Here is a 115,343-nt window from a genome sequence, read left to right on the forward strand (position 1 = left end):
CCAGTAATTCCGATTAACGCTTGCACCCTCCGTATTACCGCGGCTGCTGGCACGGAGTTAGCCGGTGCTTCTTCTGCGAGTAACGTCAATCACTGAGGTTATTAACCTCAATGCCTTCCTCCTCGCTGAAAGTACTTTACAACCCGAAGGCCTTCTTCATACACGCGGCATGGCTGCATCAGGCTTGCGCCCATTGTGCAATATTCCCCACTGCTGCCTCCCGTAGGAGTCTGGACCGTGTCTCAGTTCCAGTGTGGCTGGTCATCCTCTCAGACCAGCTAGGGATCGTCGCCTAGGTGAGCCGTTACCCCACCTACTAGCTAATCCCATCTGGGCACATCTGATGGCAAGAGGCCCGAAGGTCCCCCTCTTTGGTCTTGCGACGTTATGCGGTATTAGCTACCGTTTCCAGTAGTTATCCCCCTCCATCAGGCAGTTTCCCAGACATTACTCACCCGTCCGCCGCTCGTCACCCGAGAGCAAGCTCTCTGTGCTACCGCTCGACTTGCATGTGTTAGGCCTGCCGCCAGCGTTCAATCTGAGCCATGATCAAACTCTTCAATTTAAGTTTGATGCTCGTGAATTAAACTTCGTAATGAATTACGTATGTTCACTCAGAGACTTTGGTATTCATTTAGCGTCTTTCGACGTTTAGAATCCATGTCACTTTGAGTGCCCACACAGATTGTCTGATAAATTGTTAAAGAGCAGTGCAACGCGGCTTTCGCTCACCGTTGCGAGGTCCCGTATAATACGTTTTCCTCATTCAGAGTCAAGCGTTTAATTTCGCTTTTCGCTGTCGGCGTTCATCGCTGAACCCCTGCTGTCCCGGCGGCTTGCGTGCCGTTGTTCCGTGTCAGTGGAGGCGCATTATAGGGAGTTATTCTGAGGCTGCAAGTCTAAATCAGAAAATAATTACCAACTGCTCATTTTTCAGGCAAATTAAACCTCAAACGCTAAGTCTCGCCTGGTTTTTAAACAAAAACGAGCCCCGAAAGGCTCGTTTTTGATGTTTTGTGACTTACTGCACTGCCACAATTTTGTCTTCGTTGACTTCCAGACGAATCACTTTCCCTGGGACAAGCTCCCCAGAAAGGATTTGCTGCGCCAGCGGGTTTTCGATCTGCTGCTGGATAGCACGTTTCAGAGGACGCGCCCCGTAAACCGGATCGTAACCATTTGCACTCAGCAGCTTCAGCGCGTCGTCAGAGATGTGGATTTCATAGCCACGATCCTCAAGACGTTTATACAAACGCTGCAACTGAATCTGGGCAATAGACGCAATGTGTTTTTCCCCCAGAGGGTGGAACACAACAACTTCATCTATACGGTTAATGAATTCCGGACGGAAGCTCTGGCTAACCACGCCCAATACCAGATCCTTCATGTGACCGTAATCCAGTTCGCCGAAACGTTCCTGAATCAAATCGGAACCCAGGTTCGAGGTCATGATCACCACAGTGTTGCGGAAATCGACCGTTCTCCCCTGCCCGTCAGTCAGACGTCCATCATCCAGAACCTGCAACAAAATGTTGAAGACATCCGGATGCGCTTTTTCCACTTCATCTAATAAGATGACGGAATAGGGGCGACGGCGTACGGCTTCAGTTAAGTAACCGCCCTCTTCATAGCCGACATATCCTGGAGGCGCACCGACCAGACGCGAGACGGAGTGTTTCTCCATAAACTCGGACATATCAATACGCACCATCGCGTCGTCGCTATCGAACATAAAGTTCGCCAGTGTCTTACACAGCTCGGTTTTACCAACACCGGTCGGCCCAAGGAACAGGAACGAACCAATCGGGCGATTAGGATCCGATAAGCCCGCACGGCTACGACGAATCGCATTTGATACGGCTTCGACGGCTTCATCCTGACCGATCACACGGTGGTGCAGGTCATGCTCCATCCGCAGCAGTTTTTCGCGCTCCCCTTCCAGCATGCGAGCAACCGGAATACCCGTCCAGCGCGCCAGCACATCGGCAATTTCCACGTCCGTTACTTTATTACGCAGCAGACGCATGGTTTTACCTTCTGACTGGGTTGCCATCTCCAGCTGTTTTTCCAGTTCCGGAATTTTGCCGTACTGCAACTCAGACATGCGGGCCAGATCGCCCACGCGGCGCGCCTGCTCAATGGCGATTTTCGCCTGCTCAAGCTCAGCCTTGATCGTCTGCGTGCCAGAAAGCGACGCCTTCTCAGCTTTCCACTCTTCTTCTAATTCAGAATACTGACGCTCTTTGTCGTCCAGTTCCTCATTAAGCATATCCAGGCGCTTTTTACTCGCTTCATCAGACTCTTTCTTCAGCGCTTGCTGTTCAAGCTTGAGCTGAATGATTCTGCGGTCGAGTCTGTCTAACTCTTCCGGCTTGGAGTCAATCTGCATACGAATGCTGGACGCCGCCTCATCGATCAGGTCGATGGCCTTATCCGGCAGCTGTCGGTCGGCAATATATCGGTGAGACAGTGTCGCCGCCGCCACGATAGCCGGGTCAGTAATCTGCACATGGTGATGCAGCTCATACCGTTCTTTCAGACCACGTAAGATAGCAATGGTGTCTTCCACCGTCGGTTCCGCTACGAACACTTTCTGGAATCGACGTTCCAGCGCAGCATCTTTCTCGATGTACTGTCGATACTCATCGAGCGTTGTCGCACCGACACAGTGCAGTTCACCGCGCGCAAGAGCTGGTTTCAGCATGTTCCCGGCATCCATGGCCCCGTCGGCTTTACCGGCACCGACCATGGTGTGCAGTTCGTCGATAAACAGGATGACATTACCTTCCTGTTTCGCCAGATCGTTAAGCACGCCTTTTAAACGCTCTTCGAATTCACCGCGGTATTTCGCCCCGGCCACAAGCGACCCCATATCCAGGGCCAGCACGCGACGGCCTTTCAGCCCTTCCGGCACTTCGCCGTTAACAATTCGCTGCGCCAGACCTTCGACGATAGCGGTTTTACCGACACCGGGTTCACCGATCAGTACCGGGTTGTTTTTGGTACGACGTTGCAATACCTGAATAGTGCGGCGAATTTCTTCGTCGCGGCCAATCACCGGATCGAGCTTGCCTTGCTCCGCACGCTCAGTCAGATCGACCGTATATTTTTTCAAAGCCTGACGTTGGTCTTCGGCTCCCTGATCGTTCACGCTTTCACCTCCACGCATTTTTTCAATCGCCTGAGTCACATTGGCGGTTGTCGCACCGGATGATTTCAGCAGATCGGTCAGCGTACCGCGTGATTCAAGCGCCGCCAGAACAAACAGTTCTGACGAGATAAAGTTATCCCCACGTTTTTGCGCCAGCTTGTCGCAAAGATTCAGCACGCGCACCAGATCCTGAGACGGCTGAACATCCCCACCGGTGCCTTCCACCTGTGGCAGACGACTCAGCGCCTGATCGACGGCTGTGCGCAGCTCGCCAGCATTAATGCCAGCAGACGTGAGTAAAGGACGTACCGATCCCCCTTCCTGATTCAGCAAGGCGCTCATTAAATGAAGAGGTTCGATAAATTGGTTGTCGTGCCCCAGTGCGAGAGACTGAGCATCGGCGAGAGCAAGCTGGAATTTATTAGTAAGACGATCCAGACGCATAACTCCTCCCATAACAGGTCAAATTTGCTACTGGAGATTAAATGAGGTCATCCCTCAATTATTCAAGGTTAATGACCTGAATTATACGAAAAGAAAACAGCGCGTTCCGGATCGTCTTGATTCGTTAGGTTATATCAGCCAAATGAAACTTGCCATACGACCTGTCGTGTTGTCGCGACGATAGGAGAAAAAATCACCCTTTTCGGTGAAGGTACAGCGATCGCCACCGAAGATTTGCATCACACCGACATTACCAAGCCGCTGGCGGGCAAGCTGATAGATATCGGCCAGGTATTTATCCCCTTTCGGCTGAAACGCACTGACGGCCTGCGAGTCTTTGTCGATAAAGGCGTCACGCACCTCAGGCCCGACTTCAAAGGCCTGTGGCCCAATCGCCGGACCGAGCCAGGCAATAATATTGCCCGGACGATCGTCGAAACAGGCAACCGTCTCTTCAAGTACGCCCGCACACAGCCCGCGCCAGCCAGCATGGGCTGCTGCCACTTCGGTACCCGCGCGGTTACAAAACAGAACAGGCAAACAATCGGCGGTCATCACGGCACAGACTGTCCCGGGAGTCTTACTGTAAGAGGCGTCGGCACGTTTTGAAGCATAGGGTTCGCCCGTCAGCCTCAACACATCTTTGCCGTGCACCTGCTCAAGCCAGACCGGTTTTGATGGCAGATTTCCTGCCGCAAACATACGCTTGCGGTTCTCTTCGACATGTTCCAGGTTATCGCCACAGTGGGCGCCAAGATTTAATGACGCCCACGCGTCGTGACTGACGCCACCAACGCGGGTAGAGCTACAGGCTGCCACGCCTTCAGGAATTGGCCACTCCGGGACAATCAGTTTGGTCATAACCAGTCCACTTTATCCTTATGTTCTTCAAAGTCCGCACGCATCGCGTCAATCAAATCGACCATATCCTGAGGAATTGGCGCATGCCATTCCATCTCGATACCGGTAATCGGGTGATAGAGACGCAGCATGGTCGCGTGTAAGGCCTGGCGATCGAATTTACGCAGAGTGCTGATAAATTCTTCCGACGCGCCTTTCGGCGGACGTGGACGACCACCGTAAACCTGATCGCCCACCAGCGGATGAGTAATGTGCGACATGTGCACACGAATCTGGTGAGTACGGCCGGTTTCCAGACGCAGACGCAGACGCGTATGAATGCGGAAATGTTCCATAATGCGGTAGTGCGTCACCGCAGGTTTCCCCATCGGATGCACTGACATATGGGTACGCTTGGTCGGGTGACGGCTGATCGGCTCTTCGACCGTGCCGCCAGATGTCATATGACCAATCGCGACGGCTTCATATTCACGGGTGATTTCACGCAGCTGCAGCGATTCCACCAGACGCGTCTGGGCAGGAACCGTTTTCGCGACCACCATCAGACCTGTAGTGTCTTTATCCAGACGGTGAACGATGCCCGCACGCGGAACGTCAACAATCGGCGGATAATAATGAAGCAGCGCATTCAGTACGGTGCCGTCAGGATTACCGGCGCCAGGATGCACGACCAGGCCGCGCGGTTTGTTGATCACCAGAATGTCATCATCTTCATAGACGATTTCTAACGGGATCTCTTGTGCCTCAAAGCGGACTTCTTCTTCTATTTCAGCATTGATGGCGACGGCTTCCCCACCTAACACTTTCTCTTTTGGCTTGTCCCATACTTTGCCGTTAACCAACACGCGCTGGTCAAGAATCCATTCTTTTATGCGTGAACGCGAATAATCAGGGAACATTTCGGCCAAAGCTTGATCTAAGCGTTGACCGAGCTGATTTTCGGAGACTGTTGCGGTGAGTTCTACTCGTTGTGCCATAGACTGCTTCTTCGTTTAACGTTGGGTTTTACGGCTTTGCCGTATAATATAGTGTGCTATTGTAGCTGGTCTTAATCGGGAGCAGGAAAGAGATTCTCCCGGACAAACATTTGAGGAAAGTCAAAACGTCATGACGCGCATGAAATATCTGGTGGCAGCGGCCACGTTGAGCCTGGCTTTGGTGGGCTGCTCCGGTTCAAATGAACAGGTCCCTGACAATCCGCCGAATGAAATCTATGCGACTGCACAACAAAAACTGCAGGACGGTAACTGGAAACAGGCGATAACGCAACTGGAAGCGCTGGATAATCGTTATCCATTTGGTCCGTATTCCCAACAGGTACAATTAGATCTCATCTACGCCTACTACAAAAATGCCGATCTGCCGCTGGCTCAGGCTACCATCGATCGCTTCATCCGTCTGAACCCGACTCATCCGAACATTGATTATGTCATGTACATGCGCGGCCTGACCAACATGGCTCTGGATGACAGTGCTCTGCAAGGTTTCTTCGGTGTTGATCGTTCTGACCGCGACCCGCAGCACGCGCGTGACGCATTCAATGACTTCTCCAAGCTGGTGCGCGGCTACCCGAACAGTCAGTACATCACCGATGCCACCAAGCGTCTGGTGTTCCTGAAAGATCGTCTGTCCAAGTATGAGTACTCCGTTGCCGAGTACTATACGCGTCGTGGCGCATGGGTGGCAGTGGTTAACCGCGTCGAAGGCATGCTGCGTGATTACCCGGACACACAAGCCACCCGCGATGGTTTGAAGCTGATGGAAAACGCGTACCGCCAGATGCAGATGAACGCACAGGCTGAGAAAGTGGCGAAGATTATCGCCGCGAACAGCAGCAATACCTGATCGTTCCCAAACGTAAAACGGCAGCCCAAGGGCTGCCGTTTTTTTATCCATTTCGCCATCCGCTGAAGCGGTTTGGTGCCGACGAATCCTATCAACTATGGCTGCAATTCCTGAGTTCGACAAGGTAAAAATCACCTGTTCCTGTCTTTCCTCACAAAAAAGCTTCCTTGACAAAAAGTGACAAAATAACGTGATTTAGATCACACATTTTGACATTAGGACAGGTATGCTGGAATCACCAAGACGGAAAGACAAGAGGTAAAATTTATGACAATGAACATTACCAGTAAACAAATGGAAATTACTCCGGCAATTCGCCAGCACGTCGCAGACCGTCTCGCCAAACTGGATAAATGGCAAACTCATTTGATTAACCCGCATATCATTCTGTCTAAGGAACCACAGGGTTTTACCGCTGACGCAACTATCAATACTCCTAACGGCCATCTGGTCGCCAGCGCTAAACACGAAGATATGTACACCGCTATCAACGATTTGATCAACAAGCTGGAACGGCAGCTCAATAAAGTGCAACACAAAGGCGAAGCCCGTCGCGCCACCACCTCGGTGAAAGACGCAAGCTATGCCGAAGAAGTTGAAGAAGAGTAATCCTTTAAATTGAGTGTACCGCCAACGCGCCTCCGGGCGCGTTTTTTATTGACAGCATCAAAACAGTACGGGTACTTTAACGGTATCAACAACAGGATGAACTCATGAACCACACCCCGTTTTTCTTCGCATTCTTTTTTACCTTCCCCTGAATGGGAGGCGTTTCGTCGTGTGATAAAGAATGCGAAGACGAACAACAAGGCCTCCCACACCGGGGGGCCTTTTTTATTGATAACAATAAACGAAATAGGCAACGCTATGACATCGGAAAACCCGTTACTGGATCTGCGAGTAAAAATCAGCGCGCTGGATGAGAAATTACTGGCGCTGCTGGCTGAACGCCGCACGCTAGCCGTTGAAGTGGGTAAAGCCAAGCTGGACTCCCACCGCCCGGTACGTGATATCGACCGTGAGCGCGATCTGCTGGAGCGCCTGATCCAGCTGGGTAAAGCCCATCACCTCGATGCACACTACATCACTCGCCTGTTCCAGTTGATCATTGAAGATTCCGTTCTGACCCAGCAAGCGCTGCTGCAACAACATCTGAATAAAACCAATCCGCACTCAGCGCGCGTTGCATTTTTGGGACCTAAAGGCTCTTACTCGCATCTGGCTGCGCGCCAGTATGCCGCCCGCCATTTCGAGGAGTTTATCGAGAGTGGCTGCGCTAAATTCGCCGATATCTTTAACCAGGTTGAAACCGGTCAGGCAGACTACGCTGTGGTGCCGATTGAGAACACCAGTTCCGGGGCGATTAATGACGTCTACGATCTTCTTCAGCACACCAGCCTGTCGCTGGTCGGCGAAATGACCATTCCAATTGATCACTGCGTGTTAGTCGCAGGTTCTACCGATCTGAATCAAATTGATACCGTATACAGCCACCCGCAGCCATTCCAGCAGTGCAGCCAGTTCCTTAACCGCTATCCAAACTGGAAAATTGAGTACACCGAAAGCACCTCAGCGGCGATGGAAAAAGTGGCGCAGGCCAACTCTCCGCGCGTGGCGGCTCTCGGTAGTGAAGCCGGCGGTGCACTGTATGGCCTGCAGGTTCTGGAGCGCAACCTGGCTAACCAGACGCAGAACATCACCCGCTTCGTGGTGCTGGCACGTAAAGCGATTGATGTGTCCGAGCAAGTTCCGGCGAAAACCACTCTGCTGATGGCGACCGGCCAGCAGGCAGGTGCGCTGGTTGAAGCCCTGCTGGTGTTACGTAATCACAACCTGATTATGACCAAACTGGAATCCCGCCCGATCAACGGCAATCCGTGGGAAGAGATGTTTTATCTCGATATCCAGGCCAACCTCAAATCTGCGTCCATGCAGAAAGCCCTGCGCGAACTGGGCGAAATCACCCGTTCGATGAAAGTGCTGGGCTGTTATCCGGGCGAGAACGTGGTCCCGGTCGATCCGGTTTAACGCTCAATAAACGGGCCTTTCTTCATTCCTGCCACACTGACGGGCAGGGTGAAGATGGCGCCCGATAGCGGATATTTCGTCACTTCGTCACGATCCATATTTTCACGCGTGGTGGTGATAAACAGGGTTTTCATATCATCCCCGCCGAAACAGACCATCGTCGGACAGCGCACTGGCAAGCGATACTCTTCCAGCTGTTCCCCCTGCGGAGTAAACCGCGCAATACGCCAGCCATCAAACAATGCGCTCCAGTAGCAGCCTTCAGTATCCATCGCGGCGCCATCCGGTATTCCCTCGCCCTGTTCGAAGCGGCGGAACACTTCGCGGGCACCCGGCTCGCCCTTTTCGTCCAGCGGTGTACGGTAAATCACGCGGTTCGGCGTATCTGAAGTCATCATCCACTGCCTGTCCGGACTAAAGGCCAGGCCGTTGTGCCCGTGGATATCACACTGAATGACTTTCGGCGTCAGATCGTTATCAATGCGCATCAGCATCGCGCCATTGTAATCCCCCGGTCCCCAGAATGTTCCCGCGTAAAAACGCCCGATATGATCGGTGCCGCCGTCGTTAAAACGCGCCAGTTGAGGATTAGACGGGTTATCGCAGACTTTTCGCTGGAGCAGGCCGTGCTTATCCGTCAGCCAGATCGCGTTACGCATCGCGACGATAAACCCGCCCTTCTCGCGTAAGGCAAAACACCCGACCTCCTCATGAAATGAGAGAACAGAGTGTTGACCCGAAGAGAGGTGATAACGATGAATTTCACCTTCCAGAATATCGGCCCAATAGAGCGCGTTTTCGCTTTCGCTCCAGGTCGGGCATTCCGGTAAGTGCCCGGTGTAGTCGAATAAAACCTGCGGTTCAGCCATGACAAATCCCCAAAATGAAAAAAGCCAGCAGTGCTGGCTTTTAGTATATACATCATCAGATTACTGGCGACTATCGTTCGCCTGGCGCAATAAGGTGCGGCTCTCGCTCTGGAAACGCTTCGCGTAATCCCCGAACCAGTGCTCAACCTTACGGAAACTGTCGATAAAGGCCTGCTTATCGCCCTGCTCCAGCAGCGCTATCGCCTCACCAAACCGCTGGTAGTAGCGCTTGATCAGCGCCAGATTATTTTCTGACGACATAATGATATCAGCATACAGCTGCGGATCCTGCGCAAACAGACGCCCAACCATAGCCAGCTCCAGGCGGTAAATTGGCGAGGAGAGTGCCAGCAACTGCTCCAGCTGGACGTTCTCTTCCGCCAGATGCAGGCCATAGGCAAAGGTCGCAAAGTGGCGCAGTGCCTGAATGAACGCCATATTCTGATCGTGCTCCACCGCGCTAATACGATGCAGACGTGCGCCCCAGACCTGAATCTGTTCCAGGAACCACTGATACGCTTCCGGTTGACGACCATCGCAGTAGACCACGACCTGTTTCGCCAGGCTGCCGCTATCCGGGCCGAACATCGGGTGCAAACCCAGTACCGGTCCGTTATGGGCCGCCAGCATCGCCTGCAGCGGACCATTCTTCACGGACGCCAGATCTACCAGAATACAATCTTCCGGCAGAGACGGCAGTTTGCCGATAATCTCTTCGGTTACATGAATCGGCACGCTGACAATAACCATGCCTGCGTCGGCCATCATCTCTGGCGCACGTGCCCAGTCCTCTTTTTCAAGAATGCGTACCTGATAACCCGAAAGCGTCAGCATCTTCTCAAACAGACGCCCCATCTGGCCGCCGCCGCCAACGATCACCACCGGTCGCAGCGACGGACAGAGGGTTTTAAAGCCCTTATCGTTTTCGCTGGAGTAGGATTCACGCATCACGCGACGCAGCACATCTTCAATCAGGTCGGGGGAGACGCCCATGAGCTGCGCCTCATCACGCCGGGAGGCCAGCATCGACGCTTCACGCTCTGGCACGTAAATCGGCAGGCCGTATTTACTTTTCACTTCCCCGACTTCGGCAACCAGTGACATCCGGCGCGCCAGCAAATCCAGCAGCGCCTTATCTACCTCATCAATTTGATCGCGTAGTGCGGTCAATTCTGCAACCATAACTAACCTCTTAAGCCAGACGCGTCGCCAGCTGGCCGTTCAAATCTTTGTGGATCTCACGCAGCAGCGCATCCGTCGCTTCCCAGCTGATGCAGGCGTCGGTTACTGAGACACCGTGTTTCATTGCGCTACGCGGCTGTTCAGATGACTGATTACCCTCGTGGATATTACTCTCAATCATCAGGCCGATAATCGAACGGTTACCGTCTTTGATTTGTGCGACAACGGATTCCGCTACCGCAGGCTGGCGACGGTAATCTTTGTTGGAATTACCATGGCTGCAATCTACCATCAGAGCCGGGCGCAGTCCCGCCTGTTCCATCTCTTTTTCGCACTGGGCGACATCCGCCGGGCTGTAGTTAGGTGCTTTACCGCCGCGCAGGATAACGTGACCATCCGGGTTGCCCTGGGTCTGGAGCAGACAAACCTGTCCGGCCTGGTTGATGCCGACAAAACGGTGCGGCATCGCCGCAGCGCGCATGGCGTTAATCGCTGTCGCAAGGCTACCGTCGGTCCCATTTTTAAAACCAACCGGCATCGACAGGCCAGACGCCATCTCGCGGTGAGTCTGTGATTCTGTGGTGCGAGCACCAATCGCGGACCAGCTAAACAGATCGCCCAGGTATTGCGGGCTGTTCGGATCGAGTGCTTCTGTCGCCAGCGGCAGCCCCATGCTCACCAGTTCTACCAGCAGACGACGCGCAATCTTCAGACCGGCTTCCACATCAAACGAGCCATCCATGTGTGGATCGTTAATCAACCCCTTCCAGCCAACGGTGGTACGAGGTTTTTCAAAATAGACGCGCATGACCAGGTAGAGGCTATCGCTGACCTCCTCTGCTAATGCTTTAAATCGACGAGCATATTCAATCGCAGTTTCAGGATCGTGAATGGAGCATGGCCCGCACACCACCAGCAGACGCGGATCGCGACCGGCAATGATGTCAGAGATAGTCTGGCGGGAGTGCTCAATCTGCGCCTCCTGTTCAGAACTCAGCGGGAATTCCAGCTTCAACTGATCTGGCGTGATCAAAACCTGTTCGTCGGTAATATGTACGTTATTCAGCGCGTCTTTTTGCATGATGGCGATCCTGTAATGCTCGTTTGCGATAGTGGTTTCCTCGATGAGGTGAACACACAATATCACATCAAGTAAAGATTTCAATCCAAAATACGTAAACATTAATTTACAAGCGGCATTTTCAGGCAAAAAATGTCCGCTTATTTCGTAAAGATAAAATTACACTCTGATTGTTCATTGCCAGGCTATGCTGAAGAAAAAGAAGAAAAGGCGAATCACTATGCGTTCAATTGCTCTCGCGTTGCTGGCGATATTATTGACAGGCTGTCAAATAAACCCTTATACCTTCCAGCCCACCTGGACCGGCACCAGCTGGTTTACCGCCGGCAAAGAAGATGCCATGAATGGTGTATCAATAAAAAGTAACGAAACTCTCGCGGATAATTTTAACGATCCTGACGTTGATCGCAGTGAATACCTGCGCGGTTATGTTGATGGTCAGAAAAAAGTCTGTACCGAAGATTTTGTCTATGCGTGGGGTCTGTCCGGTAAAATATTCCCAGCCAGTTGTGATACGGCAGAAAATGCCGACCTGCTGCGTAAATCCTGGCAAAAAGGAATGGATGAAGGTATGCGCGGTTCGAGACTTAATTAATTTAATAACTTAATAATTTCATTCAATTACAACTCAGATTTAGCTTAAGTCACAACAAATTCCACATAATGACTACTCAGGTAAACAATGGTATTCTTCCTGCAATATTCAAGGATATATATTTCCAGAGTGGTATGGCGGATTCTGGTGAGACATTTTTTTACGTTCCCTTTGTGCCATCTGATTCTGGCACTCATGCTGTGCATTATCAGCGGGCAAAGTTTCGCGACAACGTTGACAGAAAAAGAGAAGTCAGTACGTTCGATCGTCTCTGGCATCGTCAGCTATTCCCGTTGGCCTGCGCTTTCTGGCCAGCCTAAACTCTGTATTTTTTCGTCTTCTCGTTTCGCCCAGGTACTGAGTGACAGCGGCTCTGCTGCTTTACCCTACACACCCTTGATTGTGCAAAATGAGTCTGAAGCATTACATGCCACCTGCGATGCCGTTTATTTTGGAAATGAGTCACCTGCTGCTCAGCTTGAATTATTCAGGAATTATCAGGGCCGCGCGTTACTATTAATCGCCGAGCAAAACCTGGAATGTGTTATTGGCAGTGCTTTTTGTCTGATAATTAATGAAGAAACAGTGAGATTTTCTGTCAATCTGGATGCCCTGTCTCGCAGTGGCGTAAGAGTGAATCCGGATGTGTTAATGCTTGCCCGGAATAAGAAGCATGAATAAGGAACTTTCTTCAACGCCACGGCCGACGTTTAAAAGAACGTTGAGGCGTATCAGTATGATTAGCGTGGTAATTACCATGACGCTAATATGGTTATTATTGTGTATTGCGTCAGTGGTTACATTAAAACAATACGCACAAAAAAACCTCGAATTAACCAGCGCGACCATGAGCCGAAGCCTGGAAGCCTCATTAGTATTTAATGATGCCACCGCCGCTAATGAAACGCTTGCCACACTGGGTAGACAGGGGCAATTTTCCGTTGCCGAGGTGCTCGACATCCATCAGAAGCGTTTTGCCTACTGGTCGTGGACCCCTGATGATGATACCGACACCCTGAGCACGCTGGTCAGTCGCATGCTGTTCCCCGTCCCTGCCGCACAGCCCGTGGTGCATAACGGCAAGGTGATTGGTGAAGTGCGCATTACCGCGCGCGACAGCCTGATTAGCCATTTCCTCTGGACGTCTTTTGCCGTGCTGACCGGCTGTATTCTTTTCGCCGCTTTTGTGGCGCTGACCATTACCCGTTCTTTGCACAACGGAGTCGTCACCGCCCTGCAAAATATCACCGACGTGGTGCATGACGTTAAAACTAACCGTAATTTCTCGCGCCGCGTCGAAGAGGAGCGTATCGAAGAGTTCCATCGTTTTGGGCAGGATTTCAACAGTCTGCTCGACGAAATGGAGGAGTGGCAGCTCAAGCTGCAGGCCCGGAACGCACAGCTTATGCGCACCGCGATGCACGATCCGCTCACCGGGCTGGCGAACCGCGCTGCATTCCGCAGCAGCATCGCGGCGCTGATGAATGACGCTTCTGCACAGATGAATTCTGCCCTGCTGTTCCTGGATGGCGATAACTTCAAGCAGATCAACGATACCTGGGGGCACGCGGCAGGTGACTGCGTGCTGATAGAAGTCGCCAGCAGAATGGTGGAATTTGGCGGGAAACGTTATCAGTCATACCGTCTGGGCGGCGATGAATTTGCCATGATCCTGTATGGCATTCACTCGGCGGCAGACGTTCAACAGATTTGCACTGCGCTTTCGCAGCAGTTTCTCCAGCCGTACGATCTGCACAACGGACATACGGCACATATGTCACTCAGCATTGGTTTCGCTCTGGCGTGGGAAAATACCTCGGTAGAGGCATTACTGGAGCAAGCCGACCGCAATATGTATCAAGTGAAAAACCAGCGTCCGACAATAATTTTGTAATAAAAGGAACACGTTATGTTAAGGCGATATCTCGCTCCAGTTTTACTGGCTACAACGATTCTGGCAGGCTGCCAGGCACCACCTCAGGGTAAATTCACCCCGGAACAGATTGCGGCAATGAAATCCTACGGTTTTAACGAAACGAACGGCGACTGGTCCCTCGGCCTGTCGGCGAAGATTTTATTCGGCAAGAATGAATATCAGCTGCGTCCGGAAAGCGAGCAGCAGATCCAGACCATGGCGACACGTCTGGCCGCCACCGGGCTGGTCCATGCACGCATGGACGGGCACACGGACAATTACGGGGAAGAAAGTTACAACCAATCCCTCTCGCTTAAACGCGCGAATGTCGTGGCTGATACCTGGGCAAAAGGGGCGAATATCCCGCGCAGCAACCTCACTACTCAGGGCTTAGGTAAAAAATTTCCGGTCGCCAGCAATGCAACACCTCAAGGGCGTGCTGAAAACCGCCGCGTTGCAGTGGTCATCAGCACGCCTTAATCACTATTTGGTGGATTCCGACAGCGTCAACAGGCACTGCGCGCGCCAGCGCAGCCAGTCAATCAGCACGAAAAATGCCAGACTGACGCCCATCACCGGCATCATGATCCCCAGCATCACGCCGATAAAGAGCGTGACTCCTCGCCCACTGGCGGGGAGAGCAAGCCAGCACTGACAAAGCGTGAGCACCGGATTGCCGGTGGCCTGAACCGGACGACGCATCCACCACATCCGATACCCCCACGCAATCAACACGCACAGCGCTACGCCGAAAACGATCAGGATCAGCTGATTCACCAGACCGAATAAAATCCCCATATGGAAATCCACGCCCCAACGGGTCAACTTCGCCATCAGCGGGAAGTCAGCGAAACGCGTCCGATCGAGGATCTGCATTGAGTGCGGATCAACGGCAACCGCGTCCACCTGCGTGGGCCAGCCACGATCGATTTCCGTGACCGTCCAGGCCTGGTCTGCCATTTTAGCGGGGCGAATTTCCAGCTTGTTCGCATCAATCCCCGCGCTTCTGGCCGCATGCAGGACGCTGTCAAAGAGCGTCAGATCCATGGCCATATCCGGCATCATCGCATCGTGATAGCCGCGATGTTCAGCATGAGGATCGACTTCTGCCGCGGGAGCGTGCAACTGTGTATTGACCTGCGGCGTCAGCCAGTTCATCTCTTTACGTAGCTTATCGACATTACCGCCCGCCCATTGTGACCAGGTAAGCCCGGTCGCAGAAAACAGTAACATCCCCCCCAGCAGACCCCAGCCGAGCGCGACATGCACGCGACGGCGGTTCTGGAACCGGTTATTGATACGTCGCTTCGGGCGGGTATAAAACCACAGCGCAATCCCGCCCAGGGCAGCAATCCACATCCAGGAAGCGGCCAGCTCACTGTATAAACGCCCGATATCCCCCAGCATCAGCGAGCTGTGCAGATAGTCGATGGTCTGGCGCAGCGGCAAAATTCCGCTGGTGCCGTAGACCGTCATATCGCCGCGTACTTCCAGGCTCACGGGATCGATAAAAATCGCCCGATTCTCCGACGGCCCGAGCATCGGGTCGGCAAACATCACGCGCGTAGTTTCACCCGGGATCAGCCCTGGTCGTACAGCCTGCAGACGAAGTTGGTCCCCAATGGCTTTCTCCGCGACTGCAATTTGCTCGGCCAGAGGTTGAGCTTCACCGGCGGTATCGCTAAACAGCGCATGTTTGTACAACATGTTTTCGAGCTGCGGTGTCGCCACGTAGAGCGTCCCCGTTAGCGCAGCGAAAAAAATGAACGGGCCGACAAACAACCCGATATAGAAATGAAGGCGTCGCAGCAGGTTTCCCCATGCTGCGCGTGGCGTGCTGACAGTCATACTTTTCCTTTTTGCAGGCAAAACGTTATCGATGCGCAAAAGCGCATTCTTTATGGTTTAAAGGGAAAAAGCTGACCGCTGCGGTGGCGCGCGGGTATCAGGATACAACCAGGGGAAAAAGTGCCAGTGACTCACCGCCTGTCGCGGCGGTTTAACGCGATGTCGCAATAGCACAGCACACAACAGCACGATCAGCGCCAGCATCAGGCCCGGCACATGGGCCATTAGCACACAATAGCCACAGGCTTCGGCGTGATCGACAGGCATTGAGTGCGGCGACTCACCATGATGTTCTGCCATCGACATCTGGCTCATATCATGATGCATCCCCGGCATTGCGCTCATGGGATCTTTTTGTAGCGAAATGGAGATCAGCGGCGCAACCACGATCAGCAGGATCGCAAACAGCGCGGTCCAGGCCGCTGTGCGTTTCAAGGCTGATTGATGCAGTGCGTTATTCACTTACCCTCCGCTAGAGAGCGGCTATTGTAAATGATTTATGAAACGAAGGTTAACAAGCGGCGCGGATTTACATAAAAAAGGGCCGGCCTTGCGGCCAGCCCTTTTAACAGGATGTTGCTTAAGCGAGTCTTAGTTCAGACGCTCTTTGATACGAGCAGACTTACCAGTACGCTCACGCAGGTAGTACAGTTTAGCTTTACGTACAGCACCACGACGTTTGACAGTAATGCTGTCAACTACTGGAGAGTGAGTCTGGAAGACACGCTCAACACCTTCGCCGTTGGAAATTTTACGAACAGTGAATGCAGAGTGCAGACCGCGGTTACGAATAGCGATAACCACGCCCTCGAATGCCTGCAGACGTTTTTTGGAACCTTCAACAACCCATACTTTCACTTCCACGGAATCACCCGGACGGAATGAAGGTACGTCCTGCTTCATCTGCTCTTGTTCAATTTGCTTAATAATGTTGCTCATAATTTAATCTCTTATCCTGGGTAAACTGATATATCGGGAGCGTTTTACGCTTGCCCATCATGTTTATGTTGCTGTTGTGCGTGCTCTTTTTGGAACTCCGCCAGCAACCTTACTTGCTCTTCAGTCAGAGCCAGGTTTTCCAGAAGTTCAGGTCTTCTAAGCCAGGTTCGGCCCAGCGACTGCTTCAAACGCCAGCGACGTATCTCGGCATGGTTCCCCGACAGCAATACCGCCGGTACTTCCATCCCTTCTAACACTTCAGGGCGGGTATAGTGTGGACAGTCCAGCAATCCATCTGCAAAAGAGTCTTCTGTTGCTGAAGCTTCATGGCCCAGTACACCCGGAATAAACCGGGCAACGGAGTCAATCAGCGTCATTGCCGGTAACTCACCACCGCTGAGAACGTAATCGCCGATTGACCATTCTTCATCAATTTCGGTCTGAATTACGCGCTCATCTATCCCTTCATAGCGACCACATACCAGAATCAGCTTTTGATTCGTGGCCAGTTCGCTTACGCCTGCTTGATCAAGCTTGCGTCCCTGAGGTGACAGATAAATCACCTTTGCGCCTTCACCTGCCGCGGCTTTTGCTGTATGGATGGCGTCCCGTAAGGGTTGCACCATCATTAACATCCCCGGTCCGCCGCCGTAAGGACGTTCGTCCACGGTACGGTGCCGGTCATGCGTGAAGTCACGAGGACTCCAGCTTTCGATGTTCAGCAGGCCTTTTTTTACTGCCCGGCCAGTTACCCCGTAATCAGTAATCGCGCGGAACATTTCAGGAAACAGGCTAATTATGCCAATCCACATAGCGCCGTCTTTTACCGTTTATCCGGAGAATTTAAAAACCAGGATCCCAATCTACTTCGATAGTTCGCGTAGTGAGATCGACTTTCTTGATAACCTGCCCATCGAGGAACGGAACCAGCCGCTCCTTGATGCCAAACGCATCTTTCAGGTTTGCCTTAATGACGAGAACGTCATTTGACCCGGTTTCCATCATATCGATGACTTTACCCAGGCCATAGCCTTCAGTGGTGACAACCTGGCAACCCATAAGGTCTTTCCAGTAATAATCACCCTCTTCCAGCGAAGGCAGCTGCGATGAATCGACGACAATTTCGCAATTAGTCAGCAGATTCGCCGCATCGCGATCGTCAACGCCTTTCAGCTTGATCACGATATCCTGATTGTGGTGGCGCCAGCTTTCCAGCTCGACCGCTTCCCACTTACCACCTTTCTGGATAAACCAGGGCTGGTAGTTAAAAATGCTTTCAGCGTCTTCAGTGGAGGAAAACACTCTGAGCCAACCACGGATACCGTAGCAAGAACCCATTTTTCCCAATACGATCGGTTCAACAGGTGCTTTATTGCTCATCATGACCACCGTGACAGATTAAGCTGCTTTGTTTGCTGCTTTGATAAGCGTAGCAACGCGATCGGAAACAGTAGCGCCCTGGCCAACCCAGTGAGCGATACGATCCAGATCCAGACGGGTTTCTTCTTCAGAACCGCTAGCGATCGGGTTGAAGAAACCAACGCGCTCGATGAAGCGACCGTTGCGTGCATTACGGCTGTCAGTCACAACAACCTGGTAGAACGGACGCTTTTTTGCGCCGTGACGTGCTAAACGAATAGTTACCATAACATCCTCTTGTGTGAATAAAACACAGGGCCCCATCGAGGAACGGAGCCCAGTGTCATATTAAAAGCCCGAAAATTTTACTGATTTCTGGAGAAATTGCAATCAGCATATGCTTCACATATGCCAAACAAGGGTTATAAGGCGTATATCGGTGCAGCCAGTTTAGTTCCGGCGTGCGCGCAGAAAGCGGAGCGTACACGTAGTACGTGAGCATTTCGAGCACACCCCGGAGCTAAAATGGCAAACAAGATAGCCTTATATCCCTTGTTTCAGCGGCCAGGGAATCCCGGCGGCATCATGCCCTTCATCCCACGCATCATTTTCGCCATACCGCCCTTCTTCATTTTCTTCATCATGCGCTGCATGTCGTCGAACTGCTTCAGAAGGCGGTTTACATCCTGCACCTGCATCCCGCAACCAGCGGCGATGCGGCGTTTGCGCGACCCTTTAATGATTTCAGGCTTCGCACGCTCTTTCAGCGTCATCGAGTTGATGATCGCCTCCATGCGTACCAGCACTTTGTCATCCATCTGCGCTTTTACGTTATCAGGGATCTGGCCCATGCCCGGCAGTTTGCCCATCAGGCTGGCCATGCCGCCCATGTTTTTCATCTGACGGAGCTGTTCCAGGAAGTCGGTCAGATCGAAACCGTCGCCTTTTTTCAGCTTGCTCGCCAGCTTCTCAGCCTGCGCGCGGTCAACTTTGCTCTCGATATCTTCGATCAGCGACAGCACGTCGCCCATGCCAAGAATACGGGAAGCAATACGATCCGGATGGAACGGCTCCAGCGCTTCGGTCTTCTCGCCGACGCCGAGGAATTTAATCGGTTTCCCGGTGATATGACGAATCGAGAGCGCCGCACCACCGCGGGCATCACCGTCAACTTTAGTCAGTACGACACCGGTTAATGGCAACGCTTCGTTAAACGCTTTTGCGGTATTCGCCGCATCCTGACCGGTCATTGCATCAACAACAAACAGGGTCTCTACCGGATTAATCGCGGCGTGAACCTGTTTGATTTCGTCCATCATCGCTTCGTCGACGTGCAGACGACCGGCGGTATCCACCAGCAGCACGTCGTAGAATTTCAGCTTCGCTTCTTTCAGCGCCGCATTAACGATATCAACGGGCTTCTGCGCGACGTCGGACGGGAAGAAATCCACACCAACCTGCTGAGCCAGTGTTTCAAGCTGTTTGATCGCCGCCGGGCGATAAACGTCGGCAGAGACGACCAGCACTTTTTTCTTGTGCTTTTCGCGCAGGAATTTACCCAGCTTACCTACGCTGGTGGTTTTACCCGCACCCTGCAGACCGGCCATCAACACCACCGCTGGCGGCTGTGCGGCCAGGTTCAGCACCTGGTTCTCTTCGCCCATTGCCGCAACCAGTTCGTTGCGCACAATTTTGACGAACTCCTGACCTGGGGTCAGGCTCTTATTCACTTCATGACCAACCGCTTTCTCTTTTACGCGGCTGATGAACTCGCGCACAACGGGCAACGCCACGTCGGCTTCGAGCAACGCCATGCGCACTTCGCGCAGCGTTTCTTTCACATTGTCTTCGGTAAGGCGCCCACGGCCGCTGATGTTGCGCAGCGAGCGCGACAAACGATCGGTTAAATTATCAAACATTGTCTCTCGCCTGAGGTAGAAACGTTAGGTCGCTAGCGCGACACGTACACAGAATTTTGCCGCAGTATAACATGAAGGCGCCTTTGTTGTTATGCAACGGTTGGAGCGCGCCTCACGTAACGTTATACTGCTTATCTTTCTTATTAAGACAACTGTCGACGCCTATATGCCTGTTTTCGCACTGATCGCCCTTGTTGCCTACTCTTTCAGCCTTGCGCTGATCATTCCCGGCCTGTTGCAAAAAAACAGCGCCTGGCGACGGATGGCTATTTTGTCGGCAGTTATCGCACTGGTAAGCCATGCGTTCGCACTGGAATCACGTATTATTCCGGGCGACGGCAGCGTACAAAATCTGAGCGTGCTGAACGTCGGCTCGCTGGTCAGCCTGATGATTTGTACGGTGATGACGATTGTCGCGTCGAAGAATCGCGGCTGGCTGCTGCTCCCTATTGTCTACGCCTTCGCGCTGATCAATCTGGCGTTCGCGACCTTCGTACCAAACGAGTTCATTACGCATCTGGAAACCACGCCGGGCATGATGGTCCACATCGGCCTGTCGCTGTTCTCCTACGCCACGCTAATCATTGCGGCGCTGTACGCCATGCAGCTGGCGTGGATCGACTACCAGTTGAAAAACAAAAAACTTGTTTTCAACCAGGAAATGCCACCGCTGATGGTCATTGAGCGTAAGATGTTCCACATCACTCAGATTGGTGTGGTGCTGCTGACGCTGACGCTCTGCACGGGTCTGTTTTATATGCAGAACCTGTTCAGCATTGAGAATATTGATAAAGCCGTTCTCTCTATCATCGCGTGGTTTGTCTATATTGTCCTGTTATGGGGCCACTATCACCAGGGCTGGCGCGGTCGTCGCGTCGTCTGGTTTAACGTAGCAGGCGCTGGCATCCTGACACTGGCCTACTTTGGTAGCCGCGTCATACAGCAGTTCGTCGGCTAAGCAACAAAGGAGTTCCCCCTGGAACACATCTCCACCACCACGCTGATCGTCACCCTGATCGTCATGGTGGTCATCTCCGCCTACTTCTCCGGCTCAGAAACCGGCATGATGACCCTGAACCGCTACCGGTTACGACATCGCGCCAAACAAGGCAACCGTGCCGCCCGACGCGTTGAAAAGCTGCTGCGCAAGCCCGATCGTCTGATTAGCCTGGTGCTGATCGGCAACAACCTGGTCAATATTCTCGCCTCCGCGCTGGGCACTATTGTTGGGATGCGCCTCTATGGCAACGCCGGTGTCGCGATTGCGACTGGTGTACTGACGTTTGTCGTCCTGGTGTTTGCTGAAGTCCTGCCGAAAACCATCGCCGCCCTCTATCCGGAGAAAGTCGCCTATCCGAGCAGCTTCCTGCTCGGCCCGCTGCTGATCCTGATGATGCCTCTGGTATGGCTGCTCAACATGGTTACCCGCCTGCTGATGCGCATGGTCGGTATTAAAGCCGACGTGGTGATCAGCAGCGCACTGAGCAAAGACGAGCTGCGCACCATCGTGCATGAATCCCGCTCGCAGATTTCGCGCCGGAATCAGGACATGCTGCTGTCGGTGCTGGATCTGGAAAAAGTGAGCGTTGACGACATCATGGTGCCGCGCAACGAAATCGTGGGTATCGACATCAACGACGACTGGAAAGCCATCGTCCGCCAGCTGACCCACTCTCCCCATGGCCGCATCGTGCTGTACCGTGATTCACTGGATGACGCCATCAGCATGCTGCGCGTGCGCGAAGCCTATCGCCTGATGACCGAGAAAAAAGAGTTCACTAAAGAAGTGATGCTCCGCGCCGCCGATGAACTCTATATTATTCCAGAAGGCACGCCGCTGAGTACGCAGCTGGTGAAATTCCAGCGTAATAAAAAGAAAGTGGGCCTGGTGGTCAACGAGTATGGCGATATCCAGGGGCTGGTGACGGTCGAAGATATTCTGGAAGAGATCGTCGGCGATTTTACGACGTCAATGTCGCCATCGCTCGCCGAAGAGGTCACGCCGCAAAACGACGGTTCAGTGCTGATCGACGGCAGCGCCAACGTGCGTGAACTCAACAAAGCCTTTAACTGGCATCTGCCGGAAGACGACGCTCGCACCATTAACGGTATGATTCTGGAAGCACTGGAAGAGATCCCGGCATCCGGCACCCGTGTGCGCATCAGCCAGTACGATATTGATATCCTGGACGTGCAGGACAATATGATCAAACAGGTGAAAGTTATCCCGGTCAAACCACTGCGGGATAGCGTCGCAGAACGCTAGTGTGTAGTCCGGGTGAGGCAATGCCGCCACCCGGCACTACAGAGGCAAATTACGCCTTCGCTTTCGCGACAGTAACCATCGCGGCACGAATAGTACGACCGTTCAGCGTATAGCCTTTTTGCATCACAGCCAGCACGTTGCCAGCAGCTACATCTTCAGATTCAACCATCGCAATCGCCTGGTGGACGTTAGGGTCCAGCGCTACGTTGGTATCCGCAACCACTTCAACACCGAACTTACGCACCACGTCGAGCATGGATTTCAGCGTCAGCTCAAGGCCTTCGACCATCGCCGCCATGTCCGGGTTAGCTTTATCAGCCACTTCCAGCGCACGATCCAGGCTATCAATCACCGGCAGCAGTTCGTTGACGAATTTCTCTAGCGCGAACTTATGCGCCTTTTCCACGTCCAGCTCGGTACGGCGACGCAGGTTTTCCATTTCCGCTTTGATACGCAGCACGCTTTCGCGCTCACGATTCTGGGCTTCAGTTAACTGAGCTTCCAGATTCGCAATTTTTTCATCGCGCGGATCCACCTGCTCAGCAGAAGCATCCGGCTCTACAGCCTCAACTTCTTCGTGCTGTTCCATGATAATTTCTTCCGGGGCTTGCCCCTCAGGCGTTTTCTGTTCTTTACTACTCATGAATTTCTCCGCGTTTTTCTGCATTCATCTCGCTAACTTCGCTTATTATGGGGATCAGTTTCCGAGATTCAAGGGAACAAAGCATATTGTCACCATCAATCGGCACAAGGACCTCCAGAAAATGAATAATCATTTCAAGTGTATTGGGATTGTCGGACATCCACGTCACCCTACTGCGCTGACGACACATGAAATGTTGTATCGCTGGCTGTGCGCAAAAGGCTACGAAGTGATGGTGGAGCAGCAAATTGCGCAGGAATTGCAGCTCAAAAATGTGAAGACCGGCACGCTGGCAGAGATTGGCCAACAGGCGGATCTCGCTGTAGTCGTCGGCGGTGACGGCAACATGCTCGGCGCGGCTCGCACTCTGGCACGCTACGATATCAAAGTCATAGGTATCAACCGTGGTAACCTGGGCTTCCTGACCGACCTCGATCCTGACAACGCCCATCAGCAGTTAGCCGACGTTCTGGACGGCCATTACATCAGCGAAAAACGCTTTTTGCTCGAAGCGCAGGTATGCCAGCAGGACTGCCAGAAACGGATCAGCACGGCCATCAACGAAGTGGTCCTGCATCCGGGAAAAGTCGCCCATATGATTGAATTCGAAGTCTATATCGATGAAGTCTTCGCTTTCTCCCAGCGCTCAGACGGGCTAATCATCTCGACGCCAACCGGCTCGACCGCCTATTCCCTCTCCGCTGGCGGGCCTATTCTGACCCCCTCGCTGGATGCCATCACTCTGGTGCCGATGTTCCCGCATACCCTTTCGGCCCGCCCACTGGTTATCAACAGCAGCAGCACCATCCGCCTGCGCTTCTCGCACCGCCGCAACGATCTCGAAATCAGCTGCGACAGCCAGATCGCGTTGCCGATACAGGAAGGCGAAGACGTGTTAATTCGCCGCTGTGACTACCACCTGAATCTGATACATCCGAAAGACTACAGCTATTTCAACACATTAAGTTCTAAGCTCGGCTGGTCAAAAAAATTGTTCTAAATTTGCATCTAGCACTTTACTGGATAAAAAACCAGTTTATACTGTATGAAAACACAGTTATGGTTTTTCATACAGGAAAACAATTATGCTGGCACAACTGACCATCAGCAACTTTGCCATTGTTCGTGAGCTTGAGATCGACTTCCAGAGCGGAATGACGGCCATTACCGGTGAAACCGGTGCAGGTAAATCTATTGCCATTGATGCGCTCGGCTTGTGTCTCGGCGGTCGCGCAGAAGGCGACATCGTGCGCACCGGCGCTAGCCGCGCCGATCTCTGCGCGCGCTTTTCCTTAAAAGATACCCCTGCCGCACTGCGCTGGCTTGAAGTCAATCAACTCGAAGATGGACGTGAGTGTTTACTTCGCCGCGTCATCAGCAGCGATGGCCGCTCTCGCGGCTTTATCAACGGGACTGCGGTTCCCCTTTCTCAGCTGCGTGAGCTGGGCCAGCTATTGATTCAAATTCATGGCCAGCACGCGCATCAGCAGCTCATTAAACCTGAACAGCAAAAAGCCCTGCTTGATGGCTATGCCGGTGAGTACTCGCTCACTCAGTTGATGGCTGAACACTATCGTCAGTGGCATCAAAGCTGCCGCGAACTGGCACAGCATCAGCAGCAAAGTCAGGAGCGCGCCGCGCGCGCCGAACTGCTGAACTATCAGTTGAAGGAACTCAACGAATTCAACCCGCAGCCGGGTGAGTTTGAGCAGATCGACGAAGAGTACAAACGGCTCGCCAACAGTGGGCATTTAATCTCGACCAGCCAGCAAGCGCTGAATCTGCTGGCTGATGGCGAAGATACCAACCTGCAGAGCCAGCTCTACACCGTGCGCCAACAGGTTACCGAACTGGTCGGTCTCGACAGCAAGCTGTCTGGCGTGCTCGACATGCTGGAAGAGGCGGCGATTCAAATTTCAGAAGCCGGTGAAGAGCTGCGTCACTATTGTGAGCGCCTGGATCTCGACCCTAACCGCTTATTCGAGCTGGAGCAGCGCATCTCCCGGCAGATCTCTCTGGCACGTAAACACTACGTCACACCGGAAGAGCTGCCGAACTATCACCAGTCGTTGCTGGATGAGCAGCAGCAGCTCGACGATCAGGCCGACTCGCTGGAAACGCTGTCCCTGGCGGTGAATGTCCATCATCAGCAGGCGCTGGCCACGGCGAAGCAGCTTCACGATGTTCGCCAGCATTATGCTCAGGAGTTGGGTCAGCACATCACGGACAGCATGCATGCGCTGTCTATGCCACACGGTGTCTTCACCATCGACGTGAAATTTGAAGTCAATCATCTTACCGCCGAAGGGGCAGACCGCGTTGAATTTCGTGTGACCACCAACCCAGGCCAGCCTTTACAGGCCATTTCCAAGGTGGCCTCTGGTGGGGAACTCTCGCGCATCGCTCTGGCAATTCAGGTGATCACGGCGCGTAAAATGGAAACCCCGGCGCTGATCTTCGATGAAGTGGACGTGGGGATCAGCGGCCCGACCGCCGCCGTCGTTGGCAAATTGTTACGTCAGTTAGGTGAATCCACTCAGGTCATGTGTGTCACCCACCTGCCGCAGGTAGCCGGTTGTGGGCATCACCATTTCTATGTCTGCAAAGAAACCGACGGTGAAATGACGGAAACGCATATGCACCCGCTGGATAAAAAGGCGCGCCTGCAGGAGCTGGCACGTCTGCTTGGCGGGAGTGAAGTGACGCGCAATACGCTGGCGAATGCGAAAGAACTGCTGGCCGCATAAACTTTTTCGGGATCTCAGGGTCATACAGAACAACAAAAACGCCGTCAGACCGGTTTCAAAGTGGGGCAAGGTCTATTATCATCGGCATATAACATATGAGCCGCGTATTGCTCGGGCCCGAAAAGGAATCAAATCACTATGCGCTGTAAAACGCTGACCGCTGTCGCAGCGGTTCTTCTGATGTTGACCGCAGGTTGTTCCACTCTGGAGCGAGTGGTTTACCGTCCTGACATCAACCAGGGGAACTACCTCACACCTAACGATGTGTCTAAAGTTCGTGTCGGGATGACACAACAGCAGGTCGCTTATGCACTGGGAACCCCGATGATGTCCGATCCGTTCGGCACTAACACCTGGTTCTATGTCTTCCGCCAGCAGCCTGGCCATGAAGGTGTTACGCAGCAGACGCTGACCCTGACCTTCAACAGCAGCGGTGTGTTAACCAACATTGACAACAAACCCGCGCTTACCAAACAGTAAGGTTTCCGAAATGCAAAAAGGTGCTCACTGAGCACCTTTTTTGTATCTTAACGTCGCTTCGCCCTACTTCCCGGCCTTCTCCGCCCGCTGACGGCGCAGCTCTTTTGGATCGGCAATCAGAGGTCGATAAATCTCAACGCGATCGCCATCACTCACAACATCTGCAAGTTTGACCGGTCGACTGTAGATACCGACTTTATTCTTCGACAGATCGATATCGCTGCGCAGTTCCAGCAGACCAGAGGCGCGAATCGCTTCTTCAACGGTTGCCCCCTCGTCCAGCTTCACCCGCTGCAGGTATTGTTTTTCCGGCAGTGCGTAAGCCACTTCCACCGTGATTTTAGGCAACACTGTAAACCTCTTTGGCGCGCACGGTGAATGCCTGAACCATATTGGAGGCCAGCTCTTTAAAGATGCGGCCAAACGCCAGTTCAATCAGCTTATTGGTGAACTCGAAATCCAGGTGAAACTCGATGCGGCAAGCATCAGCACTGAGTGGCGTAAACTTCCAGCCACCCATCAGGGTCTTGAACGGCCCATCCACCAGTTGCATCAAAATACTTTGATTGTTGGTCAGCGTATTACGGGTCGTGAACGTTTTGCTGATCCCCGCTTTCGACACATCCACGGCGGCAGTCATCTGCGTCGGGCCAGCATCCAGCACCCGGCTACCGGTACATCCCGGAATAAACTGCGGATAAGACTGGACGTCATTCACTAACTGGTACATTTGTTCCACGCTGTAAGGCACAAGCGCAGTACGGCTAATCTGAGGCATAGCATTTTCCATGGTCACACAACGGACAAATAATAACATTTATCCCCTGTTAAAAAAACGCTAAGCCTTATCTCGTGCTAAGATAGCGCGTTGGACCTCACAGGATGCAATCGCAATGAGGTTACTTTTTGAACTCAGATTACCTATGGCTTCACGACACTTATGACGAAGAAAAAAGCACATAAACCTGGCTCGGCAACCATTGCGCTGAACAAGCGTGCCCGCCATGAGTACTTCATTGAAGAAGAATTCGAAGCTGGCCTTGCGTTGCAGGGCTGGGAAGTCAAATCCCTGCGCGCAGGTAAAGCCAACATCAGCGACAGCTACGTAATTCTGATTGATGGCGAAGCCTTCCTGTTTGGCGCAAACTTTACGCCGCTGGCCGTCGCCTCTTCACACTATGTTTGCGACCCGACGCGCACGCGTAAACTGCTGCTCAATCAGCGCGAACTGGCTTCACTTTTTGGCCGCATTAACCGCGAAGGTTACACCGTCGTCGCCCTGTCTCTGTACTGGAAAAATGCCTGGTGCAAAGTGAAAATCGGCGTGGCGAAGGGTAAAAAACAGCACGACAAACGTGATGACGTGAAAGACCGTGAATGGCAGGTCGACAAAGCGCGTATCATGAAGCACGCAGGCCGTTAATTTCTGCCTGAATTTTGTACTTTTCACGCTGATTTAAGAACTTATCGTTCCACGCTGGCATCACCGATGCCAGTTCTGGTATACTGGGTTCAACACATTGGGGCTGATTCTGGATTCGACGGGATTTGCGAAACCCAAGGTGCATGCCGAGGGGCGGTTTGCCTCGTAAAAAGCCGCAAAAAAATAGTCGCAAACGACGAAAACTACGCTTTAGCAGCTTAATAACCTGCTAAGAGCCCTCTCTCCCTAGCCTCCGCTCTTAGGACGGGGATCAAGAGAGGTCAAACCCAAAAGAGATCGCATGGATGTCCTGCCTGGGGCTGAAGTGTTAAAACTAATCAGGCTAGTTTGGTAGTGGCGTGTCTGTCCGCAGGTGCCAGGCGAATGTAAAGACTGACTAAGCATGTAGTACCGAGGATGTAGGAATTTCGGACGGGGGTTCAAATCCCCCCAGCTCCACCACTTTTTAGTTGTTTGAAGTATACTGAAGTCTACCAAGCCCGCATGGAACTAGCCTTGCGGGCTTTTTTACGTCTACAGAAGTCTACTGAAATTTGCTAGAAGCTACTCCTTATGGCACCCTTTTTGGGACCCAACGCAAAGGGTCCCAAAATCGAGGGTCCTAAAAATGGCAAAGATCGCTAAGAAACTCACTGACACTGAAATCAAAAATACCAAGCCAGCAGAAAAGGAGATCAACCTTTTTGATGGTGACGGCCTGATGCTACGAATCGCTCCCCTATCAAAGGGTGGTAAGAAAAATTGGTATTTCAGGTATGCAGTGCCAGTAAGTAAGAAGCGAACAAAGATGAGCTTAGGAACCTACCCTCATCTCACACTTGCCAAAGCTCGGGCTTTACGTGATGAATACTTGTCGTTGCTTGCAAATGGTATCGATCCGCAGATTCACAACAACGATAAAGCCAATGCCCTTAAAGATGCCACTGAGCACACGCTACAGGCGGTTGCTAGGAAATGGTTAGATGAGAAGGTCAAGACTTCTGGTATCTCTCCAGACCACGCAGAAGATATCTGGCGGAGCCTTGAACGAAATATCTTCCCCGGTTTAGGCAACGTTCCGATCAAAGAGATCCGTCCCAAGCTCTTAAAACAACACCTTGACCCCATAGAACAACGAGGCGTATTGGAAACCCTACGCCGTATCATTTCACGTTTAAATGAAATTTTTCGTTGGGCTGCTACAGAAGAGCTTATTGAATTTAACCCTGCTGATAACCTCGGTCAGCGATTCAGTAAGCCTAAGAAGCAAAACATGCCCGCTTTACCACCAGATGATTTACCCCGATTCTTAATTGCTCTATCTAACGCTTCTATACGACTCGAAACTCGTCTTCTAATTGAGTGGCAACTCCTTACGTGGGTTCGTCCGGGAGAAGCTGTCCGTGCTCGGTGGAGTGATATAGACGAAGATAATCGATTCTGGAACATCCCCGCTGAGTTTATGAAGATGAAACGCCCTCACAAGATTCCGCTGAGTAAAGAGGCTATGCGTTTACTTGAGTTAATCAGACCAATCAGTAGTCATAGAGAGTGGGTTTTCCCAAGCATTAAGGCCCCGCTTAACCACATGCATGAGCAAACAGCTAATGCTGCAATCATCCGTATGGGATTCGGTGGTGAACTGGTAGCTCACGGAATGCGTTCTATAGCAAGAACGGCTGCTGAAGAAAGCGGTAAATTTAGAACAGAGGTGCTTGAATCCGCCTTAGCTCATACCAAGAAAGATGAAATCATAGCCGCTTACAACCGTGCTGAGTATCTTGCCGAAAGAACAGAGCTGATGCAGTGGTGGGGAGATTACGTTCAAGCTCAGAAGGTTAAAGCAATTGCTGCGTGAAGGATTGCACTTGCTAACAAAGCTATGCATAGAGCATCAAGCAGCACATCCCCGACAGCCAACACTATGGATTTCACAGATATAGTTGCATCGCAGGAAAAAGCAAAATCAGGCAAAAATAATTGAAAATTTCCATTCATCATGCTATAAAAAAAACACTCTTTAGCGTATGGGCTTTAGTTATATAGCCTTGTCGGGCGTTTCGCCAGACACGAACTTATTGTTTACATTTAGGGTTGCGTCAGATGCAAATCGGCCGATCCTGCTCGCTCACTCACACGATCGGCCGATTTGCATCCGCCGCATCCTTTAGTAAAGAGTTAAAAAGAGACTAACAGGTCTCTTTTTTTATTTGGAAATTTAGATGTACGAACAAATCATAAAAGATACATTTAAAAATCTTGATGTCGAAAATTTTACTGTGATTAATAACAGTTTAAATTTAATATTTGTTTGCGGGGGGCTTGTTGATGTAAAAGAAGCCATACCTACAAGTATGCGCGGGCAGCTTTACGCTTATACTGCCACTGAACATGAAGATTTTCATAATTGCCTTCGGATGGCTGAATCCTTCAAGGACTATATTGAGACTGGCCAGTATGATGATTTGCTTCATTTTGAACACGATATTGCTAAGATATCCTCGCAAGTTCTTTTATTTCTTGAAAGCCCCGGCTCACTGGTTGAATTAGGGATATTTTCTTCTTTCGAAAATCTCTATGATAAGATTTGTGTTATCGCACCAGAGGATCATGTTGAGAGTGAGGACTCGTTTATTTTTTTAGGCCCGTTAAAAAGAATATCTACTCATGTAAACGAAGCAGTACTCACTTATCCGTATGATGCCGAAAATGGAAAATTTGACAAAGCTGTATGGGGTCAAATATGCGAAGATATATTTACAAGAGTGGACAGTAAAGTTAAGGTTGAAAAATTTAGAAAAAATGATGATGGTCATCTATGCATGCTGATACTTGAGATAATAAATATCAGCTTCCCTGTTCAAATTTCTGAAATTGAATCAGTTCTTTCATCCTTTCAAATTAAAATACCGCAAAAACGTCTTTCTCAATTAATCTACTTACTATTAACACTAGAGCTAATACAAAAAAAGAAAAGAAGTTCCAATACATACTTTTTTCCACCAAAAAAACTCGCAAATGACAATTATATAAAATTTGGCTCTTACTCAGACAAAAAACAATTTGACAAAACAAGAAATAAAATAAATTTAAAACAAGAACTCGCTTTGAATTTAAGGGATAAAGAACAAAGACGCCTCAGTGTATTAGCCAAGTATGGTGAAGAAAATGACCAATAATCTAAAATCATTACGCAAGCTTTTACAAAGCACACTTTTCTTAAGTGATGACCTCATTAATATTTTTATTACCACTGCTCCTTATAGATATAAAATTTATGAGATTGATAAAAGAAGCTCTGATGAAAAGCGTAAAATCGCTCATCCTTCAAAGGAACTGAAGTTAATTCAACGAATCATAGTTAAAGAATTATCTAATATGTTGCCTGTACATGATTGCGCTTATGCTTATAGAACTGGAAGAGGAATCAAAGAAAATGCGCTCATTCACTCAAAAAATAGTTATTTATTGAAACTGGATCTATCCAATTTTTTCAATTCGTTGACACCTGAAATATTTTTTGCTGAGTGTAGAAGAAACAATATTGATTTTGATAAAGACAATGCTTCTATTATATCAAACTGTTTGTTCTATCGAGAGCATAGGAAATCCAGTTTAAAATTAAGTGTTGGAGCACCCAGTTCTCCATTCATTTCCAATGTAATAATGTACTCATTTGATCAAATTATTGAAACAGAATGTCGGAAAAGAGAGATAACATTCACAAGATATGCTGATGATATGACATTTTCGACAAGCATAAAGAATACTCTTATTGGCTTTGATGAGTTAATAAAAAAGGTTTTATTCGATCTTTTCAAAGGGGCTATTTCTTTGAACCAAGATAAAACCATTCTTTCTTCGAAAGCTCATAATCGACATATTACGGGTATAACAATCTCTAATAATGATAACATCTCACTTGGGCGAGAAAGAAAAAGATTAATATCGTCAGCGATACATCGTTTTTCTTATGGAAAATTAGATCAGGAAGCCGTCGATAAGTTGAAGGGCTTGTTAGCTTTCGCATATTACATAGAACCTTCATTTATAGCTAGAATGGAAAAAAAATACGGTAGGGAAACAATAAATAAATTGAAGAAGTAGAACAAAAAATTATACTAATAAACACCATATAAAAGAGGTTCAACGCCTCTTTTATTTTATCTCAAATCGGCGGTTCTCTATTTCATTTACCTCTTCGAAATGTAATGTCATCTTTTCTTTTTTAAGAGCTTCTTTTAAATTCGATTTAAATCTATATTCATCCATACTCAACCCCAAAGGCTTTTTCTTTATTTCTTCTTTAACTATTTTTTCTTTATTTTTAGGTTGAATAATAGATTTCTTTATATTTAACTTTTCTCTTATCTCTTCGATCTTTGTTGCTCTACTATTGATTTTGCCACGGCTTTTGAGTCTAAAGTTATTCGTGGCTGTTGTGGCTGTTTCTGCATGATCAAGTATCCTACTGATAGAACTGCCGCTAAATGTATTGCTCCCACGATTAAAGCTACTTTTATTATAAGTTTTGATTGGTTCTTTATGGTATTGTTTTTTAACTCTGTTGAGTACTTGTGCAGCTTTATGTGTTGCTCTTCCAATCTTTTTGTTTGTTGGTCTATTATATTTTTCGCTGAGTTTAAAGCGGTTGTTGTTGCTTCTAATGAGTTGTTCACTCTTGTTAGTGACTGTTGTGTCTGGTTTAATGCTGTACTGACCGACTCCGATAATATCATCATTGATTCCGTCAGAGGTTCTACTGTCATTGAAATCTGATTCAATAAGTGATCGTCCAATACTATTTTCGTCATCTGTTTTTCTTGCTGCGAATCTTCTAACGAGTTCATCATCTCTATTTTTGTCATATTTCACCTTACTTTTTATAGTGTTCCAACTAAATTTTTTGCCTAACTGAGATCCCTTGAATGCCACATCTCCCACACTGAAAGAACAACCCGCCACGTTGCCAGTGCTGGCAACATTGAACCTCGGTTCAATGCCTACGGCCTGCAGACGTTCTACGAACGTCTCAAGATCTGGTTTTCCTGTCATAGCCGCTTGTAAAGAGGCTTGAAGCACCAAACGGGCTGGCTTTTCTCCTGTTCTAAGTGCCATCTCAATTTCAGCTTTGGTTGGTGCTGATACATCTGATTTTTGACCTTTAAGCCCCTGTGTAATGGTTAAGCCGTGCTTTACTTCTAAACGTTCACAAGCTGCTATTGTATTAAATGCTGAGTGCTGACCGTGCCATACAGAACCATCAAGGCCGATCCGGTTAGCCACTATATGGATATGTTCTTTATCTGTATCGTTATGACGCACACAAATATATTGATGTTTTTCTATATCAATATTCATTTCTTTCAAATAGTCTTTTGCTATCTCTTCCCATTGCTGATCGGTTAAATGTTCATTTTTTGGAAGAGATAAAAACGCATGAAAGACTGGTTTTTTTATATCTTGTCTAAAGCTGCTTACAGCTTTGAACTCATCAGTTAAATCACTAACATTATTTTTATCTGCTGACATATTGCTACAAATAAAACTGTGATCATCTTTTAATATGTAATCAACTCTATTTTTAAATGATCTACCTGTTTTGGCTACATTCCCTTTCATATATAATCTAAATCCTTATTTATCTCTATTATCCTTCTGCTAACTTGCTTTATGTTAAAATTAAGCTTATCAACTTCATTTTTATCAAAATACTCATTGCCATTTAATTTTTTAACAGCTTGGTTTATGTTGTTGCCTATACCTGAAAGTTGTATATAGGTCTTCTGGTTTACTTCAGGCATTTTCCTTTTAATAACTGGTTCAGCGTTTAAAATCTCTTTTCGTATATAATGTCCTCTTTCTAAACCAGATGCTTCAACAAGTTCTTTTAAATATTCAAATTCTGCTTTGTTTACTCTGAACTGTATAGATATATCTCTGCGTTCTTCGTGATTTAATTCTATACGACCTCTTTTTCTGTCTGTATTCATATTTTATTATCCACCTGTAGTAAACATATAATCTCTTATAGCTTTTATATAATCTTCATCATTTTCATCAATCAAAGATTTTAGAAGATCATCAGCTTTATTTTCTTGTATATACCTATGGGACACAAAATAACATAATCTTTGTTCATCACTATTTATTTCACAAAAAGGTATATCTTTATCTTGTTCTATGTAATAAAAAAACCTTGCTAATAACTCAAACTTCATTTTTAAACTTATCTGTTCCTCTATGTCATCATCAATCATATTCTATTACTCCTCTTATATTTAATCAGTGCTTTTTTATCGATTATTTTTCTAACATCTGATATTGATTGCTTTGCTTCACTTGAAGAGTTTGTTTTTCCCATACAGCTTCTAATCATAAAACCGCCAAGCATAATACAAAGAAGCATCATTGCTATTGCTATAATCATATATATAACTCCTTATTTCTTATTTGAATAATAAAGTAAGTTTTCGATAACTTCGCTGTAGATGTCTTCATCAATAGCAAGCATTACGTCATTACCTACAATCTTATCAAAGATAATTTTGTAGCTTTCTTTGTCGTGTCTATTCATCTCAAATGACTCCTTTTTGCTAATATCCTTATAATCTAAATGAACAAAAAAACGATTACAGGGAAGTAAGCGATCTAAATCGTTTATGTATAAACATTTTGATACTGATAAAACTATTTTCATATTTATTCCTTTTTGTTTTGAAGTGAATTGTAAAACTATTTACCGCCTCCCCTTTGACAAGGGGAATAGGCGGAAGGGTAGATCTTTTTCAACCCTACGAGCAAAGCGAGATAGGGCAATCCGAAGGATTGGGTAAATAGCGGATACGCTATTACACCTTGCCTAAGTTTCCGATAAACAAAAACAAAGCTGAACTCAATCTATATTTAAATAAATAACCGTTCTAAAATACTTGTCAATAGCGGCTACATAAATAAATACACTGCACGACGAATAAAATGCAAATAAAAGATAGGGTAAATAATATATTGTCTTGATGGGTAGCTGTGCGTAATAGGTAGCTTGTGCGTAAAATTTGCAGCGGGATCAAATCGTCAAGTGCTAAATCGTGGGGTCCCACAAAGTGGGTTCCGATTTAGATCTTGATGACGCTAAGGAGGGAAAAATTTAGATTGGTGATGGTTCGCACTGCGAGCCATCACCTTGCAAGACAGATTTACATTCTTCTTCTGAAGATAATGTTATCTGAGAAAATCGCCTTACCTGCGACAAAACCGACAATAGCTATTATTGGTAAGCTAATAGTAGCTCCTGCCATACCTGTAGACATTCCGATCAGTATCGACAGGCCGAAGGTCAATAATATAATCACGAAAGCATACCAACCGGGATATGTTCCATACAGAACTGACGCTTGGCAGCCCGTGCATACCTGAACACCTCTTTGACTTTCTTTTAGGCAAAAAGGGCATTTGATTGTGTTGTTTTCCATTTTTCAGTTCCTTTTAAAAACAGCACCTTGGTAGACTACGCCATCTTTTACTTTTTCGATTTTAAAAGTCCAAGATCCAAGATCTTTGTTTTGTGTTTTGGCGATATAAATAGGTTTCTTGCTTTCATCCCAGCTTTTAACGGTAAATACACCATCACGAAACTTGATCACATCTTTCTGAATATCAAGCCTGACGCCATACTGTTGATTGATATAGTTGCCGTAAACCCCATCATCACCGCATCCCGTTAGCAGGGTGGCAAGACCTGCCGCTAACATAAATTTACGCATACCCTTTCCTCACCAATGGCACAGATCTACGATTGATCTGTAAACGCCTTAGAATTCAATTATTTTTATGTCTAGTCATATCGTTTGTACCGATCGAAAAAACGGACAATGATAGTCATGGCCTATCAGATATCTAATATCGATCGTTTTAAGCAATTGATAACGATCGATTTAGCGCTTTTTGATTGTTAAAACCTATCGATATTAAAATATTGATCTTTTATACCGATCTGTTTCTATTTACGATTTGGATCTTGAAGGGATAACAACGGGAAAAGTTCTATGGTGGGATATCTGGCGCGAGACTTTTTTTCATATTTTTAAATATGGTTTTCTTTTTATTTTATTAGGCTTCGCCCTATATATTTTTTAGATCTAGTTCTACCTTATATTTTATTGGTGCCATAAAACAAGTCACCTTTGCTCTAAACAAAAACAGCCTTACTGAGATTTATATATTGCCTTGTGTTCGCCCCCGAAAAGGGGACTTCATCCAAGGCTTCGCCTCCTGAAATTTTCAACTTATTTTGTTGAAAATCTATCAAGATTGACGAAAACCAAGATGAAAAATATGACTTCACCCAAGTTGATCTGGCTTAAAGCTCTACATCGTTTCCAATGTAGGACACCCTACGACACCCCCAGATTCGTTCATGCAGATTAATGTATTGTTATCCCCTATTTATGCTGTCAACAAAGGTAGGGCTTTCTCATAGCTATTCCATATACAACTTCACTTATCTGTTTAGAACTTCGCTTCGGGTTGGTATTACGTCGCTTCCCCTTCTATACCTACAACCAACAAAACATACGGACATCTCTTATTAGCGACTCGCGCTCAATTGCTCCACATATGCAGACCTGATACAAAGGTTTATAATTTGATTGCTTTCTAGGACATTAAAGCTTCTGGAAGTGGTATTTAAAAGACTTGTAAAAAGCTCAGGTTTAGATTTGACAAATATGAAAAGATTATTTAATACTTTATTATATTTGTAATCACGTTAATCCTCTAACTGATTACAAGACTTAAAAAGTTTTCGCTGACTTTTTTAGTCCTCAAAAAGTCAGATTTATCATCTGGCTTTTTTTGTATCTTTATTTTTTATAAGGATTATATTTTAATAGTCAAGAGAAACAAATAAAATATTTCACAAAATCATTATTGATTAATGATAGCAAACCTAATAAAGGTCAGAAATATATCTGACCTTTTGCTTAAGATATCAATATTATTCATATAAAATCTCTAAACGCTATACAATCCATTTTGAGCTATTTTATTTTCACATATAACAAATCATAATGGCCTCTGTATGCATGCACATTATATTTATTCTAACCTCTTCAAAATCTATGTATCTATGCTGACTTTGATCAATACTCCTCTTCGTTTTATCAATAATATCATCGTAAACGGTTTCCATATAATATTTATCAGTAAATAGATCGAATACTTCATTAGCAGGCTTCGCAAGCACTTTCTTGGTAAAGCGAGAGTATTCTAGCAATGCTGTAAGTTCTGCTGAGTTCTGACTATTACATTTATTTTCTTTTTTCATTTTTGGTTCCTTATTTAATCGTTAAGTAAATACCCCCCTACACTTTCATGTATTTTTATTAAAGGGATCGTTATTTTCAAACACAGGCCTATATATTTATTACATATAACCTCCTAATTCATTTATAAAAATATTATCATGCTGCTTTATTACGTGACGCGTAAATCATTTGGTCGATCCACTCATCAACTTCACTTTCTACGAACCTGATTGCTCGATCACCTAGTTTTATAGGTGCAGGGAATTGACCACGACTAATCAATCGATAAATCCAAGCTTTACAAAATCCGGTTCTTTCCAACACTTCAGGCATACGGATAAATCTTTTTCTTTCTGTCATACATTTCTCCATCGTTGTTTTGATGGATGCAGTATCTTCAGATCGCTTATGGCGATCAACTATCAAAAAGCACGAATTGATCAAGAGGTGGTGTTTTTTTAGTCAGATTTATGAAGAGTATTTTGAAAGCAAGCCAGCATAGGCTTAGGAGGACTTTTGCAAAAAGTGCTATTTTTCTGGTCTATGTAAGTTTTTTTAATAAATAGTTATTTATCAATGATTTAAATTTTTCATGATTTAATTCCGTACTACTCCTCTTTATAATCCTTGTTTAGCACTTTGAGAAGACTTAGTTGGAGGTAAGATTTTAGCTCTGGAATAAGTAAAATCAGTGATGACGCCTTTTTTAGGACCCTTTATTGAACCCTTAATGAATCACTATACAAAAATAACCATAAAAATCATATAATTGTAAAATAAAACACAGGGACGCCAGCACCAAAATTCTCCATCGGTGATTACCAGAGTCATCCGATGAAGTCCTAAGAGCCCGCACGGCGCAAGCCCTGCGGGCTTTTTTGTGTCTGCAATTTGTCCCGCGAAGTCCGAAGAGAACGAATTAAATCCGCACCTTTTAGGCACAATCAGCCTTGTCGTCCCCCTATCTCCAATCCTGTCTTCTCCCCATCGCGCAAAAAGACAAATCCAGCGATCCCCATAAACGCCCCCCGCGACACTCCATCCTTTTATCCAGAATGGTGCTAATCCAGATCCAAACTAAACAGTCGACTCAGAGCGGTCTTGCCGCTGCGGGTTACGGTCACTTCGCGATAGCCCTGCGTGTGGGTGATCCACTTTTTCTGCAGTAACAGCGTCATGAGTGCCTGCCCCGCATCCCCGCCCAGATGAAAACGTCGTTCGCTCCAGTCGAGGCACGGGCAGCAAGGCTTGCGGCGCGGACGCGGATCAAGCACTGCGCCAATGCGTTGAAAATGCGCTTTCCCGGCGGGCGTCAGCGCATTGCCGTCAGCCTCAATCCAGTGGTCATGAAGCATGAAATCATAGATGTTTACCGCCAGTTCGCCAGCCAAATGGTCATAACAGGTTCGGGCGTAACGCAAAACAACCGGCGTAGTCGGGGTAAAAGCAGTCTGGCTGCGCATGGAAACGCTCATGAGGTTCTCCAGCAGTCCGGCGATATGATGGCCTGCCAGACTGTAATAGCGGTGGCGTCCCTGCGTCAGGCAAATCACCAGCCCGTTGCTGAGAAGCCGGGCAAGATGCCCGCTGGTGGTGGAGGCAGCGATGCCCGCCACCGCACTGAGTTCCGTGGCTGTCCACGCGCGCCCGTCCATTAGGGCGCACAAAATAGTGACCCGTGACGGGTCAGAGATTGCGGAAGCGACCAGTGACATGGATTGTTCAAGAGACGCATCCGGCTCACTGTCGTGTTCGTTGTGAAGAACTTTCATGCAGCGTGTATTGCCCATTTTTGGGTGACTTCAGCCGCCCGGATATCGTCATCCGTGAGCAGAATAAGCCGGTTATCGTGATCGCTGTACTGTACCAGAATGCGAATGCCGTTCTGTGCCAAAGTATCCGCGATTTCTCCCAGTTCGCCCGGCTGCTTCTGGGGTAATTTCCTTATCAGCGGACGCGACAATTTTCTCACGTCAAAGCCTGCGTCAGTCAGAACCTGACGGGCTTTTTCGCCGTCTTCTATCAGAAAATGCGCATGCCCGCCGTCCGGAGTGGTAAATACCCCACCACCTTCCAGCCCGACACCGTTAAGACCGACCACGCGTCCGAAGGAAGCCAGCGAATATGAAGTATTATCGAGCACAACGTGAATGTCATACATGTTGTTGCGCTCCTTTGCTCGAAGATGTCTCGGACGAATAATCACGAAATACCCGGGCCACGCGTATTCTGTAGTATGAAAAAATCGACTGTTTGCCCTCTTTCTGAGCGGCCAGATGCATCATATTCTGCTTCCATCCGGTGACCGCCTCCTCATTTTCCCACCATGATAACGAGAGAATTTTTCCGGGCGTGCTCAGGCTCTGGAACCGTTCAATGGAGATAAATCCCGCTGTGTCCGACAACAACGGCTTCAGTTCTGCTGCCAGTTCAAGATAGCGCTCACGCGCTTCGGGTAGTGCGTCTGCCTCAAAAAGTACTGCGATCATCTTGCTGCCCTCTCATGAATTTCACTCAGCGTATTGCCGGTAAAAAGGGGATGCTTCGGCCAGCGCCGAAGTATCCCGGTGATGCGCAGGCAGGATCATGAATTTGTCTCATGTTTGGTGAATTTAAGTCACTGTTTTTCACTCAATGACTCAGGCATAAAAGATACATCGCGATGTATCCATAAAAATTCGAAGACTACTGAAATATCATTAATTTTCAGCAGCCAGGACACCTGATAAAAATGAAAAAAGACATTACATTCACGCTTAAGACAATTCGTTTTGACGAAGATTATAACCCTTCGAAAAATACGCGTATTACCACTAACTTTGCCAATCTGGCCAGAGGTGAGAAACGTCAGGAAAACCTGCGCAACACTCTGGCGATGATCGATAACCGCTTTAATTCTCTGGCGCACTGGGACAACCCTACGAGTGACCGCTACACCGTTGAGCTGGACATCATTACGGCTCAGCTGAATATCAAGGGCGAGGGAGTGTCCGACGCCTTCCCGGTGATTGAAATTTTAAAAACCAGTATCCTTGATAAAAAAACCAATCAGCGCTTTGAAGGCATTTTAGGAAATAATTTTTCCTCGTATGTGCGCGATTATGATTTCAGCGTGGTATTGCCAGAACATAATAAAGATAAAGCAGGATTTAGCCTGCCGGATAATTTTGGCGTCTTACACGGCGATATATTTAAACGTTTTATTAGTTCAGATACTTACAAAGCGCATTTCAGTAAAACACCGGTTATCTGCCTGAGTGTGTCGAGCAAAAACACCTATTATCGCACCGGTACTCAGCACCCGGTTTTGGGCATCGAATATCAGCAAGATGCCCCTTCCCTGACGGATGACTACTTCGCCAAAATGGGATTGCGCGCCCGCTACTTCATGCCTGAAAACAGCGTTGCGCCGTTGGCATTTTACTTCAGTGGCGATTTACTCAGCGATTACACCGATCTTGAGCTGATCAGCACCATCAGTACGATGGAGACTTTCCAGAAGATTTATCGCCCTGAAATTTACAATGCTAATTCCCGCGCGGGAAAACAGTATCAACCAAGTTTGAATTTCCAGGATTATTCATTAACCCGCATTGTTTATGACCGGGAAGAACGTAGCCAGCTGGCTGTTGAGCAAGGGAAATTTACCGAAGAACAATTTATTAAACCTTATCAAAACGTTCTTAAACAATGGTCTGCTGAACCCGTTATCTGATTTATTCATAAAAATATAAGGTCACCTGTGATGAAAAAATTATTACCCACATCGACTGCGGGCAGTTTGCCTAAGCCCTCCTGGATTGCGCAGCCAGAGACACTCTGGTCGCCGTGGAAGCTGGAAGGTCAGGAATTAGTTGACGGCAAACTCGATGCCCTGCGTTTATGTCTGGAAGATCAGCAGCAGGCAGGCATTGATATCGTCAGTGACGGCGAGCAAACGCGCCAGCACTTCGTCACAACATTTATCGAGCATCTCGAGGGCGTGGATTTCGAGAAGCGTGAGATCGTGAAGATCCGCAACCGCTATGATGCGAGTGTACCGACCGTCGTGGGTCCGGTGAGCCGCAAGAAATCCGTTTTCGTTGAAGATGCAAAATTCCTGCGCAAGCAAACCACCCAAGCGATCAAATGGGCCCTGCCGGGACCGATGACCATGATCGACACGCTGTATGACAATCACTATAAAAGCCGCGAAAAGCTCGCCTGGGAATTCGCTAAAATTCTCAATGAAGAAGCGAAAGAATTAGAAGCGGTGGGCATCGATATTATCCAGTTTGATGAGCCGGCCTTTAACGTATTCTTCGACGAAGTGAATGACTGGGGTATCGCCACATTAGAAAGAGCCATTGAAGGGCTGAAGTGTGAAACGGCTGTCCATATCTGCTATGGCTACGGCATTAAAGCCAACACAGACTGGAAAAAAACGCTGGGCACTGAGTGGAGACAATACGAAGAAATTTTCCCGAAACTGCAAAAATCGAATATCGATATTATTTCTCTCGAGTGCCATCACTCGCATGTTCCGATGGAGCTGATGGAGCTTATTCGCGGCAAAAAGGTGATGGTCGGTGCCATCAACGTCGCTACCAATACGATTGAGACACCGGAAGAAGTCGCTGCTACGCTTCGAAAAGCGCTGCAGTATGTTGATGCCGACAAACTTTATCCGTGCACCAACTGCGGCATGATCCCGCTGCCGCGTGGCGTCGCACGAGGCAAGCTGGACGCATTAAGCGCCGGTGCAGAAATCGTGCGCAGAGAATTGCAGTCGAAATAACGTCGCCGGAGAGCATAATGACTGTCCCACCCGGGTCTCAAGCGGGGCAGTACCGACACTCATCCTTTCACTGGCTTAAACCCGCTATCTACATTCCAGCCGGAACTCAGGAGTGAGGTATGCGTTTATTAATGTCGCGGGAAAAACGTAAGGCGCTAAAAGTCGGTGTTACTCCAGCCCGGTGCAGAAATCTCTCTCGCACCGGGCCAGACTGTCGACATTACCGCTCTGTTGGCTGCTGATAAAACGGCCTTCGACTATGCCCGGCGTTATCACGGGTTACATAGCCTACCGTCGTGGAACACGCCGCGCTGGTGAGTGACTCAATTCTCCAGCTTTAGCATGCTCGTCGTTCAAACCAAGGGCCATTGATATTTCACGATTGGCTTAATCAACACTCACACTCGCTGTCAGTTGGGCGCTATAACTTCCAATTTCAGGAGTACCGCCACTTGTATTATATGGGGAGGCTGTAACATAAGTACTTCCTTTGCCGGATACAGTGTCAAGGGTGACGGGTAAGATCCCCCCGTTAACATTTACAGCCCTATTATCCTTATCCTGTATCTTGATCCCAACATTATCGAGATTAGTCTTCAGTACAGAAGAATCAGAAGAATCAGCATTCCCACTTAATTCAATTTGAACTTTTGCTCCACTATCTGCGTTGCATTCAACCTTAAAATCAATCTTCTTACCGTTTGCGGCACTTCCCTTGTTGGCAATATCTATGGCAGCAATGCTACCTAAATCAACGTCTTTAACCTGATCGGCTGAAAAATCGCAATAACCTGGAATAGTTATTGCACCTGAAAGACCCAGTGTTTGCACTCCCACATTTGCGCCAACCGGAACGTTTTGGTTACCTGCTGTTGAAACCCCGACCCAATATTTAATTATCCCACCTGTATTAAACGTTTTTGTACCGACAAAAGCTTTCTTTAAGTACAATTTCACGCGCCCTTCACGTATATAATAAAGTTGTATGTCAGGGTTTTGTGAATTTACTGTCATTATGTCAACATAAGACCCGTTCGTATGTATATTACTATATGGAACAGAGTAGCTAGCGGGGTATGGCTTACCCGCTGCAAGATGTGTGACAGTCTCACTTTCTACCGCGAAGTCTAAGTACTCATTAAGGGAGTACCACCCTGAAGCATGACCAGCGGGTGCACTTATACTTGAAGTTGTTGTCACGTATCGATAATCCGCATTCCCTCCAGTACAGGTGGCATCGAAATAATTCCAGCCGGGGTTTGACCAGGAAGAATAGTCAATCACCTGACCCACTTCTACTCTTACCGGCAAGGTTTTGTTAAACGTCGCAGTTCCAGTCATCATCCCAGATTTCGATCTGCAAAGTCCCTCGGTTGCACTAGCATTAAAAGTAATAGCGCTTAAAGCCAGTGTGATGATTGTGAAGAGCATTTTTTTTGAATATTTCATTGTCCAATCACTTATTGTTGAATATTTGAGCCATTAGGAAGTATGGAAGTGAAGATGTCGCTTACCCCACCAAAATCATTGATGATTGCCCATTTTAACGCCCCCGTACTTTTCTTCTCATTTATCCCTATTTTTATTTTTGAAAAAGGAGGGATCATTAAGTGATTAGCCAGCTCACTATCAGCAAGTTTCAAACTAAAAAAACTTAAGTAAAACGGAGATGGATTTGAAACTTCAAGAGCACCCGGTGTAGAGGACCATATAAGTTTCCTGGCCGCTTCTTCTGGTGTTCCCGTGAGTGATTTAGGGCGATATATCATCTTTATCGTGGTTTTTAAAGCAATCTGCAATATACCATCTTTTTGATTAATGGGTGGAATGCCTTTAACTGAAATATAATACAATGACTCCCGATCCTGAGGCAGTTTATTATTTAACTTCAGAATTCGCATTTCACGCGCTTTACCACTTTCAAGCTTGAATAATGGAGGCGTGACTACAAAGTTTGATTTTGCAGACTGACCATCAGCTTGTGTAACCCAAGCCTGTATTAAATAGGGAGATGTCTTCGTGTTCATTACCTGCAATGCCGAATGATCTTTATCCGATGGAAAAATGATACGCGTCGCATCGAGTACTACATCTGCATTAGCCCATTGTACAGACAACAGCACCCATACAATCACTATCATAATAATTTTCATATTATTCTCGAAATGAAAACTTTAGCCTGCTCACAGGCCATTTTGACGTCATCGAAATGACAACAGGCGTTATTATTTCGGCAAGATTGACATTATTTATAAAATTCGATGAGATATTTATCTTCTGAGTAATCTATAGTACTCTGAGAATTTTTAATATCAATTAAGTTATACTTAATTAAGCTTTAAGATTAAATAACCCGGTCAGAGCATTTGCATCTTCCCCGCGCAATCCATACCCACCTCGCCCGCCAGGTCTTCATACTAAATCACGCTTAGTCAGGCGTTAATCGCATCGGAGCATGACGTCATTCGTCCTGTAGTGTCAGTCGGAAGGACGTATTTTCGTCCCTGACAGAAGGCCGTAGAGATCAACATCGGTTAAGGTGATATTAACTATTGAATGTGGTGCAATTATCTAACTTTATTTAATGTCGCATCATTCAATTTCACCAGAATAGAAACTAATGTAATCACGACTGAATAAAATTAACTTCTTGTTAAATGCTGAGCAGCATCCTGGATGCTGCCCAGCGTTATTGGTAGGAGAAAGAGAGCTCAACTAATCCTGTCACTGAACCCGCGGTGGCACCCCCCTGCGGCGTGACCATTCGGGATTGCAAATCCAGCACGGCATCGTGTGATGGACTGACGGTCATTGTGCGAGAGGCACCATTGCGGACAATACTGCCTGCGGTGTCTTTGATTTCAATTGCCACATGAGAACTGCTTCCCATGTTTTTAAAGAAATCAGGGTTACTCTCGTCGGCTTCGCCCGTGAAGACCACAGAGACAGCCGTTGTCGTCACCGGGCACTCCATCAATTTCAACGCAAAAGGCACCCAACCTGTTGCATCTCCGCGATTACTCAGTTCGTTAGTATAAAAACTACCCAGCGAAACATTACCATGTACCGTGTCTTCCGATAAGGTACAGGGAGAGGCAACGATACTGGCAGATATATTCAATGCTGTTCCTTCATCGGCAAAAGCATTCGACGCCGATATGAGCAACAATGCAAAGAACGTCGTCACGATTGTTTTCACCATCCTTTGCTCACTTATCCTTAACCACTTAGCTATAGGTGAAGGTAACCTGTACAGCAGAACTTACCGCACCTGGCGCTACTGCACCCTTTTCGCTATAGAGACGGGCTTTAACGGTAAAACTTACGCTCCCGTTGCTTACCGCTACGTTGCCATAGCTGGCGCCGTTCTTTAAGAAGGTTGTGCCATCGGTTTTCGCCAGCTGCGTACTCACGGCTTTCGAACCACCCGACGCCGCGTTGGCATAACCATTCGTGTCGTTGGTATCCGCAGTGCCGGAGAAGGTCGCATTGACCTTGGTGGTGACGCTTGGGCAGCCCGTCAGGTTAAGCGTATAGTTACTCGACCATGGTGAAAAACTTTTGGCGGCCGCTACAGTATTTGCCTGAACTTCGCCTAAAGGGATAGAGACGGTTTTTGAATCGGTTGACACGACGCAGGCCGGCGAAACGATATTGCCTGTGACGTTGACAGTGCTGTCTGCGGCAAATGCGTTAGACCCCATTGCACCACTTAGGGCAAAAGCCGACAGCGCGAACAACGCGATTTTTTTTCCATTAATGTGCATTTTTTCCTATATTCCGTTGAGTTAATGTATGAAATTAGTGAACGTCACAAATTTCTTTTAGACTGATAATCTCAATATCCGCCTGACTTTCAGGGATTTGGTAATTTACCGTACAGGATTCCCCAACCCCCTTACCCCATTGAGCGATAAGCGATCCTTTAGCCGGAAGCCCACTTAAATACGCTTGGCCCGCTTCACCCACTAAACCGGCTGAAATTCCACCCTCGTTGTCCTGAAGGGAAACAGAGGTACCAAAGGGCAAATATTTTCCATCACTCTTTTTAATTTCCATCATCACGCGAAAACCGATATGCGTAGCGAATGATGCTTTTACTACGGCACCCCGTGTCGGCACGACATCTTTGGCGCTTTCCTCTATTTCCACATTCTGTCTTAAACTTGTGGTATCAAGGGAAACCGTGTTGCGACGATAAGGCGAAATATATGTCATCACCGCATAGCCCTGCTCATCGGTATGTATCCCGTTGGTATTCTTTATTCTTGTATCGCCCGATCCTGGCGCGGCAACCAAAGCAATGGTCTCGCCTAAGGGTTGAGAAAGCGTGATCCCGCCGCTATGCACAACTGCCCCGCCTTTCAATCCGTAATTCAGACGATTAGAGTATTTATTGTAGCTATAGCCTACGTTAGCGTTCCCATAACGCCCTTGATACGTCATATTGGTATTGCCTGAGCCGCCCTGACCTTTATTACCCTGGCTTTGACTAATATTATAATTAAGGTTGTTATCTTCCAGTAACGAACCACTAATACCCGCCTGCTGGCTTATTTGTCCATTACTGTCATGGTTCATGTTATAGGTTGCCCATGAGCCTTTCAGCCAGCGGTCTAAAGGTAACGACACGCTCAATGTGAATTGTTTATCACTATTCTGACCGGAGATGTAGCTGTTATTAAACGCCAGGTTATAAGAAATCCCATTCCAGGTATTGCTATAGCCCCATTGCAGCGTTTGTTCCTTTGAATCATCGCCCCAATAGTCCTGTACACTGGCCGAAAAATAGAATGACCCCATCTCTTGCGGCAATGACTGGTTAATCGACCCTTCAATTTTGCTACGCTTGTGAGTACGTATATCAAATTTTGCGAGGCTGTTGTCTTCATCATTGAGGTCAACAGACTCCTGAAGGGTATAGAAACCACTGGTTGAGTAGCGATACCCCAATAATCTAAAGTCGGTTCCGCTGTTAGCAAAAGATTTTGCAAAGAGGAAACGATACGATTGTCCCTTCTCAGTGACACCATCAGGCAGGTCTGTTTTTGCCTGAGTCACATCCACTGAAACGGCACCAATTTCGCCTAAGTTACTCCCCACTCCGAGCGCCAGCGCAGCGTAGTTTTTACTTCCCTGCATACCGGTATACATCGTCAGGCCTTTTGCAAAGCCATGAATCAACGTAAATTGCCCAAACGTCGGTGTTGAACCGCCATAGCCGTCGCGGTATTCACCTGCCGTTACGCTATATTTCGTGCGCCCTTCACGCTGTAAAACGGGTACTGACGCATAAGGCTGTATAAAGGTTTGCAAACTTCCGTCGCTTTCCTTTACTTCCACCGTCAGATCGCCACTGTTACCGCTGGGATAGAGATCCGATATTTCGAATGCACCCGGTGACACATAGCTCTGATAGATAACATATCCATTCTGCTTGATGGTGACCTGGGCGTTCGTTTTTGCTATTCCCCTGACGATGGGCGCAAAACCCTGCAGGCTATCAGGTAGCATTTCATCGTCAGAAGCAATCTGGACGCCTCTGAACTGCTGGCCGTCAAAGATATCCGATGTGGAAAAACTATCCCCCATCACCAGCTGTGACTTAAGAAACACAATACTGCGCTGTACGTAGTTATTGATGCTTTGCCACTTGCGCTCTCCGTTGCTGTTATCCAGCGCGGAGTTGTTGCGGTATCTCCACGGACCGAGATTGAAACCGGAACGTAAGTTCAGGTAGTAGCTATTATCGCTGCCGTTGCTCTCTGAGCCGGACGCCGAAGAATCTGAGGACTCAGAGGACTCAGTGGAGAACGATGAACTTTGACCTTTTTGTTTATCGTTTGCTCCCGAGAAATCATAGTCGAGCAGCAGTGCGGTGATCCCATCGTCCCAGTTTTTGGGATCAACGTAGCCCCGGGCATTTTGTGCCATCAATGCCTGGGGGATGGTAATGAGCACTCTTTGCTGCCCAAAATCAAACTCGGACGTCGCGTCTTTTACGGTAAGCAGCGTCAGTGAACATTCTTTTTTAGGGGCGGCTTCCTCGGGCTTGACCTCAGCGGACTCGCTCTCGTCGCTCGATGCTTGCTCACCAGCCTTTTTCGGAAACTTCACCCCGTAAGATTCAAGCTCTTCTTGCGTAAAGCAGGGGGTAAGACCAACCGATTTATCTTTATCTTTATTTGTATCCGTACCGTCGTGCGGCGTTGCGATAAACTCCACGTAACGGTGGTCAACTTTGGTATCATTGACAATAATATCAACCAGGTATCTCCCCGGTTGTTGACCGCCGTTGTCAGAAGCAAATGCCGACAGGTCGGCAACGTCGCCATCGACATGTTCAAGAAATGCTGGATTGAAATTAGCTTCGGCGTAACAGCCCTGTGAAAAAGCAGCCAGGACGATGCTACCCATAGCGAAATATCCAAATTTTTTCTTTTTATACGTATTGTTGAAAAAATTGAAATCCATTATGGATATTTTAATGTGTGACATTCGCTATCTCTTGATCATGGTTCCATAGTAAAGAGGATTATTTAATCGAGGCTTTAACAGGATTAGTGAGTCCGCCATAATCCGTTATCGCCGTAAACTGCAATTCCTGAGCATTACCCGCAGCAGCAGGGAACTCATACGTTGCTTCACCTTTCGGTAAAACCATATTGACGTCTTTAACGTCGTTACCATTAACAGTCACCTTGTCCAACGTCACCGCATACTCGGACGGGTTTTTCACCAGTAATTTATTGCCTGAGTGGAACCATTGCAGCTGTGCTGGCGCATCTTCGACTTTTGTCGTTAAGCTGGTTGGGCGATAGAAAAGCTTGATTCGTGTTTTGATCGCGAGCTGCAGCACATTCTGTGATTCACCTGCGTCCGGTGCGGGTGGAATGGCTTTTACGTTGACCCAGTACACAGATTCACGATCGGCAGGAACATCACCAGGCGTTTTGATAATACGCAACATATTTTCTTTGCCAGCATTTAAGCGAAATAACGGTGGCGTTAACGAAAAGGGAACATTTTTATTTCCGTTGCTGTCATCAACCCAGGATTGAATGAGGAAATATTGTTTTTCAGTTTTGTTAGATACGGTGAGTGATGCTTCTTTATTTTTAGCATCATACACAACTCGTGTAGAACCCACGACTACGCCACCCGCAGCAAATGCAGACTGAGACGCGGCAGCCAGCATTAAACCAGCAGCAAGATATTTTACTTTGAATTTCACAATTAATTCCTCAAAGGCGGGCACCAACGGGTGTTGGTGCCCTGAATGATTTACTTATAAGCGAGCTGGAATTCAGCCTGCGAATTTGCATGACCCGAAACAACCGGGACTGCGGTAGCGACGTAACGTGCCTTGAACATCAGCGTATTTTGACCATCGGTCAGAGCATAATCGGAGCTGGCCTTGTTCAGTGGAATAACGGTCGCTGAGGTGGCATCAGAAATTTCGATACCTACACCTTTAGCGGCACCAGACTGACCACCGATGCTTAACAGGTCCTTATTCACTTCATCACTTGAACCGCGGAAGGTGACGTTGGTGTTCTTGATTGTGGAGGTTGTGCACTCTTCAAGAACGATTTTAAACTCTTTGTACGCTGAAGAATCTTTCGCTTTTGCAAACACAGAAGATTTAACCTGACCCAGGTTCACGTTCTGGTTTTGCGTGTCAGTTGAAATGACACAAGGTGCGTTGACGATATCACCGGTAAAGTTAACTGTGCCATCGCTTGCCATAGCAGCAGAGCTAAACATACCAGCAACGATCAACGCAGGAACTGCTAATTTAACAAATTTCATTTTACATCCTTTATTTAGAGACAAACCCATTCACTTGGGAATTAATTCATGTAGTAACACAGATATAGTGGTGCAGACCTTCAGTAGAACGACTGCTGATACCGGTTTGACTTTAAAACCGGGTATTGCACTGCACTGACGCCATAATATTTATTTGAATGAGCGTTGTCGTCATCTAATTTAAAGTCTCAGCAGCCTTAAATGCACTTCAGAGAGGTAAAGTGCTGATATTACAAGGTGTTTCAAATCATTAAGCGAACCTTAATGCATGATTAAGAGACTTTATTTACGATGGAATGATAGTCTTCTTGCAATGCATAAACGCAGTCACTTTTTTCAAATTATCAATGTTTGTATTAAGTATCATTTGGGGGTCTTCTCCGACTCCCTTCAGACGTTAATTTTTTGAATACCATCAACAAAGCTTTATTAAGGATATATAATGAAAGGAAAATTTAGTCGCAAAAATACGTTGATTTCTCTGGGCTTAGTTCCGCTTGCTTTATTTGCCATGTCCGGCAATGCAAGTGCTGCTGATTCAACAATCAATATTACCGGCAACGTCGTTGCGTCACCTTGTAGTATTGAAGCGAAGAAAGATGTCAACCTGGGCGATATCGATGCATCAAAACTGATCGATACCGGCAGCGCATCTCCGTTTGTCAAATTCTGGGTCGATATGACTGCCTGCCCGGCGACCACAACCAGTGCCGTCGGAACGTTTAGCGGTACGGCGTCCAATACCGATTATTATGCAAACGCAGGTACAGCTAAAAACGTTGAAGTTGAAGTTGCTAATGATGCTTCTGGCGCAAATCTGGGTAACGGTAAGACATACAACGTGAACATTGCTTCTTCAACTCATGCTGGATCTTTCCTGATGAAAGCCCGCGTCAAAAATGACGGGAAAGGCAATGCGGCTACACCAGGTACTATCTCAAGCACAGTTCAATTGACTGTTCAGTACAAGTAATTAGATCGGCAGTCTTCCTGCCCTCGCTATTGCTATCAATACTTCCAGGTACAGGAATCAGGAGACATTCCCTGATTCCTGTCTGGCATCAATCGTTTGAATATCATCACCAAAGGTTATTTAGGATTTATAATGAAGGGAAAATTTAGTCGCAAAAATACGTTGATTTCTCTGGGCTTAGTTCCGCTTGCTTTATTTGCCATGTCCGGCAATGCAAGTGCTGCTGACTCAACAATCAATATTACCGGCAACGTCGTCGCGTCACCTTGTAGTATTGAAGCGAAGAAAGATGTCAACCTGGGTGATATTGATGCATCAAAGCTGATCGATGCCGACAGCGCATCTCCATTTGTCGGATTATGGGTCGATGTTACTGCCTGCCCGGCGACTACAACCAGTGCCGTCGCAACGTTTAGCGGTACGGTGTCCAATACCGATTATTATGCAAACTCGGGTACAGCAAAAAACGTTGAAGTTGAATTGGTCAAGGATTCTGGAGGAGCAAATCTGGGTAACGGCAAGACATACAACGTGAACATTGCTTCAACAACTCATGCTGGATCTTTCCTCATGAGAGCCCGCGTCAAAAATGACGGGAAAGGCAATGCGGCAACACCAGGTACTATCTCAAGCGCAATTCAATTGACTGTTCAATACAAGTAATTAGATCGGTAGTGTTTTTGGCCTCGCTATGGAGACCAACCCTCTTTGTACAAAAAGATGCCCGTCAGGCATCTTCTTGTACCCCTTTCATTTAAAAAGAACTTTTGCATTCTTTTATTATATTTAATAACCCCACAAAATTATTGTTTCTCAACGATGCTTTATTGTAGGTCATGAATATGTTCACCGGCTGAGGTGAGAAATCGCATTCCAGTATTTTAAAATTATAAATATCTGAAAACTTCCGCGCAAACCACTCTGGAATAAAGCTCACTGAATCAGAACGTTCAACGATAGACGCATTGACATGTAATGAACTACTCGAAAATGAGAAGGTTCTTTCCCCGAAATAATTCTCAATATCCGATTGCGTTTGTTGCAAGCCGTTTGATTTTATATTCAAAAAGGTGGATTTCTCAGTTTTCATGGTTTCATGCGTAAGCTTATCTTTCAATCGCGGATGATCTTTACGACAAATGGCGACCGCTTTTTCGACCGTGTACGGCTCAGTGATGGTTGAGAATCCATAGTGTGACGTGGTATCAAAAATGATATCGGCTTTGCGATAGATAAGAATATCTTCTGCATTATCAAAATTCGGGTCGGAACTCAGATGGACTATCTCACAGTTAATCCCACTTTTTTCGATCATCGAGAAAATCTCAGGCAGAATGCGTAACGCCGCATACGGCGTGGCATGAATGACGAACCGTGATTTGATGTTTTTATCGGAGAAATTATTGAGGTTATCCAACAAGGCGTGGAAATGTTCGCTTAACAGCGCATGCAGGCTTTCAGCCGTCGTTGACACCACCAGTCCCTTACCCTCGCGGACAAAGAGCGGATCGCCAAAAAACTCCCTGAGCTTGGTTAATGACTGGCTGATTGCTGGCGGCGAAATGTTTAACAACCCCGCAGCCTTGGTGACACTCCGGTGCTGATAAACGGCCTCAAAAGTGAGTAAAAGATTTAAATCCAGGCCTTTAATATTATTGAGGCTAGTTATCAATGACTTACTGACCATGCGATATCTCCTGTTTTTTTATTAATTTATCCAGAAAAAATTAAGGGTAGCCAAAACCTGTGTGCGCATGATTTTTCACACCCGACAAACTTTTCAAGACATCTACAAAGAAGTTTTTTCATCCCTGACCCTACGTTTACTTACAGTAATAAGTAACACCGTCCTTACAAGCATAGTCATCAGCTATAACAAAGCCTCTAGAATCAGTAACTTCTGGCAAGGTCGTAATAATTTTACACCAAAAGTAAGCGGTATTTTCCCGGGACAGGCGCCATTTTTTTTCAAAAATAAAGTATGGGTTTCGGATCGCTAATGTACAACCCTGCCCCGGCAAACAGATAAAAGCAATTCGGAAACATCGCGCCGAATTTTCATCAAACTTTTATAATTAAAACGTTAAGGACCGATGCTGCCGTTGTGATTTCCCACCGAAATCATTAATAATGGAATCGTTCAATATTCCAGAATTTCGTCTCGCCCAGCAAACAGTGCACAACGCAATGCGCCTTTCACGAGAACCCTAACGTGTTTATCGGCCACCGGCTGAAATTTTTCAGCGATTGTTATCGTGAGCAGAGAAAAACGCGCAGAATACTGGTTGAGCGTTTGCCTTAAATGACTGGCGCAGCCTGCTGGATACCGAGCCAGTAAACCGACGCCCTACCCGGTGGCATTTACCCGCCACGATTACCCTGTGCCCTTTTTATACGTGGCCTGAATCTGTCTTAAACCGCGGCGGAATATCTCTTGTTGGCAGAGGTGATAAACATCTTTAACGCACGTCTGAATTTTCACCCTTGATCCACTTACAGTTTTTTCCTAGAGCCATGCCGCTTCGCTCGTGCCATTCTTAATCACGCTCATAACATGAATAACGTGAATTGAGGATATTATGAAAAAGACAATTATTGCATTATCTGCACTTATGCTGGCTTCACCTGTTTTTGCCGCAACCACACACGCAACCGACGACACCGTTGCCGCCGCGAAAGCGAACGCCAATGACGCGAAACAAAAACTGCATGAAGAGCAGAACAAAGGTGAAGAGCTGAAGCTCAAATCCAAACACGCCGCTGAAGGTAAAAGCGAAAGCTTCGGCAGCAAAGTGAGTGAAGACTCCCAGAAAGCCTGGCATAAAACCAAAGAAGGCACCGAGAAGGGCTGGGATGCCACTAAAGAAGGGACGGAGAAAGGCTGGAACAAAACCAAAGAAGGCGCTTCGTCGCTGGAAAAGAAAGTCACTGAATAAGTTTTCTCACTCCTATAAAGGCCGCCGACGCGGCCTTTTTTATTTCTGATTCCTGCGAATAAATCTCCCTCCCTGCGCGTTTACACCTTGCCCGCCTACTGGAGATCGCCTCATGATTCGCTCTGTCACCCTGCTCATGGTTATGCTGCTGTGCCCTGCCCTCTACGCAATGCCGGTTACTTATGCCATTAACAGCGAAAAAACGCCCATCACCCTGTCGTGGCATGCCTTTGGCGGCATCCTTTCCTGGGCTAATCTCAATGGCGTGACGGGAAACGTCACGCTGGACCCGACCAATGAATTTGCCGATCGCATTGATGTGACCATTCCCGTCGCCACGCTGGTGGCCTCCAACCGTCTGCTCACCTGGCAGCTCAAGAGCGATATGTTTTTCGATGCCGCGCGCTACCCTACGATCAGGTTCAGCAGTACCCGCGTGGTGGCGCTGGGTGACGGCAATTACAGAGTGTTTGGCTCGCTAAAGGTCAAAGATATTCAGCGCCCGGTGATCCTGGAAGCGACTCTGGACGAAGACAAAGCGGCGGAGGCAATCTCCCTTAATGCCACCACCGCCATCTCACGCTCCGCCTATCACATGGATAAATTCGCGATGGTGGTAGATGACCGCATCGCGATAAAAATTGCGATCGACGCCCACGCGTCATAAGAGCCTTAACTGCAGCTGGCGTGCGTTGGCGGTAAGCGCCTTCGACGGGGTGCGACCAATCAGCACATACTGATAGTCACTGTCGTTCCACCAGGCAATATTCATGCTGTGCCGCTGCTCGTTTTTGATATCCGTGACAACGGCCTTCTCAAGGGGCGAAATGCACAGCGCCAGCGGGCCGAAATCCGCGTGCAGCCAGACGATCTGCGCGATAGCGGTGCTGTCGTAGCGCAGCATCCGCACCATCTTCAGCTCGGCGCCCGCAAGTGCCAGCTGCTGCTCATTCACTTTGAGGCCAATATCCTGGGCAGTTCGCTGGATCCCCTGGGCAATTACCGGCGGCGAGTTGTCGACATCCAGCAGGGTTTCAGCGCTGTAAAGCGACATATACTGAGCCTCAAGATCGCGAATCTGCTCGTTCTCACTCATTATCACCGCCATAGGGCGCGCCAGATACCCCAGCCCGGAACCGATCGCCAGGAAACTCAGTGACGCGGCAATCAGCGCGCGTCGGCTGACGCCTACCCGCGCGCCTGCAAGATAGTTATCGAGCCGCTGCTGCATCTGCGCTTCAGGTGCCTCTTTCAGCAACGGAGCAAACGCCTGCTGATAGTCCTGATGGCTGTTTTTCAGTGTCTCCATGCGCTGTGCCAGGGAGGTATCGCCACACAGTTGCTCTTCAAAAACACGGGCGTCGGCGCTCTCCATCTCACCATCCAGCCAGGCGATAATCGCATCGTCGTGATAAGGGGGCGTAAAACGTAACGAGTTCATGAGCGTTTCTCCTTCGCCACCGGGCGGACATCCACCGTTTTGGCGAGCCGCGCCCGCGCCGTTGCCAGTCGGCTCATGATGGTGCCGATGGGAACCGACAGCGTATCCGCCGCCTCCTGGTAGGTAAATCCTTCGACATAGACTAAAAACAGCGTGTTGCGCTGGGCTTCCGGGAGGTCATTCACCCGCTGCATGATTTGCTGATAATGCAGACGATCGTCATCCTGCCCGTGCGTATCCGGGGCGATCAGATCTTCGCCTGGGACAAATCCCTGCCCCTGGCGGACGTGGCGCGCGCGCAGTTCGGAGATCCAGATCGAGTGTAAAATCGAGAACAGCCAACGGTCGATCCGCGTGCCCGGCGTATATTGCGCGCTCCTTTCGAGCGCGCGGACGCAGGTCGATTGAACCAGCTCTTCAGCCAGATCCCGGTTACGCGACAGCACCAGTCCGTAGCGCCAGAGACGCGTCAGATGTGCCGCCAGCTGTTGGCGAACGTCACTGGTTGTGATTTTCTACCCCTCCCGCAGAGATCAGGACTCCGGATCCCCGTCGATTGCCGCCTGCAGATCGCGGTACTCTTCGCAATCCTGGCCGCAGATCCCGGCAATGACTTTTAGCTGCTCTTTCGCCAGATCCGGGCGACCTTTTACCATCCATGCTTCCCCCAGATACTCCCGCGCTTTGGCATAGTTGGGCTGCAGGGCGAGCGATCGCTGGTAATAGCCAATGCCTTCATCCGTGCGCCCCAGTTTGCGGGTCGCATAGCCACGGTAGTTCCACGCCTCGGCCGTGTTGGCGTTTTTTAACGTATCCAGCAGGTTCAATGCCGCCTGATACTCGCCTTTTTTCGCGAGGTGGTACGCATAATTGGTTTTGTCTTCATCGCTGAGGCTGCTGGTTTTCTCCGGGACACACTTCTTGCTCACACTGTCGTAGACCTGCCCTGAGGGGCAGTCCGGCGTTTTGCTTTCAGTATCAGTATTGCCCATGGCAAAGCCCTGCGGGGTCTGTAACAAAAATAACAGCACCGGGATAGCCAGAGGACGGGTAAAGGTACGGACTGAGGATGCGTTCATTTTCTACTCCTGGTGAAGGTGGGCAGGTCAACAAGGAGTAAACGCCCGAGCGCCCGATTCTATTCGCAGAAAACGCAGTTGAAATGACAGCCGAAATCATACTTATGGCCTATGCCATCCGTCATCAGTGAACGGTAGATTCAGATAATAATTAACGCAGGCTTAATTCCTGTCTCTAATAGCACACTCTTCACCGCCCGCCATTTTTATTTTTAATTCGGTCACAAACATAATATATCGTATAAATAATTTCTTAACCCCACCTGAATTAACAATTAAGCCCGCCTTAATTAAATACCCATTTACATTCTAAAATATCAAATATATTCAAATAAATGCTTTGGTATTATATTTAACAAATGACAGGCAAAAAACAACAAAGCCTTATGCCACAAGGCTCAGCACCCTCGCGCAAGCTGTACAAACCGGCAGAAAACTATTCAATTCAGAAGGGGTTAACTTGTCCATAATTGGCGCTTCATTTGCATATTCCGTTATTTATAGCTATATCATTTTCAGACCATTCAAATAATATCTTTATAAATCACAGGGCTTTATATAACACAAAAAACGCCGAATACAAGTTAACCCAAAGCAAATAAATCGATTCATCTGATGTTGCCACTAATTGCTGGCGGGCATCGGCCGCTCTGAAGATAACAACGGTGAGCACTATTTTAAAAATAGCGACTCCGCCGGGGGCGCTCTGTACCCGCAGAAAGATGATGGCTTCGTCTTGCACGCCATATCAATAAAAATCTGTTGGGAGTCATCAATATGAGCCAAATCTCTGTCATTTCGAAACTTACTGGCGTGGAAACCACCACCGAAGGCACTCAGGTTACTCTGGATCACTCCTCTATTGTGAAGCTCCACGTTGGGCGAGGCGACATTTCACACTACACGCGCAGCGGCGAAGATCTGATCGTGACCCTGAATTCGGGCGAAACCATCACCCTCAAAAACTTCTACGTCGGAGACGCTCAGGGCGCCAGCCAGCTGGTGCTGGAAGAGGGCAACGGCGCGCTGTGGTGGATTGAAGATCCCACCGCCGCCACAGAACACTATGAAGCGATTTCATCGATTGATGCGCTGATGGCCTCCTCCGGTGATACGGGCGGCGCGGCGATCTGGCCGTGGGTGCTCGGTGGCGTCGCTGTCGCAGGTGGGATCGCGCTCGCCGCTGGCGGCGGCGGTGGCGGAGGTGGTGGCGGAGACGATGATAATGGCAACGGCAACCCGGGCAATCCGGGCAATCCGGGGAACCCGTCTGACCCGGATACCACGCCGCCTGACGCGCCGACCAATCTGCAGTTCTCGGCAGACGGCAATATCGTCACCGGGACGGCAGAACCGAACAGCACCATCACCCTGAAAGATGCGAATGGAAATCTGGTCGGCACCGGTAAAACCGGCAGCGACGGTAAATTCACTATTGAACTGGGCACCCCGCTCAACAACGGCGAGCAGATTACCGCCACCGCGACCGACTCCTCCGGTAACGTCAGTAAAGAGGCCCATGCGACCGCCCCGGATCTGGTCACGCCCGACGCACCGGACATTTTAATCGTTAACGACGATGTCGGCAGCGAAACCGGCCCGCTGGATAACGGGCAGCGAACCGATGATGCGCGCCCTACCCTGAGCGGTATCGGTGAAGCCGGAACCACCATCACTGTCTTCGATAACGGCACCAAAATCGGCACCACCAAAGTAGATGCCAACGGCAACTGGAGTTTCACGCCGCCTAACGCGCTGGCTAACGGCAGCCACACCCTGACCACCACCGCAACCGATGCGGCAGGCCACACCAGCCCGCCTTCTGCGGGGATCACCATTGTGGTGGATACGGTCGCGCCAACGGCACCTGTGATCTCCAGCGTCACGGATGACGTCAATCCTGTCACCGGGCCGGTGAACAATGGCGGCAGCACCAACGATCAGCGCCCGCAGCTCACGGGTACCGCCGAAGCGAATTCAACGGTCACGATCTACGATAACGGCATTGCGATTGGCACCGTCACCGCTGCCGCAAATGGCAGCTGGAGCTTTACCCCGTCGGTCAATCTGAGTGAAGGCAGCCATGTGCTGACGGTGCGCGCCACGGATGTGGCGGGTAATACCGGCCCCGCCTCACCGGGCTTTACGATTAATGTCGATGTGACCGCGCCCGCCGCGCCATCGGCCTTTGTGGTGAACGATGAAGTCGGCTCCATACGCGGTGCGGTTACAGCAGGCCAGACAACCGACGCCAGCCAGCCGAGGCTCACGGGCCGTGGCGATCCGGGCAGCACGATTATTATTTACGATAACGGCGTGGAAGTGGGCAGAGTCACCGTCGGCCCGAACGGGCTGTGGAGCGTAGCGCCTGACGGCCCGCTGGCGGAAGGCCCCCACTCCGTCACCGTGCGTGAAATTGATGCCGCAGGTAACCAGAGCGGGTTGTCCCAGCAGATTAACTTTATCGTCGACACGATCGCGCCAGGCCAGCCGACCGTCACCCTCAATCCCGCCGGGAACCAGGTCACCGGCACGGCTGAACCGAACAGCACGATCACCATCAGCAACGGCACCGGTGTTATCGGCACCGGCGTTGCGGATGGCAACGGCAACTACACCATCACCCTGAATACCGTACAAAATAACGGGCAAACCCTCTCGGTCGTCGCTTCCGACGCTGCCGGGAATGCCAGTATCCCGGGCACGGTCACCGCCAGTGACAGCATCGCGCCTAACCCGCCAACAGGGCTGACGGTCTCAGGTGACGGGACCAGCGTTAGCGGAAACGCCGAGCCAAACAGCACCGTCACCATCAAAGACACCGGCGGCGGCGTAATTGGCACCGGCACTACCGATGCTAACGGCCATTTCACCGTCCCGGTCTCCCCGCCGCAAACCAATGGCGAAGTGCTGGATGTGATCGCAAGCGACGCCGCGGGCAATGACAGTCAGCCAGGGCACGCCGACGCGCCGGATACAACCGATCCGCTGGCCCCAACGAATCTGGTGGTTTCTGACGATGGCACGACCGTCACCGGCCAGGCCGAACCGGGCAGTACGGTGAGCATTAAAGGGCCGGATGGCGTGGAGATCGGCAGCGGCAAAACGGGCGACAACGGCGATTTTTCCGTTACCCTTTCGCCGCCGCAAGTTAACGGCGAAAAGCTGACGGCTGACGCCACGGACCTTGCCAACAACACCGGCCCCACAGCTCCGGTAACGGCACCGGATACCACCCCGGCGCAAACGCCGGAGATCACCTCGGTCTACGATGACGCCGTTAATGTGGTAGGTGATGTCGCCAACGGCGGCCTGACTAACGACCCGACGCCGACCATTCGCGGCACCGGCGAGCCGGGCACCACGCTCTATCTGTTCAGCGGTTCCGATCAAATCGGCACCCTCGTCATTCCCCAAAGCGGTAACTGGGAATTTACGCCATCGGTGCACCTGCGCGAGGGCGGTCACGTCCTGACGGCCACCGCGATCGACGCCGCCGGAAATGCCAGCGGCACGTCGAACAGCTGGAGCATTACGGTTGATAGCGTGATCCCTGCCGCACCGGTGATCACCTCCGTTGTTGACGATGTCCCGGGCAGAACCGGCCCGCTGGATACGGGTGAAATCACCAACGACTCCCGTCCAACGCTCAACGGTACGGGCGAACCGGGCGCCACCATCAGCATTCGTCTGGACGGCGTGCAGATTGGCACCGCGCTGGTCAGCAGCGGCGGGGCATGGACCTTTACCCCGACGCTGGCGCTCCCACAGGGCGGGCCACATACGCTCACCGCCGTCGCGATCGATCAGGCCGGGAACGTCGGCACGGTTTCAAACGGTTTCCAGATCATCGTAGACACCACGCCACCACCGGCGCCGTCGATCGGTACGGTCACCGATAATTCCGGCGCTGTCACCGGCCCGGTCACCAGCGGAACACCGACGGACGAAACCCTTCCTGCGATGACGGGGACCGCCCCGCCGGATACGATTATTACCGTTTACGACGGCACAACTCTGCTCGGCACTGCCACGCTTGACGGTAACGGTGGCTGGAGCTTTACCCCCACCACTCCGCTCACCAACGGCACTCACTCCCTGACGGTGGTCGCGACCGACTCCGCAGGCAACGCCACCGCCTCACCGCCGTTTAGTCTGGTGGTGGATACCGTGGCCCCTGCGACGCCAGATTCTCCGGACGTCACAGTGAATCCGGACGGTCTGCCGACCGGCACGCCGCTCAATCCGGGCGAAGCCACTCGCGACACCACGCCGACCTTAAGCGGCACCGGTACACCGGGCGATACGGTCACGATCTACATTGATGGCGTCAAACAGCCCGATGTGGTTACCGTTCAGCAGGACGGAACATGGAGCTGGACGCCGACTCAGGCGCTGCCAAACGGCTCTTACGATGTCGCCCTGACGGTCACCAATCAAGACGGCGCGGGCAACGAAAGTGCGCCATCCCAGCCAGTCACCATCGTGATTGATACGGACCCGCCGGCCACGCCAACCGCACCGGTCGTCACCGATAACGTCAGCCAAATCACCGGGCCGGTCGATAACGGTGACAGCACCAACGATTCGCGTCCGGTGCTGAGCGGCACCGGTGTGGCGAACGACGTGATTATTATTTACGACAGCGTCGGCGGTGCGCCGAAGCAGGAGGTCGGGCGCGTCACCGTTGGCGCGGACGGCAGCTGGAGCTGGCGGCCAGACACCCCGCTGACACAAACCACCCATGCCTTCACCACCACCGCCACGGACGAAGCGGGGAATATCTCGGGCGTCTCCCCGGTGGTGACCATTACCGTGGATACCACGCCTCCGTTGACACCGGCGATCACCGCAGGCACCGTCGCGAGCGGCGGTTCGACGTCAGACACCACGCCGACCATCAGCGGAACGGGCACCAGCGGCGACACGGTGATTATCTATAACAACGGGGTCGAAGTTGACCGCGTCAATGTCACCAATGGCACCTGGACCTGGACCAGCCCAACTGTCGCTGACGGCGCGCTGAACCTGACCGTCTCCTCCGTCGATGCGGCGGGTAACGTCAGCGGCACCAGCCCGGTGTACACCATCACGGTGGATACGGTCGCCCCGACGACGCCGCAGATTGATACGATCTCCAGCAGCACGCTGGCGAACGGCGTGCTGTACACCAATGACAACACGCCAACCATCAGCGGGAAAACCGAGGTCGGGAGTACCATCACCGTCTCTGTTGACGGGGGGGCGCCGCTACAGGCCACCGTGGACGCTAGCGGCAACTGGACGCTGACGCTGCCAGACGGCTCGGCGCTGAGCGATGCGCCTCATACCATTATCGTCACGGCCACCGACGCCGCCGGGAACGCCACCCCGAGCGCGCCGGTTACCGTAACCGTTGATACGGATGCGCCAGACGCGCCGGTCGTCAGCAGTCTCGCAATCGAAGGCACACCGTTGACCGGGACCGCAGAAGCCGGTTCCACGGTGGTCGTTAAAGGGGAAAATGGCGTTGAACTGGGTCGCGGTGTGGCCGATGCGGGCGGCAATTACTCCATTGCCCTTTCACCGGCGCAGACCAACGAAACCACCCTCACCGTCACGGCCAGCGATGCGGCAGGCAACGTCAGCGGCCCAACGGGTTATCAAGTCACAGACACGCCGGATCTGCCAGCCGTCCCGACCATCACTTCGATCATTGATGACAACGGCACGAATGGCACCGTCGAAGTGAAAGGCGCAAGTTCCAACGACACCACGCCAGTCCTGAGCGGGACCGCACCGCCGAACAGCATTGTGACCATCTACCTTGACGGGGGGCTGGTGCCGTACGCCGTCGTCACCGCCAGCCCAACCGGCGAGTGGACGGCCAGCTCGCTGATCCCGCTCGGCGAGGGGCCACACAGCTTTACCGCCACCACCACCGAGGGCGGTTTGACGAGCGGTCTCTCCCCGGCGGCTACCGTCACCATCGATCTCACCGCGCCTGGTACACCGGTGCTCGGCGCAGTCACCGATGATGTCGGTCCTGGTACCGGGCCTCTCACCAGCGGTCAAACCACCAACGACAGTCGTCCAACCCTGAGCGGCACCGCAACGGCGGGCGATACCATTACCATCTACAATAACGGTACCGCCATTGGCACCGTGGTTGTCGGCTCGACGGGCACCTGGAGCTTTACGCCAGGCGCTGCGCTGGGAGAAGGCAACCACGCTCTGACCATTTCCGCCACCGATCCGGCGGGGAATGAAAGCGCACAATCACCGGCATTCAACATTGTGGTCGATACGGTCTCCACCACGCCGGTCATCGTCGGGGCAGACGATAACGTCGGCACCGTGACCGGGAATGTCCAAACCGGTGGCACCACCAACGACACCACGCCGACCCTTTCGGGCACGGCAGAAGCCAACAGCAGCGTGGCGATTTTCGAAGGCAGCACCCAGATTGGCACCGCCACCGCTAACAATCTGGGGAACTGGACCTTCACCCCCACCACGCCGCTCACCGAAGGCTCACACACCTTTACGGTGGTCGCGACCGATCCACAAGGGAACGTCAGCACCAGCTCCAACAGCTATAACGTGATTGTCGATCTGACCCCACCCGCAGTGCCGGTGCTCAGCGCCGTCGCCGATGATATTCAGGGCGGCGTGGTCGGGAACCTGACCGCAGGACAGGTCACTAACGACGCCACGCCAACCTTCACCGGGACGGGCGTCACGGGCAGCACCGTTCATATTCTGAATAACGGCGTAGAAATTGGCACCGCGGAGGTCATTAACGGTTCGTGGACCTTTATGCCGCCAAACGGGCTGACGGATGGCCTGTATAACATCAGGGTCAATGCCACCGATGCAGCGGGTAACGTCTCCGCTAACTCGCCGGTCTTCTCCTTCACCGTCGACACCACGCCGCCAGACGCGCCGGTGCTTACCACGGTGCAGGATGACGTCGGCCCGGTCATCGGCACGATTCCTGAAAACGGCACCACCAATGACAACCGTCCAACCTTCAACGGTACCGGCGAAGTCGGGGCGACCGTCACCCTGCTCAACGATGGACAACCCTTCGGCACCGCCGTGGTGAACGCCCAGGGGAACTGGACCTTCACGCCAACCGCACCGATGGCTGACGGGCCACACACCATCACCCTCAGCACCACCGACGCGGCGGGCAATACCAGCACCACCTCCACCACCTTCGATCTGACGGTGGATACCCAGCCGCCAGCGGCACCGACCATTATTAACGCCACCGATGACGTCGGCAGCGTGCTGAACCCGGTTCTGTCCGGGCAGACCACCGACGACACCCGGCCTCAGCTGAACGGCTCGGCGGCGAACAACGCCACGATCATCATCTATGAAAACGGCGTACAGGTCGGCACCGTGCAGGCTAACGGCTCGGGCGAATGGAGCTTCACCCCGCCGAACCCGCTGAGCAACGGCAGCCACACCTGGACCGCCACCGCGACCGACGCGGCGGGCAACGTCAGCGTGGCCTCGCCGGGCTTCACGGTGATCGTCGATACGGTTGCACCGCTGGCACCGGTTATCACTCAGGCGCTTGACGATGCAGGAACCGTCACTGGCCCGCTCGGCAGCGGCCAGACCACTGACGACACGCTCCCGCGCCTGATCGGAACCAGCGAGCCGAACGCCAGCATCAATATCCTCGAAAATGGCCTGGTGATCGCCACCACCACGGCGGACGCCAGCGGGAACTGGGCGGTGACGCTCACCACCGCACTTGGGGCGGGACCGCATGCCTTTATCGCCCAGGCGACCGACGCGGCGGGCAACAACAGCGATCCGTCGGCAACCTTTACCCTGAATGTCGACCTCACGCCGCCGGCCGTTCCGGTATTGGTTTCCGTGGTGGATGACGTCGGAACCGTCACCAACCTGACCAGCGGCCAGCTCACCAACGATGCACAGCCGACGCTCACCGGGACAGCCGAAGCGGGATCGACGGTGAAAATCTTTGATAACGGCGTGCTGATTGGCACCGTCACGGCCACCGGAGGTGCGTGGTCCTTTACGCCGTCACCGGCGCTGGGCGACGGGCTGCATCCGCTGACCATCACCGCCACCGACGCCGCGGGTAACGCCAGTGGCCCGACAACGGCCTTTGTGGTTAACGTCGATGCCACTGCGCCAAACGCGCCGGTGATCGCCTCGGTCGTGGACGATGTCGGTACTGTCACCGGGCCGGTGATTAACGGTAACCCGACCAACGACACCCAGCCGACGCTGAGCGGGACCAGTGAGCCTAACGCTGTGGTGCGGATTTATGACGGCACGACGCTGGTCGGCACCGTCACCGCTGACACCAACGGCAACTGGACTCTGCCACAGACCACCACCACGCTGACCAACGGGCAGCACAACTTTACCGCGACCGCCACCGACGCGGCGGGCAATACCAGCGCACCATCGTCCATCACCTCGATTGTGGTGGATACGGTTGCGCCGGGGCTGCCGGGCACGCTGGCCGTAATCGGTAACGGCACCCACGTCACCGGTCTGGCGGAAGCGGGCAGCACTGTCACCATTACCAGCAGCACCGGAACAGTGCTCGGTACGGCGACGGCGGACGGCAGCGGGGCTTTCAACGTCACCATTTCACCGGCGCAAACCAACGGCGAAACGCTGCTGGCCTTTGCCACGGATAAAGCCGGGAACGCAGGCAATACCCAGAGCGTTACCGCGCCATTCACCAACCTGCCGAATGCGCCGCTGATCACTACCGTTAACGACAACGTGGGGACCATTACCGGCAATCTGACCAACGGCAAAGCCACGGATGACACGACGCCAACCCTGAGCGGGACGGCGCAGCCGAACTCCACCATCACGCTGTATAACAACGGCGTGGCGATGGGCACCACGACCACGGATATCAACGGTAACTGGACCTTCACTACGCCTGCACTGAGCGAAGGTTCTCACGCGTTTACCGCCACGGCGACCAACGTCATCGGCGGCACCGGGCCGGTCTCGATTCCGACCACCGTTATCGTTGATACCGTCGCACCGAATGCGCCGAACGGAACCTTTAACGCCGACGGCAGCGTGCTGACGGGCAGCGCAGAAGCGGGCAGCACCGTGACGATTCGCCTGGCGGATGGCACCCTGGTGACCACCACGGCGAACGCCGGAGGCACCTACAGCTACACCTTCCTCAATAAACAGACGGAAGGCCAGACCCTGCAAATCACCGCCACCGATGCGGCAGGCAACACCTCGACGCCAGGCTCTGCGCTGGCGCCGGTTGTGCCGCTGTCGGCAAGTTCCAACGTCGAGGAGCTGGCGCTCACCTCCGACGCCACTGTGACCAACGCCCAGTACAGCGATTACGGATTCCTGCTGGTCGGGGCGCTCGGTAACGTGCTTACCCTGCTCGGCAACGATACGGCGCAGGTCGGCTTTACCGTGGGTGCGGGCGGGAATGCGGATATTTCGATTAACGCCGATGCCACAGGCGTGGTGCTGTCGCTGCTCAACACCCTGGAAGTGGTGGTGCAGCGCTGGGATGCGGTCAACGGCACCTGGACCACGGTGGTGGATACCGGTCTGCCGCAGTTCGCCAACCTTCTGACGCTGGGCGCCAACGGCGTCACCCTTAACATGACCGGGCTGACCGAGGGCCAGTACCGCGTACTCAGCTACAACACCAACCTGCTGGCGACCGGGTCGTACACCAGTCTTGACGTGGATGTCACCGAAACCAGCGCCGGGACGGTAACGGGGGTGACCACCCAGTCCGGTAACGTCATTCTGGACAATGACCCAACCACAGGCAGCGACAACGCCCCGGCAGGCACTCGCATCACCGCCGTCACCGATTCCCAGGGCCACACGGTGAACGTGACGGCGGATGGCACGGTGATCCAGGGCCAGTACGGTACGCTGACGATTAACCTCAACGGGAGCTACACCTACACCCTCACCAACACCAGCGCCGCGATTCTGGGCCGGACCGAGAGCTTCACCTACACCATCGGGCATAACGGTTCCACCGCCTCGGCGCAGCTGGTGATCTCCCTCGGGGCCAACACCGTCACCAACAGCGTCACGGCGGTCGATGACGCCGCGAGTTTCACCTTCGACACCAGCGTTCACGCCATCAACAACGGCACGTCGTCCCAGGGCGGCTTCACCGTGGTGGGCGTCAATCTGGGCAACACGCTGAGCCTCAATCTGCTCGATGATTTGAGCAATCCGATCATCTATAACGTGGCGGAAGGCACCACCCGTACCATGACCATCCAGGCCTCCGTCGGCGGCGTAGCGCTGGCTTCGGTGTTCGATCTTTACGTCTATAAATTCAACGACGCGACGCAAACCTTCGAGCAGATGCGCGTTCAGCCAGGCTGGCTGCGCGCACCGCTGCTCGGCGGTACGTCGGGCACCCTGACGCTCAACCTGCCGGCCGGGGAGTACCTGTTCCTGCTGAACACCGCAGCCGGGATCACGGCGCTGACGGCCTACACCCTTAACGTACTGGAAGACCATGTCTACACCGTCTCGAGCGTCGGCGGCAGCACCACCGGCGACGTGCTGGCGGATGATATTATTCCGGCGGGCACCCACGTCACGGCGGTGAACGGCGTGGCGGTCAACGGTACGGGCGTCACCACCATTCAGGGGGAATATGGCACCCTGACCATCAATGCGGACGGTAAATACACCTATACCCTGAACAGCGGCGTCGGGGCCGATCACATTAAGACGCCGGACACCTTCGTCTACACGGTGACCGCGCCAAACGGCGATAAAGACACGGCGTCCCTCAACATCACTCCAACTCCACGGGCGATGGATGCGGTCAACGATGTGAGTGCGGTGATGGATGTGACGTCAGTGCACCATACGGCGGCCTACTCGGACACCACCGTCGGCAACGCCACCTGGACGGCGGCTCTGCTGACGGCAACCCAGGGCAGCGGCAGCGGTACCTTCGTGGTCGACGCCAACACCGCCCTGCATAACGTGGTGCTGCACTTTAACGTCGCCTCGCTGCTCTCGCTCGGCGGCCTGACGGTGGACTGGGTGCTGTCGAACGGTGCCACTACCGTGCGCAGCGGTTCGTTCAACGGCGGATTACTGCTGGGCGGCACGGCTACCATCAACCTGAACGGGCTGGATCTGGAGGCGGGCACCTACACCCTCTCCTACACCGGGAAGATGGGCGCGCTGGCGGTGGGGCAAATCACCATCACCCCGGACGTGGTGGGGACCACCTACTCGCTCAATCAGTTCGATTCCACCAGCGGGCACACCGTTAACGGCAACATCTTTGACGGCACCGATTCGCAGGGGGCAATGGATCAGCTGCACTCGGTGGATACCCGTCTGAGCATCACCGGTTACAACGGCGTGACCACCACCCTCGACCCGTACACCACCAGCGCCGCGAATGTGACCATTCAGGGACACTACGGCACGCTCTCCATCGGCGCTGACGGCCATTACACCTACACGCTAAATACCGGCGTGTCGCTCTCCAGCATCACCTCGAAGGAGGTCTTCAACTACACCCTGACGGACACGGCAGGGAAAACGGACAGCGCGTCGCTGACCATCAACATGGCGCCGCATTTCATCAGCTCTGAGCATAACGACGTGATCAATGGGACGGCCTACGGCGATACCCTGATTTATCAGGTGCTGAACAACACCGTGGGTAACGCCACGGCGGGCAACAGCACCGGGGATCACTGGACCAACTTCTCCATCAGCCAGGGGGACAAAATTGATATCGGCGATCTGCTGGTGGGCTGGAACGGACAGGCATCCACGCTTGGCAACTACGTGCATGTCACCACCAGCGGTAACAACACTGTGATCTCCATCGATCGTGACGGTACGGGGAGCACCTACACTAATACGACGCTGGTCACTCTGGACAACGTACAGAGTAGCTACGACGAACTGGTTAATCAGCACCACAACATCATTACCTGATAGCACAACACAACTGACCCGGGCGTTCAGCGCCCGGGCATCAAGAATAAAAAGTACAAATTTATTAGGGACATGACATGGGAAAGAAGATGCCTTACTGGTGGCTCTCGTGCTGCCTGATATCTGTGCCCGTTCTCGCGGCTAACCCTGCGGGCGTAATCAACACCGGCCTGCTGAGTGAAGAACAGGAGCTGCCGTCCCTGAATGGCCGCGTTGCGCCCGTCGCCAACAAAGCCGCTCCGGGTACGCTGCTGCTCGGCGATGCCGTAAACCGCGCCGTCAGCTGGCATCCGACCATCAGCGAAGCGGTCGGTAAACTTTACGAACAATCAGAACAGGTCGATGTCGCCAAATCGAAATACTATCCGCAGGTCAACGCGGGAATGGACGGCGGCTATACCCACGACGGCAGCGACAACGGCTTTACCCCGTCGCTGGTGCTCTCCGTTTCACAAATGCTTTACGACTTTGGCAAAGTAGCAAGCCAGGTGCGAGCCGAAAGCGCGGGCGTGGCGCAGCAGCAGGCCAACGTACTGGTGAGCATTGATACCATCGCCCACGACACCGCCCTGGCAATGGTGCAGGTGCAGACCTGGCAGCAAATGGTGGAGACCGCCAAAGAGCAGCTGGATGCGCTGTCGTCCATCGGCTCGCTGGCGCGTCAGCGCAATGACGAAGGGGCAAGCTCCCTTTCGGACGTGGTGCAGACCGATGCCCGTATAGAAGGCGCGCGGGCGCAGCTCATGCAGTATCAGGCCAGCCTCGACAGCTCCCGCGCCACGCTGATGAGTTTTCTCGGCTGGAACAGCCTGAACACCATCAGCAACGATTTCCCGGCAAAACTGGCCCGCAGCTGCGACGTCGCCGAGCCGGACGACCGTCTGGTGCCCGCCGTGCTCTCCGCGTGGGCGCAGGCCAACGTCGCGCAGGCCAATCTCGACTATGCTAACGCGCAAATGACGCCGACCGTCTCGCTGGAGCCGGAAGTGCGCCACTACCTCAACGACCGCTATGCGGGCAACGATTCGCTGGATCGCACCCAGTATTCCGCGTGGGTCAAAGTGCAGATGCCGCTCTATCAGGGCGGTGGTCTTACCGCCCGGCGTAACGCCGCCGGACATGCCGTCGAAGCCGCGCAGTCGACCATTCAACGCACCCGCCTCGACGTGCGCCAGAAGCTGCTTGAATCGCGCAGCCAGGTGATGAGCCTGCTGAGCACCCTGCAAATCCAGGCCCGGCAGGAGGCGCTCAGCGTCCGCACCCGCGAACTCTATCAACAGCAATATCTCGATCTCGGCTCACGGCCGCTGCTCGACGTGCTCAACGCCGAGCAGGAGGTGTATCAGGCGCGTTTCACCCAGCAGCAAACCGCCGGACAGCTCCACCAGCTGGAGCTGAGCTGCCTGTACAACACGGGCCTTTTGCGTCATTCGTTCGATCTTGAGAACCGCACCATTCAGACTGTGGAGATCCAGCCATGAAGCAAACCGATAATCCGCAGGACGAAAGTATTCCCGAAGAGACGCTGGAGCACTGGGCGCAGGCGTTTGGCTATGTCGCCAGCCGCTATCGCGTGGCCTGCTCCCCAGGCGCACTGGTGGCCGGGGCGCCATGGCTAAAGGGCAAACCCATGGTACCGGCGCTGACTCAACTGGCGCGCGAGGCAGGACTTTCCTTTCAGTTGCTGACCGCCACGGAGCAGTCCATCAACAGCTGGAAACTGCCGGTGGTGGTGGAGCTTAACGAGGGCAAAATCGGCGTCATTGAACATTTCGACGGCGACGACACCCTTGATATCAACTTCATCGACACCACGCCGCACAACAACCGCGTGTCGATGACAGCTCTGCTGCCCGCCATTCGTCACGTGGTCGCCCTGCGCCCGCTGGCGGCGCTAAAAGACAGCCGCGTGGATGCCTATATTTCCAAATACCGCCCCGACTGGCTCTACCGGCTGGTGATGCGCGACATGCGTCCCTACACCTGGGTGATGCTGGCGGCGCTGTTCATCAATGTGCTCTCCCTCTCCGGGATCGTGTTCTCAATGCAGGTTTACGACCGGGTGATCCCCGCCCAGTCCTATCCGACGCTTTACGTGCTGACCATCGGCGTGCTGATCGCCACGCTGTTTGGCTTTGTGCTGCGTGTCGCGCGCGGTCATATCATGGATCTGCTGGGAAAACGCGCCGATCTGCGGGTGTCGGATCGGGTATTTGGCCACGCCCTGCGCCTGCGTAACAGCGCGATCCCGCGCTCAACCGGGAGCTTTATTTCGCAGCTGCGCGAGCTGGAGCAGATCCGCGAGATGGTCACCTCCTCTACCATCTCCACCATCGTCGATCTGCCGTTCTTCTTCCTGTTTGTGGTGGTGCTGGCGATCATCGCGCCGCAATTAGCCTGGATCGCCCCCGTCGCTGCCGTGCTGATGGTGCTGCCCGGCCTGCTGCTGCAGAAAAAACTCGCGGCGCTGGCGAAGCAGTCAGCCCATGAATCGACCCTGCGCAACGCGGTGCTGGTCGAGAGCGTACAGGGGCTGGAGGACATCAAGCTGATGCAGGCGGAAAACCGCTTTTTACAGCAGTGGAACAGCTATATCCAGATCACCGCCGAGTCCGGCCTGCGCACCCGCGAGCTGACGCAAAACCTGATCAGCTGGGGGATGACCATTCAAAGCCTGGTGTACGCCGGGGTGATCGTGGTCGGCGCGCCGATGGTGATCGACGGCACCTTAACCACCGGTTCGGTGGTGGCGGCCTCGATGCTGGCGTCGCGGATGATCGCCCCGATGGCGACCCTGTGCGGCGTGCTGGCGCGCTGGCAGCAGGTGAAAGCCGCCAAAGAGGGGCTGGACAGCATCATGCAGTTGCCGACGGAAAACCAGCGCGAAGAGACGCCGATCCGCCAGGACGTGCTCCGCGGGCACTACCTGTTCGATCAGGCGCAGTTTCGCTATCACCCGGAAGATCCGCGTATGGCCCTGCGCATTAACCGCCTGGAGATCAAACCCGGCGAGAAAGTGGCGATCCTCGGGCGTAACGGCGCAGGGAAATCCACCCTGTTACAGGCGCTGTCGGGCGGAATGGATCTGGCAGGCGGCGAGCTGCGGCTCGACAACCTCAGCCTGCCGCATCTGGACGTCGCGGATCTGCGGCGCAACGTCGGCTTTATGACCCAGAACGCGCGGCTGTTCTACGGCACTCTGCGGGAGAACATCACGCTTGGGATGCCGCGCGCCACGGATGAAGAGATCTTCGCCGTGCTGGAGATGTGCGGCGCGGCGAGCTTTGTGCAAAAGCTGCCGAAAGGACTCGACTATCCGATCATGGAGAACGGCGTGGGCCTGTCTGGCGGGCAGCGTCAGTCGATTTTGCTGGCGCGCATGCTCCTGCGCGATCCCAATATCGTGCTGCTCGATGAACCGACCGCCTCGCTGGATGAGCACACGGAGCGCGAGTTTCTTCAGCATCTCGGCGCGTGGCTCGGCAACCGGACGCTGATCGTCGCCACCCACCGCGTGCCGGTGCTGGAGCTGGTGGAGCGCGTGGTGGTGCTTAAAGAGGGCATGCTGGTGATGGACGCGCCAAAAGCGCAGGCCCTGAGCAACAGCCGCATGCAGCAACAGGCAAACGGACGGGAGTGGAAAAATGAAAATCAGTCAGCGTGATGTCGCGGCGATGGACGATCTCGATAACGCTCTCGACTCCGAAAGCGGTTATTCCGGCGCACGGCGCATCGTGATCCTCTCCCTGCTGCTGTTTATTATCGTCGGCGTGTGGGCGTGGTTTGGCATTCTCGACGAGGTTTCAACCGGGACGGGGAAAGTGATCCCCAGCTCGCGCGAGCAGGTGTTGCAGTCCCTCGACGGCGGGATCCTGACCGAACTGAACGTGCGCGAAGGCAACGTGGTGCAGGCGGGCCAGGTGCTGGCGCGACTCGACCCCACACGTTCAGAATCTAACGTTGGTGAAAGCGCGGCGCGCTATCGTGCATCGCTGGCCTCCAGCGTGCGCCTCACCGCCGAAGTGAACGATCTGCCGCTGGTCTTTCCCCCTTCCCTGAAACAGTGGCCGGAGCTGATCGCCGCCGAAACCCGGCTCTACACTTCGCGCCGCGCGCAGCTGGAGGACACTCAGCGCGAGCTGAAAGCTGCCCTGAACCTCGCGAACAAAGAGCTGGCTATCACCCAGCGGCTGATCAAAACCGGAGCGGCCAGCCACGTGGAGGAGTTACGCCTGCAGCGGCAAAAAAGCGATCTGGAACTGAAGCTGACGGACGTGCGTTCGCAATACTACGTGCAGGCCCGCGAGGCGCTGTCGAAAGCCAACGCGGAAGTCGATATGGTTTCGGCGGTGCTGAAAGGCCGCGAGGATTCCGTGACGCGCCTGACCGTGCGATCGCCGGTGCGTGGGATCGTGAAAAATATCAAGGTGACGACCATCGGCGGGGTTATCCCCCCGAACGGCGAGCTGATGGAGATTGTGCCGGTGGACGATCACCTGCTGATCGAAACCCGCCTGTCACCGCGCGATATCGCCTTTATCCACCCGGAGCAAAAAGCGCTGGTTAAAATCACCGCCTACGATTACGCCATCTACGGCGGGCTGCACGGCGTGGTAGAAACCATTTCGCCAGACACCATTCAGGACGAAGCCAAACCCGAAGTGTTCTATTACCGGGTGTTTATCCGCACCAGCCAGGATTATCTGGTCAATAAAGCGGGCCGCAAATTCTCGATTGTGCCAGGGATGATTGCCACGGTGGATATCAAAACCGGAGAGAAATCGGTGATGGATTATATGATTAAGCCGTTTAACCGGGCGAAAGAGGCGCTGCGGGAGCGGTAATGGGAATGCGACGCCAGTAAAAAAGCCCGGTAGTGCTGATGCTTACCGGGCCTATAAGCTGTCAGGTCGGGTAAGTACCGCACCACCCGATCTGTTTTTTCGACTCTTGCACCGGTGCAGCCTGCCATCCCGTATTCTCTGAATCCGCTTCGCAGTATGACATTTCTTCCTCTTCCTCCCCCTTTCCAGCACCTCTCTACCAGGCGTATGTTTCTCTGGCCTCGCAGGCATAAGGCAACACGGGTCTAATTCCGATAAATTAGAAAACAGCAGGATCGCACTTGTGCACAGTGCGGCTGTGCAATAATATCACCACAGCTTCACAGGGATCGGAGCTAACATGCATTATGTTGAAGAACATTAAAAACTTTCGCGATCAGTGGCTTGAAGATTTTTTTCTGTATGGGAAATCTCACAAAATATTCCCGTCGAGCATTGAAGCCGCCCTGGCGAGAAAACTGGACATCATCAATGCCGCCACGTCACACAGAGATCTGCGCTCTCCACCGGGCAATATGTACGAAGAATTGAATCCTCCGATGACGGGCTTTTCTTCAATACGGGTTAACAAACAGTACAGGCTGATATTCAAATGGGTGGCGGGGAAAGCCGAAGATATCTACCTCGCCCCGCATAAATATAAGCCTTATAAATAGTGAGGTAACACTCCATGACTCTCCCGCAGGCAACCCGCACACCCACCACGCCGGGCGATGTGTTGCAGTACGAATACCTTGAACCGCTAGATCTTAAAATCGCAGATTTGGCCGACATGCTTAACGTGCACCGTAATACCATCAGTGCGCTGGTCAATAACAACCGCAAGCTGACCGCCGACATGGCGCTACGCCTTGCCAGAGTGTTTGATACCTCCATCGAGTTCTGGCTCAACTTGCAGCAAAATGTGGATATCTGGGAGGTGCAGAACAATACGCGCACTCAGGAAGAACTGAGCCGAATCAAAACAGTTGCGGAGGTTCTGGCAAAACGAAAATCTCACCAGCAGGACATCGCCTGAACTCTGCTACAGTAGCGCCAACATAAAAAATTCAGGGAGTGAACATGCGCCAGAGAACGATTGTTTGTCCGATTATCCAGAACGACGGGGCTTATCTGCTGTGCAAAATGGCGGCGGATCGCGGTGTGTTTCCCGGCCAGTGGGCGCTGTCGGGCGGCGGTATGGAACCGGGTGAAACCATGGAGCAGGCGCTGCGGCGCGAAATTCGCGAAGAGCTGGGCGATGCGCTTGAGATCACCGCCGTCAAACCCTGGGCGTTTCGCGATGATATCCGGGTGAAAACCTATGCCGACGGCAGCACCGAAGAGATCTATATGATTTACCTTATCTTCGACTGCGTCAGCGCCAACCGCGATGTGACCTTTAACGAAGAGTTTCAGCAGATCGCGTGGGTGCAGCCGGAGGCCTTAAAAACGCTGGATCTCAACGAAGCCACCCGTTTTACGTTTGCGCAGAAGGGTTTGTTGTAGCCCCCCACTGTCCCGGCGTTTTGCCGGTGTAGGTGCGAAAGACCTCAATGAATGCGCTGACGCTGTTGTATCCGCACGACAGCGCAATCCATCCCACGGGTTTTCCCTCCTCCAGCCACTCCATCGCCCTGATCACACGGGCCAGCTGCCGCCAGTTCACAAAATTCATGCCCGTCGCGGCGCTGAACTGCCGGTGAAACGTGCGCACGCTCATCCCGGACTGGCGCGCATACTCTTCCACCGGGAGCACATCGTCCACGGCGTTCAGCAGCGTGCGCGCGATTTTCAGTAAACGCGGGTGAGCGGGCATCGGCAGCCGAAAGCGATCCTGTCGGGACTGAGCCAGCTCGCGGGTGAGCATGGAGATCATCTGCGGATCTGCCCCCTCGCCCGCCTGGCACAGCCGCAGGAATAGCGCCTCACACAGCTTTTCCGGTTCGAAAACCGCCGGTTGCTCAGGCAGGGCTAAACAACAGGCTGAATCCAGATACAAAGACTGGCCCTCAATGGCGCTTTCCGACAGCGCAGCATGACGCAGCCCAGCCGGGATCCAGCCGATATGCTCTCGCGGCACCACCCAGCGCCCCTTTTCGGTCTCGATAATCAGCAGGCCCGAGGTAATACGGCAGAGCTGGCCGGTGGCGTGAGCATGCCAGTCGGTTCGATAGCCCGATGGATGGCGAAGAGGTTCAGCGGTCATCAACATAGTTTGGCCGAAAATCGTTATTGATTGCCTGATTACAGAAACTACGCCAGATTCTGTCAAGGATAATGTGCTCTCACCCCTTTTAAAGGAGCACAACAATGTCCCTCATCACTGACCTGCAGGCTGCCTCTGACGAATCGTCCTGCCGCGCCCTCACCCAACGGCTGTTAACCGATCTTTTCGCAGGAACGCTGGCTCCGGCAGAGATTTTCTCGAATGACTACCAGCAGCATACGGACGGTAACGCACTCAATTTCGCTGAATTTGTAGGGCACTTAGATCATGTCCGCACGCAAACTAACGGGATCACCTTCAGGGTCGAGCAGGCATGCTGCACGCCGCATCTGCTGGCAGACCGCCATATCGTCACCGTAAGCAAAACGGACGGAGAAACGTCAGAAATTGAGGTGTACCTGTTTGCCCGCCTGCGCGAGGGGAAAATCTGGCGAATAGATGAAGTGACCCGAGTGATAAAGGGCGACCACGCCGACAAATCCCTTGCCAGCGCGACGTCGTAGTTAACTCACTTGCTGCTGTGAAGTGAAGAGATACACGCGCACATAGCGGGTAAATTTTCCGACAAACACGCCCGCAAAAACGCCCCCGGAGATAATAGCAAATGCGCTCATTCCGGGCTGCTGCAGCGTGGCGGGGGAAACGGCAGTCATCACCCCGAGCACATATTTCACGCCAAACGCAAGCATCATCAGCGGCAGCGCCGAGTAGTCGGCCTGCCGGTACAGACTGCGCGGAGGTTCCGCGCGCGTTACCGCCGTCTGTTTGATGAGCAAATAGCCCAGCGCTGCGCCTGCCAGCAATCCGACGATCCACAGGGCGCTGCTGGCGACGGTGAGTTTGCGGAACACCACCAGATCGTAGATATCCCAGAAAAGAAAAATGGCGGGGATAATCGCGAGCTTTTCCAGCGTCACGATGGCGGGTTTGCGTGCTTTGATGCCGCGAGTGATGAGAAAGACAAACAGCACCCACACCCAGACGGGCGTATGGGTAACCACACCGGTGAGGAATTCAGTCATGGGTTTTACCGTCAGTGATATTTCGCACCGGGTAATTATTACGCATGACAGCGGCTACGCCATCATGCGTAAGGCTGTTCAGAGCGAAATTTTCAGGCGACGAACCGCCTCTTTCAGCTGCTCATCCGTGGCCGTGACAAACGACATGCGCAGCGTCGCGCGGTCGGGTTCGCTGCAATAGAAGAACTCACCGGGCACGAACACCACGCCATTCGCCAGCGTCTTCGCCAGCCATTCGGTGGTATTAAGACCGTTGTTGAATTTCGCCCACAGGAACATCCCGCCCTTCGGTTTATGGAAGGTCAGCACATCACCCAGCTCTTTTTCCAGCTCATTCGCAAAGGTCTGATATTTCTGGCGATAGGCATCGCGAATCAGCGCAATCTGCCCGGCCAGACGCCCGGTTTGCAGATACTCGTAAGTCATCAGCTGCGACAAGGTGCTGGTATGCAAATCAGTGGTTTGCTTGAGATTCACCACCGCCCGTTTCAGCCACTCAGGCACCACCAGCCAGCCGACGCGCGTGCCGGGTGCAAGGATTTTGGAGAACGTCGAGGTATAGACGACGTTATCTTCGTTGCCTATCGCTTTGGCATGAGCCATCAGCGGGCGGAACACGTCAGAGGTGTAGTTGATTTCACTGTAGGGGTCGTCTTCGATAATCACGAAATCATAGCGTTTTGATAGCTCGACCAGCTGTTTGCGGCGGTTTTCAGAGAGCGTCACGCCGCCTGGGTTACCAAACGTCGGCACGATATAGACGGCTTTGATGGTTTTGCGGCTGACCAGGGCTTCCAGTTCATCAACTTTCATCCCTTCCCCATCGGTGCCGACAGATTCAAGATTAGCCTGCGCCAGACTAAAGACCTGCAGCGCGGCGAGATAGGTCGGACGCTCCACAACCACGGTATCGCCGGGATTGATCAGCGCGCGGGCCAGAATATCCAGCGACTGCTGGGAGCCGGAGGTGACCACCACGTCATCGGCCTGACAGGGGATCCCACGGTCGGCGCAGATCTGCCCGATCGCGTCGCGCAGTCCCGGATAGCCTTCGCTCAGACCGTACTGGAATGCTTCGCCAAAATGGCAGGATAACACGGCATCTGCCGCAATCTGTAACCCTTCGTGATCGAAAAGATCGGGATTGGGGATGCCGCCGCCGAGGGAGATCACGCCCGGCATTTTGCTGTGTTTTAATAATTCACGGATGGCGGAGGATTGCAGGCTCTGCACGCTGCTGGCGAGTTTGTTTTTAGACATACTGTCGATACCCTGTTTTTCTGTTTTTTTAGTGACTACATGGTGTTAGTAACACATCTGCGGGGCAGTGATCATCACATTTACTGCTTTTTTGCCCGGATTAATCACGCTCTTGCGGAATGATTGAAATGTGACCGTTGCGCTCCAGAATAGCGTATTTGATTTTGCTGAACTCGGTGATGCCCTGGTTCTGCCGCGCTGCGACCAGAATATCATCGCAGGAGACATCCACTTTCCGCAGCTTATCCGTCAGAGGCATCCCATTTTCCACCAGGATCACAGGGGAGCCATCGAGCACGTCCTCCGCCCCGGCAAAGGTTTTCTTCATCAGGCCAAAGAGAATATCCACCACCACCAGCGTCACGATGGTGATCATCGCGCCAGTCACCGAAAAATCATTCCCCAGCAGCGCCTGCTGTGTGGCTTCGCTGATAATCAGCAATAAGATCAGATCAAAGCTGGTCATCTGCAATAACGCCCGACGCCCCGCCACTTTAAACACCACCAGCAAAATCAGGTAGATCGCCAGTGCCCGAAAGACCATCTCCATATTGCGCTCCTAGGGATAAATAAACTGCCAGAAAGCGATTTCCGGCTCATCGTTAACGGTTATCCGGTTCACCGCTTTTCCGGGCGTCGTGGGTGTGAGGTACAGGGTCACAGAGAAATCACGCTGACTTTTGATTGTGTTGTAAACCAGGACGAGGGCTTTTCCCTGGCTGTACATCCGATCGGGCTGGGGTGAGAAGGTGCCGGGCTGGAAATTATCCCTGACATCGCCGTCGAAACGAAAAATATAGTGTCCGGTATTTGATGGGGGGACTGTTGCCCTGAGTTTAAATTCTGTTTGCAGCCGCCCAAAACGCTCGTAATAAAGATGTAATGTCTGGTTATTATTTGTTTTTTCTGCCGAACTGAAATATCCCGTAGAAAAGAAACCGCCCAGCGCCAGCAGTAAAATAAGTAATAAAATCGCAAATCCCACCTGGCGAAATCGCGCCTCCAGGGTGAGGGCAAAACGATTTTCCTTCACGCCAGGCAATGCCTCTTGTTCGTCTTTCAGACTCGACATTTATCACCTCAACCGTTTCGCCTGCCTTTTATAGGCCATTGAGTATTAAGCCTAATCCTCTGTGCCCCTCGTCTTCTATGCCGGAAGAACGCACGGAAATCTGCCTTAATAGTAAGTCAGATCCGCCGTTTCGGGAGGTCAGCGTGCATTTATCTCTTTTGCCTGCCCGCTATGTGTGTCGCAGGCATTCAGAATAAAGGGATTTATTTCACTTAACGTCACCAGGGGTATATAGCGATATCGTTCTTCTCAATCCTTTTTATTCCCGCGCGCAGACTCACCTACCAGAATTAGGGATAACGCACACCGGTATATCCCGTCCTTTAGGATTAATCCCCCTTTTATTCACTCTTCAATATTTAAACAATCTTACACAAATTCACATTGCATCCATTTTGCTTACACAGCACGGAATGTCCGATGATAGCCCGATCCCAATTCGCCATAATAATATCAACCGCCGCAGGGTTGTCTTTCCTGCTTCCTGCTCACGCCGCCGAGCCGGATAATCAATTTATTATTCAGCAGCAACGCCAGAAAGCGCTGGAACAGCAACTCACCCCGCCCGTGCCCGATGTGCGTCTCTCCGAGCCGTCATCCAGCTTTGGCAAAATCGCCTTTCCTGTCGAAACGCCCTGCTTTCCCATTCGCAATGTGACCCTCACCGGGCAGGACGCGCTTCCCCGCTGGCTACCGCTGCAGCGAATTGCCGACCAGGCGCAGGGGCGTTGTCTGGGCGGAAAAGGCATCAACCTGCTCATGAGCACGATGCAAAACCGCCTCGTCGACCACGGCTGGATCACTACCCGCGTGCTGGCGCCCACGCAAGATCTTAAGAGCGGCACGCTGAAGCTGGCAATTGTGCCGGGCTATATCCGCCACGTCCGGCTCACGGAGGACAGCGACGATTATATTCAGCTCTACAGCAGCTTCCCGGCGCACGAGGGTAACCTGCTGGATCTGCGCGATATCGAACAGGGGCTGGAGAACCTTCAGCGCTTGCCGACCGTAGAAGCGAGCATGGAAATTGTTCCCGGCGAACAGCCCGGCGAAAGCGACGTGGTGATCACCCGCAAGCAGTCAAAAATGTGGCGTCTGGGCTTGTCATTGGATGACGCGGGCACCGAGACCACCGGGCGCTATCAGGGCGGCGTGACGCTGTCGCTGGATAATCCTTTCTCACTCAGCGATCTGCTGTACGTCTCCGCCAGCCACGACCTCAACGATCACGGCGGCAAAGGCAGTAAGAACTACACCGGCCACTATTCTGTGCCGTTTGGCTACTGGACGCTGGGCGTGACCGGCAGTGATTACGATTATCACCAGACCGTTGCAGGCCAGAATCAGGATTACCGCTACAGCGGTAAAAGCAAAAACCTGGACGTACAGCTCAGCCGCGTGCTGCACCGCAGCGGTTCGCAGAAAACGACCCTGACGGCGGACGTGCTGGCGCGAGAAACGCGCAACTATGTGGATGACACGGAAGTGGGCGTCCAGCGCAGGCAGACGGCAGGCTGGCGTCTGGGGTTACAGCACCGCCACTATATCGGCCAGGCCAGCGTGGATGCGGGGGTGAGCTATCAGCGCGGCACCCGCTGGTTCGGCGCTCAGCCGGCACCCGAGGAGGCGTTTGGCGAGGCCACGGCGCTCAGCAAAATCCTCCAGCTCAACGCCCAGCTCGATTTACCGTTTGAAATTGGCTCGCAGCAGTTCCGTTACAACGTTCAGTACCTGCGCCAGATAAGCAACACACCGCTGACGCCGCAGGATCAATTCGCCATCGGCAACCGCTGGACGGTGCGAGGCTTTGACGGTGAGCGCACCCTGAACGCCAGCCACGGCTGGTATGTGCGTAACGATCTGGGCTGGAGCACGCCGCTGCCCAATCAGGAGCTTTACCTGGGTGCCGACTACGGTGAAGTCGGCGGCTACAGCTCAGACCCGCTGATCGGCAAGCATCTGGCCGGCGGCGTTGTGGGCCTGCGCGGAAGCGCCTTCAACACCGGCTATGACCTGTTTGCAGGCACGCCATTCTCAAAACCTGACGGGTTCCACACCAGTTCCCTCACCCTGGGGTTCAACCTCAACTGGAGCTGGTAATGCGCATAGGCAATCTGGATATCAAAGCCCCGCTGCTCCTCGGGGGCGAACAAAACGAAGCCGAAGTGTTGGGGGCCACCGTCTGGCTGTGGATGCACTCGCCCATGCACCGGGATGCGCCCCTGCATGCCCTGCCGACGCTCCTGCTGCCCATCATCAAACGCCAGCAGTACGTGCTGGTGGTGGAGAACGAACGCCCGGTGTTCTTTCTCAGCTGGGCGTGGCTGAACGAAGAGGCGGAAGCCCGCTTCCTCACGCGTCCGTCCATAGAGATGAAAGAAGAGGACTGGGATAGCGGCGACCGCATCTGGTTTTGCGACTGGATTGCCCCCTTCGGCCATACCCGCGCCATGCAAACCTTGATTCGCCACGACCTCTTTGCCGAACACTGCTGGCGGGCGCTGTATCACCGTGGTGCCGAGCGCGGCAAGCGCGTCGTGATGTTCCACGGCAAACACGTCACCCGAGAAGCCGCACAACGCTGGCAACTGAACCACCCGCTCGCCGCCCCGCTGCCGCAAGCGTTTAAAGGAACGACCCATGAATAAGAATCTGTATCGTATCGTCTTCAACAAAGCGCGCGGCATGCTGATGGTGGTGGCGGATATTGCCCGTTCGGGTCGCGCCGGGACCACGCGTGCCGCCGGGATCGGTCATACCCACAGCCAGCTTATCGGTAAAATCAGTGCCATGAGTCTGAGTCTCTGGCTGGCGATGGGTGCGATACAGACGGCGCAGGCCAATATTGTGGCCAACGCGGGGGCGCCAAAAAACCAGCAGCCGACGGTGATCAGCAGCGCCAACGGTACGCCGCAGGTGAATATCCAGACCCCTTCCAAAGCCGGGGTGTCGCGCAATAACTACACCCAGTTTGACGTCAGCCAGAAAGGCGCAATCCTCAATAACTCGCATAAAAATACCCAGACGCAGCTGGGCGGCATGGTGTCGGGCAACCCGTGGCTCGCCAAGGGCGAAGCGAAAGTGATTCTGAACGAAGTCAGCTCCCGCGACCCGAGCAAACTGAACGGCATGATTGAAGTCGCGGGGAAAAAAGCGCAGGTGGTGATCGCCAACCCGTCGGGTATTACCTGTAGCGGATGCGGTTTTATCAACGCCAACCGCGCGACGCTCACCACCGGCCAGGCGCAGATGACCAACGGCAATCTCACCGGGTACAACGTGGAACGCGGTGAAGTGGTGGTGGACGGTGCCGGGATGGACACCTCCGGCGCGGATTACACCGATATCATCGCCCGCTCGGTCAAAGTGAATGCCGGGCTGTGGGCCAAGGATCTGAAAGTCACCACCGGGCGCAACAACGTCGATGCCGCGCATGAACGCATTGAAAAAGGCGCCGATGACATCGCCACGCGACCGCAGCTGGCGGTGGATGTCGCCAGTCTCGGCGGAATGTATGCCGGTAAAATCCGCATGGTCGGGACGGAAAAAGGGGTCGGCGTGCGTAACGCCGGGGCGATGGGTGCCCAGGCCGGTAGCGTGACCCTCACCGCCGACGGGCGCATCGAAAACAGCGGCGTCATTCGGGGCAGTGAAAACGTGGCGGTCCAGACCACCGGCGAATTCGCTAACCGGGGCGCGCTCACGGCGGGAAATAACGCTCAGGTGAAAGCCGCTACGCTCACCAGTGAGAAAAACAGCGTGCTGGCCGCCGGGGTGAAAAACGATGGCAAACTGGCAAGCGCAGGGAATTTAACCCTGAGCAGCAACGGTCAACTGAACGCCCACGGCCAGACGCTGGCAGGCGGCGACATCAGCGTGACAGGTCAGGGTGTGGATATCAGCGGCAGCCAGACCCAAGGCAAACGCGTGTTGCTCGACGGCGGCGCAGGCGATCTCACCACCGCCAGCGCGCAGGTCAGTGCCAATGAACTCACGGCCCGGACCGGAAAACGCCTTAACAACAGCGGCGGTTCCCTCAGCGCCGAGACGGTTAATCTCAGTGCACATGACCTCTCCAACCAACAGGGAAAAGTGATTCAGAGCGGGAAAAACGCGCTGGCGATGGATCTCAAGGGCGAGATCGATAACCAGCAAGGGCAGATCGCCGCGACGCAGGGTGTGTCTCTGCACGCGCAATCGCTGAACAACACGGGCGGCCAGGTGGTTGCTGTGGCGGGGAAAACCCGCATCGATACCGGCTCCCTGAATAACGAGCGGGGGCTTATCTCCGCCGCCGCAGGCGACGGTGAGATCCACAGCGCGCAGACGCTTCGCAACGCCGGAGGGCGCATCGAAGCGGCAAAAAGCCAGCACATCGACGCCGCCGGTGTCGATAACCAGCAGGGGGTGATTGTGGCCGATGGCGCGACAATCGCGCTGAACGACGGCAGCCTGAACAACCAGTCCGGCGCCCTGCTCTCCCACGGCGCGCTCAGCGTCACCAGCGGCGCGCTGGATAATCAGAACGGTTTTCTCGCCAGTCAGGGCGCCTTAACGCTGGACGGCAGCGACATGGATAACCGCTCTGGTCAGATCGGCTCTAACCAGAGTGTCACCGCCCGCTTTAACACGCTGGTGAATCAGGGCGGTGCGATAAAAGCCGTCGATGCGATGACGCTCACCGGCGGAGTGCTGGATAACAGCCACGGCGAGACTTTCGCCGGGAAAAGCCTCGCCTTCAGCGGCGAAACGCTCAACAACGCTGGCGGGCAGCTGGCGGCAGGTGAAAACCTGACACTCGCCCCTGCCAGCCAGTTACTCAATCAGGCCGGACTGTTGCAGGGCGATGGCGTTCAGATCACCACGGCCAGCCTGAGTAATAACAGCGGGACGCTCAACAGCCTGGGATCGCTTGATCTCTCCACCGGTACGCTCGATAACCAGGCGGGCGCGCTGGCGGCGAAAGGTGCGGCAGACATCGCCACCCTCCAGATGGACAACCGCAGCGGCGGGCGCGTGATTGGCGAATCCACCACTGCGCTGCACTCGGATAACCTGCAAAACAGCGGCGGGCAGATCCAGTCGGTGGGCGATCTGCTGATCGACAGCGCGCGCGGCGTGGTGGATAACGTCTCCGGTTTGATTCGCGGCGGGCAGAGCGTGACGCTAAATGCGATCACCTTCGTCAATCAGAACACGCTGGCTGAAAACCAGGGCCTTGAAGGCCAACTGGTGACGCTGAAAACCGACGCGATCGCCAACCAGAACGGCAGCCTGCTGGCCGACACGACCCTGACCATTCGCAATACCGGTACGCTGGACAACAGTTCCGGCGCGCTGGCATCATCCGGCTTGCTGGATATTGCCGGTAGCGGGCTGAACCTCATCAACCAGGGGGGAACGGCGAAAGCGGGTCAAACGCTGAATCTGCATGCGCAAACTATCGACGGCAGCGGCCAGTTGCTCTCGCTCGGGAATATGGATCTGAGCAGCGAAAACGGCCTGAACAACAGCGGCGCGGTCATCGCTAACGGCAATCTCACCTTCACGACTCCGGGCGCTCTGACCAACAGCGGGAAACTGCTGGCGGGCAGCGCGCTCAACGTGCAGAGCGCCAGTCTCACCAATAGCGCCAGCGGTGAAATCAACGCCGGCACCAATACCCTGACCACCGGCATGCTGGTGAACTACGGCCTGATCGATGGCATCCACACCCGCATTAATGCCGAAACGCTGAATAATATCGGCACCGGGCGTCTCTATGGCGACGCGGTGGGCGTTAACGCTATCACCTTTAACAATCTGGCGGAAAACGGTACGGCGGCAACGCTTGCCGGACGCGAGCGCGTGGACCTCGGCGTGCAGACCCTCAACAACCAGGCGCACGCCCTGATCTATAGCGCAGGCACCCTGTGGGTCGGCGGCGCGCTGGACGAGAGCGGCGCCGCGATCGGACGCGCGGCGGCAATCAATAACCACAGCGCCACCATTGAGTCTGCCGGGGATATGTCGCTCGCCGCCGGGCAGATCAACAACATCAATGACGATTTCGCGACCGAGATCGTACTGGTTTCTCAGGAGCCGTTAACCGAGTACCAGCACTCAGGCTCCACCAACCGCTGGAAAGCGGGCGACGAGGGTGTCTGGATAGATGGCAACTCCTCAGACGGCCTGCGCAACCTCAATACGCCGGAGCTGAGCGGCCACGGGCACGACGATTTCAACGAGTATAACTACACCCGCACTATCGAAGAGACCCGCATCAAACAGAGCGATCCGGCGAAAATTCTCTCGGGCGGCAACATGACGCTGACGGGCGATCGGCTGTTTAACGATAAGAGCCAGGTTATTGCAGGCGGAACACTCTCGACCGACGCCATGGGCACGGTGCTTAACGACGATGTCGCGGGCGAACGGCACACCACCGACGCGGGTTACGTGACGCATTACTACCGCATCCGCCACAAAGGTGACGACGAACAGGGGCGTCGCAGCACTCTCTACACCCCGCCGACCGCGATCCAGAGCATTGCCTTAAAGCCAGGCCAACTGGTGAGTAACGGCAGCGTCGAGGGCAGCAACCTGAGCATCACGCCGCTGGTATTGCAGGGCACTGATACGGCGATCGGCCAGGCGGGAGGCGTCAGCGCGTCGCCGCAGCAGACCGTATCCCCCGGCGAGCCGGTCACGCCACCGGCGGGTCAGCAGTTTGAAGTGACCCCTGCCGACGGCGCCATTCGCATTATCGGTCCAAACACCACCCTGCCGGATAACAGCCTGTTTAAGGTCAATCCGTCATCGGACGTGCCTTATCTGGTAGAAACAGACCCGCGCTTCACTAACGAAAAGCAGTGGCTCGGCAGCGACTATATGCAAAACGCCTTAACCGGTGACAGCGATAACACCCTGAAGCGCCTGGGTGATGGGTATTACGAGCAGCGTCTGGTGCGCGAACAGGTGATTGGCATCACCGGCCAGCGCTATCTGGACGGGTTTAGCAACGACGAAGAGCAGTTTAAATCCCTGATGGATAAGGGGATCACCTTCGGGAAACAGTATTCACTGAAGCTCGGCGTGGCGCTGACACCAGAACAGATGGCGCTCCTCACGGGCGATATCGTCTGGCTGGTGAATACCCGGGTGAAAATGCCGGACGGCTCGATGCAAAACGTGCTGGTGCCGCAGGTCTACGCCAAAGTGAAACAGGGCGATATTGACGGCTCTGGCGCGCTGATTGCCGGGAACAACGTGTCGATGAAGCTCAATGGCGATCTCTTTAACAGCGGTACCATTGCCGGACGCAAAGTGCTTCAGCTCGATGCGAATAACATCACCAACCAGACCGGTACCCTGCAGGCGGCAGACATTAACCTCAACGCCCGTACGGATATCAATAACATTGGCGGGGCCATCGTGGGCGGCAGCAGCCTGCAGGCTACGGCGGGCCGGGATATCAACGTCACCAGCACCGTGAACAGCGCAGAGAGTGTTAACGGTGAAAACCGCTTTACGCGCACCACCATCGACAGCGTATCCGGCATCTACGTTCAGGACGATGACGGCAAACTGGCGCTGCAGTCCGGGCGCGATATTACCCTGACAGGCGCGCAGGTGATCGCCAGCGGCGAGAACGGCAAAGCGCAGCTGGTGGCCGGGCGGGATCTGAATCTCAACACGGTTACCACCGCCCGCAGCGATAAACTGATCTGGGATGCGGACAATACCCTCAACCAGCGCAGCGTCGATCAGACCGGTAGCAGCATCAGCGGTACCGGCGGCGTGACGCTGGCGGCAGGAAATGACATCAACGCGCGCGGAGCCTCGGTTAAATCCGACGGGGCGCTGGCGCTCGGTGCAGCACGCGATATCAACATCGAAGGCGTGCTCAACGAAAGCCAGCTCGACGAGCGGCATAAAGTGGTGGGCGGCAACGGCTGGATGTCGAAAACCACCACCACGACCCGTGACACGGTGGACAAACAGACCGTTCAGGGCAGCGAACTGAGCGCCAATACCGTGCAAGTCATCGCCGGAAATGACCTGACGGTCGCGGGAAGTAGCGTCGTCGGCAGCGGAAACGTTGCGCTTAAAGCCGGTAACGATCTGACCCTCACCAGCATGGGCGGACGCAATGACCAGACGCATCTCAGGCAGGAGAAAAAATCGGGGCTGTTAAGCTCCGGTGGGATTGGCTTTACCGTCGGCTCCCATAAAGAGACCACCGATCAGGCCAGCCAGGCGCTGGCGGGCCAGGGGGCGATGGTGGGCAGTCTGCAGGGCGATACGGTGATGCTGGCAGGCAACGACTACCGTCAGACCGGCAGTTCGGTCTCCTCCCCGAACGGCAACGTCGCGATTCAGGGGAAAAACGTCACCATCGAGGCGGCGCAGGACACCTATGCGTCGCAGTACAAACGGACCGTCGAGCAAAAAGGCTTTACCCTGGCCGTTAACGTACCGGTGGTGATGGCGGCTCGCGGCGCGCTGGAAACCGCGCAGGACGTGGGCAAAAGCAATGACGACCGCATCAACATGCTGGCTGCCGCCAACGCGGCATGGGACAGCGCCCGTGCTGCCAGCGCGATGATGAACACCGCGCAGGGGCTAATGGCGAACGGCGCGCAGGCCGTGGCGCAGAACGTGAGCGTGTCGCTCACCTATGGCCAAAGTAAGCAGACCAATACGGAAGAGGTCAACAGCACCAGCGCGCTGGCAAGCACCGTTAACGCCGGTAAACAGGCGGTGGTGGTGGCAACCGGCGGCGAACAGTCGAATATCAATATCGTTGGCTCCGATGTCAGCGGCAAACAGGGCACCACCCTCTTTGCCGACAACGACATTAATATTGTGGCGGCAAAACAGGAGCGTCACGAGCGGGACGATAACCAGTCCAGCGGCTGGAATGCCGGTGTGGCAGTGAGCTACGGCCAGGGCGGAGCCTCGTTTGGCGTCACCGCTGGCGCGAACGTCGGCAAAGGCCACGGCAACGGCGATGAGGTCTCCTGGCGCAACAGCCATGTCGGTGATATGGACGGTCAGACCCAGATTATCAGCGGCGGCACCACCACCCTGCGTGGCGGCCAGCTGCTGGGCAAAGGGGTGGATATCACCGCCGACAACCTGAATATCGAAAGCCTGCAGGACACCATGAAATACGACGGTAAGCAGATGAATGCCGGCGGACAGGTCACGGTGGGCTTCGGCTTTGCGGCATCAGGCAATTACGGGCAGTCGAAGGTCAATGCCGATTACGCCTCGGTGCAGGAGCAATCCGGCGTGTTCGCGGGGACCGATGGCTATCAGATCAACGTGAAGGATCACACGGACCTTAAGGGTGGCCTGATTACCTCCAGCGAGAGCGCGGAGCTGGCGGGAAATAACCAGTTCAGCACCGGCACGCTAAGCTGGAGCGATATTCATAACAGCTCGGAGTACGAAGGCAACGGGTTTGCCGTCGGGGGAGCCACCAGCATGAATACCGATTTTGGGCTGGGCGATAACGCCACGCCGCAAAGCAGCAAAACCGTGCGCACCGACGATGGTTCTTATGTCCCGGCACAGGGCTATGCCTCCCTCAACAAGAGCACGAGCTTTGGGATTGGGCATGACAGCGGCAGCGACAGCTCCGTCACCCGTAGCGGGATCAACACCGAGAATGTCACAATCACCCGCCCTGACGGGCAAACACAGCCGATCGACGGCATTAAAACGGACATCACCACCGAAACGGCGGCGGCGAATTCCGGTCGCCTTGAGAATAACTTCGATAAAGACGACGTGTTTAAAGAGCTGAATTTGCAGGTGCGCGTGACGCGTGATTTCAAAGAAAATGCGAATAATCAGATTGGGCAACTGCTGGACGCGCAGCAGGCGACGGCACAAGCTGCGTTGAAACAGGCTATAGATTCGGGCGATAAAGCGAAGCAACAAGAGGCGCTGACGGCAGTCTATAAACTGCAATATCAGCGACGCTTCCTGCAAACCCTGGTGGGGATCGTCGCCGGATCGCCGGATACCGCCATCACTCAGGGCACGCTGGCACTGGCCGCCACAAAAATGCGTGAAGAGACCATCAAAAACTCCCTGATCTTCGAGGGTATAGCAGACACCGAAAAGTCCTACAGCAATGTTTCAGGCGAGAGCAATGGTCTCTATGATGGCATTAAAGCCGGCGGTGTCAGGGTTGGTCTGGACGTGATCTGTGGTACAGCCAATGAACGCTGCTCGACGGCTGATGACGCGGGCAAAGTGCTTCTGCGTGATGAAAATGGCAGGGTCATTTATAAAGGCAATGCCGAATATCCGACCATTGATGCTTTCCTGAAAAAAAGCCCTGAAGCGGCAAGCCTCTTTGGACCTACGGGTGGATTCCAGGGAACCGGAGGATTATTGGTCCCCTTCGGTGAATACAAGCCGGGCACATTCTGGGGGGATATTGGTGACACCATCGTCGAGTCTTATGCCGGTACGCATGATTATATCGGCGGTCAAGTGCCTGGTTTTTATGACAGCGAAGGGAATACTTCCCGCGGGCGTAACCCGTTAACGGAAACCGCGGCAAATACCTGGACCGTTGTCGCGATTCCTCTGGCCACGCCTTTCGCCATGTCCGAAATGGTTTCGCCTGAGTTGCTGGACTTTATCTTTAATGCATCCAAATGAGGTTAAAACAATGACATTACGTCGCGGCTTACTTTTACTTTGTCCTCTTTACTTAACCGGATGCGTTGTTGCCGATCTGGATTCGACGAATTATCAGTACGTCCCCTATGTCCAGACCATCCAGAAAAAAGGCACTCTCGGACATACCAATACGGCGCAGCGCAAACAGGATCTTTACGCCTGTGGTTTAGACAAAAAAATTGATCCTGACACGCAGCCATTTAACCGTAATCAGCTTGTCGGAGGCGAAACGATGGCACAGCACGACAAGCGAATAGCCCATCTTGAGAATTGCATGATGGAAAAAGGCTATGTGTTACTCGATTTTGGTCAATGTGGCCCCTTAAAAGCCCCGACCGGAAAATGCAATTAACGAAATAAAAGCGCCAGCGGATTGCGCCCTAAATAAAACCACTCCCTCCCCTACCAATATAGGGGAGGGATACACCAGGAATATTCCGGGCTTTAGGATTAATTCCCATTTCATCACCTGCCAAAAAAACCAACAATTTTAACCGTTTCATTTGCCATGGAATGTCCATGACATATTTGCCGGATTACACCGGCGTGACCCACAATAAAATAACGGCATAAGGATTACGGAAAATGAAAAAAATATCTCTGGCGGTATGCGTGGCGGCAAGCCTTGCCAGCGGCGCAGCTCTTGCGGATAACCACACGGTTTCTCTTGGCTATGCGCAGAGCAAAGTTGAGAACTTTAAAAATATTCGCGGTGTTAACGCACAATATCGCTACGAATGGGACTCCCCGCTCAGCGTCATCGGTTCTTTCACCTATATGAGCGGCGATGACGACCAGAAATATTATGTCGATTCTGATTCCGTCAAAAATCATATCGACGTAAAATATTATTCCCTGATGGCCGGTCCGGCTTATCGCATTAATGAATATGTTTCGTTATATGCGCTGGGCGGGGTGGCACATACCAAAGCCGATGTGGATACCAAATGGGTGAACGCGGGCGACGGCTATACGCAAAAAGACAGCCTCTCTGAAAAATCGACCTCTTTTGCTTACGGCGCGGGAGTGCAATTTAACCCAACCGACGAACTGGCCGTTAACGTCGGTTACGAAGGGACGAACGCCGATATCGACGGCAGCCACTCGATTAATGGCTGGAACGTCGGCGTCGGGTATCGCTTCTAATTCTGCCCTGCCCCTCTCTACGGGAGAGGGGCTATTGTCGACACATGCTGAACAAGGTGTGCAATAAACTGCGTCAGTTTCGGCAACGGGCGTAAATCCTGGCGCCAGAGAAGGTGCACTGGTCTCGGCTGCGGTGTGAAAGGCGCCAGCACGCGGATCAACCGTCCACTCGCCAGCTCGTCGGCCACCAGCACTTCCGGTTGTAATAACAAACCCGCCCCGGCCACCGCCGCCGTGCGTAACCCATATCCGTCGTTACAGCGCAGGATCGCATCGCGCTTCCAGCGCACCTCCCCTTCCACGCCCGGCAGCCGCCACTCGTTGCGCGCGGTCCAGACCGTATGCGACAGGCACAGATGATCGACCAGATCGGCAGGCGTTTGCGGCGTGCCGTGGCGCGCCAGATAGTCCGGCGCCGCGCAGATCACCATCCGGTAAGGACAGAGATATTTCGCGACCAGATCGTCGTTACGAATATCACCGATACGGATCGCCAGATCGAAGCCCTCGTTGACCATGTCCACCATCCGGTTGGTCAGATCCAGCTCGACGCGCACCTCCGGCCACGCCTGAAGAAAGGTCGCCGTGAGCGGCGCGATGACACACCCGCCAAAGGAGGTCGGCGCGCTGACGCGCAGCGTGCCAGCCGGGGCTGCACGCAGGCGCTCCACGGCGCTTTCGGCAATCGACACCTGCTCCAGCACCCGTTTCGCCTCGTCGTAAAACACCCGCCCGGCGTCTGTCAGGCTCTGGCGGCGCGTGTTGCGCTCCAGCAGACGCGTGCCGAGCTGCGTCTCCAGCAGGGCAATGTACTTTCCAACCATCACCGCCGACATCTCCAGCCGACTCGCCGCCAGCGTAAAACTGCCGCTTTCGACCACGGCGATAAAAGTCTCCATGCCGCGAAGCTTATCCATATTGCAAACCCCTGGTTAGTAATCCTCTAACTTTAGCCCAGTTTATCCGAATTCTGTTTTATTAAAGAATGGAGGCTCACAACATGAAGGAGTCTGCTATGAAAATCGTCATTATTGGTGCCAGCGGTACGGTTGGCCGCGCCGTGACAGAAGAGCTCAGCCGTAAACACGAGGTCATTCGCGTTGGCCGCACGCAGGGTGATGAGCAGGTGGATATTACCTCGCAGGAGAGCGTGCAGGCCCTGTTCGAAAAAATCGGCCCGGTGGATGCGATTGTCTCGGCCAGCGGCGGGCTGCATTTTGGCCCTCTGGCGACCATGAAAGACAGCGATTTCAACCAGGGTTTGCAGGATAAGCTGCTGGGGCAAGTGCGCCTGGCGCTTACCGGACAGCACTACCTGAACGAAGACGGGTCAATTACCCTGATCAGCGGGATTGTCGCCCACGAGCCGATTGCCCAGGGGGTGAACGCCACCACCGTGAATGTGGCGCTCGAAGGGTTTGTGCGCGCTGCGGCTTGCGAACTGCCGCGCGGCATTCGTATCAACCTGATTAGCCCAACAGTGCTGACCGAATCCGCCGAAGCCTACGACGGATTCTTCCCCGGCTTTGAAAGCGTGCCTGCCGCCACCGTCGCGCTGGCCTATCGCCGCAGCGTGGAAGGCGTGCAGAGTGGCCGGGTTTATAAAGTCGGTTACTGAGGCTTAATGGCGGCGATCAACACCAGCATCGGTCGCTCCGCTTCTTCGGCCAGCGCGGGCCAGGCGTCAATCTGCGCCTGCGTTGGCCCCCACTCGTTGACTTCGCGAAGGCTTAAACCTGCGTGAATCAGCGCATTCAGCGTCGTGCCAAGCGTGCGGTGATATTTGATCACGCCGTCCGCCAGCCAGTTGCTGACGCGCTGTCCCTCCTGCTGATACTGATTCACTCCCCAGAACCGCTCGCCGTTGTCATCCGTCAGCCAGCCCTGGCGCGAAGCGCAGGTGTAGATCGGATGCTCCATCGAAAAGACCAGGCTGCCGCCGGGTTTGAGCGCACGCTGAACGTGGCGAAAAAGTGTATCGAGTTCCGGCAGATAGTGCAGCGCAAGCGAGCTGTAAACCAGATCGAGACTGTTGTCTTCCAGTTTCACATCCTCGAGATCGCGGCGTAGATACGTGATGGCGGGATCGGCGGTAAGCTCGGCGGCACGGGCGAGCATTTTCTCGGAGATATCGACGCCCGTCACCTGCGCCGCGCCGAGTTCACGCGCGCTGCGGCAGAACCAGCCGTAACCGCAGCCCAGATCGATGACCGTTTTACCGGCCAGATCGGGCAGCATGGATTTGAGCGTCGGCCATTCCGGTGCGCCGTCCAGCCCCTGCACCGAGCGCGGAAGCTGGGCGTAGCCCTCGAAAAACGCCGGATTGTCGTAGATATTTTGTGCCATCGCAGATCCCTCTTGGTGAATATGCGTAGCAGTATATCGCAGGGTTTGGGTTTTGTTGGCCGGGCAAGGCGTAACCGTCACCCGGCGCACTGTTAGCTCACGGTGCCCCACACCAGGTTCCCGTTATGGAACGTCGCGGTTCGCGGGGAAATGCGCGCAACGGCTTCTGCCGAGCAGGAGGCGTCCACCAGCACAAAACTCGCGGCATCCTGCGCTTTCGGCCACACGCGTTCGCCTTTGTCGTTCAGTGGCAGTACGTTGCCAGTCGCAATGCCCAGCGCGCGGGACAGCGTTTGCTCGTTCGGACGGATGTAGAGCTGCGCATACAGATTCGCTTTTTCCAGCATGTCTCCCAGACCGTACGGCGACCAGTGGTCGATCACGCTGTCGGTGCCCGTCATCACAAATACGCCTTTGTCGCGCAGCTGTTTGAGCGGCATGTGTAAGGTGCCAATCGGCACGGTCGAGGCGACGGTGATTTGCTGCGCCGCCATGCGCGTGGCGAGGGCATCCACTTGCTGTTCGTTAAGCGTCGCCAACGCAAAGCCGTGGCTGATGGTCAGCTTTCCCTTTAACGCTGGGGTTTTCTCTACCGTCTCCACCATATAATTCACCGCCGCCACGCCTGCGGGGCTTGTCTCGTGCAGGTGGATATCCACCCCTTTGTCGTAATCCAGCGCGATCTGGAACATGGTGTCGAGAGATTTTTCCATCGCGCCGTCGACGTTAGTCGGGTCCAGCCCGCCGACGTAGTGCGCCCCGGCCTGCATCGCTTCACGCATCAACGGTTCGCATTTTGACAGCAGCAGCCCATGCTGCGGGAACGCAACAATTTCGCAGTCAAAACCGGGCTTACGCCGCGCCAGCACCGCCTGCAGGTTTTCCAGATTCTTCAGGCCGGAGGTCGGTTCGATATTGCAGTGGCTGCGGGCGATGGTTGAGCCTTTGGACTGAATCAGGTCGATCAGCTTTTCCGCACGTTCCTGCGTATAAGGTTGCAGCTCGGGCAGCAGTTTTTGTTCGAGGCGGATCATATCCTGAATAGTGGTTCCCGCCGGGCGATTCAGCGAGCGCCACGGGCCGCCGTAGAAGGTCTTGTCCAGATGGATGTGCATGTCGTGCATCGCCGGGAGCATCAGCTTGCCTCCCGCATCGTAATGGGGCAGCGCGCTGTCGGCATGGCTTTTGTTGTCACGCAGGGCGACGATTTTGCCGTCCTGGATCTCCAGGGTTTTAAGCTCGGTACGGGTGCTGGTTGCCACATCGCCGTCGACGTTAAATCCGGCCTCCAGCAGCACGTTGTCGAGGTAGTAATGTTTCGCGGTGATGTTCATCGTTTTGCCCGTCTCGCAGGTGTTCTTCGCTGTCTCAGCAGCATACGCGACGGAGCCGGTCGCGCCAAACAGCGCGCAGGCAGTGACCATTTTGCCGCTCTGGCTGATAAACTCACGGCGGCTTTTATTCTCTTTCATCGTATCTTCCTTTTAGTGCTCTTTTACGCATTCACAATGTGAGTGCCGGTCTCACCGCGCAGCGCCGCAGGCAGGCAGTCTGGCGAGGTAATGATGACCCGTTTGCCGCCCTGTTTCAGGAACGCCAGACTGGCGACTATTTTCGGCAGCATACTGCCCGCCGGGAAATGGCCCTCTTCCATGTAGCGCGTCATTTGCGCCACGCTTACGGTATCCAGCGCCTGCTGGTTCGGCTTGCCAAAGTTGATGCACACCTTCTCAACGCCGGTGGTGATCACCAGTACATCGGCGGCGATTTCGCGCGCCAGCAGCGCGGTGGAGAGATCTTTATCAATCACCGCGTCGACGCTCTGATAGTCCCCCTCTTGAGTGCGAATCACCGGAATCCCGCCGCCTCCGGCGCCGATCACCACAAAGCCTTTTTGCGTCAGCGCTTTGATGGCGTCGGCTTCAACGATGCGCACCGGCTGCGGCGAGGCGACCACGCGACGATAGCCGCGCCCGGAATCCTCGACAAAGTGCCAGTCCGGATGGGCGAGCTGCAGCTCATCGCGCTGGGCTTCGCTGAAGAAGGCACCGATCGGTTTAGTCGGATGGGTAAAGCCGGGATCCTGTTGATCCACTTCCACCTGGGTGACCACCGTCACCGCCTTTTGCTCCCCGCGCGCCGCGAGACGGTTGTTCAGCGCCTGCTGGATCAGATAGCCGATCCCGCCCTGCGTGTCGGCCACGCAGTTGGCGAGCGGCGTCAGGGGCAGCCCTTCGCGCTCGTGGGCAATCTCTGCACGCCTGAGATCAAGCCCCACCTGCGGGCCGTTGCCGTGGGTGAGGACGATGTCGTAGTCGGAGGCAAGCATCTCTAATACCGACTCCGCCACCGCTTTGACCGCCTGCGCCTGATGCTCTATCGACTGACTGGCGTTATCTTTGATAATGCTGTTACCACCGATGGCGACGACCATGAGTTCTTTCATTGTGTTTCCTTTATGGGTGCGGTCTGGCCCCCTCACCCGGCCCTTTTCCCTCTGGAAGAGGATAAGGGTGAGGGGATCAGGCATTATCAGGACTCAGAAACCGGCGCGACCGACCGCGCGACTTCGCGGCTGTCCAGCACATGTTTCACCACGAACATCCCGCTCATCATCAGGTACGCCGTCACAAACATCAGCGAACTGCCTTCGGCAAATCCCACCACCGGCGCGTGAATCACGCCGAACAGAGCGAGCAGCGCCCCTACCGCCGCGGCAATCGCTCCGCGCAGGGGTTTATTGATGATGGCGAAGATCGCGATACAACCCCAGAGCATGCTGGCGAGCGGTGCGCCGTTGCCCAGATGCACCAGCCCTTCGTAGTAGATGCCTTTGCTGTGCAGCACGTCGGTGCCGATTTTCGCCGCATTGGTTCCCGCCGCGCCCATCACGCTGTTCATCATGGTCAGCGCCCAGTTGGCGATCCACGGGAACAGACAGATAAAGATGACGGGCACCTCCACTTTGGGCGTTTCCCTCACCACCTGGTTGGCGGTGACGACGCCGATAAACACCAGAATCGGCACGATGGCGGTCATCGGAATGATGGCGAGCATAAACGCCCCCAGCCCGAAAAGCGGCACGATGAACATGGTGACGCCCGACGCCAGGGTGTAGCCAATGCTTGCGCCCATCGCTTTCCAGCCCGCGTGACCGACGTAGACCGTCACCGGGAACGGGTTGCCCATCAGACAGCCGAGCATGGAGGCCAGACCGTTCGCCAGCATCACCTTCCGGGTCGGGTATTCGTCCCCCGCCGCGTGGGCGCTTTCGATGTTTTCGAGGTCAAAGATATAGTTCGCCAGCCCCAGTGGAACCGCCGAGGCCAGGTACGGCAGGGCGTGCGGCAGACCTTGCATGAAACTGTCAACGTGGACTTCCGGCGGGTTAAAGCCGAACGATGACATGGACGCTTTGATCGCTTCCGGGCTTTGCAGACCGGAGATCCACGCCAGCGCCGTCCCGGCGATCAACAACAACAGACCGGTCGGGATGCGGGCGAAGATCGGTTTTTTGCCGAACCAGTTGATGAAGATCAGCAGCAGCACGATAAATGAGACCGTCGGCGCTTCGAACGCCTGCAGCATTGGGTTCATCGCCAGCAGCAGCAGACCTAAACCGGACAGGCATGACAGCAGCACGGTGCGCGGGATCATCTTGCGGATGGTTTCGCCTAAAAATGAGCCGCCCGCCAGAATCATCGCTTCAACAAAGCACCACACCAGACCAATCTGGATGGCGAAATCCGCGTCGCCGGTCTGCTGGTAAACCGGCATCAGCACCAGGAACGTCACCGTGAAAATGGACGGCGCGCTTGGGCCAGAGGGCAGAGCCGTCACATCCGTGCGCCCGGTCTGGCGCTGCATCTGCAGGCCAAACCACGCGTAGCAAATGCTGGCGACCAGCACCGCCAGCCCGAAGGCTGGCGCGATACGTCCATAAACAATCTCTTTCGGGATGCCGACGACAAAAATGAGCAGCCCCATCATGGTCAGCAAATTGGTCAGGTTGTTGGTCATCAGGCCGAAATAGGCCGCCCAGTCACCTCTTTTCCACTCCAGTTTCATGCTTTTCATGGATGCTTGCCTTATAAAAAGTAGCGATCGCGGAAGGTCAACAGCGCCTTTTCAAAACAGCTAAATGGCGGGTGAACGATGCCCGCCCCAATCATGCCGATCCCGGCGTCTTTGTGGGCAATGGCGGTGTTGATCACCGGCAGGATGCCGCTGGCGGCAACTTTAGTGATATCAATCGCCGTCGGGATGCCCATAAACGAGAGCAGCGGAATGGTGACGTTCGGGTTTTCGCCGAGGGTGATTTCGCGCATCTGCCGCGAGAAGTCGATGGCTTCGTCCACCGTACCGCCCACCAGCGCGACAATTGCCGGAGCCGTCGCCATCGCGAACCCGCCGATGCCGTAGGTTTCGGTGATGGCGCTGTCGCCGATATCCAGACCGGAGTCCTCCGGCTTGTAACCGGCAAACATCGGGCCGATTACCTGCTGCGCCGGGCCGGTAAACCACTGCCCCGGCAGGCCGGAAATGCGCAGGCCGAATTCATAGCCGTTGCGCGCCATGGTGGTGACGACGGTGCTGAATTCGATACCGTGCGCCGCATCCAGCGCGGCTTTGCACATTGCCATCCACGTCGGGCCGGAGAAGTAGTCGCTGCTCGCCACGAACTCGAACACCTGACGCTGCTGCTCTACCGGATAACCGGCCTGAATCAGCCCCGGCGTCAGGGCCTGGATCAGCAGCGTGGTGCCCGCGTTATTGCGGTTGTGGCACTCGTCGCCCATGTGCAGCGCCTGGGCCAGCATTAAGCGCAGATCGATTTCGCCGATGATTTTCATCGCATCGCGCAGCATCGGGCCGAGCACGTCGCGCATCCAGTTCAGACGGTCGATCACGCTCTGATCGTTGGCCCCCATGCGCAGGATTTTTGCCATCTGCTCACTGAGGTTGGTGAACGCGCGGTTACCGTAGGTTTTGTTCTCGACGATGTGCATAAACATCGACGCCGACGTGACGCCCGCCATTGAGCCGACGCAGTCGTGTTCATGGCACGGCGAGAACGTAATTTTTCCGGAAGCCGCCAGGCGTTCGGCGTCGCTCAGAGAATCAGCCAGCCCTTCAAACACCAGCGCCCCCGTCACCGCACCGCGCATCGCGCCGCACATGTTTTCCCACGCCACCGGTGGCCCGGCGTGCAGAATGGTCGTAGGGGTCATGCCAGGCACCACGTTGATGGCCTGGTCGAAGCCCACCAGCACCGGATGGGACTGAATAATCCGCTCCAATGCCACTTTGTTGGCGGCGGCAATTTTCCCGGCGAGTGTCGGCTGCGCCAGTTGATCCAGCGCCTCGACCACCTGCAGATTGCCCTGCCCCGGCGGCGTCCAGTCGAGCTGCGTGACCGGGATGTGCTGTTTTTTCAGATCTTCGCTGAACAGGGCGATGCCTACGTTAATGACGTTCAACGGCTGGTTAAATAAGGTTTTCATCAGGCTTTCTCTCCTTTGCAGACAAATTCACGCGCCAGTAATCCGGTGTTAGTGCTGCTGCTCGCCCAGATCACACCTGCGTCTGTCAGTAGCTGGCACTGCTGCGACAAGGACGGAGTATCCAGATCGGTGCCCAGCACGTAGCCGAGGATCTCCAGCGGGCGGTTGTCCGCTTTGGCAATGGCCTGCGCCTCTTTGATGGCGTCGATCATCACCCCGACCGGATCCTCGTGAGAGCCGAAACCGAGCACGAAATCCATCACGATGACGCCCACTTCCGGGTCGCGCGCCTCCTGCAACAGGCGGCTGATGCGGTTGGTCGGATCGATCATTGGGTGCGGTTTTCCGTTGGTGAAATCATCGTCGCCAAAATCGAGGAAAGTGTGGGCCTGGCTGACGTTGAGATCCGCCAGACGTTTGGTCGGGTCCGGCTGAATGTTGCTGTAGACGTCGTCGAATTTTTCCAGCGCCGCGAACATCGCTTCGTCACACAGGGTGCCGCCGCAGAACAGACCGCGAATGTACTTTTGCTGTGGCGTGAGGCGAGCGCGCACCTCTTCAATTAATGGCCAGTTGAGCGGGTGGAGATCGAGAGACTCTTTTTTGATGCCCGTGAGCAGAACCGCTTTCAGGGCCGCCTCTTTGGTGCCGCGCGCGAACTGCAAACCCTCTTCATCGGCTGGCGGTTCGTTGCGACCGAGGAAGCAGACAACGACCGGTTTGCGGCAGGCGCGGGCGCGGGCCAGCACGTTTTCGGCCACCTTCGGCGCAGGCGGTTTGGAGATGAGCGCGATAACTTCAGTGGCTTCATCGGCTTCCAGCATGTCGATGGCGTCGAGCATCATCATGCCGCCGATCTTTTCGCTCAAATCGCGCCCGCCGGTGCCGATCAGCTGTGAAATTCCGCCGCCAAACTCATGAATACGCGCGCTCAGCTCCTGGCTGCCGGTCCCCGACGCGCCGACGATGCCAATCGGCCCGCGACGTACCGCGTTGCCAAAGCACAGTGCTGCGCCGTTGATAATGGCGGTTCCGCAGTCGGGTCCCATCATCAGCAGACCTTTCTGGTGCGCCAGCTGCTTGAGGGCCAGTTCGTCGTCGAGGCTGACGTTGTCGGAGAAGAGCATCACGTTGAGATCGTTTTCCAGCGCCTGGCGTGCTTCGCGGGCGGCGAACAGGCCGTTGACGGAGATCACTGCCAGATTGCTGTCGGGGCGATGCGTTTTGGCGCTGGCGAGGGTAGCGAAACGGGCTTCGTGCGCGCCGCCGCTCTCTTTACGGGTAAATAAGGCTTCGATGGCAGCCAGCGTTTCGTCACTGGCGGCCTCGCCTTTAATCACAATCATCAGGTCGCCGTTTTTAGCGTCCTGCAATTCCGGCGTTAATAATCCCAGGTTTTTTAATACGCCTTTATTCATTTCAGTCGCCATCGCCACAAACGCCTGTTCCACACCGGGCAATTTATTGGCTTTGGTCGAGACCGACATCAGTGAGACAGAATCAAAATAGGTATTCTTTTTAATAACGATTTTGGTGGGCATGTTTTCCTCCCGAATGCGGGCAAAAGGGGGCCGCCATCATGATTAAGGCATGATGGTAAACGTGAAAAAATTCAGGTCAGGCAAGCCCGAAACGGCTTGCCGAAGACATTACGCGCCGGCGGCTAACAGCAGTTCAGCAATCGCGTGATAGCCTTTTTCGCGCGCCAGTTCGAGCGGGGTTTTCCCGTATTTGTCGGTCATGTGCGGATTGGCGCCGTGGTCGAGGAGTAATTTGACGATCTCCTGCTGTTTCGCCCCGCCGTCGTTGAGGACGATGGCTTCCAGCAAGGGCGTCCAGCCGACAAAGTTGGTGTGGTTAACGTTGATATCCGTATGCGCCAGCAGCTCGCGGACAATCTCCACGTGGCCTTTTTCGCTCGCGGGGGTAATCCCCACGCCGCCAAAGCGTGACAGGCGATCGAGATCCGGATTGGCCGGCAGGACGATGCGCAGCAAGGTGAGGTCATTCGTCAGGCAGCTAATTAAGAACGGGTTAAAACAGGTCTGGTCCTGTTTATCGATATCCGCACCGGCGGAAATAAGGAATTCAACGCAAGGATAATGCTTTTTCAGGCTGGCAATAATAATGGCGGTTCTTTTCTGGCGATTGGTGGCATTGATGTCCACCCCTTTTTCCAGACAGGCTTTGAGTGCATCCAGATTGCCCTGCTCTGCCGCCAGCAGAAATTCAGTAACGAGTTCATTTGCAGACATATTCAGACTCCGATGTTTTCATTTCTGATGACCTGAGAATAGCAACAGCCCCGTGATAAAAGAATCCGCTTAAATTTCATTCATCGTAAGGACAGGGATTATTGAATGGAAATCAACAGTCAGGCCAAAACGTGCGTCGGTGCAATGTTTTTCTTATCGTTGACACCCTTTTCCGCCGTAAAAGCGCATTCTGCTTATGTCTCGACACGCCTTGCCTGGCGCGGCCTGAAACAAAAGAGCAGAAGTGTGATAGTGCTCAAATGAGATGTAACTGTAGTGTTAAATATTGTTCAAAACTGATTGCCGTTGCGGGCGATTACAAATAGATTCAACAATACCGCCGGGGCTTATGTGAGGGGTTGCGCCATGAATTCGATATTTACCGAAGAGAACCTGCTGGCCTTTACCGCCGCCGCACGCTTCGGCAGTTTTAGCAAAGCGGCCGAAGAGCTGGGCGTGACCACTTCCGCCATCAGCTACACCATCAAACGGATGGAGACGGGGCTGGACGTGGTGCTGTTTGTGCGCAATACGCGCAGCATCGAGCTGACGGAGTCCGGGTTTTACTTTTACCGTAAAGCGACGGATTTGCTCAATGACTTCCACGCCATCAAACGCGGGATTGATACCATTTCACAGGGTATCGAAGCGCGGGTGCGGATCTGTATCAACCAGCTGTTATACACACCGCGTCATACCGCCCGGCTGTTGCAGGTCTTAAAAAAACAGTTCCCCACCTGCCAGATCACCGTCACCACCGAGGTGTATAACGGCGTGTGGGATTCGATCATTAATAATCAGGCCAATATTGCGATTGGCGCGCCGGATACGCTGCTCGACGGCGGCGGGATTGATTACACGGAAATCGGCGCGATTCGCTGGGTTTTTGCTATCTCTCCCCAGCATCCGCTGGCGTTTTCCCCCGAGCCGATTGCCGAGAGCCAGCTGCGCCTCTATCCCAATATCATGGTCGAAGACACGGCGCATACGATCAATAAAAAAGTCGGCTGGTTGCTGCACGGGCAGGAGGCGATTCTGGTGCCAGACTTTAACACCAAATGTCAGTGTCAGATTTTGGGCGAGGGAATTGGTTTTTTACCGGAACATATGGCGCGGGAAGCCGTAGAGGACGGCCTTCTGGTGACGCGACGCATTAACAATCCGCGCCAGGACTCGCGCATGCTGCTGGCCACGCAGCATGCCGCGACCGGCCAGGTGACCCGCTGGATCAAACAGCAGTTTGGGCCTCAGGGGGTACTGACCGGGATATATAGCGATTTACTGTGGCGTGATTAACGCGCGTTTTTAATCGCGGCTCTGCACCCAGAAGGCGTGAATAAGCCCCGGGATGTAACCCAGTAGCGTCAGAATGATATTCAAAATAAACGCCCAGCCGAAACCTTTACCGAGCAGAACACCCAGTGGCGGGATCAGAATAGTAATAACGATACGCCAGAAACCCATACTTTCTCCATTCAAGCTAAAAAAAGAACATTGTTAAAAAAAGTTTTAACGTTAAGCGTAGCGAGTTTACCGTGTCGTGCCATTCCTTAAGTCTGCTTTTACGCTCCTTTACCCTTTTTACAATCACTTAGACTAACGATTAAGGGGTATTCACGCGTTACACCTGTACCCGGCTGATGACGTGGGCTAAGGTAAGAAATACCAAAACGAGGAGGACATTATGTTTACTGTTGGAGATGTTGTGCAGCCACGTATGGGCGGGCCAAAGCTGAAAGTCGTTGAAGTGCATGACGATCAAATCGTTGCCGTGCAGGCGAGCAATGAGCAGGGAGAGAAGTTTACGCTGAAGGCGGCGGATGTGGCGCTGTATAAAGAAGACGGCGATTTCGGCGTCTGCTGAAAGCTCAGGGCGGTGAAATACCGCCCTGATGTGAAATCACTTAGATTAAGAAATCATCCAGTGACTGGCCATTTGCCAGCGCGGTGGCGATTGGCTTAGGCGTACGGCCCTGGCCGGTCCAGGTTTTCACTTCGCCGTTTGCGTCAGTGAAACGGTATTTCGCTTCACGCGCCTGACGTTTTTGCGGCTGGCTGGCACCTTTCAGAACGTCTTTACCCAGCAGATCTTCTGGAGAAATACCGTCAGCTTTCATCAGCTCTAACAGAGCATTAATTTTCTGCTGCTGTTCAGCCTGCTGACTCTGCATTTCATCTTGCTCATTACGTTTTTCTTCCGTAACAATGCGGAATTTTTCCAGCATTTCTTCAAGCACATCAACAGAAAACTCGCGCGCCATTGCGCGAAGGGTACGGATATTATTAAGATTTTGTAACATTGAAGACATATTACTGAAGACCTTTTATGAGTTGATTCAATGAGCAATAGTTCAATATGGTAATCCACTTTACTTTGAATATCCAGCGAGATTCCTCCCAGACTTTTATTAAGGATATTCAACAATATTTAATTAATTATCCTTACCTTTATTTGCATTCCATTCAATATTGCTTTTGTTTAGCTCACACTTTCTATTTCTTATGAGCATGTTTTTGAGCAAACGCTGCCCCTCTCTCGCGTAATGCTGAATAATCACTCAACTGTTAAGCATAACTAAACAATAAACCGATCAGAACAATTCACCACAAAACAGGCGAAAATAGAACATTAATAACACGTCGCGACGTTTTTACCCGTTCGGAAGTTGAGTCTGCTGAGACGATAATTTTCTCGAATACATCTTATTGCTCACATTCACTCATTTAATTGATTTACAAGCATATTTACAAGATAAAAACAGAAAGCACCGCCGCAGTGAAAAAGTGGGATGTTTTAGAGCATTTCATGGACAAAAGGCCATTAAATAAATATTTTTCACTCATTGTGACTTTCAAAGCAGAGAGATACTCTATACACGTTCAACAAACCAACCTAAAGCACCATGCGCTGCAGGTAAAATCTCTGTTTTGTGTTCTTCTCAAGGAGTTCGGACATGTTCTCACCGCAGTCTCGCCTGCGCCATGCAGTTGCAGACACTTTCGCGATGGTCGTCTACTGTTCCGTAGTGAACATGCTGATCGAGATATTCCTCTCCGGAATGTCTTTTGAGCAGTCCCTTTCTTCCAGACTGGTAGCCATTCCGGTCAACATTCTTATTGCATGGCCGTATGGTTTTTACCGTGACGCCGTCATGCGCCTGGCGCGCCGTTTTAGCCCGTCGGGATGGCTCAAAAACCTGGCAGACGTGCTGGCTTACGTCACCTTCCAGTCACCGGTGTATGTGGCGATTTTGCTGACCGTTGGCGCAGACTGGCATCAGATTGCGGCTGCCGTCAGCTCGAATATTGTGGTGTCGATGTTGATGGGTGCGGCCTATGGCTACTTCCTGGACTACTGTCGCCGCCTGTTTAAAGTCAGCCAGTATCATCAGTCCCAGGCGTAAAGTGCTGCGACTGGCCGCTGCCAGTCGCACGTTTATTGCGGTTCGCCAAACAGACCTGTCAGAAATCGCTCCAGCGCCATGCGGGAGCTAAAACCATGCGGAATACCGTAATGCTGGTGCCGTTCTCCGGCTAAATACAGCGGAAATTCCTGATAATGATCGCAGGTTTTGATATCCGTGGCAGGTTCAGCAAACGACAAACTACGGTCTTTAAGGGTGGGGTGAATAATCAGCGCAGTGCGTCCCATTCGGGCTTCGCGGTTAACATAGACATAATTATCGCCACGGCGATATCCGTATGTTTTTTGAGTCACTGCATCCATGATGAAACCCGCTTTTTCAAGAACGCGCGCCACCTCATCGGGTCGTAAATACATATTTTATCCTCGTTATCTTTTCCTGCGGGCCAACCTTACAATAATCATCGTTGGCAACGCTTTCAGATAAATCCATAAAGGCCACGATAAGTCGTGACTCGCTTCAGATATTAAAAACCTGGACTAAACTGTGTGTGAACGCAAAATTATGGAGGATCGTATGTTTAACAGACCGAACCGAAACGATATTAATGACGACGCTCAGGATATTCGTAACGATGTCAGCCAATTAGCCGACACACTGGAGGATGTATTGAAATCCTGGGGCTCAGATGCAAAGGATGAGGCGGATGTCGCCAGACGTAAGGCTCAGTCTCTGCTGCGTGAAACCCGCGCCCGGATGCATGGCCGCTCGCGCACCACGCAGGCCGCCTGCGATGCGATTGGCTGTGCCAATACCTTTATCCGTGAAAAACCGTTGTACGCTGTGGGGACCGTTGCCGCAGTAGGGATTTTTATCGGTGCCTTGCTGACGCTGCGTAAATAACCTTAAAACGCGTCATTTGCTGACCCTCGTTCGCCTCTGCGATCGGGGGTTTTTATTTTTACGGTCAAAAAAACGTCAGAAGCCGCGTGCAGCCTTCCCCTCCTCGCATCGCTCATCATCAAGGCAAAATCAATTGATAAATCCCATATCTTGTATGGTTGAAACTTACATCAACTACATCTAGTATCCCCTCTAACAAGACACACACAACCCGACGCGCTCATTCGCGCCGCTCCTTCATTCTAAATGGAAATACGAATCATGAGCATTACTATTTACACTCGTAACGACTGTGTTCAGTGCCACGCCACGAAACGTGCAATGGAAAACCGTGGCGTCGCGTTTGAGATGGTGAATGTGGACTTGCAGCCCGATGCGGCAGACGCCCTGCGCGCGCAAGGATTTCGTCAGCTTCCGGTAGTGATCGCCGGGGAAACCAGCTGGTCAGGCTTTCGCCCGGACATGATTAATCGCCTTCAAACGCAGGCCGTCAGCGCATGAGCCTGCTCGTCTACTTCTCCAGCAGCTCGGAAAATACGCTGCGCTTTATCGAGCGTCTCGGGCTGCCCGCCGTGCGTATTCCGCTCAACGAGCGCGAGCGCATTCAGGTAGACGAACCTTATATTCTGGTGGTCCCCAGCTATGGCGGCGGTGGAACGGCGGGCGCGGTGCCCCGTCAGGCAATCCGCTTTCTTAATGATCCCCACAACCGGGCGCTGATTCGCGGTGTGATCGCCGCAGGCAATCGCAATTTTGGCGACGCGTTCTGCCGTGCCGGGGATGTTATCTCTCAAAAGTGCGGCGTGCCGTATCTCTATCGTTTTGAACTGATGGGGACACAGCAGGACGTAGAGAACGTGCGTAAAGGAGTGAACGAATTTTGGCAACGACAACCGCAGAACGCGTAGTGCAAGGCTCAACGGATTACCATGCCCTGAACGCTATGCTGAACCTCTACGATCGCGAGGGGAATATTCAGTTTGGCAAAGACCACGAGGCGGTGGAGGCCTTTTTTGCCGCCCACGTCCGCCCGAACACGCTCTCTTTTGCCAGCCAGCAGGCGCGCCTCGACTATCTGGTCAACGAAGGTTATTACGAAGCGCGGGTGCTGACGCGCTACGATCGCGACTTTGTGGTGAAACTGTTTGAACGCGCCCACGCCAGCGGTTTCCGTTTCCAGACGTTCCTCGGCGCCTGGAAGTATTACACCAGCTACACGCTCAAAACTTTCGACGGCAAACGCTATCTGGAAAGTTTTGAAGATCGCGTCTGTATGGTGGCCTTAACGCTCGCGCAGGGCGATGAAGCGCTGGCACAACAGCTGACGGACGAGATCCTCTCGGGCCGCTTCCAGCCCGCCACGCCGACGTTCCTCAACTGCGGGAAAGCCCAGCGCGGTGAGCTGGTCTCCTGCTTCCTGCTGCGTATTGAAGACAATATGGAGTCGATTGGCCGGGCAGTGAACTCGGCTCTGCAGCTTTCCAAACGCGGGGGCGGCGTTGCGTTTCTGCTGTCGAATCTGCGGGAGTCTGGCGCGCCGATCAAGCGCATCGAAAACCAGTCTTCTGGCGTGATCCCGGTGATGAAAATGCTGGAAGATGCGTTTTCCTACGCTAACCAGCTGGGTGCGCGCCAGGGCGCGGGCGCGGTGTATCTCCACGCCCATCATCCGGACATCCTGCGGTTTCTCGATACCAAACGCGAAAACGCCGATGAAAAAATCCGCATCAAAACGCTGTCCCTCGGGGTGGTGATCCCGGATATCACCTTCCAGCTGGCGAAAGAGAATGCCGAGATGGCCCTCTTCTCGCCATATGACATTGAGCGCATCTACGGCAAGCCGTTCGGCGATGTGGCCATTAGCGAACTGTACGACGAACTGGTCGCTGACGATCGCATTCGCAAAAAAACCATTAATGCCCGCGACTTCTTCCAGACTCTGGCCGAGATCCAGTTCGAGTCCGGCTACCCGTACATCATGTATGAAGATACGGTGAACCGCGCTAACCCGATTGCCGGGCGCATCAACATGAGCAATCTGTGCTCGGAGATTTTGCAGGTCAACAGCGCGTCGACTTACGGCGAGAATCTGGATTACGCTGAAACAGGCAAAGATATCTCCTGCAATCTTGGCTCACTGAATATTGCCCACACCATGGATTCCCCGAATTTTGGCCGCACTGTGGAAACCGCGATTCGTGGCCTGACGGCGGTATCTGACATGAGCCACATCCGCAGCGTGCCGTCGATCGAGGCCGGGAATGCCGCGTCTCACGCCATCGGGCTGGGGCAGATGAATTTGCACGGCTATCTGGCGCGCGAAGGCATTCCTTACGGCAGTGCCGAAGGGCTGGATTTCACCAATTTCTATTTCTACACCATCACCTGGCATGCCCTGCATACCTCAATGATGCTGGCCCGCGAGCGTAACCAGCGCTTCGCCGGGTTTGAACAGTCGCGCTACGCCAGCGGAGAGTATTTTAATCAGTATCTGGAAAGTGACTGGCAGCCGAAAACCGAGAAAGTGCGGGCGTTGTTCGCCCGTGCCGGGGTCCCGATTCCGACGCGCGAGATGTGGCAGCAGCTGCGCGCCGACGTCATGCAGTACGGCATCTACAACCAGAACCTGCAGGCGGTGCCGCCTACCGGATCGATTTCCTATATCAACCACGCGACGTCGAGCATTCACCCTATCGTCTCAAAGATTGAGATCCGCAAGGAAGGCAAAACCGGACGCGTCTACTATCCCGCGCCGTTTATGACCAACGAGAACCTGGCGCTCTATCAGGATGCCTATGAAATCGGCCCGGAGAAGATTATTGATACTTACGCCGAGGCGACCCGCCATGTGGATCAGGGGCTGTCGCTGACGCTGTTCTTCCCCGATACCGCCACCACGCGCGATATCAACAAGGCGCAGATTTACGCCTGGAAGAAAGGCATCAAAACCCTGTACTACATTCGCCTGCGTCAGCTTGCGCTGGAAGGCACCGAAATTGAAGGCTGCGTGTCCTGCGCGCTGTAAGGAGAAAGGATGAAACTGTCACGCGTAAGCGCCGTTAACTGGAACAAAATTCAGGACGATAAAGATCTGGAGGTGTGGAACCGCCTGACCAGTAACTTCTGGCTGCCGGAAAAAGTGCCGCTCTCCAACGATATTCCGGCGTGGGCCACCCTCAGCCACGCCGAACAGCAGCTGACCATTCGCGTGTTTACCGGGCTGACGCTGCTGGACACTATTCAGAACACCGTCGGTGCCCCGGCGCTGATGGCGGATTCGCTGACGCCTCACGAAGAGGCGGTGATGTCGAATATTAGTTTTATGGAGGCAGTCCACGCCCGTTCCTACAGCTCGATTTTCTCGACGCTGTGCCAGACCAAAGATGTGGATGCGGCCTATACCTGGAGTGAAGAGAGCGCCCCGCTCCAGCGCAAAGCCCAGCTGGTGCTGGAGTATTACCAGGCAGATGAGCCGCTGAAGAAGAAAATCGCCAGCGTGTTCCTGGAATCTTTCCTCTTCTATTCCGGCTTCTGGCTGCCGATGTACTGGTCGAGTCGCGGCAAGCTGACCAACACCGCCGATTTGATTCGCCTGATCATCCGCGACGAAGCGGTTCACGGGTATTACATCGGCTATAAATATCAGAAAGGGCTGGAGAAGATTAGCGACGCAAAACGCGAGGAGCTGAAAGGTTTTGCGCTGGATTTGCTGATGGATCTTTATGACAACGAGCTGAGCTACACGGCAGAGCTGTATGCGGGAACCGGCTGGGAGGAGGATGTCAAAGCGTTCCTCTGCTACAACGCCAACAAAGCGCTGATGAATCTCGGCTACGAGGCGCTGTTCCCGCCGGAGATGGCGGAGGTGAATCCGGCGATTCTGGCGGCGCTCTCGCCGAATGCCGACGAAAACCACGACTTCTTCTCCGGGTCCGGCTCATCCTACGTGATGGGTAAAGCGGTGGAAACGGAGGATGAGGACTGGGATTTTTAGCGCGGTATTTTCCCCTTCATTTTAACCCTCTCCCGACGGGGAGAGGGGATCGTCAAATCGCCAGACCTAACGCTCGTTAATTTAATATAAATCCCATTTTCTCCCCACAAATATTCCCTGTAATCTATACTGTAATTCCAGCGTCATATTCTCCTGAATCATTCCGATCCAGAAGAAATTCCCCGACCGCGCGGCAAAAATCTCAGAAAAATTCGACACCCGCTCAGCCCTTACCTCATGGGAAATTCAGCCATTTCACCACTCGCAAAATTCGTGCCACACGTGGCACAAGGGTTGTCTCAGATTCTCAGTATGTTAGGGTATGGCCAGTTCATTATTTTTAATGGTATTGATATCGACGCTAATAAATAACGGGAATCACTCTATTGCATGGCAATTAAATTAGAAGTTAAAAATCTCTATAAAGTATTTGGCGAGCATCCACAGCGCGCGTTCAAATATATTGAAAAAGGACTTTCAAAAGAACAAATCCTGGAGAAGACAGGATTATCCCTTGGCGTTAAAGACGCCAGTCTGGCAATTGAAGAAGGCGAGATTTTCGTCATCATGGGGTTATCCGGTTCGGGTAAATCCACTATGGTTCGCCTTCTCAATCGCCTGATTGAACCCACCCGCGGACAGGTGCTGATTGATGGCGTTGATATCGCCAGAATATCTGACGCCGAGCTTCGTGAGGTGCGCAGGAAAAAGATTGCGATGGTCTTCCAGTCATTCGCGCTAATGCCACATATGACGGTACTGGATAATACCGCTTTCGGTATGGAATTAGCGGGAATCCCTGCGGCGATTCGCCAGGAAAAAGCGCTGGATGCATTACGCCAGGTGGGACTGGAAAATTATGCCCACGGCTATCCGGATGAACTTTCTGGCGGTATGCGTCAGCGCGTCGGTTTAGCCCGCGCATTAGCCATCAATCCCGATATTTTATTAATGGATGAAGCCTTCTCGGCCCTCGATCCATTAATTCGTACCGAGATGCAGGATGAGCTGGTAAAACTGCAGGCAAAACATCAGCGAACCGTGGTCTTTATTTCCCACGATCTCGATGAAGCGATGCGTATTGGCGATCGTATTGCCATTATGCAAAATGGCGAAGTGGTGCAGGTCGGCACGCCGGACGAAATTCTGAATAATCCGGCCAATGATTATGTGCGCACCTTCTTCCGGGGCGTGGATATTAGCCAGGTGTTTAGCGCGAAAGATATTTCCCGCCGCGCACTGGATGGCATTATTCGCCGCACGCCAGGTTTTGGCCCGCGCTCGGCGCTGAAACTGCTGCAGGACGAAGACCGCGAATATGGCTATGTCATTGAGCGCGGTAATAAATTTGTAGGCATTGTCTCCATCGACTCTCTGAAAAAAGCGCTTAGCGAAAACCAGGGAATCGATGCGGCGTTACTCGACGCTCCGCTTGCCGTGGACGCCGAAACGCCGCTCAGCGAGTTGCTCTCTCACGTCGGCCAGGCACCCTGCGCGGTTCCGGTCATTGGAGAAGAACAACAGTACGTCGGCATCATCTCAAAACGCATGTTGCTGCAGGCTTTAGATCGCGAGGGGGCAAACAATGGCTGATCAATCTAATCCGTGGGGAACCACAGAAGCGGCAGATAGCGCCGCACAATCGGCAGACGCATGGGGAACTTCTGCGCCTGCGCCCGCTGACGGCGGTAGCACCGCCGACTGGCTCAACAGCGCTCCGGCGCCCGCGCCAGAACATTTCAATATTATGGACCCGTTCCATAAGACCCTAATCCCGCTGGACAGCTGGGTGACCGAAGGCATCGACTGGGTGGTGACCCACTTCCGTCCGGTGTTCCAGGGCATTCGCGTCCCGGTGGATTACATCCTCAACGGCTTCCAGCAGATGATGCTCGGAATGCCCGCCCCTGTAGCCATTGCGCTGTTCGCACTCATTGCGTGGCAGTTCGGCAGTGCAGGTATGGGGATCGCCACGCTCATTTCACTGATTTTAATTGGTGCTATCGGTGCCTGGTCTCAGGCGATGATTACTCTGGCGCTGGTGCTCACCGCCCTGCTGTTCTGCGTAGTGATCGGTTTGCCGATGGGCATATGGCTGGCACGCAGCCCGAGGGCGGCGAAAATTATTCGTCCGCTGCTGGATGCGATGCAGACCACGCCGGCGTTTGTCTATCTGGTACCTATCGTAATGCTATTCGGGATCGGTAACGTACCGGGCGTGGTAGTGACCATTATCTTCGCCCTGCCGCCGATTATCCGTCTGACCATCCTGGGGATTAACCAGGTGCCAGCCGATCTGATCGAAGCGTCACGCTCGTTCGGTGCCAGCCCGCGTCAGATGCTGTTTAAAGTGCAGCTCCCGCTGGCGATGCCCACCATTATGGCAGGCGTGAACCAGACGCTGATGCTCGCCCTCTCGATGGTGGTGATCGCCTCAATGATTGCCGTGGGTGGCCTCGGCCAGATGGTACTGCGCGGCATCGGTCGTCTCGATATGGGACTGGCCACCGTGGGCGGCGTCGGGATTGTGATCCTCGCCATTATTCTTGACCGCCTGACTCAGGCAGTCGGTCGCGATTCACGCAGTCGCGGCAACCGTCGCTGGTACAGCACCGGCCCGGTCGGGTTGATTACCCGTCCATTCATTAAATAAGGAACAACGATGCGACATAACATCCTTTTTGCCACAGCGTTTGCCACCCTTGTCTCTACCAGCGCATTCGCCGCTGACCTGCCGGGTAAAGGCATTACCGTTCAACCGGTACAGAGCACAATTTCGGAAGAGTCCTTCCAGACCATGATCGTCAGCCGCGCCCTGGAAAAATTGGGTTATACGGTCAATAAGCCGAGCGAAGTGGATTACAACGTCGGCTACACCTCGATTGCCTCTGGCGATGCGACCTTCACCGCCGTGAACTGGCAGCCGCTGCATGATGATATGTATGCCGCTGCCGGCGGGAGTAAGAAGTTTTACCGCGAAGGCACCTTCGTGACCGGCGCTGCGCAGGGCTATTTGGTCGACAAGAAAACCGCCGACAAATACCACATCACCAATGTTGAGCAGCTTAAAGATCCGAAGATCGCCAAACTGTTCGATACCAACGGTGACGGCAAAGCCGACATGATGGGCTGCTCGCCGGGCTGGGGCTGTGAGGCGGTGATTAACCACCAGAACAAAGCTTTCGATCTGGAAAAGACCGTCGATGTGAGCCACGGTAACTACTCCGCGATGATGGCAGATACCATCGCCCGCTTTAAAGAGGGTAAACCGGTGATCTACTACACCTGGACGCCGTACTGGGTGAGCGACGTACTGAAGCCAGGTAAAGACGTGGTGTGGCTGCAGGTGCCGTTCTCTTCTCTGCCAGGTGAGCAGAAAGATATCGACACCAAGCTGCCAAACGGCATGAACTACGGTTTCCCGGTGAACACCATGCATATCGTTGCGAACAAAGCCTGGGCTGAGAAAAACCCGGCGGCGGCGAAGCTGTTCTCGGTGATGAAACTGCCGCTGGCTGATATCAACGCGCAGAATGCGATGATGCATGAAGGCAAATCGTCTGAAGCCGATGTCCAGGGTCACGTTGACGGCTGGATCAAAGCCCACCAGCAGCAGTTTGACGGCTGGGTGAACGAGGCGCTGGCAGCGCAGAAGTAACGCTTTTCCCTTACCTCGCCCTCTCCCGTCGGGAGGGGGTTAGAGTGAGGGCATCAAACTCCCCCAGGCCTAAACCGCACAAACCACCACGCAACAAATCCCCAACATTCACATTCATCCGTTATGATGGTTTCTGAAAAAATAATCACTTAACTCACGATTCCTGACTCTCATGACGAAAACTTCTCAAGGGCTTAGCCCGGCACTTATTCTGCTCATGTCTGTGGCAACTGGCCTCGCGGTGGCCAGTAACTACTATGCGCAACCTTTACTCGACACCATCGCCCGCGCCTTTTCGCTCTCCGCCAGTTCCGCCGGTTTTATTGTGACGGCCGCCCAGCTCGGCTACGCCGCGGGCCTGCTGTTCCTCGTGCCGCTCGGCGATATGTTTGAACGCCGCAGACTGATCGTCTCCATGACGCTGCTGGCAGCGGGCGGGATGTTAATTACGGCCTCCAGCCAGTCGCTGGGGATGATGATCCTCGGTACGGCGCTGACCGGATTGTTCTCGGTCGTGGCCCAGATCCTCGTGCCGCTGGCCGCCACGCTCGCGGCGCCAGAAAAGCGCGGCAAAGTGGTGGGAACGATCATGAGCGGCCTGCTGCTGGGGATTTTGCTGGCGCGAACCGTTGCCGGGCTGCTGGCAAGTCTTGGCGGTTGGCGCACGGTCTACTGGGTCGCCAGCGTGCTGATGGTCGTGATGGCCTTTGCCCTGTGGCGCGGCCTGCCAAAAGTGAAGCAGGAAAATCATCTTAACTACCCTCAGCTTCTCGGCTCGGTGTTCAGCCTGTTCACCCAGGATAAACTTCTGAGAACGCGCGCGTTGTTGGGGTGTTTCACCTTTGCCAACTTCAGCATTCTGTGGACCTCAATGGCCTTCCTGCTGGCCTCGCCGCCGTTCAACTATTCCGAAGGGGTGATTGGCCTGTTTGGTCTGGCGGGTGCGGCCGGTGCGCTGGGCGCTCGCCCTGCCGGTGGTCTGGCGGATAAAGGCAAATCACATCTGACAACTTCCGCCGGGCTGGTGATGCTGCTCCTCTCCTGGGCGGCGATCTGGTACGGGCATATCTCGGTGCTGTCGCTGATTGTCGGGATTCTGGTCCTCGACCTGACCGTACAGGGCGTGCATATCACTAACCAGACGGTAATCTATCGCGTGAAGCCCGAGGCACGTAACCGCCTGACTGCCGGTTACATGACCAGCTACTTTATTGGCGGTGCGGCAGGCTCCCTGATCTCGGCGTCCGCGTGGCAGCATTACGGCTGGACCGGCGTGTGCGTGGTCGGTACCCTTGTTGCAGCCGTTAACCTGCTCATCTGGTGGCGTGGCTATCACCTTCAGGAAGCCATTATCTAAGCTTTACATCGGTTTGGGGCTTCTTAGGGTGTTAAGCAGCCCCGCACTCTGTTAAGGTGAGCGTAATTATTTATCCCAGAAATTTTACTGTGGGTGACATATTAGAATACCGCATGAATAGTTCAGACCTACTGGCTGCTCCCGGCCCCATCAGATTGCCGACATTTCCGTTCTGTTTGAAACCTCATGCTGTTTCTCATCACCCGACCCCGTCTTTCGTGGGCGTTAGCCCTTTCATTTCTGTGCTTACCGGGTCACGGATTCGCCCGGCACTTTCTGACAGTGATATCAGTTTGGCGGATATAACCGCACAAATAATTCATTTACATTATTTGTCACTGTCGTTACTATATCGACTGTAATTAATGAGGTCATGCCCAAATGGATAGTTCGTTTACCCCAATTGAACAAATGCTTAAATTTCGCGCCAGTCGCTACGAGGACTTCCCGTATCAGGAGATCCTGTTGACCCGTCTTTGCATGCACATGCAGGGTAAGCTGCTGGATAACCGCAATAAAATGCTGAAAGCTCAAGGGATTAACGAGACGTTGTTTATGGCGTTAATTACCCTGGAATCTCAGGAAGATCACAGCATTCAGCCCTCTGAATTGAGCTGCGCCCTGGGTTCTTCTCGCACTAACGCGACCCGCATCGCGGATGAGCTGGAAAAACGCGGCTGGATTGAACGCCGTGAAAGCGACAACGATCGCCGTTGCCTGCATCTGCAACTGACCGATAAAGGTCATGAATTCCTGCGTGGGGTGCTTCCACCTCAGCACAACTGTCTGCATCAGCTTTGGTCTGCCCTGAGCACGACCGAGCGCGACCAGCTAGAGCACATCACTCGCAAGCTCCTCACCCGTCTGGATCAGATGGACGAAGAGGGCGCCATTCTCGAGGCGCTAAGCTAACGCGACGACACGCTCAACCATCCAGATTACATAAGAAATACTGATAGGCCAGCACGTTACACTGCTGGCCTTTCTGACAACAGGTCGGCCCAGCCGATGTGAAAATAAGAAGATCGTGGAGAACTACAATGAGCGCAAATGCGGAGAACACTCCCCCGCAGCAACCGGTCAACACTAAGAAAGGCAAACGCAAAAGCGCCCTTCTGCTGCTGACTTTGCTCTTTATTATTATTGCCGTGGCATATGGGATCTATTGGTTTTTAGTACTGCGTCATATTGAAGAGACCGATGACGCATACGTGGCAGGGAACCAGGTTCAGATTATGGCGCAGGTGTCGGGCAGCGTGACGAAAGTCTGGGCTGACAATACCGACTTTGTGCAAAAAGGAGATGTGCTGGTCACGCTCGATCCGACCGATGCGCAGCAGGCGTTTGAAAAAGCGCAGACGCAGCTGGCCTCAAGCGTGCGTCAAACCCGTCAGTCGATGATCAACAGCAAGCAGTTGCAGGCGAGCATCGATGTGCAGAAAACTGCCCTGGCGCAGGCGCAGAGCGACCTGAATCGTCGCGTACCGCTCGGCACCGCCAACCTGATTGGCCGTGAAGAGCTACAACACGCGCGTGACGCCGTGGCCAGCGCGCAGGCGCAGCTTGACGTGGCAATCCAGCAGTACAACGCCAACCAGGCGATGATTCTGGGTACCCATCTTGAAGAGCAGCCTGCCGTTAAACAGGCGGCAACCGAAGTGCGTAACGCCTGGCTTGCCCTGCAACGTACTAAAATTGTCAGCCCGATGACCGGCTACGTCTCCCGTCGTTCCGTTCAGCCTGGCGCACAGATTAGCACCACGACGCCGCTGATGGCGGTGGTTCCGGCGAACAATCTGTGGGTAGATGCCAACTTCAAAGAGACGCAGCTGGCCCA

108 protein-coding genes, 1 rRNA gene, 1 other RNA gene and 1 other annotated feature (1 of these 111 running past the window's edge) are annotated in these 115,343 nt (G+C 53.1%); of the genes, 53 read left to right on the forward strand and 57 right to left on the reverse strand.

The window, feature by feature from the left end:
• From ABIE11_RS11240 to rluD, 4 genes are all read right to left on the reverse strand, one after another.
• A 16S ribosomal RNA gene (locus tag ABIE11_RS11240) occupies positions 1-565 on the reverse strand; the annotation flags it as partial.
• Between the two features lie 456 nt (positions 566-1,021).
• A complete protein-coding gene (gene clpB / locus ABIE11_RS11245) occupies positions 1,022-3,595 on the reverse strand; it encodes an ATP-dependent chaperone ClpB (RefSeq protein ID WP_100779262.1) in 2,574 nt (857 codons plus the stop codon).
• Between the two features lie 129 nt (positions 3,596-3,724).
• The gene (gene yfiH, locus ABIE11_RS11250; protein WP_429184517.1) at positions 3,725-4,456 is read right to left on the reverse strand and encodes a purine nucleoside phosphorylase YfiH; all 732 of its coding nucleotides are present in this window, start codon (positions 4,454-4,456) and stop codon (positions 3,725-3,727) included.
• Complete coding sequence (gene rluD / locus ABIE11_RS11255) at positions 4,453-5,433, reverse strand: 23S rRNA pseudouridine(1911/1915/1917) synthase RluD (protein WP_429184518.1); 981 nt, start codon at positions 5,431-5,433, stop codon at positions 4,453-4,455. Before rluD ends, yfiH begins: the two co-directional genes overlap by 4 nt.
• A 130-nt stretch (positions 5,434-5,563) precedes the next feature.
• On the opposite strand from rluD, the gene bamD reads away from it, so the two are divergent.
• The 4 genes from bamD (at position 5,564) to pheA (ending at position 8,329) form a co-directional block, all read left to right on the forward strand.
• The gene (gene bamD / locus ABIE11_RS11260) at positions 5,564-6,301 is read left to right on the forward strand and encodes an outer membrane protein assembly factor BamD (protein ID WP_100779259.1); all 738 of its coding nucleotides are present in this window, start codon (positions 5,564-5,566) and stop codon (positions 6,299-6,301) included.
• 267 nt (positions 6,302-6,568) lie between these two features.
• Positions 6,569-6,910, forward strand: coding sequence for a ribosome-associated translation inhibitor RaiA (gene raiA, locus ABIE11_RS11265; protein ID WP_095282963.1), 342 nt, complete (start codon positions 6,569-6,571; stop codon positions 6,908-6,910).
• 103 nt (positions 6,911-7,013) lie between these two features.
• Positions 7,014-7,139 (forward strand) — a sequence feature (Phe leader region).
• Positions 7,015-7,062, forward strand: coding sequence for a pheA operon leader peptide PheL (gene pheL, locus ABIE11_RS11270; RefSeq protein WP_102105455.1), 48 nt, complete (start codon positions 7,015-7,017; stop codon positions 7,060-7,062). It overlaps the preceding feature by 48 nt.
• Before the next feature lie 29 nt (positions 7,140-7,168).
• A complete protein-coding gene (gene pheA / locus ABIE11_RS11275; protein WP_100779258.1) occupies positions 7,169-8,329 on the forward strand; it encodes a bifunctional chorismate mutase/prephenate dehydratase in 1,161 nt (386 codons plus the stop codon).
• On the opposite strand, the gene ABIE11_RS11280 is transcribed toward pheA, so the two are convergent.
• Genes ABIE11_RS11280 through aroF form a run of 3 tightly spaced genes read right to left on the reverse strand, consistent with a single transcriptional unit; the run spans position 8,326 to position 11,461 of the window.
• Positions 8,326-9,198, reverse strand: a complete 873-nt coding sequence (locus ABIE11_RS11280) for an SMP-30/gluconolactonase/LRE family protein (RefSeq protein ID WP_102105363.1) — start codon at positions 9,196-9,198, stop codon at positions 8,326-8,328. The genes pheA and ABIE11_RS11280 overlap by 4 nt on opposite strands.
• A 60-nt stretch (positions 9,199-9,258) precedes the next feature.
• Positions 9,259-10,380 carry a bifunctional chorismate mutase/prephenate dehydrogenase gene (tyrA, locus tag ABIE11_RS11285; RefSeq protein WP_416079692.1) on the reverse strand — a complete coding sequence of 374 codons (1,122 nt, stop codon included), beginning with the start codon at positions 10,378-10,380 and terminating at the stop codon, positions 9,259-9,261.
• 10 nt (positions 10,381-10,390) lie between these two features.
• Positions 10,391-11,461 carry a 3-deoxy-7-phosphoheptulonate synthase AroF gene (aroF, locus tag ABIE11_RS11290; RefSeq protein ID WP_102105365.1) on the reverse strand — a complete coding sequence of 357 codons (1,071 nt, stop codon included), beginning with the start codon at positions 11,459-11,461 and terminating at the stop codon, positions 10,391-10,393.
• A gap of 220 nt (positions 11,462-11,681) precedes the next feature.
• On the opposite strand from aroF, the gene ABIE11_RS11295 reads away from it, so the two are divergent.
• From ABIE11_RS11295 to ABIE11_RS11310, 4 genes are all read left to right on the forward strand, one after another.
• Complete coding sequence (locus ABIE11_RS11295) at positions 11,682-12,056, forward strand: DUF2799 domain-containing protein (protein ID WP_429184519.1); 375 nt, start codon at positions 11,682-11,684, stop codon at positions 12,054-12,056.
• Positions 12,057-12,251: 195 nt separating this feature from the next.
• A complete protein-coding gene (locus ABIE11_RS11300; RefSeq protein WP_181826677.1) occupies positions 12,252-12,737 on the forward strand; it encodes a YfiR family protein in 486 nt (161 codons plus the stop codon).
• Positions 12,730-13,950 (forward strand): diguanylate cyclase DgcN, encoded by a 1,221-nt coding sequence (dgcN, locus tag ABIE11_RS11305; RefSeq protein WP_123428857.1) that lies wholly within the window; start codon positions 12,730-12,732, stop codon positions 13,948-13,950. Before ABIE11_RS11300 ends, dgcN begins: the two co-directional genes overlap by 8 nt.
• 15 nt (positions 13,951-13,965) lie before the next feature.
• Complete coding sequence (locus tag ABIE11_RS11310) at positions 13,966-14,451, forward strand: OmpA family protein (RefSeq protein WP_429184520.1); 486 nt, start codon at positions 13,966-13,968, stop codon at positions 14,449-14,451.
• Positions 14,452-14,454: 3 nt separating this feature from the next.
• Here the strand turns inward: ABIE11_RS11310 and ABIE11_RS11315 are convergent, their stop codons facing one another.
• The 7 genes from ABIE11_RS11315 to ffh all read right to left on the reverse strand — a co-directional run bounded on the left by ABIE11_RS11315 (position 14,455) and on the right by ffh (position 20,036).
• Entirely contained in the window at positions 14,455-15,819 is a 1,365-nt protein-coding gene (locus tag ABIE11_RS11315; protein ID WP_429184521.1) for a PepSY-associated TM helix domain-containing protein, read from the reverse strand.
• A 57-nt stretch (positions 15,820-15,876) separates the two neighbouring features.
• A complete protein-coding gene (locus ABIE11_RS11320; RefSeq protein ID WP_319417920.1) occupies positions 15,877-16,281 on the reverse strand; it encodes a DUF2946 domain-containing protein in 405 nt (134 codons plus the stop codon).
• A 129-nt stretch (positions 16,282-16,410) separates the two neighbouring features.
• Positions 16,411-16,758 carry a 50S ribosomal protein L19 gene (rplS, locus tag ABIE11_RS11325; RefSeq protein WP_095282974.1) on the reverse strand — a complete coding sequence of 116 codons (348 nt, stop codon included), beginning with the start codon at positions 16,756-16,758 and terminating at the stop codon, positions 16,411-16,413.
• A 44-nt stretch (positions 16,759-16,802) separates the two neighbouring features.
• A complete protein-coding gene (gene trmD, locus ABIE11_RS11330) occupies positions 16,803-17,570 on the reverse strand; it encodes a tRNA (guanosine(37)-N1)-methyltransferase TrmD (RefSeq protein ID WP_100779248.1) in 768 nt (255 codons plus the stop codon).
• Between the two features lie 31 nt (positions 17,571-17,601).
• On the reverse strand, positions 17,602-18,141 hold the full coding sequence (gene rimM, locus ABIE11_RS11335) for a ribosome maturation factor RimM (RefSeq protein ID WP_100779247.1): 540 nt from the start codon (positions 18,139-18,141) through the stop codon (positions 17,602-17,604).
• 15 nt (positions 18,142-18,156) lie between these two features.
• The gene (gene rpsP, locus ABIE11_RS11340) at positions 18,157-18,405 is read right to left on the reverse strand and encodes a 30S ribosomal protein S16 (protein WP_014171249.1); all 249 of its coding nucleotides are present in this window, start codon (positions 18,403-18,405) and stop codon (positions 18,157-18,159) included.
• Between the two features lie 269 nt (positions 18,406-18,674).
• On the reverse strand, positions 18,675-20,036 hold the full coding sequence (ffh, locus tag ABIE11_RS11345; RefSeq protein WP_100779246.1) for a signal recognition particle protein: 1,362 nt from the start codon (positions 20,034-20,036) through the stop codon (positions 18,675-18,677).
• A 166-nt stretch (positions 20,037-20,202) separates the two neighbouring features.
• Here ffh and ABIE11_RS11350 point away from each other — a divergent pair, with 166 nt between their 5' ends.
• Together ABIE11_RS11350 and ABIE11_RS11355 are read left to right on the forward strand one after the other, a co-directional pair.
• The gene (locus ABIE11_RS11350) at positions 20,203-20,994 is read left to right on the forward strand and encodes a cytochrome C assembly family protein (RefSeq protein WP_100780834.1); all 792 of its coding nucleotides are present in this window, start codon (positions 20,203-20,205) and stop codon (positions 20,992-20,994) included.
• An 18-nt stretch (positions 20,995-21,012) separates the two neighbouring features.
• Positions 21,013-22,302 carry an HlyC/CorC family transporter gene (locus ABIE11_RS11355; RefSeq protein WP_100779245.1) on the forward strand — a complete coding sequence of 430 codons (1,290 nt, stop codon included), beginning with the start codon at positions 21,013-21,015 and terminating at the stop codon, positions 22,300-22,302.
• 49 nt (positions 22,303-22,351) lie between these two features.
• Here ABIE11_RS11355 and grpE read toward each other — a convergent pair whose 3' ends face one another.
• Complete coding sequence (gene grpE / locus ABIE11_RS11360; RefSeq protein ID WP_231275163.1) at positions 22,352-22,945, reverse strand: nucleotide exchange factor GrpE; 594 nt, start codon at positions 22,943-22,945, stop codon at positions 22,352-22,354.
• A gap of 121 nt (positions 22,946-23,066) precedes the next feature.
• On the opposite strand from grpE, the gene nadK reads away from it, so the two are divergent.
• The 3 genes from nadK (at position 23,067) to bamE (ending at position 26,172) form a co-directional block, all read left to right on the forward strand.
• Entirely contained in the window at positions 23,067-23,945 is an 879-nt protein-coding gene (nadK, locus tag ABIE11_RS11365) for an NAD(+) kinase (RefSeq protein WP_015960089.1), read from the forward strand.
• Positions 23,946-24,030: 85 nt separating this feature from the next.
• Entirely contained in the window at positions 24,031-25,692 is a 1,662-nt protein-coding gene (gene recN, locus ABIE11_RS11370) for a DNA repair protein RecN (RefSeq protein ID WP_429184522.1), read from the forward strand.
• Between the two features lie 138 nt (positions 25,693-25,830).
• A complete protein-coding gene (gene bamE, locus ABIE11_RS11375) occupies positions 25,831-26,172 on the forward strand; it encodes an outer membrane protein assembly factor BamE (RefSeq protein WP_100779241.1) in 342 nt (113 codons plus the stop codon).
• A 63-nt stretch (positions 26,173-26,235) separates the two neighbouring features.
• Here bamE and ABIE11_RS11380 read toward each other — a convergent pair whose 3' ends face one another.
• Positions 26,236-26,523 carry an RnfH family protein gene (locus ABIE11_RS11380; RefSeq protein WP_429184523.1) on the reverse strand — a complete coding sequence of 96 codons (288 nt, stop codon included), beginning with the start codon at positions 26,521-26,523 and terminating at the stop codon, positions 26,236-26,238.
• On the reverse strand, positions 26,513-26,950 hold the full coding sequence (locus tag ABIE11_RS11385; protein WP_198520732.1) for a type II toxin-antitoxin system RatA family toxin: 438 nt from the start codon (positions 26,948-26,950) through the stop codon (positions 26,513-26,515). Before ABIE11_RS11385 ends, ABIE11_RS11380 begins: the two co-directional genes overlap by 11 nt.
• Before the next feature lie 162 nt (positions 26,951-27,112).
• Between ABIE11_RS11385 and smpB the strand changes: the two genes are divergently transcribed.
• The 5 genes from smpB to ABIE11_RS11410 all read left to right on the forward strand — a co-directional run bounded on the left by smpB (position 27,113) and on the right by ABIE11_RS11410 (position 31,702).
• Positions 27,113-27,595, forward strand: coding sequence for an SsrA-binding protein SmpB (gene smpB, locus ABIE11_RS11390; RefSeq protein WP_095282985.1), 483 nt, complete (start codon positions 27,113-27,115; stop codon positions 27,593-27,595).
• A 99-nt stretch (positions 27,596-27,694) separates the two neighbouring features.
• Positions 27,695-28,057, forward strand: a transfer-messenger RNA (tmRNA) gene (gene ssrA / locus ABIE11_RS11395).
• A gap of 166 nt (positions 28,058-28,223) precedes the next feature.
• Positions 28,224-29,453 carry an integrase domain-containing protein gene (locus ABIE11_RS11400; protein WP_095661423.1) on the forward strand — a complete coding sequence of 410 codons (1,230 nt, stop codon included), beginning with the start codon at positions 28,224-28,226 and terminating at the stop codon, positions 29,451-29,453.
• A 364-nt stretch (positions 29,454-29,817) separates the two neighbouring features.
• Positions 29,818-30,774, forward strand: coding sequence for a retron St85 family effector protein (locus ABIE11_RS11405; RefSeq protein ID WP_095661422.1), 957 nt, complete (start codon positions 29,818-29,820; stop codon positions 30,772-30,774).
• Complete coding sequence (locus ABIE11_RS11410) at positions 30,764-31,702, forward strand: retron St85 family RNA-directed DNA polymerase (protein ID WP_095661421.1); 939 nt, start codon at positions 30,764-30,766, stop codon at positions 31,700-31,702. The genes ABIE11_RS11405 and ABIE11_RS11410 overlap by 11 nt, the downstream gene beginning before the upstream one ends.
• A 51-nt stretch (positions 31,703-31,753) precedes the next feature.
• Here the strand turns inward: ABIE11_RS11410 and ABIE11_RS11415 are convergent, their stop codons facing one another.
• The 12 genes from ABIE11_RS11415 to ABIE11_RS11470 form a co-directional block, all read right to left on the reverse strand.
• Complete coding sequence (locus ABIE11_RS11415; RefSeq protein WP_429184524.1) at positions 31,754-33,217, reverse strand: relaxase/mobilization nuclease domain-containing protein; 1,464 nt, start codon at positions 33,215-33,217, stop codon at positions 31,754-31,756.
• Positions 33,214-33,588 carry a plasmid mobilization protein gene (locus ABIE11_RS11420; RefSeq protein ID WP_429184525.1) on the reverse strand — a complete coding sequence of 125 codons (375 nt, stop codon included), beginning with the start codon at positions 33,586-33,588 and terminating at the stop codon, positions 33,214-33,216. Before ABIE11_RS11420 ends, ABIE11_RS11415 begins: the two co-directional genes overlap by 4 nt.
• A 6-nt stretch (positions 33,589-33,594) precedes the next feature.
• The gene (locus ABIE11_RS11425) at positions 33,595-33,855 is read right to left on the reverse strand and encodes a hypothetical protein (protein ID WP_095661418.1); all 261 of its coding nucleotides are present in this window, start codon (positions 33,853-33,855) and stop codon (positions 33,595-33,597) included.
• Entirely contained in the window at positions 33,852-34,025 is a 174-nt protein-coding gene (locus tag ABIE11_RS11430; RefSeq protein ID WP_179289105.1) for a hypothetical protein, read from the reverse strand. Before ABIE11_RS11430 ends, ABIE11_RS11425 begins: the two co-directional genes overlap by 4 nt.
• A 12-nt stretch (positions 34,026-34,037) precedes the next feature.
• Positions 34,038-34,295, reverse strand: a complete 258-nt coding sequence (locus ABIE11_RS11435) for a hypothetical protein (protein WP_095661417.1) — start codon at positions 34,293-34,295, stop codon at positions 34,038-34,040.
• 496 nt (positions 34,296-34,791) lie between these two features.
• Positions 34,792-35,067, reverse strand: coding sequence for a hypothetical protein (locus ABIE11_RS11440; protein ID WP_095661416.1), 276 nt, complete (start codon positions 35,065-35,067; stop codon positions 34,792-34,794).
• Between the two features lie 3 nt (positions 35,068-35,070).
• Entirely contained in the window at positions 35,071-35,358 is a 288-nt protein-coding gene (locus ABIE11_RS11445; RefSeq protein WP_095661415.1) for a hypothetical protein, read from the reverse strand.
• Positions 35,359-36,644: 1,286 nt separating this feature from the next.
• The gene (locus tag ABIE11_RS11450; protein ID WP_095661414.1) at positions 36,645-36,920 is read right to left on the reverse strand and encodes a hypothetical protein; all 276 of its coding nucleotides are present in this window, start codon (positions 36,918-36,920) and stop codon (positions 36,645-36,647) included.
• Positions 36,921-37,056: 136 nt separating this feature from the next.
• Complete coding sequence (locus ABIE11_RS11455; protein ID WP_044695395.1) at positions 37,057-37,260, reverse strand: helix-turn-helix transcriptional regulator; 204 nt, start codon at positions 37,258-37,260, stop codon at positions 37,057-37,059.
• A gap of 701 nt (positions 37,261-37,961) precedes the next feature.
• Positions 37,962-38,672 (reverse strand): ArsR/SmtB family transcription factor, encoded by a 711-nt coding sequence (locus tag ABIE11_RS11460; RefSeq protein ID WP_429184526.1) that lies wholly within the window; start codon positions 38,670-38,672, stop codon positions 37,962-37,964.
• A complete protein-coding gene (locus tag ABIE11_RS11465) occupies positions 38,669-39,061 on the reverse strand; it encodes an amino acid-binding protein (RefSeq protein WP_429184527.1) in 393 nt (130 codons plus the stop codon). The genes ABIE11_RS11460 and ABIE11_RS11465 overlap by 4 nt, the downstream gene beginning before the upstream one ends.
• Positions 39,054-39,389, reverse strand: coding sequence for an antibiotic biosynthesis monooxygenase family protein (locus ABIE11_RS11470; RefSeq protein ID WP_429184528.1), 336 nt, complete (start codon positions 39,387-39,389; stop codon positions 39,054-39,056). The genes ABIE11_RS11465 and ABIE11_RS11470 overlap by 8 nt, the downstream gene beginning before the upstream one ends.
• A gap of 242 nt (positions 39,390-39,631) precedes the next feature.
• Here ABIE11_RS11470 and ABIE11_RS11475 point away from each other — a divergent pair, with 242 nt between their 5' ends.
• Together ABIE11_RS11475 and ABIE11_RS11480 are read left to right on the forward strand one after the other, a co-directional pair.
• Entirely contained in the window at positions 39,632-40,615 is a 984-nt protein-coding gene (locus ABIE11_RS11475; protein ID WP_429184529.1) for a DUF1852 domain-containing protein, read from the forward strand.
• Between the two features lie 30 nt (positions 40,616-40,645).
• Complete coding sequence (locus tag ABIE11_RS11480; RefSeq protein ID WP_429184530.1) at positions 40,646-41,677, forward strand: methionine synthase; 1,032 nt, start codon at positions 40,646-40,648, stop codon at positions 41,675-41,677.
• A gap of 387 nt (positions 41,678-42,064) precedes the next feature.
• Here the strand turns inward: ABIE11_RS11480 and ABIE11_RS11485 are convergent, their stop codons facing one another.
• From ABIE11_RS11485 to ABIE11_RS11515, 7 genes are all read right to left on the reverse strand, one after another.
• Positions 42,065-43,126, reverse strand: coding sequence for a fimbrial protein (locus tag ABIE11_RS11485; protein ID WP_429184531.1), 1,062 nt, complete (start codon positions 43,124-43,126; stop codon positions 42,065-42,067).
• A gap of 11 nt (positions 43,127-43,137) precedes the next feature.
• A complete protein-coding gene (locus ABIE11_RS11490) occupies positions 43,138-43,830 on the reverse strand; it encodes a fimbrial biogenesis chaperone (RefSeq protein ID WP_429184532.1) in 693 nt (230 codons plus the stop codon).
• Between the two features lie 536 nt (positions 43,831-44,366).
• A complete protein-coding gene (locus ABIE11_RS11495) occupies positions 44,367-44,879 on the reverse strand; it encodes a fimbrial protein (protein WP_409255736.1) in 513 nt (170 codons plus the stop codon).
• 25 nt (positions 44,880-44,904) lie between these two features.
• A complete protein-coding gene (locus ABIE11_RS11500; RefSeq protein WP_429184533.1) occupies positions 44,905-45,309 on the reverse strand; it encodes a fimbrial protein in 405 nt (134 codons plus the stop codon).
• A gap of 169 nt (positions 45,310-45,478) precedes the next feature.
• Positions 45,479-48,175: a fimbria/pilus outer membrane usher protein gene (locus tag ABIE11_RS11505; protein WP_409255738.1), complete on the reverse strand. Its 2,697-nt coding sequence runs from the start codon at positions 48,173-48,175 to the stop codon at positions 45,479-45,481.
• A 37-nt stretch (positions 48,176-48,212) separates the two neighbouring features.
• The gene (locus ABIE11_RS11510) at positions 48,213-48,911 is read right to left on the reverse strand and encodes a fimbrial biogenesis chaperone (RefSeq protein ID WP_409255739.1); all 699 of its coding nucleotides are present in this window, start codon (positions 48,909-48,911) and stop codon (positions 48,213-48,215) included.
• 50 nt (positions 48,912-48,961) lie between these two features.
• Positions 48,962-49,489, reverse strand: a complete 528-nt coding sequence (locus ABIE11_RS11515) for a fimbrial protein (RefSeq protein WP_409255740.1) — start codon at positions 49,487-49,489, stop codon at positions 48,962-48,964.
• A gap of 442 nt (positions 49,490-49,931) precedes the next feature.
• Here ABIE11_RS11515 and ABIE11_RS11520 point away from each other — a divergent pair, with 442 nt between their 5' ends.
• Both ABIE11_RS11520 and ABIE11_RS11525 read left to right on the forward strand, forming a co-directional pair.
• A complete protein-coding gene (locus tag ABIE11_RS11520) occupies positions 49,932-50,462 on the forward strand; it encodes a fimbrial protein (protein ID WP_409255741.1) in 531 nt (176 codons plus the stop codon).
• A gap of 96 nt (positions 50,463-50,558) precedes the next feature.
• Complete coding sequence (locus ABIE11_RS11525) at positions 50,559-51,125, forward strand: fimbrial protein (protein ID WP_429184534.1); 567 nt, start codon at positions 50,559-50,561, stop codon at positions 51,123-51,125.
• A 91-nt stretch (positions 51,126-51,216) separates the two neighbouring features.
• Here the strand turns inward: ABIE11_RS11525 and ABIE11_RS11530 are convergent, their stop codons facing one another.
• Positions 51,217-52,149 carry a LysR family transcriptional regulator gene (locus ABIE11_RS11530; RefSeq protein WP_409255743.1) on the reverse strand — a complete coding sequence of 311 codons (933 nt, stop codon included), beginning with the start codon at positions 52,147-52,149 and terminating at the stop codon, positions 51,217-51,219.
• 892 nt (positions 52,150-53,041) lie between these two features.
• Between ABIE11_RS11530 and ABIE11_RS11535 the strand changes: the two genes are divergently transcribed.
• Together ABIE11_RS11535 and ABIE11_RS11540 are read left to right on the forward strand one after the other, a co-directional pair.
• A complete protein-coding gene (locus tag ABIE11_RS11535) occupies positions 53,042-53,398 on the forward strand; it encodes a hypothetical protein (RefSeq protein WP_429184535.1) in 357 nt (118 codons plus the stop codon).
• A 112-nt stretch (positions 53,399-53,510) separates the two neighbouring features.
• Positions 53,511-54,065, forward strand: a complete 555-nt coding sequence (locus tag ABIE11_RS11540) for a YceI family protein (RefSeq protein ID WP_429184536.1) — start codon at positions 53,511-53,513, stop codon at positions 54,063-54,065.
• Here ABIE11_RS11540 and ABIE11_RS11545 read toward each other — a convergent pair.
• The 4 genes from ABIE11_RS11545 to ABIE11_RS11560 form a co-directional block, all read right to left on the reverse strand.
• The gene (locus tag ABIE11_RS11545) at positions 54,060-54,839 is read right to left on the reverse strand and encodes an anti-sigma factor family protein (protein WP_429184537.1); all 780 of its coding nucleotides are present in this window, start codon (positions 54,837-54,839) and stop codon (positions 54,060-54,062) included. The genes ABIE11_RS11540 and ABIE11_RS11545 overlap by 6 nt on opposite strands.
• Positions 54,836-55,312, reverse strand: a complete 477-nt coding sequence (locus tag ABIE11_RS11550; RefSeq protein WP_231276845.1) for a sigma-70 family RNA polymerase sigma factor — start codon at positions 55,310-55,312, stop codon at positions 54,836-54,838. The genes ABIE11_RS11545 and ABIE11_RS11550 overlap by 4 nt, the downstream gene beginning before the upstream one ends.
• A gap of 60 nt (positions 55,313-55,372) precedes the next feature.
• Positions 55,373-55,918, reverse strand: coding sequence for a tetratricopeptide repeat protein (locus ABIE11_RS11555; protein WP_429184538.1), 546 nt, complete (start codon positions 55,916-55,918; stop codon positions 55,373-55,375).
• Positions 55,919-56,462: 544 nt separating this feature from the next.
• Positions 56,463-56,660, reverse strand: a complete 198-nt coding sequence (locus tag ABIE11_RS11560) for a hypothetical protein (RefSeq protein WP_100779228.1) — start codon at positions 56,658-56,660, stop codon at positions 56,463-56,465.
• A gap of 35 nt (positions 56,661-56,695) precedes the next feature.
• On the opposite strand from ABIE11_RS11560, the gene ABIE11_RS11565 reads away from it, so the two are divergent.
• From ABIE11_RS11565 to nudI, 7 genes are all read left to right on the forward strand, one after another.
• The gene (locus ABIE11_RS11565; RefSeq protein WP_429184539.1) at positions 56,696-67,888 is read left to right on the forward strand and encodes a BapA/Bap/LapF family large adhesin; all 11,193 of its coding nucleotides are present in this window, start codon (positions 56,696-56,698) and stop codon (positions 67,886-67,888) included.
• Positions 67,889-67,965: 77 nt separating this feature from the next.
• The gene (locus tag ABIE11_RS11570; protein WP_100779226.1) at positions 67,966-69,369 is read left to right on the forward strand and encodes a TolC family outer membrane protein; all 1,404 of its coding nucleotides are present in this window, start codon (positions 67,966-67,968) and stop codon (positions 69,367-69,369) included.
• Positions 69,366-71,552, forward strand: a complete 2,187-nt coding sequence (locus tag ABIE11_RS11575) for a type I secretion system permease/ATPase (RefSeq protein ID WP_429184540.1) — start codon at positions 69,366-69,368, stop codon at positions 71,550-71,552. The genes ABIE11_RS11570 and ABIE11_RS11575 overlap by 4 nt, the downstream gene beginning before the upstream one ends.
• Positions 71,553-71,562: 10 nt before the next feature.
• A complete protein-coding gene (locus ABIE11_RS11580) occupies positions 71,563-72,732 on the forward strand; it encodes an HlyD family efflux transporter periplasmic adaptor subunit (RefSeq protein ID WP_429184710.1) in 1,170 nt (389 codons plus the stop codon).
• 347 nt (positions 72,733-73,079) lie between these two features.
• A complete protein-coding gene (locus ABIE11_RS11585; protein WP_231275152.1) occupies positions 73,080-73,388 on the forward strand; it encodes a type II toxin-antitoxin system RelE/ParE family toxin in 309 nt (102 codons plus the stop codon).
• 14 nt (positions 73,389-73,402) lie between these two features.
• Entirely contained in the window at positions 73,403-73,750 is a 348-nt protein-coding gene (locus ABIE11_RS11590; protein WP_429184541.1) for a HigA family addiction module antitoxin, read from the forward strand.
• Between the two features lie 44 nt (positions 73,751-73,794).
• Positions 73,795-74,220 (forward strand): nucleoside triphosphatase NudI, encoded by a 426-nt coding sequence (nudI, locus tag ABIE11_RS11595; RefSeq protein WP_194514076.1) that lies wholly within the window; start codon positions 73,795-73,797, stop codon positions 74,218-74,220.
• Here nudI and ABIE11_RS11600 read toward each other — a convergent pair.
• Positions 74,192-74,926 carry an AraC family transcriptional regulator gene (locus ABIE11_RS11600; protein ID WP_429184542.1) on the reverse strand — a complete coding sequence of 245 codons (735 nt, stop codon included), beginning with the start codon at positions 74,924-74,926 and terminating at the stop codon, positions 74,192-74,194. The two genes, nudI and ABIE11_RS11600, sit on opposite strands and share 29 nt — an antisense overlap.
• Before the next feature lie 98 nt (positions 74,927-75,024).
• Between ABIE11_RS11600 and ABIE11_RS11605 the strand changes: the two genes are divergently transcribed.
• Positions 75,025-75,444: a nuclear transport factor 2 family protein gene (locus ABIE11_RS11605; protein WP_429184543.1), complete on the forward strand. Its 420-nt coding sequence runs from the start codon at positions 75,025-75,027 to the stop codon at positions 75,442-75,444.
• Here ABIE11_RS11605 and ABIE11_RS11610 read toward each other — a convergent pair whose 3' ends face one another.
• The 4 genes from ABIE11_RS11610 to ABIE11_RS11625 all read right to left on the reverse strand — a co-directional run bounded on the left by ABIE11_RS11610 (position 75,445) and on the right by ABIE11_RS11625 (position 78,295).
• Entirely contained in the window at positions 75,445-75,963 is a 519-nt protein-coding gene (locus tag ABIE11_RS11610; protein WP_429184544.1) for a DUF6622 family protein, read from the reverse strand.
• 78 nt (positions 75,964-76,041) lie between these two features.
• A complete protein-coding gene (locus tag ABIE11_RS11615; RefSeq protein WP_429184545.1) occupies positions 76,042-77,223 on the reverse strand; it encodes a PLP-dependent aminotransferase family protein in 1,182 nt (393 codons plus the stop codon).
• 100 nt (positions 77,224-77,323) lie between these two features.
• Positions 77,324-77,773 carry a DUF421 domain-containing protein gene (locus ABIE11_RS11620; RefSeq protein WP_102105394.1) on the reverse strand — a complete coding sequence of 150 codons (450 nt, stop codon included), beginning with the start codon at positions 77,771-77,773 and terminating at the stop codon, positions 77,324-77,326.
• A 9-nt stretch (positions 77,774-77,782) separates the two neighbouring features.
• Positions 77,783-78,295, reverse strand: coding sequence for a hypothetical protein (locus ABIE11_RS11625; RefSeq protein WP_429184546.1), 513 nt, complete (start codon positions 78,293-78,295; stop codon positions 77,783-77,785).
• Between the two features lie 420 nt (positions 78,296-78,715).
• On the opposite strand from ABIE11_RS11625, the gene ABIE11_RS11630 reads away from it, so the two are divergent.
• From ABIE11_RS11630 to ABIE11_RS11650, 5 genes are all read left to right on the forward strand, one after another.
• A complete protein-coding gene (locus ABIE11_RS11630; RefSeq protein WP_429184547.1) occupies positions 78,716-80,395 on the forward strand; it encodes a ShlB/FhaC/HecB family hemolysin secretion/activation protein in 1,680 nt (559 codons plus the stop codon).
• Positions 80,395-80,943 (forward strand): toxin-activating lysine-acyltransferase, encoded by a 549-nt coding sequence (locus ABIE11_RS11635; RefSeq protein WP_100779216.1) that lies wholly within the window; start codon positions 80,395-80,397, stop codon positions 80,941-80,943. Before ABIE11_RS11630 ends, ABIE11_RS11635 begins: the two co-directional genes overlap by 1 nt.
• Entirely contained in the window at positions 80,936-88,957 is an 8,022-nt protein-coding gene (locus tag ABIE11_RS11640) for a hemagglutinin repeat-containing protein (RefSeq protein ID WP_429184548.1), read from the forward strand. Before ABIE11_RS11635 ends, ABIE11_RS11640 begins: the two co-directional genes overlap by 8 nt.
• A gap of 10 nt (positions 88,958-88,967) precedes the next feature.
• On the forward strand, positions 88,968-89,330 hold the full coding sequence (locus ABIE11_RS11645) for a hypothetical protein (RefSeq protein ID WP_102105397.1): 363 nt from the start codon (positions 88,968-88,970) through the stop codon (positions 89,328-89,330).
• Between the two features lie 233 nt (positions 89,331-89,563).
• Complete coding sequence (locus ABIE11_RS11650) at positions 89,564-90,124, forward strand: Ail/Lom family outer membrane beta-barrel protein (protein WP_429184549.1); 561 nt, start codon at positions 89,564-89,566, stop codon at positions 90,122-90,124.
• 17 nt (positions 90,125-90,141) lie between these two features.
• Here the strand turns inward: ABIE11_RS11650 and ABIE11_RS11655 are convergent, their stop codons facing one another.
• Positions 90,142-91,041, reverse strand: a complete 900-nt coding sequence (locus ABIE11_RS11655) for a LysR family transcriptional regulator (RefSeq protein WP_100779212.1) — start codon at positions 91,039-91,041, stop codon at positions 90,142-90,144.
• A gap of 83 nt (positions 91,042-91,124) precedes the next feature.
• Between ABIE11_RS11655 and ABIE11_RS11660 the strand changes: the two genes are divergently transcribed.
• The gene (locus ABIE11_RS11660; RefSeq protein WP_429184550.1) at positions 91,125-91,742 is read left to right on the forward strand and encodes a short chain dehydrogenase; all 618 of its coding nucleotides are present in this window, start codon (positions 91,125-91,127) and stop codon (positions 91,740-91,742) included.
• On the opposite strand, the gene ABIE11_RS11665 is transcribed toward ABIE11_RS11660, so the two are convergent.
• From ABIE11_RS11665 to ABIE11_RS11695, 7 genes are all read right to left on the reverse strand, one after another.
• Positions 91,736-92,470: a class I SAM-dependent methyltransferase gene (locus ABIE11_RS11665; RefSeq protein ID WP_429184551.1), complete on the reverse strand. Its 735-nt coding sequence runs from the start codon at positions 92,468-92,470 to the stop codon at positions 91,736-91,738. The genes ABIE11_RS11660 and ABIE11_RS11665 overlap by 7 nt on opposite strands.
• A 92-nt stretch (positions 92,471-92,562) precedes the next feature.
• Entirely contained in the window at positions 92,563-93,942 is a 1,380-nt protein-coding gene (locus ABIE11_RS11670) for an amidohydrolase family protein (RefSeq protein WP_429184552.1), read from the reverse strand.
• Positions 93,943-93,965: 23 nt separating this feature from the next.
• The gene (locus ABIE11_RS11675) at positions 93,966-94,916 is read right to left on the reverse strand and encodes a carbamate kinase family protein (RefSeq protein ID WP_429184553.1); all 951 of its coding nucleotides are present in this window, start codon (positions 94,914-94,916) and stop codon (positions 93,966-93,968) included.
• Positions 94,917-95,002: 86 nt separating this feature from the next.
• Complete coding sequence (locus ABIE11_RS11680) at positions 95,003-96,547, reverse strand: xanthine permease (RefSeq protein ID WP_129035021.1); 1,545 nt, start codon at positions 96,545-96,547, stop codon at positions 95,003-95,005.
• 11 nt (positions 96,548-96,558) lie between these two features.
• A complete protein-coding gene (locus tag ABIE11_RS11685) occupies positions 96,559-97,974 on the reverse strand; it encodes a DUF1116 domain-containing protein (RefSeq protein WP_429184554.1) in 1,416 nt (471 codons plus the stop codon).
• Entirely contained in the window at positions 97,974-99,515 is a 1,542-nt protein-coding gene (gene fdrA, locus ABIE11_RS11690; RefSeq protein WP_429184555.1) for an acyl-CoA synthetase FdrA, read from the reverse strand. The genes ABIE11_RS11685 and fdrA overlap by 1 nt, the downstream gene beginning before the upstream one ends.
• Positions 99,516-99,623: 108 nt before the next feature.
• Entirely contained in the window at positions 99,624-100,229 is a 606-nt protein-coding gene (locus ABIE11_RS11695; RefSeq protein WP_100779204.1) for an ankyrin repeat domain-containing protein, read from the reverse strand.
• Between the two features lie 105 nt (positions 100,230-100,334).
• Between ABIE11_RS11695 and ABIE11_RS11700 the strand changes: the two genes are divergently transcribed.
• On the forward strand, positions 100,335-100,493 hold the full coding sequence (locus ABIE11_RS11700) for a hypothetical protein (RefSeq protein WP_429184556.1): 159 nt from the start codon (positions 100,335-100,337) through the stop codon (positions 100,491-100,493).
• Positions 100,494-100,595: 102 nt separating this feature from the next.
• Positions 100,596-101,525, forward strand: coding sequence for a LysR substrate-binding domain-containing protein (locus ABIE11_RS11705; protein WP_100779203.1), 930 nt, complete (start codon positions 100,596-100,598; stop codon positions 101,523-101,525).
• Positions 101,526-101,534: 9 nt separating this feature from the next.
• Here the strand turns inward: ABIE11_RS11705 and ABIE11_RS11710 are convergent, their stop codons facing one another.
• Entirely contained in the window at positions 101,535-101,693 is a 159-nt protein-coding gene (locus ABIE11_RS11710) for a YqaE/Pmp3 family membrane protein (protein WP_100779202.1), read from the reverse strand.
• Positions 101,694-101,913: 220 nt separating this feature from the next.
• On the opposite strand from ABIE11_RS11710, the gene ABIE11_RS11715 reads away from it, so the two are divergent.
• Positions 101,914-102,093 carry a hypothetical protein gene (locus ABIE11_RS11715; RefSeq protein WP_100779201.1) on the forward strand — a complete coding sequence of 60 codons (180 nt, stop codon included), beginning with the start codon at positions 101,914-101,916 and terminating at the stop codon, positions 102,091-102,093.
• Positions 102,094-102,133: 40 nt separating this feature from the next.
• Here ABIE11_RS11715 and stpA read toward each other — a convergent pair whose 3' ends face one another.
• Complete coding sequence (stpA, locus tag ABIE11_RS11720) at positions 102,134-102,538, reverse strand: DNA-binding protein StpA (RefSeq protein WP_100779200.1); 405 nt, start codon at positions 102,536-102,538, stop codon at positions 102,134-102,136.
• 645 nt (positions 102,539-103,183) lie between these two features.
• Between stpA and alaE the strand changes: the two genes are divergently transcribed.
• Entirely contained in the window at positions 103,184-103,633 is a 450-nt protein-coding gene (alaE, locus tag ABIE11_RS11725) for an L-alanine exporter AlaE (RefSeq protein WP_107702974.1), read from the forward strand.
• 32 nt (positions 103,634-103,665) lie between these two features.
• Here alaE and ABIE11_RS11730 read toward each other — a convergent pair whose 3' ends face one another.
• Entirely contained in the window at positions 103,666-104,010 is a 345-nt protein-coding gene (locus tag ABIE11_RS11730) for a DUF2002 family protein (RefSeq protein ID WP_100779198.1), read from the reverse strand.
• Between the two features lie 160 nt (positions 104,011-104,170).
• Between ABIE11_RS11730 and ABIE11_RS11735 the strand changes: the two genes are divergently transcribed.
• The 11 genes from ABIE11_RS11735 to emrA form a co-directional block, all read left to right on the forward strand.
• A complete protein-coding gene (locus tag ABIE11_RS11735) occupies positions 104,171-104,497 on the forward strand; it encodes a DUF883 domain-containing protein (RefSeq protein ID WP_100779197.1) in 327 nt (108 codons plus the stop codon).
• Positions 104,498-104,758: 261 nt separating this feature from the next.
• On the forward strand, positions 104,759-104,998 hold the full coding sequence (gene nrdH, locus ABIE11_RS11740; protein WP_100779196.1) for a glutaredoxin-like protein NrdH: 240 nt from the start codon (positions 104,759-104,761) through the stop codon (positions 104,996-104,998).
• Positions 104,995-105,405 carry a class Ib ribonucleoside-diphosphate reductase assembly flavoprotein NrdI gene (gene nrdI, locus ABIE11_RS11745; RefSeq protein ID WP_100779195.1) on the forward strand — a complete coding sequence of 137 codons (411 nt, stop codon included), beginning with the start codon at positions 104,995-104,997 and terminating at the stop codon, positions 105,403-105,405. The genes nrdH and nrdI overlap by 4 nt, the downstream gene beginning before the upstream one ends.
• Complete coding sequence (nrdE, locus tag ABIE11_RS11750; protein ID WP_429184557.1) at positions 105,378-107,522, forward strand: class 1b ribonucleoside-diphosphate reductase subunit alpha; 2,145 nt, start codon at positions 105,378-105,380, stop codon at positions 107,520-107,522. Before nrdI ends, nrdE begins: the two co-directional genes overlap by 28 nt.
• 9 nt (positions 107,523-107,531) lie before the next feature.
• Positions 107,532-108,491 (forward strand): class 1b ribonucleoside-diphosphate reductase subunit beta, encoded by a 960-nt coding sequence (nrdF, locus tag ABIE11_RS11755; RefSeq protein WP_429184558.1) that lies wholly within the window; start codon positions 107,532-107,534, stop codon positions 108,489-108,491.
• 390 nt (positions 108,492-108,881) lie between these two features.
• On the forward strand, positions 108,882-110,084 hold the full coding sequence (proV, locus tag ABIE11_RS11760) for a glycine betaine/L-proline ABC transporter ATP-binding protein ProV (protein WP_102105411.1): 1,203 nt from the start codon (positions 108,882-108,884) through the stop codon (positions 110,082-110,084).
• On the forward strand, positions 110,077-111,144 hold the full coding sequence (gene proW, locus ABIE11_RS11765) for a glycine betaine/L-proline ABC transporter permease ProW (protein WP_100779191.1): 1,068 nt from the start codon (positions 110,077-110,079) through the stop codon (positions 111,142-111,144). Before proV ends, proW begins: the two co-directional genes overlap by 8 nt.
• 9 nt (positions 111,145-111,153) lie before the next feature.
• Positions 111,154-112,149, forward strand: coding sequence for a glycine betaine/L-proline ABC transporter substrate-binding protein ProX (gene proX, locus ABIE11_RS11770; protein WP_100779190.1), 996 nt, complete (start codon positions 111,154-111,156; stop codon positions 112,147-112,149).
• A 172-nt stretch (positions 112,150-112,321) separates the two neighbouring features.
• On the forward strand, positions 112,322-113,506 hold the full coding sequence (locus tag ABIE11_RS11775) for an MFS transporter (protein ID WP_100779189.1): 1,185 nt from the start codon (positions 112,322-112,324) through the stop codon (positions 113,504-113,506).
• 381 nt (positions 113,507-113,887) lie between these two features.
• The gene (gene mprA / locus ABIE11_RS11780) at positions 113,888-114,418 is read left to right on the forward strand and encodes a transcriptional repressor MprA (protein ID WP_100779188.1); all 531 of its coding nucleotides are present in this window, start codon (positions 113,888-113,890) and stop codon (positions 114,416-114,418) included.
• A gap of 128 nt (positions 114,419-114,546) precedes the next feature.
• Positions 114,547-115,343 carry the 5' portion of a multidrug efflux MFS transporter periplasmic adaptor subunit EmrA gene (gene emrA / locus ABIE11_RS11785; RefSeq protein WP_100779187.1) on the forward strand. 379 nt of this gene lie beyond the right edge of the window, so the window shows 797 of its 1,176 coding nt (coding positions 1-797); its start codon is at positions 114,547-114,549; its stop codon lies beyond the right edge, outside the window.

The sequence above is a fragment of the Lelliottia sp. 489 genome (genome assembly GCF_050435885.1).
GTDB classification, from domain to species: Bacteria; Pseudomonadota; Gammaproteobacteria; order Enterobacterales; family Enterobacteriaceae; genus Enterobacter; species Enterobacter nimipressuralis.

Coding starts and splice junctions, on each gene's coding strand:
- ABIE11_RS11405 (WP_095661422.1), top strand. CDS start 29,818: ATGTACGAACAAATCATAAAAGATACATTTAAAAATCTTGATGTCGAA.
- proX (WP_100779190.1), top strand. CDS start 111,154: ATGCGACATAACATCCTTTTTGCCACAGCGTTTGCCACCCTTGTCTCT.
- ABIE11_RS11685 (WP_429184554.1), bottom strand. CDS start 97,974: ATGAAAACCTTATTTAACCAGCCGTTGAACGTCATTAACGTAGGCATC.
- ABIE11_RS11610 (WP_429184544.1), bottom strand. CDS start 75,963: ATGACTGAATTCCTCACCGGTGTGGTTACCCATACGCCCGTCTGGGTG.
- ABIE11_RS11295 (WP_429184519.1), top strand. CDS start 11,682: ATGCGTTCAATTGCTCTCGCGTTGCTGGCGATATTATTGACAGGCTGT.
- ABIE11_RS11505 (WP_409255738.1), bottom strand. CDS start 48,175: ATGTCACACATTAAAATATCCATAATGGATTTCAATTTTTTCAACAAT.
- ABIE11_RS11445 (WP_095661415.1), bottom strand. CDS start 35,358: ATGCGTAAATTTATGTTAGCGGCAGGTCTTGCCACCCTGCTAACGGGA.
- ABIE11_RS11715 (WP_100779201.1), top strand. CDS start 101,914: ATGTTTACTGTTGGAGATGTTGTGCAGCCACGTATGGGCGGGCCAAAG.
- clpB (WP_100779262.1), bottom strand. CDS start 3,595: ATGCGTCTGGATCGTCTTACTAATAAATTCCAGCTTGCTCTCGCCGAT.
- ABIE11_RS11485 (WP_429184531.1), bottom strand. CDS start 43,126: ATGAAATATTCAAAAAAAATGCTCTTCACAATCATCACACTGGCTTTA.
- raiA (WP_095282963.1), top strand. CDS start 6,569: ATGACAATGAACATTACCAGTAAACAAATGGAAATTACTCCGGCAATT.
- rplS (WP_095282974.1), bottom strand. CDS start 16,758: ATGAGCAACATTATTAAGCAAATTGAACAAGAGCAGATGAAGCAGGAC.
- ABIE11_RS11385 (WP_198520732.1), bottom strand. CDS start 26,950: ATGCCTCAGATTAGCCGTACTGCGCTTGTGCCTTACAGCGTGGAACAA.
- ABIE11_RS11730 (WP_100779198.1), bottom strand. CDS start 104,010: ATGTATTTACGACCCGATGAGGTGGCGCGCGTTCTTGAAAAAGCGGGT.
- ABIE11_RS11675 (WP_429184553.1), bottom strand. CDS start 94,916: ATGAAAGAACTCATGGTCGTCGCCATCGGTGGTAACAGCATTATCAAA.
- mprA (WP_100779188.1), top strand. CDS start 113,888: ATGGATAGTTCGTTTACCCCAATTGAACAAATGCTTAAATTTCGCGCC.
- ABIE11_RS11565 (WP_429184539.1), top strand. CDS start 56,696: ATGAGCCAAATCTCTGTCATTTCGAAACTTACTGGCGTGGAAACCACC.
- ABIE11_RS11575 (WP_429184540.1), top strand. CDS start 69,366: ATGAAGCAAACCGATAATCCGCAGGACGAAAGTATTCCCGAAGAGACG.
- dgcN (WP_123428857.1), top strand. CDS start 12,730: ATGAATAAGGAACTTTCTTCAACGCCACGGCCGACGTTTAAAAGAACG.
- ABIE11_RS11350 (WP_100780834.1), top strand. CDS start 20,203: ATGCCTGTTTTCGCACTGATCGCCCTTGTTGCCTACTCTTTCAGCCTT.
- proW (WP_100779191.1), top strand. CDS start 110,077: ATGGCTGATCAATCTAATCCGTGGGGAACCACAGAAGCGGCAGATAGC.
- ABIE11_RS11400 (WP_095661423.1), top strand. CDS start 28,224: ATGGCAAAGATCGCTAAGAAACTCACTGACACTGAAATCAAAAATACC.
- ABIE11_RS11430 (WP_179289105.1), bottom strand. CDS start 34,025: ATGATTATAGCAATAGCAATGATGCTTCTTTGTATTATGCTTGGCGGT.
- trmD (WP_100779248.1), bottom strand. CDS start 17,570: ATGTGGATTGGCATAATTAGCCTGTTTCCTGAAATGTTCCGCGCGATT.
- ABIE11_RS11410 (WP_095661421.1), top strand. CDS start 30,764: ATGACCAATAATCTAAAATCATTACGCAAGCTTTTACAAAGCACACTT.
- ABIE11_RS11625 (WP_429184546.1), bottom strand. CDS start 78,295: ATGTCGAGTCTGAAAGACGAACAAGAGGCATTGCCTGGCGTGAAGGAA.
- ABIE11_RS11700 (WP_429184556.1), top strand. CDS start 100,335: ATGGAAATCAACAGTCAGGCCAAAACGTGCGTCGGTGCAATGTTTTTC.
- ABIE11_RS11645 (WP_102105397.1), top strand. CDS start 88,968: ATGACATTACGTCGCGGCTTACTTTTACTTTGTCCTCTTTACTTAACC.
- nudI (WP_194514076.1), top strand. CDS start 73,795: ATGCGCCAGAGAACGATTGTTTGTCCGATTATCCAGAACGACGGGGCT.
- ABIE11_RS11555 (WP_429184538.1), bottom strand. CDS start 55,918: ATGAACGCATCCTCAGTCCGTACCTTTACCCGTCCTCTGGCTATCCCG.
- ABIE11_RS11615 (WP_429184545.1), bottom strand. CDS start 77,223: ATGTCTAAAAACAAACTCGCCAGCAGCGTGCAGAGCCTGCAATCCTCC.
- ABIE11_RS11470 (WP_429184528.1), bottom strand. CDS start 39,389: ATGATCGCAGTACTTTTTGAGGCAGACGCACTACCCGAAGCGCGTGAG.
- ABIE11_RS11640 (WP_429184548.1), top strand. CDS start 80,936: ATGAATAAGAATCTGTATCGTATCGTCTTCAACAAAGCGCGCGGCATG.
- ABIE11_RS11310 (WP_429184520.1), top strand. CDS start 13,966: ATGTTAAGGCGATATCTCGCTCCAGTTTTACTGGCTACAACGATTCTG.
- recN (WP_429184522.1), top strand. CDS start 24,031: ATGCTGGCACAACTGACCATCAGCAACTTTGCCATTGTTCGTGAGCTT.
- ABIE11_RS11425 (WP_095661418.1), bottom strand. CDS start 33,855: ATGATTGATGATGACATAGAGGAACAGATAAGTTTAAAAATGAAGTTT.
- fdrA (WP_429184555.1), bottom strand. CDS start 99,515: ATGCCCACCAAAATCGTTATTAAAAAGAATACCTATTTTGATTCTGTC.
- ABIE11_RS11540 (WP_429184536.1), top strand. CDS start 53,511: ATGATTCGCTCTGTCACCCTGCTCATGGTTATGCTGCTGTGCCCTGCC.
- ABIE11_RS11695 (WP_100779204.1), bottom strand. CDS start 100,229: ATGTCTGCAAATGAACTCGTTACTGAATTTCTGCTGGCGGCAGAGCAG.
- grpE (WP_231275163.1), bottom strand. CDS start 22,945: ATGAGTAGTAAAGAACAGAAAACGCCTGAGGGGCAAGCCCCGGAAGAA.
- ABIE11_RS11315 (WP_429184521.1), bottom strand. CDS start 15,819: ATGACTGTCAGCACGCCACGCGCAGCATGGGGAAACCTGCTGCGACGC.
- ABIE11_RS11570 (WP_100779226.1), top strand. CDS start 67,966: ATGGGAAAGAAGATGCCTTACTGGTGGCTCTCGTGCTGCCTGATATCT.
- ABIE11_RS11735 (WP_100779197.1), top strand. CDS start 104,171: ATGTTTAACAGACCGAACCGAAACGATATTAATGACGACGCTCAGGAT.
- ABIE11_RS11460 (WP_429184526.1), bottom strand. CDS start 38,672: ATGAAAGTTCTTCACAACGAACACGACAGTGAGCCGGATGCGTCTCTT.
- ABIE11_RS11530 (WP_409255743.1), bottom strand. CDS start 52,149: ATGGTCAGTAAGTCATTGATAACTAGCCTCAATAATATTAAAGGCCTG.
- ABIE11_RS11465 (WP_429184527.1), bottom strand. CDS start 39,061: ATGTATGACATTCACGTTGTGCTCGATAATACTTCATATTCGCTGGCT.
- ABIE11_RS11665 (WP_429184551.1), bottom strand. CDS start 92,470: ATGGCACAAAATATCTACGACAATCCGGCGTTTTTCGAGGGCTACGCC.
- ABIE11_RS11545 (WP_429184537.1), bottom strand. CDS start 54,839: ATGAACTCGTTACGTTTTACGCCCCCTTATCACGACGATGCGATTATC.
- bamD (WP_100779259.1), top strand. CDS start 5,564: ATGACGCGCATGAAATATCTGGTGGCAGCGGCCACGTTGAGCCTGGCT.
- rluD (WP_429184518.1), bottom strand. CDS start 5,433: ATGGCACAACGAGTAGAACTCACCGCAACAGTCTCCGAAAATCAGCTC.
- nadK (WP_015960089.1), top strand. CDS start 23,067: ATGAATAATCATTTCAAGTGTATTGGGATTGTCGGACATCCACGTCAC.
- smpB (WP_095282985.1), top strand. CDS start 27,113: ATGACGAAGAAAAAAGCACATAAACCTGGCTCGGCAACCATTGCGCTG.
- ABIE11_RS11490 (WP_429184532.1), bottom strand. CDS start 43,830: ATGAAAATTATTATGATAGTGATTGTATGGGTGCTGTTGTCTGTACAA.
- ABIE11_RS11590 (WP_429184541.1), top strand. CDS start 73,403: ATGACTCTCCCGCAGGCAACCCGCACACCCACCACGCCGGGCGATGTG.
- ABIE11_RS11450 (WP_095661414.1), bottom strand. CDS start 36,920: ATGAAAAAAGAAAATAAATGTAATAGTCAGAACTCAGCAGAACTTACA.
- ABIE11_RS11605 (WP_429184543.1), top strand. CDS start 75,025: ATGTCCCTCATCACTGACCTGCAGGCTGCCTCTGACGAATCGTCCTGC.
- ABIE11_RS11710 (WP_100779202.1), bottom strand. CDS start 101,693: ATGGGTTTCTGGCGTATCGTTATTACTATTCTGATCCCGCCACTGGGT.
- rpsP (WP_014171249.1), bottom strand. CDS start 18,405: ATGGTAACTATTCGTTTAGCACGTCACGGCGCAAAAAAGCGTCCGTTC.
- ABIE11_RS11415 (WP_429184524.1), bottom strand. CDS start 33,217: ATGAAAGGGAATGTAGCCAAAACAGGTAGATCATTTAAAAATAGAGTT.
- ABIE11_RS11585 (WP_231275152.1), top strand. CDS start 73,080: ATGTTGAAGAACATTAAAAACTTTCGCGATCAGTGGCTTGAAGATTTT.
- ABIE11_RS11670 (WP_429184552.1), bottom strand. CDS start 93,942: ATGAAAGAGAATAAAAGCCGCCGTGAGTTTATCAGCCAGAGCGGCAAA.
- alaE (WP_107702974.1), top strand. CDS start 103,184: ATGTTCTCACCGCAGTCTCGCCTGCGCCATGCAGTTGCAGACACTTTC.
- ABIE11_RS11630 (WP_429184547.1), top strand. CDS start 78,716: ATGATAGCCCGATCCCAATTCGCCATAATAATATCAACCGCCGCAGGG.
- yfiH (WP_429184517.1), bottom strand. CDS start 4,456: ATGACCAAACTGATTGTCCCGGAGTGGCCAATTCCTGAAGGCGTGGCA.
- nrdH (WP_100779196.1), top strand. CDS start 104,759: ATGAGCATTACTATTTACACTCGTAACGACTGTGTTCAGTGCCACGCC.
- rimM (WP_100779247.1), bottom strand. CDS start 18,141: ATGATGAGCAATAAAGCACCTGTTGAACCGATCGTATTGGGAAAAATG.
- ABIE11_RS11705 (WP_100779203.1), top strand. CDS start 100,596: ATGAATTCGATATTTACCGAAGAGAACCTGCTGGCCTTTACCGCCGCC.
- nrdI (WP_100779195.1), top strand. CDS start 104,995: ATGAGCCTGCTCGTCTACTTCTCCAGCAGCTCGGAAAATACGCTGCGC.
- stpA (WP_100779200.1), bottom strand. CDS start 102,538: ATGTCTTCAATGTTACAAAATCTTAATAATATCCGTACCCTTCGCGCA.
- ffh (WP_100779246.1), bottom strand. CDS start 20,036: ATGTTTGATAATTTAACCGATCGTTTGTCGCGCTCGCTGCGCAACATC.
- ABIE11_RS11515 (WP_409255740.1), bottom strand. CDS start 49,489: ATGAAATTTGTTAAATTAGCAGTTCCTGCGTTGATCGTTGCTGGTATG.
- bamE (WP_100779241.1), top strand. CDS start 25,831: ATGCGCTGTAAAACGCTGACCGCTGTCGCAGCGGTTCTTCTGATGTTG.
- ABIE11_RS11580 (WP_429184710.1), top strand. CDS start 71,563: ATGGACGATCTCGATAACGCTCTCGACTCCGAAAGCGGTTATTCCGGC.
- ABIE11_RS11300 (WP_181826677.1), top strand. CDS start 12,252: ATGCTGTGCATTATCAGCGGGCAAAGTTTCGCGACAACGTTGACAGAA.
- ABIE11_RS11680 (WP_129035021.1), bottom strand. CDS start 96,547: ATGAAAAGCATGAAACTGGAGTGGAAAAGAGGTGACTGGGCGGCCTAT.
- ABIE11_RS11455 (WP_044695395.1), bottom strand. CDS start 37,260: ATGACAGAAAGAAAAAGATTTATCCGTATGCCTGAAGTGTTGGAAAGA.
- pheA (WP_100779258.1), top strand. CDS start 7,169: ATGACATCGGAAAACCCGTTACTGGATCTGCGAGTAAAAATCAGCGCG.
- nrdF (WP_429184558.1), top strand. CDS start 107,532: ATGAAACTGTCACGCGTAAGCGCCGTTAACTGGAACAAAATTCAGGAC.
- ABIE11_RS11535 (WP_429184535.1), top strand. CDS start 53,042: ATGAAAAAGACAATTATTGCATTATCTGCACTTATGCTGGCTTCACCT.
- ABIE11_RS11520 (WP_409255741.1), top strand. CDS start 49,932: ATGAAAGGAAAATTTAGTCGCAAAAATACGTTGATTTCTCTGGGCTTA.
- tyrA (WP_416079692.1), bottom strand. CDS start 10,380: ATGGTTGCAGAATTGACCGCACTACGCGATCAAATTGATGAGGTAGAT.
- proV (WP_102105411.1), top strand. CDS start 108,882: ATGGCAATTAAATTAGAAGTTAAAAATCTCTATAAAGTATTTGGCGAG.
- ABIE11_RS11655 (WP_100779212.1), bottom strand. CDS start 91,041: ATGGATAAGCTTCGCGGCATGGAGACTTTTATCGCCGTGGTCGAAAGC.
- ABIE11_RS11280 (WP_102105363.1), bottom strand. CDS start 9,198: ATGGCTGAACCGCAGGTTTTATTCGACTACACCGGGCACTTACCGGAA.
- ABIE11_RS11495 (WP_409255736.1), bottom strand. CDS start 44,879: ATGGTGAAAACAATCGTGACGACGTTCTTTGCATTGTTGCTCATATCG.
- ABIE11_RS11435 (WP_095661417.1), bottom strand. CDS start 34,295: ATGAAAATAGTTTTATCAGTATCAAAATGTTTATACATAAACGATTTA.
- ABIE11_RS11635 (WP_100779216.1), top strand. CDS start 80,395: ATGCGCATAGGCAATCTGGATATCAAAGCCCCGCTGCTCCTCGGGGGC.
- ABIE11_RS11660 (WP_429184550.1), top strand. CDS start 91,125: ATGAAGGAGTCTGCTATGAAAATCGTCATTATTGGTGCCAGCGGTACG.
- ABIE11_RS11420 (WP_429184525.1), bottom strand. CDS start 33,588: ATGAATACAGACAGAAAAAGAGGTCGTATAGAATTAAATCACGAAGAA.
- ABIE11_RS11775 (WP_100779189.1), top strand. CDS start 112,322: ATGACGAAAACTTCTCAAGGGCTTAGCCCGGCACTTATTCTGCTCATG.
- ABIE11_RS11475 (WP_429184529.1), top strand. CDS start 39,632: ATGAAAAAAGACATTACATTCACGCTTAAGACAATTCGTTTTGACGAA.
- ABIE11_RS11440 (WP_095661416.1), bottom strand. CDS start 35,067: ATGGAAAACAACACAATCAAATGCCCTTTTTGCCTAAAAGAAAGTCAA.
- aroF (WP_102105365.1), bottom strand. CDS start 11,461: ATGCAAAAAGACGCGCTGAATAACGTACATATTACCGACGAACAGGTT.
- ABIE11_RS11480 (WP_429184530.1), top strand. CDS start 40,646: ATGAAAAAATTATTACCCACATCGACTGCGGGCAGTTTGCCTAAGCCC.
- ABIE11_RS11600 (WP_429184542.1), bottom strand. CDS start 74,926: ATGTTGATGACCGCTGAACCTCTTCGCCATCCATCGGGCTATCGAACC.
- ABIE11_RS11620 (WP_102105394.1), bottom strand. CDS start 77,773: ATGGAGATGGTCTTTCGGGCACTGGCGATCTACCTGATTTTGCTGGTG.
- ABIE11_RS11650 (WP_429184549.1), top strand. CDS start 89,564: ATGAAAAAAATATCTCTGGCGGTATGCGTGGCGGCAAGCCTTGCCAGC.